The organism is Sinorhizobium sp. 22678 (assembly GCF_052044265.1).
Lineage (GTDB): Bacteria > Pseudomonadota > Alphaproteobacteria > Rhizobiales > Rhizobiaceae > Sinorhizobium > Sinorhizobium meliloti_A.
Map to the genome: position 1 here is coordinate 1 of NZ_JBQEMS010000024.1, position 93,505 is coordinate 93,505.

Genomic DNA, 93,505 nt, shown 5'->3' on the forward strand with positions numbered 1-93,505 from the left:
TGGGACTGACGCCCAAGGATCATTCGACCGCTGGCAAGACGAGGCTTGGGGTGATCACCCGTGCCGGCGACGAGATGCTGCGAAGCGTTCTGGTGGTTGGGGCGACCTCTCTTCTTCAACAGGTCAGAGCCGGCCGAAGCCGGCATGCCTCGCAATGGCTCACCGGACTGCTGCAACGCAAAAAGCCTAAGCTTGTTGCCGTGGCGCTCGCCAACAAGATCGCCCGGATCGCCTGGAAGCTGATGGTAAGCGGCCAAACCTATCGGAGGATGGAAGAGCAGCCGCAGGCCGCATAGAGATTGGCCGCCATGGGCGCGCAACACAAAGCCGCCCGTGTCCGGCTGATGCTGTGAACTTGCAAGAGAACAAGCAGATGGTGCGATCAATCGATTCCCAAGACGCTTGACACGCCGCTCATCCCAATGGCCTTCCAAGGCCGTTGCACTGTTTGGCACAGGCGTTGCGGAAACCATCTTGGCCAGTGGCCCTGTGCGGCCACACCGAAAGGCCGAACATATGGAAGCAAGCGATCCGATCAAAAAATCTGCAAAAAACACTTGCAAGCGGGAGCCGTCCACATAAGGGATGAGGAGGGAGGAAAGATTGCCGTCCTCTGAACAGTTTCCTACAGCGCCGCGCGTCTTAGGAGACGCGCAAAGGTCGCTGGAGCACTTTGAGCTGCGTCGCCATGCGTGCCGACAAAATCGATCAGAGCTTCAACGCCATTATCGATCTCGCAGCAGCCGTCATTAATTCAAAATGAATCTCAACAGGCCCTAGTGCGCTTTGAGACGCGCCTCCTCAGCGGCGGAAAGAAAGAGTCTGCGTGCTTCCTCGCAGGTACGACGCCCGTCGATCGCGGCGCGGCACGCGCTGCGCGCGGCGACGTAGTAGGGGCCGCGATACGGCCAATGGTCTGCGAGGCAACGGAGCGCGTCGGACGGTCCCTTGACCATACGCACGTCACCCCCGGTCATTCCAAGCTCGATGGGATTGCTCCACAAGACCTGCATGCTTCTCCTCCTGGATCGCAGCGACGCGGCAATCGGGCCGCGTCAGGGTATGTTCGGTTCCAATCGGGCGACAAAGCGACGGACACCGGCTTCGATCGCCGCTTTCCCGCTCCCGGGATCATGTACAAGAACGCTGTCGGGCCTGCCGGGTTCCCTCCCGAGAAGCCCGGAGAACGAGCCGAGCGCTTCAATGTAGCTCAGGGAATCCGGTTTGTCCGCAATTTTGCTGGGACACGATTTTCCTCCTGCCCGCCGCCGCGGCCGATCAGATATCTTCGCCGCAGCGACGCTTTGCTCATGGTCGAAGGAGCCCTTATCTGGAGTTGTCCTTTCCCTCGCCACCCGTATTGCGCTGCATCCCCTCAAAAGGCGGGGTTTCAAGCACTTGGCCCCCATTCTATACCTTTTCTGCTGTTGGAGGGCTCGAATGGTGAGGGTTGCAGAGATCCGTTTGACTTGGTTGCCGCTGCAGAATGGGACTTTCTGCGCGATGCTTGGCAGACATGAAGTCGCCTTCGTCATGAAACGTCAGGCCATGAGCGATTGGGCCTGGCGCATCTCCCATTGCAACGGTACCGGTGAAACGGGCTTCCGCTACGCGCCGACGCTCGAGGGCGCCAAGGCGGAGGTTCTTGCCGGCATCCAGGAGTGGTTCCGCCAGGCGGGATTTCAATGAGCTTCGACCGCGTCTGATTGCGGTAGTAGAGCGGGATGAGGAGAAAAGTGTGCCGTTTTCCGCCCGCATCCCGCTCTAACTTCGTAGAGTCGATCACGTTCATGATGTTAGGTCGACCCGACCTGAATCACCGTGATCCAACGACTATTGGTACCGTGTCAGTCGCTCGACGTGGAAGCGGGAGTTTCGCCGCCGCCGGAGCCGCTATCCTGGCTACCGCCTGAGCCGCTGTCCTGACCGCCGCCGGAGCCTTCGCCGCCACCGGAGCCTTCGCCGCCACCGGAGCCGCTGTCCTGACCGCCACCGGAGCCGCTGTCCTGACCGCCACCGGAGCCGCTGTCCTGACCGCCGCCTGAGCCGCTATCCTGACCGCCGCCGGAACCGCTGTCCTGGCCACCGCCGGAACCGCTGTCCTGGCCACCGCCGGAGCCGGTATCCTGGCCACCGCCGGAGCCGGTATCCTGGCCACCGCCGGAGCCGGTATCCTGACCGCCGCCGGAGCCGGTATCCTGGCCGCCGCCGGAGCCGCTGTCCTGGCCACCGCCGGAGCCGGTATCCTGACCGCCGCCGGAGCCGCTGTCCTGGCCACCGCCGGAGCCGGTATCCTGGCCGCCGCCGGAGCCGCTGTCCTGACCGCCACCGGAGCCCGTCTCCTGACCTCCGGCTGGCGCGCTCCCGGCGTCGGCAACGACAAGGACGTCACCATGAGGACCGGCAAGCGCTGTACTCTGACGCAGGCCGTCATCGAACGACGCGAGTGAGGCAAATGGCGTGGCAACGACATAGGCGAGACCAAGCAATGAGCCGATGATAGTTTTTCCTGTTCTACGCATTGTCCTGCTTCCTTCCCTAAAGTTTAGGACATGTTTCGAACCTCAGCCTCCAGCGCGGCGCAGGATGGCACAGAAAGTGATGCCTTACGCAAGAATATTATAACCGTCTGATCTTCAACAGAATATCCAGTTACAGCCCTCAGGAGCCGCCCGAATTTTGCCACAAGATACAATCGACAGTATTAGTTGCGAAGGAACAATACATCCGAACATCTGTTTCGGATCTGTTTCTTCTATCGGTTATATTAACGATCCCTCTTTCACTCGGCGATTGTGCACGTGATTTGCTACAAGCCTCGGACCGCTGCCGTATGTAGCAATGAGCTGACGAGACAGGATGGAATCGGGCCACAGACGAGAAGACGGAAAGCCGGTATTTCAAGGCACCCGTCTTTGCGGTGGCCGCCGTCGCATGGAGGCCTATCCGGCAGGAAGATACGGCTGCTTCGAGTCCCCCGCGAATATCCTCGGTTTCGCCGAGTCCTCACGGGAGAACGCGGATGACCGTCTTTCCGGCGCGTCGCTCCGTAGAATTGAAGGTGGCGATCGCATCGTCCAGACTTGAAATCTTGCCGATGTTCGTCCGCAGTCTTCCGTCCCGGACGCGCTGAACGATCTCCGAGAGCTGGCCACGATCAGCCTCTACGACGAAGTCAACCACCAGGCCATCCACAGGTCGGATATCCGTCGGTCCGACGGCTGTCACAAGCGTTCCTCCGGCCCGGATCAGCGCTACGGACCGCCTCTGAACATCGCCGCCGATAACGTCGAATACCAGATCGACGCGGCCGACGTCTTCCAGGGTGTCGTTTCCAAGATCGACGAATTCATTTGCACCGAAGTCCAGAGCTCTCTGGCGGTCAGCGGCGCGTCCGGTGCCGATGACATAGGCGCCGGCTTCCCGCGCAAGCTGGGTCACGATCGAGCCGACGGCGCCAGCTGCGCCATGTGCGAGGACGCTCTGCCCCGCCTGAAGGCGGCCATGCTGAAACAGCCCCTGCCATGCGGTCGGGCCGGATATTGGCAGGCTTGCGCCCACCGTGAAGTCGACGTTGCCGGGCAATGGCGCGAGGTTGCGGGCCTCCATGGCGACGTACTCAGCGAGTGTGCCGTCGCGATACCAGTCCGACAGGCCGAACACCCGCTGGCCGATCGACAGCCCCGTGGTGCCATGGCCCAGCGCGGTGATCACACCGGCCAGCTCATGGCCGAGAATCGATGGCGTCCGGTCACGAAAGGCCCGATCCGTCCAAGTTGAAGGCCAATCCAGTTCGGTGTTGACGAACCCCGCCGCATGAACCTCAACGACGACGTCGTTTATCGCGGCCTGCGGCTCGGGTCGCTCCACCAGCTTCATTCCGGCTGTTCCCGCAGCCTGGTCGGTCACTACGATCGCTTTCATGGGAATTGTCTCCTCAGATATTTGTTGGCTTGTAATAATTCAGGCGTGGAAGATGTTTTCGATCTCCCGCGCAACTCGTTACCGGCTTGACGCCTTTTCAAAGACCTTGTTGTCGAGTTGCTGTGTGATGTCGCGCGGCGAGCCCGGCTTATTTCGGGTTCAACCGCGCGGAGATTGCGACTGGACCGGGCTTAGATAGAGCCGGCCGGGGTAACGGCGGGAAAGTCCCGCTCGGGGTCGAACACATTGTTGAAGAAGTTCGTCAGGGAGTACATGGCGACCAGCGCAACGATCTCGATGATGTTCGCATCGGTGTAGCCGACATCGCGGACGGCTTTCAGATCGGCATCACCAACGTGCCCTCGGGCCTCGATGACTTTGCGCGCGAACTGGACTGCGGCGTCTCGTTTCGGGTCGTTTGCATGACCATTCCGGGCGAGAATGATGTCATCCGCCGATAACTTTGCCATATGTTCCGCGGTGTAGCTGTGGACCGTCAGGCAATAATTGCAGCCATTCACCTCCGAGACGGCAAGGCCGATACTATCGCGCGTCCTCACATCGAGCGCCTTGCTGAGGGAGCCAAGCAGCGTGGCCCATGCGTTGAACGCGATCGGGCTCTGCGCGAAGGCCGCCATCATATTTGGGGTGAACCCGATGCTCTTCGTGAATGCATCGAGAGTTGGTTTCGATTCTGCCGGTACATGTTCGGGTTCCAGGGCAATAGTTCTAGACATCATACTCTCCATAAGTAACTGTTTGGACTGTGGATTATGCAAAGGACAGGACGTCGGCCACCGGCAGGCGCGGCTTCTGCGGCCAGTTGCCGGTCCGCTCCGGCCCGACGGTCAGAAGCATGACCGGCACTTCGTCCTCGGTCAGGCCGAACTCGCGGTGCACGGCTTCCGCGTCGAACCCGATCATCGGCGTTGAACCCAGGCCGAGGGAGCGAGCTGCATAGATGATGGCCGCGGTGCCGAAGGTAGCGGAACGTACCGCCTCGTCGCGCTGCCGCTGGGGTTGACCGTCATACAGCCCGCGAGCGGGGATTTCCCATTCCGGCACCAGGTGCGCTGGCATGATGCCGGCTTCCACTACCGGCGCCAGGCGCTCCGGGACGGTGCTGGCATCGGCCAACCTGCCGACGATGATGAAGGTAACGGCGGCGTCGGTGATTGCGGGCTGGTTCCAGGCGATCGGACGTAGCCGTGCCTTGGCGTCAGGCGTACGGACTGCGATAAACCGCCAGTTCTGCAGGTGGAACGATGTCGGCGCGGAGGTGCCGATCCGCACCAGGTCGCGGATCTCACCATCGCTCAGGGTGGCGGCTGGGTCGTAGTACTTGGCAGCACTACGGCTCAGGATGGTTTCGATGACGGCATTCGTCGGCGTTGGCTGCGCGTGCGAATGGGACGGTTGGGGGGCGAGAGCGATTCCGGGGATCTCGGTCCGTGCGTGGATTTCGGCGTCTGTGTCGGTTGCGGTTTCGTTGGCGGCGATACTGATGCAGTTCATTGGATGGCTCCTTCATCAAGTGATGACGGAACCCAATTTACGAATGACGATGCAAACATCGAGACTGGATTGGCTCAATATAATGCGCGAAAGGATCAATCTGGCGGATATCAGCTAAGATCGTCCTGGGCCTACGCGCCATTGTGCGCCAGTCGGCGCCATTCCCCCGGCGTCATCCCCATCCTTTCCGCAAACACCCGTCGGAATGCGGAAACGGATTGATATCCCACCGTCTCGGCCACAGCTTCAGTGCTTATTGCCGGCTTCTTGAGTTCGTTGGCTGCCAGACTCATGCGGAGATCGGTCAACAAATCGAGCGCGGAGCAACCTAGCCTATCTTGAAAGTGCCGCATGAACGTGGCGCGTGACATGCCGCACAAATCCGCCAGATCAGGCAGTTTCCATGGATGGGCCGGATCGCCAAGCATGGCCGCAATGGCTGGAGCAAGTCGCGGATGGCCGGCCAGGGCCAACAAGCCTTCGGGGGCTTTCTCGGATTCGCTCGCCGCTCGCAGTACCAGTGTGAACAAGGCCGAAGAAAGGGCGTTGAGAACGGCGCGTCCTCCCGCTCGGTCGCCGGCGGACTCCATACGCATCAGCCTCACCAGACTTGCCAGTTGGTTGGAAGCGGAACCGATACCATCTTCTCCACGGCTGTCCGTGGCCCGCGCCACGAGATTTGTGGGGAGGTAGTTACGGATCAGTCGATCATGAGGCGGCGCGATGAAAAATCGACCACACAACAGATCGAGTTGCTCGCCCTGGCTATCGTTCTCGCTCAGCATCCATCCGGCAGACCTCCGGTGTTGCCGGGTATGGATAGGAGTTTGCCCGCTACCGTCGTGCAGTACATGCGCGGCACCATGAGGTAGCAGCACGATATCTCCGCTCACCAACTCCCTCGTCGTTTTCGTCTCCGGATCCTCGAAAATGGCCCGACCCTGGACGATGGCGTGGTAGGGGATTTCGTTCGCCGCAGCCCGGCCCCAGTCGACACGCCATGGCGCACCGTAGGTACAGCGGACCTCGAGCTGACCGGTTACGGTGACGATTTGCAGGAGATGGCTCAACCAATCGACTTCAGACATTGGACCTCGAGACTTTCAGGAAATCGCCATGTAATTGAAATAGTCGCGGCAGACATCCTCGACCGGGATGATCGCCTTTCTGCCTATTCCGGCGCTTTCGCTGGACGATGGTGCCCATGTTTTTGCTATAAGCCTCCGGCCATTTGCTACATTGTAGCAATAGCACAGCAGGAACGGGCTAAAAACGCGTCAAACGAGAGCCAACCGGACATGAAAGAAACAGCGCAAACCGCTGGTAAGCAAGATAAAAACAGGTACTTCAAGGCACCCGTCTTTGCCGTTGCCCCGATGATCGACTGGACCGATCGTCATTATCGGTTTTTCGCGCGCCTGCTCTCGAGGCATGCTTTGCTCTATACGGAAATGATCGTCGCGGATGCGATTCTGCGCGGCGATCGGGAAAAGCTGCTCGGCCACGATGCCTCTGAACATCCGGTCGCCCTGCAGCTCGGCGGCAGCGATCCGACGAAGATGGCGGAGGCGGCGCGCATCGCCGAAGGTTTCGGCTACGACGAGATCAACATGAATGTCGGGTGCCCGTCAGACCGGGTGCAGTCGGGCACCTTCGGGGCTTGTCTGATGCAGGAGCCGGCGTTGGTCGCCGACTGCATTGCGGCGATGAAGGCGGCGGTCAAGATTCCGGTCACGGTCAAATGTCGTATCGGCGTCGACGATCAGGATCCGGAAGTAGCGCTTCGCGACCTCGTCGGGCGCGTCAAGGATGCCGGAACGGATGCCGTGTGGGTGCATGCGCGAAAGGCATGGCTCAAAGGACTGAGCCCGAGAGAGAACCGCGAGGTTCCGCCGCTCGACTATGGCCTCGTACACCGCCTCAAGGCGGAAAATACGAATCTTTTCATTGGTCTCAATGGGGGTCTTCAAAAGCTGGATCAGGCGCTGTCCCACCTCGATCCGCGGTCGCTACCGACGGGAGGAGCCACCGGGACTGCGGCAGAGGCCGCATGCGGCGCTCCTCTCGACGGTGTGATGCTGGGCCGTGCGGCCTATCACGACAGCGGCCTGCTGACTGCCGCCGACGGCTATTTCGTCCACCCGCTGACGGGGGCCGCGCCCATGCCGATCGACCCCGACGGCTTTTCCGATCGTAGCCATAATCTGTCGCTGGAATTCTGGTCCGGTATCCGCGATGCCATGGCGAACCATGCCGCTGCACATATCGAGAATGGCGGCCGGCTGATCCATGTGACGCGGCACATGATCGGGCTCTTCCAAGGCTGGCCCGGCGCGCGGCGCTATCGTCAGATACTCTCTGCCGACGCCACCCGCAAGGACGCCGGTCCGCAAGTCATCCACACAGCTTTCGACGCGGTGTTCGAGGCGGTAACGGCAAGGCAGGCGGCAGAGTGACGCGACTGCGCCACCAGTCTCCTTCGCCGGCGAGGGGAAGGTGGGCGGCAGGTGGGATGGGGTGCTCTCCAACGAAAAGCGGCGCCTCTTGCGAAGCGCCGCTCTTCACGCTTTGTCGAACGCCAGGCTTAGAGAGCCTGGAGGTTGACGGCCTTCGGGCCCTTGCCCATGCGATCCGGCTCCGTGTCGAAGCTGACCTCCTGGCCATCGTTCAATGTCGTGAGGCCTGCGGCCTGGACAGCGGTGATGTGGACGAAAACGTCCTTCGAACCGCCTTCCGGCGTGATGAAACCAAAACCCTTGTCCTGGTTGAAGAATTTGACGATGCCTTTGGTGGCCATGGAAGAAGTCCTTTTCCTTCAGTCTGTCTTTGCCGCAACCCTGCGCTTCAATATCACGCATCGGTTGCTTTAGGTAGTGTGTCCGCGCCCCCGGAAGGAAGCGAACGTGTCGTCTTCAGCGAAATGCGCTGAAAGGCGTCGAGTGGTCACGATATCGGGGAAAAGACGTCTACGATGCCGCTTGCGGCTGTCCCGGCGTCAAGCCAGGCTCAAAGCGAAAGTCCAGTCTCCGGGATTGAAAACGCCCGAACGGCAATAGGATTGGCAGTATTCCGTGAAAAAGGCAAGGGGAGTTCTTGCGGTCCCGCACCTGCGGGCAATGCCTTATGCCGAAGCGCCCGCGTGACCTCGCGGTGCCGTGTGTCGCGAGGCAAATGTCGTGGATTGCCTCGTTTCGACCACATTTTCGTCGCGGCACTAGGTTGAGCCTGCACTCTCCCCGTGAGCCTCGCGGGCTTGCTGCTGCCGCGGCGAACCGGTAGGTCTGTACCGAAACGAATATGCGAGTTGACGATGAGCAGGTGGCCGGCGTGATCGATCCCTATGCCCTCCTTGGAATTGAGCGCGACGCCGACGAGCGGGCGGTCCGGACGGCCTATCGCCGGGCGGTGAAGACCGCGCATCCCGACCGCGGCGGTGATGCCGAGCAGTTCGGCAAGCTGCAGGCGGCCTACGATCTCCTGAAGGATCCGGTGCGCCGCAAAGTCTACGATGACACCGGTTACGATCCCCAGCTCGCCGACCCGAAAGACCTCAAGGGCCTCATGATGCTGGAGACCCTCGTCAACGACTTCATACTCGATGAACGCGAGCCCGGTAGTTTCGATCCGGTGGCGGCGATGCGACGCAAGCTTTCCGATGACATCGTCAAAAACCGCTTCCACATTTTGGAACTGGAACGCCACCGCTCCCGCGTGCGCAAGCATCTCGACCGCATCGGCAGGCGGCCCGAGACAGACGTGCTCGGCTCCATGCTGCGCGCCCGCAGCCAGTCGATCGCCGAGGCGATCAGGAACGCCGAAGCCCAGATCGAGGCGATCGAGCAGGCCTACTCCATGCTCGAGGGATATTCCTACGAGTTGGAAGCGGTGGAGGCGAAGGCGCGCGCGGCGGAGTAGAGCAGGTGCGGTCGTCGGTCCATGGCAGGGTGACCGCTCGTTGGAGCTGTGAAACGCGAAGCGCATAGTTCAACAAGCCCGACTTTCTCCGGAACGCAACGGGAGCCGGACTGGCCGTGCCGGCTATGAGAGCCGGCCACGGCGCTCTCGTCATTTGCCATCGGCGCTGTCGAGCGCTCCTGCGAGCAATCCTTCAGGCGCCCGACCCGCCGTCATCGCTGCTATCGTGGTCCTGGTTAGTCCTGGTTACCTTTAAGGCCGCGATCTTGGCTGCCTTTGCCGTTGTCCTGGTTGCCCTTGCCGTCGTCCTGGTTACCCTTGCCGTGGTCCTGGTTACCCTTGCCGTGGTCCTGGTTACCCTTGCCGTGGTCCTGGTTACCCTTGCCATGGTCCTGGTTACCCTTGCCGGTGTCTTGACCACCGCCACCGCCACCGCCGCCGCCGCCGCCACCGCCGCCGCCGCCGCCGCCACCGCCGCCGCCGCCGCCGCCGCCACCGCCGCCACCGTCATCGCCATTCAGGCCGCGGGTGGAGGTCGTGGAAAATGAATTGCCGATGGCCGCCGTGGAGAGGGGCGGGCATTGCTCTATTTGCCCGGCCGTGAGGATTTCCGCTCTGTTCTGAGCCATGCAGCAAGCTTCGTAGTTGGCGTCGGTCAGAGGGCTGCACTGCTCGGCCATGAGCATGGTGCCCGTAAGGTTCTGGGCGTGCGCGTGAATCGTTGCCGAAGTTGAAAAACCGACTGACATAAGAGCCAGACCGGTGCTCGTAAGAAATACATCCAGGGTTTTCATATTTTCCTCCCTAAATTAGTGACAACTTAAATTCGTGTCGGGAAGGAAATGTTCCGTAAAAATTTAAGGGTTTCGCGGGTATGTCGGGCTAATCATTTCGGGCTACCCATAAAAAATTGGGGTAACGGTGGCGTCGTTGCACTCGTTCTGAGGTCGCTCTCGCAGCGACCGCTTTGGTTGATTCGATGTCTGGAAAGGCCTGGCAACGGCCCAGTGTCAGTCCTATCGGGATCCTTGGATCCCGATAGGGCTGGCTCAGCGTCCCGGACGCCCCGTCTTGCCCTTCGTCCGGCTCTTGCGCCGCTTTTCCTCCGCCGGCTCCTCGTAGGACCCTACGCCCGGCTTGGCGCGGGTGAGGGTCGGCTTCTCCGGTGCCGGTCCCGGTACCGGCTTCTCCGTGCGGCCGACGGTCATTTCGTCCAGGGTGTTTTTCCTGAAAAGCGACTGCCCCTCATCTGCCTTTCGAGCACCTTCTCCCCGGCCGCGGGAAGAGGGGATCGCCACGTCGCGGCCCATTTCATCGAGTTCGGGTTTGCGGAAGAGGGGACGTTCGGTGTCGGTCCCCGGGCCCATATTGTCGAGCGAGGGCTTCTGGAAGTAGGATTCTGTCTTTCCCTCCCCCTTGTGGGAAGGGTGGCCCGAAGCTCCGGGAGGGGTGTCGCCTTGCCCCTCCGCAACCCTCCCCACAAGGGGGAGGGTGTCCGTTGTGCCGGGCATGCCCTTGCTGGCCCGCTTGCTGCTCTCCTGCGATTTCGCTTCCTCTCGCGCCATCGGGTCGTCCAGCACGGCCAGTTCGGCCGCCTTGAGGCGCTTGATCTCGTCGCGCAGGCGTGCGGCCTTTTCGAAGTCGAGATCCGCGGCGGCGTCGCGCATCTGTTTTTCCAGTGCGTTGAGGTGCGCCTGGAGATTGTTGCCGACGAGGTGGCCGCCATCGGCAAAGCCCTTGCCGGCGACGCCGGAAATATCGGCGCGGACATGGTCGCGTTCGTAGACCGAATCGAGGATGTCGGAGATCTTCGCCTTGACCGATTCGGGCGTGATGCCGTGCTCGGCATTGTAGGCCATCTGTTTCTCGCGGCGGCGGCTGGTCTCCTCCATCGCCCGCTGCATCGAGCCGGTGATCGTGTCGGCATAGAGGATGACCTTGCCGTCGACGTTACGGGCGGCGCGGCCGATCGTCTGGATGAGCGACGTTTCCGAGCGCAGGAAGCCTTCCTTGTCGGCATCGAGAATGGCGACGAAGCCGCATTCGGGAATATCGAGACCCTCGCGCAGGAGGTTGATGCCGACCAGCACGTCGAAGGCGCCGAGGCGCAGATCGCGGATGATCTCGATGCGTTCGAGCGTGTCGATGTCGGAATGCATGTAGCGCACCCGCACGCCCTGTTCGTGCAGATACTCGGTCAGGTCCTCGGCCATGCGCTTGGTGAGCACGGTGACGAGGGTGCGGTAGCCCGCTGCGGCGGTCTCGCGGATCTCGCCGAGCACGTCGTCCACCTGCGTCTTGGCGGAGCGCACCTCCACCGGCGGATCGATGAGGCCGGTCGGACGGATCACCTGTTCGGCGAAGACGCCGCCGGCCTGTTCCATCTCCCAGGCGCCGGGCGTTGCCGACACGGCGATGGTGTCGGGGCGCATTGCGTCCCATTCCTCGAAGCGCAGTGGCCGGTTGTCCATGCAGGAGGGCAGGCGGAACCCGTACTCGGCGAGCGTCGCCTTGCGGCGGAAGTCGCCGCGATACATGCCACCGATCTGCGGAATGGTGACATGACTCTCGTCGATGAAGATCAGCGCATCGTCCGGAATATATTCGAACAGCGTCGGCGGCGGCTCGCCCGGCCTGCGGCCGGTGAGATAGCGCGAATAGTTCTCGATGCCCTGGCAGGAGCCGGTGGCCTCGAGCATCTCGATGTCGTAACGGGTGCGCTGCTCCAGCCGCTGCGCTTCCAGAAGGCGCCCGGCGCGTTCCAGTTCGGCGAGACGCTGGCTCATTTCCTCCTTGATCGCCTTGATCGCGGCGTTCAGCGTCGGCCGCGGCGTCACATAGTGCGAATTGGCGTAGATCTTCACCGACTTGAGGTCACCGGTCTTCTGGCCGGTGAGCGGATCGAACTCGGTGATCGAGTCGATCTCGTCTCCGAACATCGAGATGCGCCAGGCGGCATCCTCCAGGTGGGCGGGAAAGATTTCGATCGTGTCGCCGCGCACGCGGAAGGAGCCCCGCTGAAAGTCCATGTCGCGGCGCTTGTATTGCTGCGCGACCAGGTCGGCCAGCAACTGGCGCTGGTCGAGCCGGTCGCCGACGCTCATCTGGAAGGTCATTGCCGTATAGGTCTCGACCGAACCGATACCGTAAATGCAGGAGACCGAGGCGACGATGATGACGTCGTCGCGTTCGAGCAGCGAACGCGTCGCCGAGTGGCGCATGCGGTCGATCTGCTCGTTGATCGACGATTCCTTCTCGATGTAGGTGTCCGAGCGCGGCACGTAGGCTTCCGGCTGGTAGTAGTCGTAATAGGAGACGAAATATTCGACCGCATTGTCCGGGAAGAAGTTCTTGAACTCGGAATAGAGCTGCGCGGCAAGCGTCTTATTCGGAGCCAGAATGACGGCCGGGCGCTGCGTCGCCTCGATTACCTTGGCCATGGTGAAGGTTTTTCCCGAGCCGGTGACGCCGAGGAGCACCTGATTGCGCTCGCCCGAGGTGAGGCCGTCGACCAGGTCCGCGATCGCCGTCGGCTGGTCTCCGGCCGGCTCGTAGTCCGATTGCATGCGGATCGGGATGCCGCCTTCGGACTTTTCAGGCCGGGCCGGGCGGTGAGGCGTCCAGAGCTTGCCGTCCTTGAACAGCGGATTGCCGCTCTCGATGAGCTTGGCAAGCGCCTCGACGGTGGCGGTGACGCCCGAGCCGGAGGTGAGCTTGTCGGCATCCTCCAAGGCGACATCGAGGCCGGCCACGGGATTGAGCCCCGCGGCCGCACGCGTCTTCGGATCGGTCGTTCCGCCCATCGATGTGCCGCGGGCCGATTTCGACGCGGAGATCTCCACCTTCTTGCGATGCCTGCCGGCCTTGGACGCAACTTCGCGCCGGCTCTCGAAGGTGCTCGCTTCCGCTTCCGATTCGAGCTGCTTCACCCAGTCGGAGACATTGCCGGAAAGGGGCGTACCGGAAAGCGGCGCCTGCGGGGCTTCTTCGAACCCGCCGGGTGCCGACGATTTCTTCGGGGAATTCTTCGGTGATCTGGCCATGCCGGGAATATGGACAGAGTCCGGTCGAAAGTGAAGGGGGAACGAGTACAAAAGGGAAACGGAAGACCGCGATCCTCACTCGTTTCCTGGACCTCCGAGGCGAGGGCTTGAACCGACGGTCGCATCGCTGCACCGGGAGCCGAAGGCACTTGCAACGCCGGCACTCGGCGGAGCATTCTCGGCTTGCGATTCGCGCTCTTCCCGAGGTTTCCATGCCATTTGCCATCAATCCTGCGTATGTCTGGCCGGTCATCCTGCTGCTCCTCTCCAACGTCTTCATGACCTTCGCCTGGTACGGCCACCTGAAGTTCACTTCGTCGCCGCTCTACATCGTCATCGCCGCAAGCTGGGGGATCGCCTTTTTCGAATATTGGCTGGCCGTGCCGGCAAACCGCATCGGACACTCTGTCTATTCGGCCGCGCAATTGAAGACGATGCAGGAGGTGATAACGCTCACCATTTTCGTCCTCTTCTCGATTTTCTGGCTGAAGGAACCGATCGGCTGGCATCAGTTCATCGGCTTCGCGCTGATCGCGCTCGGGGCGTCGTTCATCTTCAAGGGGTGAGACATCGCCACGAGCGGCATCTGCCCCCGTCAATCGAGAAGGTCGAAGGCGCGATACATCCATGTGAGCTGGTAAAGAACCGCGCCCACCAGAAAAGACGCATGGAAGCGCCGGTCGGGCGTGACCGCCGCGATGATGCAGAACGCGATATAGGCCGCGTTGCGAAGCGGATATTCGATCCCGAAGGACTGGAAATAGGCCTTGCCCTTCAAGGCTGTGTCGATGAGGTCGACAGCGAATGCGATGGCGAGGAAGCCGAAGAACCAGGCGCGCCTGGACATAAAATAATGTTCGTAGCCGCTGTACTCGTCGAGAGTCGTCGGAAAGAGGAAGACGCAGAGGAGGAAGAAGACGCAGCTATAGAGGATGACGAACAGGTAGACGCTGACGTCGATCACCGCCAGCGAGTGCAGATGATACTCCCACCACCAGAAATGGACGAGGAAGAAGAACATGAACAGCACCCAGCCGAGGTGTATCCAGTAGACCTTCGTCTTGCCCGGGTGCTGCACGAAAAGCGCAACGCCGCTGAGGAGCCGCGCAAGCGAGAGGCTGATCATCATGCCCATGACGACGCGTATATGCGAAAAGATCGCCGGATCGGGCTGCACCTGCTCCATGAACTAAGCCCTTATTGCTCGGCCGGAACCGGCGTCGGCTTGCCGGTCGAGTCGAGCGCGACCATCACGAAGATGGCGTCGGTGACCTTTTCCATGACATGCGAGAGGTAACGCTGTGCCCATGCCTCGACCTTGAGCGTCATCGACGTCCGCCCGACCTTTACGATGTCGGTATAGATGCAGAGTGTGTCGCCGATCTTCACCGGCATGGCGAAGGCCATTTCCTTTACCGCCGCAGTCACGACGCGGCCCCTGGCGCGCTCGGCGGCCCGGATGCCGCAGGAAAGGTCCATCTGCGCCATGACCCAGCCGCCGAAGATGTCGCCGGCGGCATTGGCGTCGCCGGGCATTGCGAGGGTGCGCAAGGTCAGTTCGCCATTCGGCTTGCTTGCTGCGTTCATGCGGCCTGTCTCCCTGTTGACGAACAAGGTTTAACGCACTGCCGTCAGGCGAGCAAAGAGGCGCCGGAACAATTCCACGCTGAAGAAGCAAAAGGCGGCACACGTGACGGTGTTATCGTTAATTTGATCACCCTCAAATCTAGTGAGCGTTTGTTAGGAGCTTTGCAAATAGCCGCTCATATTCTGCATGCCTCGAAATGGAGGCAGGGGATGAGAAGAATTCGAATTTCGGCGCGTCTTTACGCGCTGGTCGCGTTTGCGCTTTTGACGATGGCGGCGGCGCTGACCTTTGGACTGATCCAGGCGCAGGACAAGCTGGTTGCCGAGCGCAAGGCCATGCTCGCGGCGATGAATGAGAACGCGATCAAGGTTTTCGACGCCTATCACGGCCAGGAAAAGGCCGGCACGCTGACGCGCGAGGAGGCGCAGGGCCGCGCACTGGAGGCAATCCGGGCGATGCGCTATCAGGACAGCGGCTATTTCTGGGTGAACGATATGCATCCGAAGATGGTGATGCATCCGATCAAGCCCGAACTCGACGGCGCCGACCTGACGCAGAACAAGGATCCCAACGGCAAGTTCCTGTTCGTGGAATTCGTCAAGACGGTTCAGGCGCACGGCAAGGGCTTCGTCGATTATTACTGGCCGAAGCCCGGCGCCGACCAGCCCGTGCTGAAATATTCGCACGTGGCCGGTTTCGAGCCCTGGGGATGGGTGGTCGGTACCGGTGTTTATGCCGACGACCTGGCCGCCATGTTCCGCGAGCGCGCCTGGCAGATGGCCGGCATTCTGGTCGCGGCAGCGCTCGCGATCCTCATGGCGGCACTGGCGATCGTGCGCAGCGTCGTTCGGCCCATCGAAAAGCTGAAGGTCTCGATGCGGGCGATCGCAGACGAGGACCTTTCCTCGGATGTTCCGGAAACCGATCGCGGCGACGAGATCGGGCAGATGGCACAGGTGCTCGTCGTCCTGCGCGACTCCGTCAAGGAGCGCCTCGAACTGCGATCGCGCGAGGCGGAGCAGCAGGACCGCCTGGACGCAGAACGGCGCGGCAACGAGGAGCGCCAGCGTACGACTGCCGCTACCCAGGCCGAGGCGATGGAGACGCTCGGTGGCGCGCTCGAGCGGCTGGCAAACGGCGACCTCACCGCCGCGGTGGCCCGGATCGCGCCGGAATACGCCAAGCTCAAGGACGACTTCAACACGGCGGTCGCCGCGCTTCGCGACGTCATCGGCGCCATTTCCCAATCCACCGAAATCGTCCATGGCAGTGCCGCCGACATTTCAGAGGCCGCCAACAATCTTTCGCGCCGGACCGAACAGCAGGCGGCGGCACTTGAAGAGACGGCCGCAGCTCTCGACGAGATCACCTCAACCGTACGCCAGGCGTCGGATCGTGCCCTCGAAGCGCGCGACATGGTCGACGAGACGAAGGCGAGCGCGGCGAAATCCGGTGGTATCGTGCGTAATGCGATCGATGCAATGGGGCGGATCGAAGCCTCGTCCAGCCGGATAAGCCAGATCATCGGCGTGATCGATGAGATCGCCTTCCAGACGAACCTGCTGGCGCTGAATGCAGGCGTCGAGGCGGCGCGGGCAGGGGAGGCCGGCCGCGGCTTCGCCGTGGTTGCCCAGGAGGTCCGCGAACTTGCGCAACGCTCGGCCGGCGCAGCAAAGGAGATCAAGGAGCTGATAGGCACCTCGGTGAAGGAGGTTGGCGCCGGCGTCGAACTCGTCCGCTCGACGGGCGATGCGCTGATGGAGATCGAGGCTCTGGTCAACCGTGTCAACGAGCAGGTGGCCGCAATCGCGACCGCTGCTCGGGAACAGGCGACCGGACTGCAGGAGGTCAACACGGCTGTCAACAGCATGGACCAGATGACGCAGCAGAACGCCGCAATGGTCGAGGAGACGACCGCGGCAAGCCAGACGCTGGCGCAGGAAAGTCGCGAGCTGAAGGCGCTGCTCGAACAGTTCAGGCTCGGGGAACGGGGCGCACAGCCGGCCTTTGGCAGGGCAGCCTGAGGCCATCGTAGCCGATCAATGGTCAAAACATGCGGCACCACAGCGCCGCGCGTCTTATAAGATACGCGGCGCTGTGGGAAGCTTTTCGGAGGACTGCAATCTCTGTGCTCGTCACAGGGATCCAGCAGCGCCGCGTCTGCGCGGGAAGCGTTCTTTCAGCCCAAGGACTTGGTCTGGCTGGATTCCTGTGACAAGCACAGGAATGAGGAAATCAAACAAGCGGCCGCGGGCCTCTTCGTTCAACCGATGTCGTTCCGGCGGGTGAGCCTGCTCCTGTCGGTGGTGCGTGGATGGCGCATCTCGCGGGAGTTGACGTCTGGCCGCAAGACAGGCGAGATGGTGCGACGGGAGGACGGTCGCTATCCGGCGATCCGGCCGCATCCGAGATGCCAGCCAAGGGGGAGACCTGTGTTGCCTTTCAAGCGTTTCATCATGAAGTCTGCCGCCATTTTCCTGGCCGCCGCCGGCTTTCTTTCTGCCTGTACCGTGGTCGTCGACGAGCCGCGCCCCGGTCCGGGACCGATCCGCCCGCCGGGTCCGCAAATGTGCACGATGGAATTCGCGCCCGTCTGCGGCGAACGCGGCAATCGCATTCGAACCTTCCCCAATGCCTGCCAGGCACGCGCCGACGGCTTCCGTGTCGTTCATCGCGGCGAATGCCGTCCGGCATCCCGTCCGCCGGAAGAGCGGGCCTGCACGCGCGAGTTTTCGCCGGTTTGCGGCCAGCGCGGCCCGCGAAGGCAGACCTTCCCAAATTCGTGCATGGCGCTCGCCGAAGGGTTCCGCGTCGTCGCACCCGGAGAATGCCGCCGTGAGGATGATCGCCCGCAACAGCCGCAATTCTGCACGCGCGAATTCGCGCCGGTCTGCGGCGAGCGCAATGGACGATCAAGAACGTTCCCGAATGCCTGCGAGGCACGAGCGGACGGGTTCCGCGTCGCCCATCCAGGGGAATGCCGTTAGTCGGACGAAAACCCACAAAGAAAAGGCCCGCACCCGTAAGGATGCGGGCCTTTTCTTTTGTCCCCGCTCGCCCGATTTGGCGTGCGGCCTGCAAGGCTTCGTTTACCACGTTTGCTTAAATTGCTTTGCAAAGCCGACTTTCTCGACCGAGCGCCCGTTTGGCGACATTCCGCAGGTTCATTCTCGGCTGTGGGCAGGCGGCGCACGGACAAGGCCGAAGCTTTGTCATGGATGAAGGCGGCAATCAGTATGGCGTATGTTTCTCTTCTTCATCGTCCATTGGCGGCGCTGCTGTTGTCCATTCCGCTCGTTGCCTGCACGACCGACGTGCTTGCGCCACCGGCCCGCATCGACGGGAGCTCCCGTGTCGGCGCGATCGGGCCGGCGCCTGCAGCCATGCCGGAGCAGGAAGTCGCTGCCTATCCGTCGTCAGAGCCGGTCGCCATGGCCAGCCAGACCTCCGTTGCCCGCGTTTCCAGTAATGCGGCCCTTGCACCGCAGGGCCAGGTCGCCGCGGCCGGATCGATGACGGTTCCGCCCGAGGGGGTGAATATGGACGCCATGCTCGGCGTCGAACCGGTGGTCGGCCTGGCGCAGGAGCAGGCCGGTGAGATCGCCGAGGGGAATACGACGCAGCCGGTCGTGGCCGGTATCGGTGACAGCGATGTGCGCCAGCTTGCCGGAGCGCCGCAGCCTATGCCGATGCCTGAGGCGAATCCCGGCTATGATCCCGACCTGCCGCCCCTTGCGCCCGCGCAGAGCGCGGCCGAGGAAGTGAATAGAAGGCGTGTTCTCGAGCCGCAGCGGGCGACGCGCACTGAGCAGCCGCAGCAGATCGCTTTCATACCGCGCGCCCGCAGCCCGCTGTCCACGCCGGAATACACCGGCGAAATGCCGGGCTCGGAGGTCGCGTGCCGGCAGCGGTTGAAGAAGCTCGGCGTCGTCTTCCGCGACGTTCCGCGAGTCCGTAACGGGCCGTCCTGTGGCATCGACTACCCGATCGAGCTCAGCGGCCTGTCCGGCGACATCGCCGTCAAACCTGCGGTGAAGCTGAATTGCCAGGTAACGGAAGCCTTCGCCAAGTGGGTGAAATACGAGCTGGCGCCGTCGTCGCGCTACCGTTACTGGTCGGGCGTCAAGACGATCAAGCCCCTCGGCGGCTATTCCTGCCGGACGATGAACTCCCGCCGCGGCAATCCCATGTCGGAACATGCGCGCGGCAACGCGATAGACGTCGGCAAGTTCGTGCTGAAAAACGGCAAGGAAATCGATGTGCGCAAGAAGGGCTTCTTCGCTTTCCGTGAGCGGGGGCTCCTGAAAGCGGTGCGCACGGACAGCTGCAAGTACTTCCACACGGTGCTCGGACCGGGCAGCGATCCTTTTCACAAGGACCATTTCCACTTCGACCTGCGCACGCGCAAGTCCGGTTACCGGCATTGCGACTAGCACGCTGCACAAGCGGACCATCGGTCGGACGGCCCGGCTGACGCCGCGATGGCCTCATGTCGGGCGGCAATCAAGGTCACACATTGCCGCCATTCGAGATTGTTAGGCATCGTTACGACGCGGCGCGACGCGAGAAAATTTTCTATCGGCTCGCCGAGGAGAAGGCGGCACGCTGGTGACCGCAGTCCAAGAGATCTACTGCCGCACGGGCGGCAGCCGGTAAGCGGAGCGGCGGCCCTTGACAGAGCGTCAACGTAAATTTGGCTTGGACGGGCTGCAAATCCATGTGAATCGGCCCATATAGAGCAGCACCCTGCCGTCTTTTGCACCTCTTCCCGGATATGTTCCATGGCGCCAATTGTTTCCATCTCCAATCTGTCGAAGACCTATGCCTCCGGGTTTCAGGCCCTGAAGGGCGTCAGCCTCGATATCGAGGAGGGAGAAATTCTTGCCCTCCTCGGTCCGAACGGCGCCGGCAAGACGACGCTCATCTCGATCGTCTGCGGTATTGTCAATGCGACGGGCGGCCAGGTTACCGTCGGCGGCAACGACGTCGTGCGCGACTTCCGCCAGACACGGGCGATGATAGGCCTTGTGCCGCAGGAACTGACGACCGACGCTTTCGAGACAGTGTGGAACACCGTTTCCTTCTCGCGCGGGCTTCACGGCAGGAAGCCGGATCCGGCGCATATCGAAAAGGTACTGAAAGACCTCTCGCTCTGGAACAAGAAGGACAGCACCCTGCGCGAGCTTTCCGGGGGCATGAAGCGGCGCGTTCTGATCGCCAAGGCGCTCTCGCACGAGCCGCGCGTCCTTTTCCTCGACGAGCCGACGGCCGGTGTCGACGTCAGCCTGCGAAAGAGCATGTGGGAGGTCGTCCAGCGGCTGCGCGCTTCGGGCGTGACGATCATCCTCACGACCCACTACATCGAGGAAGCGGAGGAGATCGCCGACCGGATCGCGGTGATCAACAGCGGCGAGATACTGCTCGTCGAAGACAAGAATGCGCTGATGACGAAACTCGGACGCAAGCAGCTGCGCGTCGATCTGGCCCAACCTCTGGAGCGGGTTCCCGATTCTCTTGCCTCCTACAATTTGTTGCTGGAGGGCGACGGCGAACGCCTGATCTATGAATACGACACGAGCGCTGATCGGACGGGCATCACGTCGCTGCTCGCGGCGCTGGCCGAGGCGGGCATCAGGCTCCGGGACATTTCCACGAGTCAGAGTTCGCTCGAGGATATTTTCGTTGAGATCGTGGAGGCGGGGCGATGAACATAGAAGCAGTCAAATCCATCTATTTCTTCGAAATGGCACGCACACGTCGCACGCTTCTGCAAAGCGTCGTGTCGCCCGTCATCTCCACTTCGCTCTATTTTATCGTTTTCGGCGCCGCCATCGGTGGACGCATCCAGGAAATCGACGGGATTTCCTACGGTGCCTTCATCACGCCCGGGTTGATGATGCTGACGCTTCTGACGCAGTGCATCGGCAACGGGTCATTCGGTATTTATTTCCCGAAGTTCACCGGCACGATCTATGAGGTGCTGTCGTCACCGATATCCATGCTGGAGATTGTGCTCGGTTATGTGGGAGCAGCGGCGACAAAGGGGATGATGATCGGCACGATCATCCTCGTCACGGCCTCGCTGTTCGTCGATCTCAGCATCGCCCATCCCTTCGTGATGCTTTTCTTTTTCGTTCTGACGGCGGTGACCTTCAGCCTGTTCGGTTTCCTGATCGGCATCTGGGCGAAGGATTTCGAGCAGCTCAACCTCATTCCGATGCTGGTGGTCCCGCCGCTCGTCTTCCTCGGCGGCAGCTTCTATTCGATCGACATGCTGCCGCCATTCTGGCGGGCAGTAAGCCACTTCAACCCGGTCCTTTATCTGATCAGCGGCTTCCGCTGGAGCTTCTTCGAGATATCGGACGTAAATCCGCTCGCCAGCGCGGCAATCATTCTCGTCTTTCTCGCCCTCTGCATGTCCGCACTGACATGGATATTCCGGACCGGGTACAAGCTGCGCAACTGAGGCTGGAGCGGCGGGGGGCTCAGTCCCTGAGCCGGAGCTCGTCGCTGCGCATCTGCAGGAAGTCGAGGGTCGAGAGGAAGCTCATGCCGAGCAGGCTGCTGTCCAGCCGCCCCTCGGCCGCGACCATGGCGCGGATATTCGTCCGCCGGATCGGTCCGATCGCGATCTCCGGCAGGATGACCGGTGCCGCAAGCGCCGGCCCGTTCGCGGTCATGACAGTGATGGTGTAGCCGAGATCGGCGACGTCGAGACCGACCCTCGCCGCGTCCTCATGGGTGAGCACGATACTGCTCGCGCCGGTGTCCACAAGCATGCTGACCTCACGCCCGTTGATTGTCGCATCGGCGGCAAAGTGGCCGTCGATCCGCTTGTGAAGCACCACCTCCTGCTGACCCTCGCTGTCGGTGATGACCATGGCCCTGCCGGGCATAAGTCCTGCCAGCACCCGGTCGCCGACGGACCGAAGGTCGAAGCGGTAGACATAGAGTGCAACGAGGACGAACGCAATCAGCAGCCAGATCGCAATCTGTGTCAGGCCTTCGCCCAGCGTTCGGCGGCTTCTGACGATACCGGCGGCGAAAAGCGTCGCCAGCGCGCCGAGGGCTACGAGCTGTCCGAAATCGTCGTTGTTCATGCCGAACGTTCGGCCGGAATCGTGATTGATGATCAGCAGTACGAGGCCGATGCCGAGTATTGCGAGGAGGACGATCAGTCTGCTCATGAGCCGTTTTGTTCTCGCGCCATGCGCGACCGGCGCGTCTCCCGCCGCGGTTTGCGCTCGACCGTTTCCAGTCGCGCCGGCAAGGCCTGCATGATCGTGTGCCGTTCGGTATCGGTGTAGAGCGTCCAGGCGCCGATCTCCTGACGTGTGCGCCCGCAGCCGAAACAGTAACCGGTCCTATCGTCGATCGTGCAGACGAGAATGCAGGGAGATTCCATGATCGGGACGATGCTCTGCTGTTTCGTTCGAAAAATATATCGGCCTTTCAGATGGCCAGTGCAAGAGCGCCCAGAACGGCGATCTCCGTCAGTTGCTGGGTGGCGCCGATGGTGTCGCCGGTATGGCCGCCGACCTTGCGTAAGGCGATCCGGGTGAAGCCTGGCACCGCAAGCCCGAAGGCAGCGAGCGAAAGCAGAACGGCGACGGTCGGGATGTCGGCCAGGAAAAACAGCACGAGCGCGAGGAGCACGCCCGAGCCGAGCGCAACCGATGTCGCCTGCGGCTCGGGTAAACCGGCCGAGGCGGCGACCCCGCCGCCGCGGGCAGGCGGGAGGCGGGACCAGTGCCAGACCATCGCGGCGCGGCTCAGCGCAGCGGTGGCAAGCAGCGCAATTCCGCCGCCTGTCGGCGTCAGCAGCGGCAGGAAGGCGGCCAGGGCCGAGACGCGAAGGCCGAAGGAAAGAATGAGGGCAACCGCGCCATAGGTGCCGATCCGACTGTCCTTCATGATCTCCAGGGCGTTTTCCCGATCGCGCCCGCCGCCGAAACCATCGGCCGTATCCCCAAGGCCGTCCTCATGCAGGGCGCCGGTGACCATCGCCTGCACCGCGACGACGAGGGAGGCGTTGAAGAGCGAGCTCGCGTGAAGCGCGCCCAGAAGGACCGCTATCACGGCGGCAGGAAGGGCGATCAGGATACCCGCAAGAGGGAAGGCGCGCACGGCGCGGCCGAGCCCGCCGTCATAGCCGCGGAAATATCGATCCGGCACGGGAATGCGGCTCAAAAAGGCAACCGACCGTGCGACGTCGTCCCAGAGCTCGCGAACATCTGCCATCTCGTCTCCCGCATCCCGAATCGCCCGGCGTTCCGCGGGATCATGCGAGACGACGGCAAATGGCGCAAATGCCGTTGCCGCGGGCGGCATCACACTCTATGACGAGCCCCGAACGAGTTTCACGTTGCAAGGATGATCCATGAGCGCCAGCGGCCTGCCGTTTGATGATTTCCGCGAACTACTGCGCAACCTGCCGGGGCCGGATACGGCGGCACTCGTTGCGGCGCGCGAGCGGGACGGGCAATTGACGAAGCCGCCCGGCGCTCTCGGGCGCCTCGAGGAAATCGCCTTCTGGCTTGCCGCCTGGACGGGACGTCCGCCGGCGGTCAACCGACCGCTCGTCGCGATCTTCGCCGGCAATCACGGCGTGACCCGTCAGGGAGTGACGCCCTTTCCCGCTTCGGTGACGGCGCAGATGGTCGAGAACTTCGCCGCCGGCGGTGCTGCCATCAACCAGATCTGCGTGGCACACGATCTCGGCCTCAAAGTCTTCGATCTGGCGCTCGACTATCCGACCGGTGATATCACCGAGGAACCGGCTCTCTCCGAGCGCGACTGCGCCGCCACCATGGCTTTCGGCATGGAAGCGATTGCCGGCGGCACGGATCTGCTGTGCATCGGCGAAATGGGCATCGGCAACACGACGATCGCGGCCGCCATCAACCTCGGCCTCTATGGCGGCACGGCAGAGGAATGGGTCGGTCCCGGCACCGGTTCGGAAGGCGAGGTGCTCGCGCGCAAGATCGCCGCCGTCGAAAAGGCCGTGGCGCTGCACCGCGATCACTTGTCCGATCCGCTCGAAGTCATGCGGCGGCTCGGCGGCCGCGAGATCGCGGCGATGGCGGGCGCAATTCTCGCGGCGCGGATGCAGAAGGTGCCCGTCATCATCGACGGCTACGTCGCGACCGCGGCCGCGGCGATCCTCAAGGCCGCCAACCCGGCGGCGCTCGACCATTGCCTGATTGGCCATGTTTCAAGCGAGCCCGGTCACATGCGGGCGATCGAGAAACTCGGCAAGACACCGCTCCTGGCTCTCGGCATGCGGCTTGGCGAAGGCACGGGCGCGGCTCTTGCAGCAGGCATCGTCAAGGCGGCGGCTGCCTGCCACAGCGGCATGGCGACCTTCGCGCAGGCTGGCGTAAGCAACAAGGAGTAAGGCAGGCCCGGCCCGCCCACGCGCGTCAGCACGCTCGGAGCTTGCTGTCGATCGGCTGTCATGCGTGCTATTCTCGTGCCGTGCAGCTATTGATGCGGGGCGGCTTCTCGCATATCGGGGATAAACCGGGTCATTCGGTTCGGGTGGCCTCGCAAAGCGGCATTGCCGCCGCCTTTGATTCGCCTCAATAGGAACGTCGAAGCTGTGCCCCCTCCCAACCTGCGAGACGAAATGGACGTCAAGAACACTACCTCCCGCAACGGCGCCACCGCGCCCGTTCAGAAGCATCGTGGTTTCCGGCATCTTTTCGCGGCGGCCAGCTATTCCTTCGGCGGTGCGAAGCGCCTGATCGGCGAGGCGGCCTTTCGGCACGAACTCATCGCCTTCGCCGTCGCGATGGTCGCGTTCGCGATCGTCGGCGCGAACCTGTTCCAGTATGTCGCGATGGCAATCCTGTTTCTGCTGATGATGGCCTTCGAGGCGATCAACACCGCGATCGAGGAGATCGTCGACCGCGTTTCGCCGGAGATCTCGGACATGGGCAGGAACGCAAAGGATCTCGGCTCCTTCGCGTGCCTTTGCCTCATTCTCGCCAATGCGGCCTATGCGCTGTACGTGATATTTCTCGCTCGCTTCCTGGGCTGATCCGCGACGCCGGCACCACCCTCATTTCCGTGACAGGCACAGGAATGCGGAAGTGGAGGACGCCCGGCAAGCGTTTACGCGAAGCTCCTTCTCCGGCGGGTGAGGGACGGGACGTCCTCGACCGGGGGCAAGCTCTGCAGAACGCGACGCGGCGGCAGGATAGCGATCGCCTCGGTGCCTTCCCGGAGTTTCGAGCGCAGGATGAACTGGCCGCCATGCTTGGCGAGGATCGCCTGGACGATCGGCAGTCCTAGGCCGGTGCCCTGTTCGGCGCTCTTGATGGCGATCGAACCCTGGCCGAAGGCGGATAGGACGATCGGGATCTCCTCTTCCGGAATGCCGGGGCCGTTGTCTCTGATCGAAAGATATTGCCCGCCGCCGGCGGTCCAGCCGACTTTTACGCTGACCTCACCGCCCGACGGGGTGAACTTGACGGCATTCGAAAGAAGGTTGAGGGTCACCTGGCGCATGGCTTTTTCGTCCGCCCAGACGGACGGCATCGCCTGTTCGAACTGATGGGCCATGGTTATGTTCTTGCCGCGCGCACGGAGCTGAACCATGCCGATGCAATCCTCGACGATCTCCGCCAGGTTTACCGCGTCCTCGCTGAGCTCGTACTTGCCGGCTTCGATACGCGAAAGATCGAGAATTTCGTTGATGAGATTCAAGAGGTGTTCGCCGGAGCGATGGATGTCCAGCGTGTATTCCTTGTAGGTCGGGTTGGCGAGCGGTCCGAGCACCTCTGTCGACATGACCTCCGAGAAGCCGAGGATGGCATTGAGCGGCGTGCGCAGCTCGTGCGACATCGAGGCCAGGAAACGGGATTTGGCGAGATTCGCCTCTTCGGCGCGGCGGCGAGCCTCGTCCGACATGGACTTCGCCACCTCGAGTTCGGCGATGAGATCGTCCTTCTCGGACTGTACCGAAAGGATATGAACGTTGGCGCGGTTCATCCTGTCGGTCATGAACGCCAGAAAGACAAGCGAGAGCGCCAGAATGCCCGTGAGGCCGACATCGACCGCATCACCGGTCGTGAGTGAGGAGAAGCCGAGCGCGGCCATGACAGGCAGAAACGTGTAATAGAGGGCGTTCCGCAACAGAAAAGTGCCCATGGCGGTGACCGCAAGGGCAATGAAGAGCACCGTTCCCTCGAAGAGACCGGAAGCGATCTCGCCGCAGGACGCACAATCCGGGAGCGTGAAGATCGCCCAGCAAAGGCCGGTCAGCATCTGGCCGGCGAGGAAGCGGCGGCGCCAGACGGACACTTTCTCGGCGACCACATCCTCGCGCTTGGCCTTTCGCGCGAGAAAGATGGTGACCGCATGCGCGGAAAGCGCCAACAAGGCCCAGGCGAGAAAATGCGGGTCGCCCGAGAGGTAGATGCCGCTGGCGGCGATCAGGATCACGAGGAGGGGCAGGGCCATCGCGCCGTGGAGCACGGACTCGATGTGTAGCAGGAGCATTTCCCGTTCGAAGCCGGAGGGTGCCGAGGAACCGGTCTGCAGCCGCTGACGCGTCGCGCGAACGGTCTTCGAAACAGCCTTGTTTCGATGGCTCCGCGACTTGTCCACGATGATCTTGTCGGTCGATGTGCTGGCGGCGATGCTCATGCTTCTGGTCAGGATTGGGTTCAGCTTGCACTCTAGGATGCAATCCTTAAGAAGTTGCTGCCCCCATGAAGGATTCGGCAACCATTGTGGCGCGATTGCGGTTTTCGAGGCCGGGATGGGCAGGAAGAACAACACGAGGAGGCGTGGGGCGTGAAGTCGGAAAACCGCAGATTCCGGATCGTCGGCGGCAGCGGCGCAGACCCGGGCTCTTCCGGAAGGCGCTTTGGATTTGGTCGCTCCGGGTTTCCCGAGCGGCGAAAGAGGCCGTCCGGCAGCGGCGGCATGGCCGGCGGTTGGATTTTCCTGATCCTTCTCGGTATCGGCGCCTACATAGCCGCGCAGCTGCCGCCCTCGGAACGGCCCGTGACCGGCGAGTTGCGCGGCTCGGCGTCGGCAAGCGATGGCGATAGTCTGCGGCTCGACGGACGCCGCATACGCATCGAAGGCATCGATGCCCCGGAGATCGGCCAGATGTGTCGACGCGGGGAAACCGCGTGGGACTGCGGCGCCCAGGCGCGGCAACGGTTGATTGCTCTCATCGCGGGAACGACGACCGTCTGCCGGCTCCATGGCCATGATCGCTATGGTCGGGAACTCGGTGTCTGCGCGGCTGGCGGGACGGACCTCGGAAGAGAAATGGTCCTCTCCGGTCATGCGGTCAGCTATGGGCTCTACCGTGCGGAAGAGGAAACGGCGCGAACGGGCCGGCGAGGGCTCTGGGGCGGCGATTTCGTCAGGCCGCAGGAGTGGCGGCGTTCGAACGGCGGTGCGGAGGAGACCCCGCACCGGGCGGGTGACTGGTTGGAGACCATTATTCAATGGCTTCAGGAGTATTCGAGCGCGATCATGGCGAGGATCGGCGGTGACTGAGGAGCGGCTGCAGGCGTTGAGGGCGGCGATCTCAATCTGTCGCCGGTGCCGTGACGAGCCGGCGCGCGGCGAAGACCACCGGCTGCCGCACGAGCCGAGGCCGGTGGCGGTGCTTTCCGCGTCGGCGCGGATTCTGATCGCCGGGCAGGCACCCGGATTGCGGGTCCATGAAAGCGGCCTTCCCTTCAACGATGCCTCTGGCGATCGGCTGCGGCAATGGCTGTCGGTGGACCGGGCGGCATTCTACGATCCGCAAAATTTCGCCATCGTGCCGATGGGTTTCTGTTTCCCCGGCTACGACAGCCACGGCAGCGACCTGCCGCCGAGAAGCGAATGCGCGCCGCTGTGGCGGCAGAAGGCGATGGACGCGATGCCGCAGATCGAGCTGGTGCTTGCGGTCGGTCATTATGCGCAGCGCTGGCATCTTGGAAGGGACTGTCCCAAATCCATGACGGAAACCGTGCGCAACTGGCAACGCTACGCGAAACGCAATTCCGGCGTCTGCGTACTGCCGCTGCCGCATCCGAGCTGGCGCAATACCGGCTGGCTCCGGCGTCATCCCTGGTTTGAGGCCGAGTTGCTGCCCTTCCTGCGTGAACGGGTGAGGGCGCTGACGGCGTGAAACAATTTTCTTTATTTTCACAATTACCGCGCTATAGAGGGAAAAATATTCGAGAGGATTTTCCATGGATCGCCTAGACCGCAAGATCCTGCGGCTGTTGCAGGAAGACTCGACCTTGGCCGTAGCCGACCTCGCCAAGAAGGTCGGGCTTTCCACGACGCCGTGCTGGCGGCGCATCCAGAAGATGGAAGAGGAAGGTGTGATCCGCCGCCGTGTCGCGCTTCTCGATCCGGTGAAGGTCAACACCAAGGTCACCGTATTCGTTTCCGTGCGCACCAATTCGCATTCGATGGAGTGGCTGCGGCGGTTCTCCGAAGTCGTGGCGGATTTTCCGGAAGTGGTGGAATTCTATCGCATGAGCGGCGACGTGGATTATCTCCTGCGCGTGGTCGTGCCGGATATCGCCGCCTATGATGCCTTCTACAAGCGTCTGATCGCCAAGATCGAGATCCGCGACGTTTCCTCGGCCTTCGCCATGGAACAGATCAAGTATACGACGCAACTGCCGCTCGATTACATGGTCATCGACCAGGCGAAGTCGAGCGAGGACTAGACGACCAGGTCGTTATCGCCGGGTCAAGCCGTGTCTGACGCGGAGGGATGCTGCGATGCGTCCTCGAGACATGCGGCTGCCCAGCCGCGTGCAATGCCGATCTCGACGCGTTTCTGTCCGAATTCCGCATAGCGATTGCGCCCATAGACGATAACCTTGCCCGTGCCGCCATGAGGGCGCGTCTGGATTACTGTAAGGGAATTGGCATGCGCGGCGGCCCTTCGGCGATTGCTTCGCCTATGCCCTGGCCTAACGGCATTCCGCCCCTCTTCTCTACGTTGGCCACGATTTTTCGCGCTGACCGACGTTCAATCTGGACTGGCCCGCTAGACGCTGAGAGTCCGGGTGGAGATGAAGAGTGGCGAGGCTTCGAGGAACGAGGTTTGTCAGGCTCGGTTAAACTCGGGCTTGACCCGAGAAACCATCACGAGCTGCTGGAAAGCCGCTGGCGGACCCCGCTGTTCGTCAGTTCGCGCAACGCGTCCTTGCCCGTCCATCGTGCCGCACGGTCCGTGCTCGCCGCGAGCTTTTGCGCGAGCGCCAAGGCCGGACCGTGGCAGGCGGGGCTGCGCTTGCCGATCTGCCTGAGTGCCCAATTGACCGACTTCTTCACGAAGTTGCGCTCGTCGGCGGCATGAGTCTCGATCAGCGGCAGCCAGGCAAGCAGCGTCGAATCCGGCTCCTTCTTCAGATGCACGGCGGCTGTTGCGATCATCGCGAAGGCCAGGCGGCGGACGAATTCCCGCTCATCGGCGGCGAATTCAGGAATGAGCACTTGCTCGAGGCGCGCTCCGACGAAGAGGTCGGCAACGGTATCGACCACTTCCCAGGAGTCGCAGGCATTCGCCCATTGCCGCGCTTCAGCAAGCGTCAGCGCCTTCGGGTCCGCGGTGAACGCTGCCAGCAGGCGTGCTTCGCGGATGCCGGAGGTCCAGAGGTCGAGCGCACGGGCATGGTCGGTCTTTACCCTGCGCGCGACGCGACGAAGCTCAACGTTCGAAACGCCCAGGGCGGTTTCGGTCGCAATGCCGAAGCGCGCCATGCCGGCGATGTTTTCGTCCGAGCCGAGGGCGCGGAGATATTCGATGATCTCTTCCGCCGTCGACGCCGGGGCCGGCGTCATTTTTCGAGCCGGGCGAGCAGGGAAGACGTATCCCAGCGATTGCCGCCGACCGCCTGGATGTCGCCGTAGAACTGGTCGACGAGGGCGGTCACCGGAAGCTTGGCGCCGTTGCGCCTGGCCTCGGCAAGGACGATGTCCAGATCCTTGCGCATCCAGTCGACCGCGAAGCCGAAGTCATATTTGCCTTCGTTCATGGTCTTGTGGCGATTTTCCATCTGCCAGGAACCGGCCGCTCCCTTGGAGATGACCTCGATCACCTTCTCGATGTCGAGCCCTGCTTTCTTGCCGAAGTGGATTCCCTCTGCGAGCCCCTGGACGAGGCCAGCGATACAGATCTGATTGATCATTTTGGTCAGTTGGCCGGCGCCGGCGGGGCCCATCAAGCCGACCATCCGGGCATAGGCGTCGATGACGGGCCTGGCCTTGTCGAAGGCTCCCGCATCGCCCCCGCACATGACGGTGAGCACGCCGTTTTCCGCTCCGGCCTGCCCGCCGGAGACCGGCGCGTCGATGAAATGCGCACCCTTCGCCGCCGCCGCGGCGTAGAGCTCGCGGGCAACCGCGGCCGATGCCGTCGTGTTGTCGATGAAGATCGACCCGGCTGCCATCGTTTCGAAGGCGCCGTTCTCTCCCGTGGTGACGGAGCGGAGGTCGTCGTCATTGCCGACGCAGGCGAAGACGAAATCCTGGCCCTTGGCCGCTTCGGCCGGCGTTGCGGCGGTCCGGCCGCCGAATGCGGCTGCCCATTGCTCCGCCTTGGCTGCAGTCCGGTTATAGACCGTCACATCGTGCCCGCCGCGGGCCTTGAGATGACCGGCCATCGGATACCCCATGACGCCGAGACCGATGAATGCGACTTTGGCCATTTCCTTGAGACTCCCTTATCGATGGCGTGTTTGCGGCCGACGATAGCCGCGGCCGCAGCAGCCTGCAATCAGGGTTTGAAGCGGGCGGTCACCAATTGGCCGGCAATCGGCTCGCCTTCCTCCATGCGCACCGTGATGTCGGTGATATCGACGATCTCGAACCCGGTCGCCGCCAGGCGCTCGCGCAGGTAGGTTTCCGAGTGGGCGAAGCGCTGGTGCGGTCCGACGGCGAAGCCTTGTCCCGCCGGGGTCTCGCCCGGCAGGCTCTCGCTCGAGAAGATCAGGAGCCCGCCCGGCACCAGATTGTCGACTGCGCCGAAGAACAACGGCTCCAAGGCGCCGATATAGGGCAGGACGTCGGTTGCGGCGATCAGGTCGAACGGTTCGTCGTCATTGTCGTCGAGGAAATCGACCGCCTCTGCGACATAGAGCGTCTCGTAGAGGTCCTTCTCATGGGCGATTTCAACCATGTTTTCCGAAAGGTCCACGCCGGTTATGTCTTCCGCCATGTCGCGTAGCGCGCCTCCGGTCAGTCCGGTGCCGCAGCCGAGATCGAGGATCCGCTTGAACGGTCCGAGCCCGAGCGCCTGAAGCCGCTGGCGCACGAGCAGTGGCACGCAATAGTGGAGCTGGTCGACGAGAACATTGTCGAAGACGTCGGCGTGCTGATCGAAGAGCGTTGCCACATAGGCGTCCGAAGCCTTGAGCGGCGTCTCGCCCCGCCCCATCGATGCAAGCCGAACGGCGGCGCCGCCGTGGTCCTCCGGGTCGATTTCCAGGACTTCCCGATATGCGGCGGCCGCCGCGTCGAAATGCCCGGACTTCTCCAAGGCAAGCGCGCGGTTATAGGCCTCTGCGAGGGCCTCCTCGTCGATCTTCTTGATTTTCTGCGTCATGGGCGCTTCATACGACCCCCGGCGGCCTTTGACAATCGCCGGTCGCGGCCGTCCCTGTCACTGACCGTTTCAGCTCGATAATAACCTGTTCTTTGGCGGAACGGCGACGGTTTCCGTCAATGTGGGATTAAACCACCTCGCGGCCCGAGGAGAGGTCCCGCCGAGGCGGCGATGGGAACATTCGCCTGCGGTAAAGATTTTGACCAGGTCGGGGACGCGCGCCATTTAACCTTGATCGAAAAGGAGTCATCATTCCTAAAAGAATGAAAAATCGGGAGGAATGCCGATGTCTGCCGAATTGAGCCCGTTGACATTGGAAACGGAGATACCGGAGCGGCAGACGCCGCCTCTGCCGCAGACACCGCAGGAGACGATCAACGCGATCATCCACTATTATCGCGGCGAAATCGGGCGGATGGCCGGTTGGCGGGACCGCATAGACCGAACATCGAACTGGGCGATCACCGTGGTCGCAGCGATGCTTTCGGTCTCGCTCTCGACGCCGTCGTCCCATCACGGTGTTCTTCTCTTTGCCATGCTGCTAATCAGCCTGTTGCTGCTGATCGAAGCGCGGCGTTACCGTTTCTTCGACGTCTATCGCGCCCGCGTGCGCCAGATGGAACGCGGCTACTTCGCGCAAATTTTGTGCCCTGAAGGCACGCCGAGCTTCAAATGGTCGGTGTCGATCGCCAAGAGCCTGCGCCAGCCGGCTTTCCTGATGGGCTACAGGGAGGCCCTCTGCCGGCGGTTACAGCGCAATTATTGCTGGATGTACCTGATCCTGCTCCTGGCATGGGCGCTGAAGATTTCCTCCCCGAAGATTTCGAGCACGGGAGAGCCTTTCGGCCATGTCCGTTCCTGGGCCGATGTTGCCGAGAACGCCGCTCTTGGTCCCGTGCCTGGCCTTGCCGTGGCGATCGGCGTCGCGCTCTTCTATGCGGTCGTGCTCTACGGTTCGCTCCACAGGGCGACAGGCGCCGGCGAATTGGCGCATGGCGAGGTTCATGTCTGAGACCTGCGTGCACCGCTGCGCCGCATTGCTGATCCCGCCTTCAGAAATTCTCAGTTGATGCGGGCGCGCAGGCCTGCTTCAACTGCGCTTCTCTCGGTCATGCCAAAAGGAGCACAAGATGAGCGAACAGAAGGTGGCGATCGTCACGGCCGGCGGTTCCGGCATGGGGGCCGAGGCGGCAAGGAGGATGGCGGCAGAGGGTTACAGGGTTGCCGTCCTTTCTTCGTCCGGCAAGGGCGAGGCGCTCGCCAAGGAACTCGGCGGAATCGGCGTTACCGGATCTAACCAGTCGAACGACGATCTGAAGCGGCTCGTCGACGCAGCCTATGATGCCTGGGGGCGCGTGGATGCGCTGATCAATTCGGCAGGGCACGGCCCGCGGGCTCCGGTGCTCGAACTCACCGACGAGGAATGGCACCGGGGTATGGATGTCTATTTCCTCAATGTCGTGCGGCCAACCCGGCTGGTGACGCCGATCATGGTGGAGCAGAAATCCGGCAGCATCGTCAATATTTCCACCTACGCCGCCTTCGAACCCGACCCCTTGTTTCCGACGTCGGGGGTCTTCCGTTCCGGGCTTGCGGCTTTCACCAAACTGTTCGCCGATCGGTATGCCGCCGACAATGTCCGCATGAACAATGTTCTGCCCGGCTTTATCGACAGTCTGCCCGAAACGGAGGAACGGCGTCAGCGGATTCCGATGGGACGTTACGGCGCATCGGAGGAGGTGGCCGAGTTGATCGCCCTGCTCGCAAGCGATCGCGGAGGCTATATCACCGGCCAGAACATCCGGATCGACGGCGGCATCACCCGATCCGTCTGACATATCCGACAACGACGTGCGCCGGAACCTAATGGACGATAAACTCTCCCTGGAGAGCCCGCCATTCGGAGGCCGAAATCAGCTTTCGGTGCACATAGCGTACCGAATGCAGCGGGCCGTCCAGCTTCTCCTGCCAGAATTTGAGGAAGCTGTGCATTTCCGGAAAGTCCGGCGCGATGTCGTAGTGTTGCCAGATGTATGTCTGCAGGAAAGCCGGGTGGTCGGGCATCCGATAAAGTATCTGAGCCGTCGTCAGCCCGTAACCCTTGAGCTGCAGTTCCATGTCGTTCGTCATGCGGACCTCACTTTTCACAAAGGTTGGTCTCTATGATGGAGCGCTTAATTGCTTAATCAAGCGTTAATGTAGGTGAGTGAATCGAGAAATCACCTACAAAAACAAGCGCTTGGCAGCAGGCGACGGCGAGTGCTGCCAAGCCGGCCACCGGAGTCCGGCTTGCGGCCCGAGGCGCGTTCAGCGCTTCAGATGGCGGGTCAGGCGGGCTTCGAGCCAGCCCCAGATGTTGCGCAGCAACTCCACCATCAGCAGATAGAGGATCGCGGCCCATATATACATCTGGTAGTCGAAGGTCCGGGAAAAGGCGCGGCGAGTCTCACCCATGAGGTCGAAGACCGTGACGATCGCCACGATTGCCGAGCCCTTGATCATCAGGATGATTTCGTTGCCGTAGGGGCGCAGCGCAACGATCATCGCCTGGGGCAGAATGACCTTGAAGAAGGCTACGCGCTCCGGCAGGCCGAGCGCGGCCGCCCCCTCGCGCTGGCCGCGCGGCACGCTTTCGATGGCGCCGCGCAGGATTTCCGCCTGATAGGCGGCGGTGTTCAGCGTGAAGGTAAACAGCGCACAGTTCCAGGCATCGCGGAAGAACCACCACAGTCCCGCGGATTCGAGCTGCGGACGGAAGCTGCCGAGCCCGTAATAGATGAGGAAGAGCTGGGTGATGAGCGGCGTCCCGCGGAAGAAGTAGACATAGGCGTAGGCAAACCAGCCCCATAATCTGTTCTTCGACATGCGCCCGAGCGCCACCGGCAGCGAAACGACGGCGCCCATGAGGATGGAGGAGGTGACGAGTGTCAGTGTCACCCCAAGACCGGAAAGGAAGCTCGGCCCATAGCGAGAGAATTTCTCCGGGTCCCAGCCGTTGACGACCGTCAGGAAAATCCCGACACCGAGCGCCAGCCAGATGCCGAGCGCCACGCTGCCGAAAAAGCGCGAGAAGGTGTAGGGCTTCGGCGGCGCCGGCGGGGGCGCCTGCGGCGGGATCATGGTTTCGGCAATGCTCATCGGCGTGCCTCCGCGCGCTTGGTCGAGCGCTCGAGCGCCGAGAATACGACCGAGGAGATCATTGCCAGGACGAGGAACAGAACGCAGGCGATGCCGAAGAATTCGAAAGCGTGCTTGGTCACCCGGGCCGCGACGCCGGTTTGGCGCAGGATATCCGGCAGCCCGATGACCGAGACGAGGGCGGTGTCCTTGAGCAGCGCCATCCAGAGATTGCCGAGGCCGGGCAGCGCGATGCGGATGAGCTGAGGCAGAATGATGAGGCGCATCGTCTTGCCCCGGTGCAGGCCGAGCGCGTCACCGGCCTCGTACTGACCGTGGGGAATCGCCTTGAAGGCAGAAAGCAGCACTTCGGAACAATAGGCCGAAAAGACCACGCCCAGAGCGATCATCCCCGCAACGAAGGCGCTGATCTCGACGGCGCCCGTATAACCGATCGTCGCCAGGAACTGCTGGGCGAGGATCTGCAGGCCGTAATACACGATGAAGAGCGTAAGGAGCTCCGGCAGGCCTCGGAAAATTGTCGTATAGATGTTGCCGGCCAGCCGCAGGGATCTTTCCTCGGATTGCTTGGCGAGCGCAATGAAGAAGCCGATGATCAATCCCACTGGAAGGGTCGCGATCGCCAGGCTGGCGGTGACGAGGAATCCATAGGCGATTTCATCGCCCCAGCCTGCGTCTCCGCACGCGAGAAGGGTATCCGATCCGAACCACCGAAATACCCCGAGAGGACCGCATAGCGGATCGATGATCGCGCCGATCCAGGAGAGACCGGAGGAAAGGGCGGCAAACAGTCCGCTCATGCCAATAGTTCCCGTTGCGTATTCTGGCGTCTACCGCGTTTTTGTTCTTCAGCCGCGCCGCGCGCTAGACGCTTATTTTCGTGATTCCTTGTCAAACAAAAACGGCGGAAGGGCAAGCCCGTCCGCCGTTGCATTTTCTTCATCAACCGAGATTATCCCGGCATAAAGCCTCAAGATGTGCAGGAATCGCCGAGATTAGCTGCCGTAGACGTCGAAGGGGAAGTACTTTTCGTTGATTTCCTTGTACTTGCCGTTCGCGCGGATGGCGTCGATCGCCTTGTTGAACTTCTCCCGCAGAGCGTTGTCGCCCTTGCGGAGCGCGATACCCGCGCCTTCGCCATTGATGACCGGATCGATCGGCAGGGTGCCAAGCAGCTTGCAGCAGGCGCCATCGTCCGTCTTGAGCCATTCCGACAGCACGACGACGTCGTCGATTGCCGCGTCGATGCGGCCGTTGGCGAGGTCGAGCTTGTATTCATCCGCGGTCGGGTAAAGCTTCAGTTCCGACTCTTTCATATGCGCTTCCGCATAGTTGGAATGCGTGGTCGAACTTTGTGCGCCCAGCATTTTGCCGGAGAGGGCTGCTGCGGTCGCCTCGGTGATCGGCGAATCTTTCGGCACCGCGATGGCCGGAGGCGTGTTGTAGTACTTGTTGGTGAAGTCGACCTTTTCCTTGCGCTCCTCGGTGATCGACATGGACGCGATGAACGCGTCGAATTTCTTGGCGATCAGCGCCGGAATGGCGCCGTCCCATTCCTGGGTCACGAAGGTGCAATCGGCCTTCATCTCTTCGCAAAGCGCCTTGGCGATATCGATGTCGAAGCCGGTCAGCGTGCCGTCGGACTCGAGATTGTTGAAGGGCGGGTAGGCGCCTTCGGTACCGATGACGATCTTTTCGCCGTCAGCCATGGCAGCGCCGACCATAAGCACGAAAACGGCAGCCGATACCGTGGCTGCCAGACGTCTGGAAATACGCATGATGTCCTCTCTGTTGGCTCGGCATCCGGTTCTTCTTGTTTCGCGGATGCCAATTGGCGCCGGAGCTTCAAGCCGCCGGTTGCGGCGATATTCGTACGGATTTCCTGCAAAAATCAACTGGAAAGCTTTGCTTCCAACTGTTTGACGCGAATCATGTCCTTCGATTGTCGCATAAGTTGCGCTAGAAGATGAACGGGCCGTTCAGGACCGGTTAATGTCGCCTTCAATAGGCCTTGCAGCGGAACCGATCCGCAGTTGCGGCGTTGCGGCTACGGCATTTCGGCCGAGGCAAAAAATGGCCGGGACCGCGGATCATGGCCCTGTGACGAGGGCGCCATGGTGGGCGAGGCGATTGGAGTCGCGTTTGCACACCAGCGTCAGGACCTCCGAACAAGAGGAAGAAAAAAATGTCGATACGATCCAGACTTTTCGCAACAGTGGCCTTGCCCGTTCTTTCGGCCTCCCTGATGATCCAGCCGGCCTTCGCTGACAGCCTGACTGCTCCGTTCGAAGTCGCTCAGGAAGGAGAGGGCCAACAGTCGCCCGAGGATCTGCTGTTGCTGAAGCGCAAGCAGCGTCAGGCCGAGGAATCGCAGGGGCAGGCGGAGGAGCAACAGCCGCAGGCCGAGGAGCAGCAAAAGCCGCGCAGGAAGCGCCAGCAGCAGGCCGAAGAACAGCCGGCAGCCGAAGAGGGCGCCCCGCAGCAGGCCGAAGAAGAGGCTCCACGGCGCAAGAAGCGCCAGCAGCAGGCGGAAGAGCAGCCCGCGGCCGAAGAGAGCGCTCCGCAGCAGGCCGAAGAAGAGGCTCCCCGGCGCAAGAAGCGCCAGCAGCAGGCGGAAGAGCAGCCCGCAGCCGAAGAGAGCGCTCCGCAGCAGGCCGAAGAAGAGGCTCCCCGGCGCAAGAAGCGCCAGCAGCAGGCGGAAGAACAGCCCGCAGCCGAAGAGAGCACTCCGCAGCAGGCCGAAGAAGAGGCCCCCAAGCGCAAGAAGCGCCAGCAGCAGGCCGAAGAGCAGAAGCCTGCGGCCGAGGAGAGTGCTCCCCAGCAGGCCGAAGAAGAGGCCCCCAAGCGCAAGAAGCGTCAGCAGCAGGCGGAAGAGCAGCAGCCCGCAGCCGAGGAGGGCGCGCCGCAGCAGGCCGAGGAACAGGAGCCTACGCGTAAGAGACGCCAGCAACAGGCCGAAGAGCAGCGGCAGACGGAAGAACAGAAGGCCGCCGAGCAGCCGAGCGCCGAACCTGAGAGCGGCACGACCGCCAAGCAGCCCGCGACAGAGACGCCCGCCGAGCAGACGGGCGAGGGCGAGCAGCAGTCGATTCCCGGCGCCGAACAACCCGCAACCGCTGAACAGCAGGGTGAGCAGCCCGCCGGCCAACCGGCTCCCGAAGTCGTCGATGAGCGCTCGACGGAAGAAAAGCAGAAAATCGCGGAGGACCCCGCAGCCTCTGACGAGACCGTCGTCTTGCCTGTCGAGAAAGGCGCGGCTGTCCTCGACAGCGACAAGGATGCCGACATTTCCGGCGGCAACCAGGCGCGAGAAACACGGCGGAAGCAGCGCGAGGAATTGCGTACGACCCAAGAGAGCGTAGAACCGCCGGCCGACGATGCAGCGGCGCAGGCTGCGATCCCGGCCGAAGCCAGGGAAGAAATTCCTCAGAAGATCGAGGCTGTGCTCAGCGAAGAGGGCGAGCGGGTTGAGGAGGCGCCGACCTTTGCGGTGCCGCAGACGACCAACATCATCAACAACACCGTCATCAACAACACAACGGTCAACAACACGTCCGTCAACAACACCACCGAGAACAACGTCACGGAGGTGAGGGTCGTCGAAGAAAACGAGGACCGTGTCATCCTCGGGGTCGGCGATCGCATCTTCGTGCGCGGTGACGACCGGCCGCGCCTGCGCAGGAATTCGGAAGAGAGCTATTATGAAAATCTCTCGCGAGGTCGCGTCCGTGAAACGATCGTCCGCCCGGGCGGCTATCGGATCGTCACCATCTACAACGAATACGGAGACATCCTGACGCGCACGCGCGTCGATCGTGACGGCGAGGAATACGTCATGATGTACGCGCCGGAATACGAAGAAGACCGGCCCGCAATCATAGACGTAGGTTACGACCTGCCACCGATGCGCCTGACGATACCGGTGGACGAATATATCGTCGATGTCGCCGAGGATCCGGACCGGGATTACTACGAGTTCCTGTCCGAACCCCCGGTCGAGTCGGTCGAACGCGTCTACACCATCGATGAGGTGCGTCACTCCGCCCGCCTACGCGACAAGGTTCGCCGAATCGACCTCGACACCATCACCTTCGCGACGGGAAGCGCCGAGGTATCGATGTCGCAGGCGAAAACCATGCGCAACGTCGCGGAGGCAATGAACAAGATCCTGGAGAAGGATCCGGGTGAAACCTTCTTTATCGAGGGTCACACGGATGCCGTTGGCGCCGACCAGTCCAACCTCGTCCTTTCCGACGAGCGTGCCGAGTCCGTCGCAGTGCTCCTGACCGAGGTCTACGGCATCCCGGCCGAAAACCTCGTCACCCAGGGCTATGGCGAGCGGTTCCTCAAAATCCGCACGGACGGGCCGGAGCAGGAGAACCGCCGCGTCACCATTCGCCGCGTCACGCCGTTGGTGCGTCCTGTAGCGCAGCGGTAGATCAACGAGGCGTGCGAACTGACATCGGGGCCGGGAAACCGGCCCCGATTATTTGTGCGTTCTGCAACCCGCCTGTGCGCTTGGATTGATGCCGTCCGCTCGACCGTCAGTCACGCAGTCCGATGACCTTCTCGATGAAATCGGCGATCGCCCGCGTGTCGTCCAGGTCGAATACGGGGAGGCCGGCGTCCGCGACCGGATGATCGGCAGCGATGGCCAGGATATGCGGATCGTTCGGTGCGAGCGGTTCGCGATTGGCCGATTCCTCGCGGCGCGCCTCGATTTTCGGGACAGGCTCGCGCTTGTAGCCTTCGATCAGTACCAGGTCGCAAGGGGCAAGCCGGGACAAGATCTCTTCGAATGTGGGCTCCGGCGCCCCACGCAATTCATGCATGATCGCGAAGCGCGTCGACGAAACGATCGTTACCTCGTGCGCGCCGGCCTCGCGGTGGCGGTAGCTGTCCGCGCCGACCTTGTCGATGTCGAAGTCGTGATGCGCGTGCTTGATCGTGGAGACCATGTAGCCGCGGCGGGTCATTTCGCTGACAAGGCGGACCATCAGGCCGGTCTTCCCGGAATTCTTCCAGCCGGCGATGCCGAAAATCTTCGGTAGGCGCAAGGGGTCGTTCATGGTTCGCGATCCTCGATATAGGGCAACCAGGCCTCAGCCCGCTGAAGCTCTTCGGGCGTGTTGATGTTGACTGCCGGAGGGACGGTGGCATGGGAGGGGCCGTCTGGCATCGAGAACGTCCTCGGCTATTCCAGGGGGCCGCCGAGTGCGCGCTGCGCGACCGCCCGCCGGCCGCGCTTGCTCTCGCGGTAGAATGTATAAAGGCCGGAACCGATGATGATGGCGACGCCCGCCAGCATCCAGCGGTCCGGCGTCTCTGCGAAGAAGACGACTCCGAGGGTGATCGACCAGAGAAGACTCATATAGCGAAATGGCGCAATCACGGAGATCTCGCCTTCGCGCATCGCGAGTACGATCGTCTGGTAACCGAGCATCAGAAGCACACTGGCGCCGGCGATATGGCTGAGCGACGTCGTAGACATCGGTTGCCAGCCGCCGAGCGGGACGATGAGGGCCGCACCGACCAGCGTCGTCACGAGTGAGGTCGTCACCGTGATGTACAGCGACGGCACGTCGGTGCCGATGCGGCGGGTGCAGAGGTCTCGTGTCGCAGTGAAAAAGACGCAGGCGACGACGGTGAGGGCCGCCGCGGTGAAGCCCTCGGGACCAGGACGCAATACGACGAGGACGCCGGCGAAGCCGACGACGATCGCCGCCCACCGCCGCCAGCCGACGGGCTCGCCGAGGAACAGCGCGGCGCCGAGCGTGACCGCCAGCGGAAGTGCCTGCATGATCGCCGAAGCGTTGGCGAGCGGGATCTGGCCGAGCGCGGAGATATAGGTCACCGATGCAAGCGCCTCCATGGCGATGCGCAGCAGGATGGCCGGCCTGAAGATCGTCCGAACCGGCCGGAAGGCGCCGAACCGGTATGCGACTACGACCACCATCAGCGTCGTCAGCAACCCGCGGATGAACATGATCTGGCCGGTATTCATGGCCCCGGTGACCGATTTTACCAGCGCATCGTTGCAGGCGAACCCGATCATCGCGAGGCACATGAAGACGATGCCGCGGAAATTGGCTGACGAGCGCATTCTCATTCCTGATAGCTGTGGCCGAACGGCGCGAGGCTTCCCGGCGTGGCGAATCCCTACTGCATGTTCCTTAAATCCTATCCGATTAAAGGACAAAAACATCCGGAAGATCAAAGATCTGAGCGCTTCAAAGCCGATGAGGTAGGAGATGACGCGCATCGCCCGCGGCGCTCGTGCCGAGCAAGGCATTGCCGCTTGTCTCTTCGCCCCGCTTGCGGGCAGAAGGTGCCGGCAAGCGGATGAGGGGCAAAACTGTTATCCCCCGGTGACGCTCATGTGCCGGGCGACGGCGGGGCGGTTGTGTTCGCGGTCGATGATGAAGTCGTGGCCCTTCGGCTTGCGGCCGATCGCCTCGTCGATGACCTGCCCGAGATAGGCGTCGTCGTCGGTCGCGCGCAGTGCGGCGCGCAGATCGGCGGCGTCGTTCTGGCCGAGGCACATATAGAGCGTGCCGGTGCAGGTCAGCCGGACGCGATTGCAGCTTTCGCAAAAATTGTGCGTGAGCGGCGTGATCAGGCCGAGGCGCCCGCCGGTCTCCGCGACCTCGACATAGCGGGCCGGGCCGCCGGTGCGGTAGGGAATGTCATTGAGCGTGAAGTCGGCCTCGAGCCGCCTGCGCATCTCCGAGAGCGGCAGGTAATGGTCGGTCCTGTCCTCGTCCACTTCGCCTATCGGCATGGTCTCGATCAGCGTCAGATCCATGCCGCGGCCATGCGCCCAGCGCATCAGGTCCGGTATCTCGGCATCGTTGAAGTCCTTGAGGGCAACGGCGTTGATCTTCACCTTCAATCCGGCTGCCAACGCCGCGTCGATGCCTTCGTGCACCCTTGCCAATTCGCCCCAGCGGGTGATCTGGCGGAACTTGTCGGGATCGAGCGTGTCGAGCGAGACATTGATCCTCCGCACGCCGCAGTCGACGAGTTCGGCGGCGAATTTCGAAAGCTGCGAGCCATTGGTGGTGAGTGTCAGTTCGTCCAGCCGTCCCGCTTCGATCTCTTTGCCGAGTTCGCGAATGAGGAACATGATGTTCTTGCGCACCAGCGGCTCCCCGCCGGTGAGCCTCAGCTTGCGTACGCCCTTGGCGATGAAGGCGGAACAGAGCCGCTGGAGTTCCTCCAGCGTCAACAGGTCCTTCTTCGGCAGGAACGTCATGTGCTCCGCCATGCAATAGGTGCAGCGGAAGTCGCAGCGGTCGGTGACAGAGACGCGCAGATAGGTGACCGCGCGGCCAAATGGATCGACCATCGGGGCTGTCGTGGTGTCGAGCGGTCTGGCGTGGGTCTGGTCTATAGCGGCCGTGTTCAAGTCTTTTCTCCCTGCGCTTTCAATGTCGTGGTCAAAAAGGGTCGCGTCAAGGCGCATCCTGTCGCAAACTGTTTCAAATATCTGGAAAGCCTTCTGGGGGCGATTTCCGGCCGTTCAATTCTGCTTTACTGAACGGGGACGAACACGGAGCAATGACGATGAGCGAATTCTGGCCGACCGAACTGCGGATATCCAGGGACCGCCACCGCCTGTCCGTCACCTTCGACGACGGCGTGGCCTTCGACCTATCCGCGGAACTCCTGCGGGTCCTCTCGCCCTCGGCAGAGGTGCAAGGGCACGGGCCGGGCCAGCGGGTGACGGTTCCGGGCAAGCGCAACGTCCAGATCATCACGGTCCAGCCGACGGGAAATTACGCGGTGCGAATCGGTTTCGACGATTCTCATGACACCGGCATCTATACCTGGACCTACCTGCGGGAGCTCGGCGAGAAAGGCGAAGAGCTGTTCAAGGCCTATGAGCAGGAGCTCGCCGACAAGGGTATGTCGCGCGACAAGGCCGAAAAGCCGCGCTGACGTCTCGCAGCCTTTGGTGACCGCCGACCGGGCAGCCTCGGTCAGCTTCCCGCCGCCAATTCATCTTCCTTGAGCAGGGTGGAGATGATCCGCTCCATCGACTCGGCGACCTTGACGCAGTCCTCGATCGGCTCCCCGCCGTGCGAACTCTCGATGAGCGCCGTCTGAATTTCCATTGCTTCCTCGGTCAAGGTCCTTCCGGCTGAGGTCAGCGACAGACGCAATACGCGTTTGTCTCTTGCGTCGCCTCGCCTTTCGATGAGGCCGCGCTTTTCGAGCTGCGGCAGCAGCATGCTCATGTTCGAGCGGCCGACGAGCAGCTTGCGTGCAAGCTCCTGCTGGGTGATGCCGTCGAAGCGGTAGAGATTGACCAGGATGTCCAGGTGCGGCGGCTTCACATCCAGATGGCTCAGCCGCCGCGTCAATGTCTGCTGCATCAGCTGACAGGCGCGGGCAACGGCGATCCAACTTCGAAAACGAGGGTGATCCCAGGGAAAGTGGTGATTTTCGATCTGTGCTTGCTTTTTGTTCATCGTTGTACAATTATGTTCATGGTTGAACATTAGAAAGCTCCACTATGCCATCCTTTGCGAACAAGGTCATCCGTCTATCGCTGAAGGCCGTTTCCGCGTTTTCGGCCGACAAGGCAGGCAAGTCCGCATTCTGGATCTTCTGCCGCACTCCGAGCCGGAAGCCAAAAAGCGGCAAGGAGGCGGCGCTGCTCAAAGCGGCAGTGCCGATCATGCAACGGTCGCGGAAGGTCACGTTGTCCTTTGCGGGCGGCTGGGCTGCCGCTCGCCATTTCGAATGCCGCAACGGCGGTCGCGGGCCGCGGGTACTGGTCGCGCACGGCTGGGGATCTCGCAGCGACTATCTGGCAACGCTGATCGATGGCCTGCTCTCCTCGGGCGCGGAGGTCGTGGCGCTCGACTTGCCGGGTCATGGAGCGTCGCCCGGGCGGACACTGACCATGCCGCAAGCGGTGAGGGCGATCGATGCGGCGTGGCGCCATTTCGACGGGTTCGATGTCGGTATAGGCCATTCCTTCGGCGGCGCGAGCCTCGCCTGCGCGGCCGGGGCAGTGCTCTGCGACGTCCCCGCGCGCATTCCGGGGAAACTGGTCCTGATCGGTGCGCCAAGCGAAATGACTTGGCTCTTCAGGGGCTTCGGCCGGATGTTGGGGCTCGCGCCGAAGGCGCAGGCAGCTTTCGAGGGCATGGTGGAGCGGCTCTCCGGGCGTCGCATCGAGGGTTTCGATGCCACCCGCATCCTGGCGGCACTCCGCAGGCCGGTTCTGGTCATCCATGCCGAGGACGACAAGGAGGTCCCCGCCGATCACGCGCGCCGCTACGGCGCGGTCGGACCAAATGTGGAATTGCACTGGGCGAACGGCCTTGGCCATCGCCGCATCGTTTCCGCCGCTCCGGTCATCGAGAAGATCAACGAATTTCTCTGGGAGCGCAGGAAAGAGGCTCCCATGTCAAAAATCGCCTGATGGCGTCATCAGGTCGTCATGCTATTCCTCGAAACGGGCGCGCAGAGATCGCGATTTCGGCGTGACAGCCGCAGCACCGTTGCAGGAGGGATGAGATGACGATTATCGGAACGGTCGAGGAGTTGCAGGCGCTCTATGGCGGAGCGAGCGAGGCATCGATCGTCAAGGTAACGGCTGCACTGACGGCCGAGTACCGGGCAATGATCGAAGCGTCGCCCTTCGCAGCGCTCGCCACCGTCGGTCCTGAGGGACTCGACTGTTCGCCGCGGGGCGACGATCGATGCGTCGTCCGCGTCGCGGACGACAAGACCGTGCTGATGCCCGACTGGCGCGGTAACAACCGGGTGGACTCGCTTGCCAATATCGTGCGCGATCCGAGAGTGGCGCTGCTCTTCCTCGTGCCCGGATCGAATACGACCATCCGCATCAACGGCACCGCCGTCGTCAGCGTCGACCCGGCTTTGACCGGTTCCTTCGAGATCGATGGGAAGCACCCGCGCAGCGTCGTCGTGGTCACGATCGGCGAGGTCTATTTCCAATGCGCCCGGGCTCTGATCCGTTCACAGCTCTGGAATGCGGAGCGCTTCGCCGATGCCGCCTCGCTGCCGACGCCGGGCGCGCTGCTGAAGGCTGCCAAGGCCGATTTCGACAAGGAAAGCTATGACCGGGAATGGCCCAGCCGCGCCGCGAAAACCATGTGGTAGGCGGCCGCGGCGGCTACATGTCGAGCCGCGGCCGCCTGAAGTCCGATCAGGCCGGGCCGATCATGGTCTCGGGGCGGACGACGGCGTCGAACTCCTCGTCCGTGACGTAGCCGCCGCCTACGGCCTCTTCGCGAAGCGTTGTGCCGTTCTTGTGTGCGGTCTTGGCGATCTTGGCCGCGTTGTCGTAGCCGATCTTCGGCGCAAGCGCAGTCACCAGCATGAGCGAACGGTCGAGCGCCGCCTTGATGTTGTCCTCCCGCGCCTCGATCCCGACGACGCAATTATCGGTGAAGGAGATAGCCGCATCGGCGAGCAGCTGCACCGACTGCAGGAAGTTGTAGGCCATCAGCGGATTGTAGACGTTGAGCTCGAAATGGCCCTGGCTGCCGGCAAAGGTCAGCGCCGCATGATTGCCGAAGACCTGGACGCAGACCTGGGTGAGCGCTTCGCACTGAGTCGGATTGACCTTGCCCGGCATGATGGACGAGCCCGGCTCGTTTTCCGGCAGCGAAAGCTCGCCGAGGCCGGAGCGGGGGCCGGAGCCGAGAAAGCGGATGTCGTTGGCGATCTTGAAGAGCGCGGCGGCGGTGGCGTTGATCGCGCCGTGGCTGAAGACCATCGAGTCGTGTGCGGCCAGTGCTTCGAACTTGTTCGGCGCGGAAGTGAAGCCGATGCCGGTGATGCCGGCGATTTCCTCGGCGACCTTCTCGGCAAATCCGACGGGCGCGTTGAGCCCGGTGCCGACGGCGGTCCCGCCCTGGGCGAGCTCGCAAAGGCCGGGGAGCGTCATCTCGATCCGTTTGATCGAGGAGGCGACCTGCGCAGAATAGCCGGAAAACTCCTGTCCCAGAGTCAGGGGCGTTGCGTCCTGCGTGTGGGTGCGTCCGATCTTGATGATGTGATCGAAAGCCTTCACCTTCTCTTCGAGCGCCTTGTGCAAGTGCTTGAGCGCCGGCAGCAGATCGTGGATCACGCGCTCCGCGCAGGCGATGTGCATGGCGGTGGGATAGGTGTCGTTCGACGACTGGCTCATATTGACGTGATCGTTCGGATGAACCGGCCTCTTCGAGCCCATGACGCCGCCGAGCAGCTCGATCGCACGGTTGGAAACGACCTCGTTCGCATTCATGTTCGACTGGGTTCCGGAGCCCGTCTGCCACACGACGAGAGGGAAGTGCTCGTCAAGCTTGCCGTCGATCACCTCCTGCGCGGCCCTGACGATCGCGTCGCCGATCGTCGGGTCGAGGCGGCCGAGCGCCATGTTGGCGCGGGCAGCTGCCTGTTTGACGATGCCGAGTGCACGCACGATTGCCAGAGGCTGCTTTTCCCAGCCGATTTTGAAATTGCCCAGCGATCGCTGGGCCTGTGCGCCCCAATAGCGGTCGCTCGCCACTTCGATGGGGCCGAACGTATCTGTTTCCGTGCGGGTCGATGTCATCGCGATACCTGCTTTCGTCATGCGGTTCATGAAGCCGAGGCGGGGAACCGGGTCCAAAGCCGATCTTTCTCCCCGCTGCCGGGCATTTCTCTGCCTCGGCCATGACGCCTTGTAAAGGGGCCGCGGGGGCTTGGAGCCCCTACAATCGTTTGAATTTCCGCCGAGCGGCAAGCCGCGATCAGGCTTCGCTCACAAGGGTTTCCGGCCGGCACGATGTGTCCTTTCCGTCACATCCGCAATCTTCCGTTGCGCATCTTCCCTGTGTCGCAGGGAACATCGGCATGGCGCCCCGGCGTTCAAAGTGGATGCAAATCAGATTTTTAGGCGAAGGGTCATGGCTGAAAAACGGGACGCGGCGATATGCGGGGCGCGGATTCGGGAGGCTTCGTTTCCTTTTCATTCACCATCCTTTTCTATAACTCTCGGAGCACGAGGGCGTGGCGAGAATCTGGCGGCGACTGCATTCGGCGGCGACGCAATACGGGGACGTTTATATCTATGAGAACTATCAAGTCGGCAGCGATTGTCGCGCTCATGAGCGGCTGTGCGGTTGCAACCATGGATGTGCAGCCGGCGTCTGCAATCACCTTCATGGACTTCATCCGCGGAGGCAAGAAGCGCGATGCGCAGGAGCAGGTGCAGCCTCGCCAGCAGGTTCCGGGCGTGGACATGTTCGCGCCGCAGCGGCTTGATCAGAAGGTGGCGAAGCCTCCGCGCATCACCGGCCCGCGCTATTATACCTATAAGGCGGATCCGCTGCGCCGGATCGCGACGGACCGTCTGGTCGATCCCGTCGTTACCGGTTCGGTGCTGAACGGAGCCCTGCCGCCTATGCTGCGCTCGCCGCTTTCCGATGCGCGCCAGTTTCTTCCGGAAATCAATGTGCGCGCGCCCGGCGAAGTGGCGAAAGCTGTCGAGAATTTCTACGGCACCCGGTCGGATTTCCTGTGGATCGAGAGGACGGGCGTCAACGGCCGTGCCAAGGCGGCGCTGGCCGTCCTGTCCGACGCTGCGAAGGTCGGTCTCGACCCGCTCGACTACGCCGTCGTCATTCCTCCGGAAGATTTCGACCGCGGCGACATGATCGCCCGCGAGAAGGATTTGGTGCGCTTCGAAATCGCGATGTCCGCGGCCGTGCTCACCTATGTCCAGGACACCGTGCGCGGCCGTATCGACCCGAACAGGATATCCGGCTATCACGACTTCAAGCGGAAAAACGTCGATCTTCTTGGCTTTCTGGAGAAGGTCGAGACAAGCAGTGACGTCGCGGCGCTTGTCGAAAGTCAGAATCCGAAAAGCGCACAGTTTACGGCATTGAGGCAGGAACTCGAGCGGCTTCGGACGCAGGTGGAAGCTGTGCCACGGGTGGAGATCGCACCGGGGACGTTGCTGAAGCCCGGCGAACGCAATCCGGAACTCGCGAATGTCATCGCCGGAATCAAGTTGAAAGCCTCGGAAGCGTTGAAGACGGAGCATGCGGTCGTGCTCGCGGCCTATGACGGGACGCCGGACTACACGCCCGAGTTGGTGCCGGTCGTCGAGGCCTTCCAGAAGGAACATGGCCTGAAGGCGGATGGCATTGTCGGGCAGGCGTCGATACGCGCGCTCACCGGCGGCGATACGACCGAAGGGAAGATAGACAAGGTCGAAATCGCGATGGAGCAGGCGCGCTGGTTGCCGGATGGGCTTGGCGAGCGCTATGTCTTCATCAACCAGCCGGCCTTCACCGCCTCCTATACGGAACAGGGCACCGAGCAGTTCTCCATGCGCGTGGTCGTCGGTTCCAAGGCCAACCAGACATATTTCTTCCAGGACGAAATCCAGACGGTCGAAGTAAATCCCTATTGGGGCGTGCCGCAGTCGATCATCGTCAACGAGATGCTGCCGAAGCTTAGAAACGATCCGGGCTACCTGGATCGGATGGGTTATCAGGTGGAAGTCGGCGGCCGCGTTGTTCCTTCCACCGCGGTGAACTGGTACGGATCGACGAACTCGGTCGCCGTGCGTCAGCCGCCGAGCAGCGACAATGCGCTTGGCGAACTGAAGATCCTCTTCCCCAATGCGCATGCGATCTACATGCACGACACGCCGTCGAAGAGCTTCTTCAAGCGTGATCAGCGGGCGCTCAGCCATGGCTGCGTGCGTCTTGCCGATCCCCGGCGCATGGCGGCGGCGGTTCTGGGCGTGAGTGTCGAAGAGGTCGGCATGGAAATCTCAGGCGGCCGCAACAAGGCGCTGCCGGTATCCGCCAAAGTTCCAGTCTATGTTTCCTACTTTACCGCCTGGCCGAACAAGGACGGAACCGTCGAGTATTTCGACGACGTCTACGATCGCGACATGTATATGAATCGCGCATTCGAGGCGACGCGCAAGGCGCGGAGTTTGGAAGGATGAGGAGAGTGGGCCGCGTTAGACGAGCGGCCCCTTTCACTTCGGCTTGCGGGAGAGCACGGTCTCGACCAGATTCGGTGTCAATTCGTCGAAGTGCCCGATGATCTGATCGGGCAGCAGGCTTTCGATAGGCACGTCTGAATAGCCGAAGGGCACGACGATCGACGGAACGGAGGCATTTCGGGCGACGAGAACGTCGTTGAGGCTGTCGCCGACCATGACCGCCCGTTCGGCCACCCCACCGGCATTCGAGACCGTCGACAGCAGGTGGTCGGCATGCGGTTTGCGCACCGTGAAGGTATCGCCGCCGGATATCGCCGCAAAGCGGCCAAGTAGCCCCAACCCCTCCAAAAGACGCTTTGCCAGCATTTCCGGCTTGTTGGTGCAGACGGCGAGTTTCAGCCCCGCATCCTGCAGGCGGTCGAGCGCTTCGACCAGCCCCGGATAGGGCAGGGATTCACCCGGCATTGATCCGTGATAAAAATCGACGAACTCTTTCATCTGCCAGGACAGTTCTTCTTCGGCAATCGTTCTGCCGCGAAGCGCGAAAGTCCGCTCGATCATGGCCCGTGCGCCGTGGCCGACCAGATGCGTGAGGTCCGCATAGGTCACCGGCTCGATACCGGCTTGCGTCACCGCATGGTTCAAGCTGGCGACGAGATCGGGCGCTGTGTCGACGAGCGTACCGTCGAGATCGAAGACGACTAGGGGCAGGGACACCGGCAACCTCGTTCTGCAAAACCTTGTCCGACCGGGTAGGCGAAGTCGGCGTGGAATGCAATGGCGACCTAGGTCGTAGCGCTGCCGGAATCCGGTTCAGGCCGTGCATTTTGACTTTTGTTTGCCGCGGCGGGCGTGTAAGTGTCTCAGCGGAATTGGACGGTGGCGGCCGAGGGCGACGCCCCCGCCTGACGTGGATCGAGAGGGAGCGAGTGGCGCATGGACGCCCGCCAAATGAAGATCAAGGCCGCCGAAGCGGCGCTTGAACATGTCGAAAACGGCATGCGGCTTGGAATAGGCACAGGCTCGACGGCTGAAGAATTCGTCCGATTGCTGGCCGAGAAAGTGGCATCCGGCTTTCAGATCTCCGGCGTCCCGACGTCCGAGCGGACGGCGCGCCTCTGCCTCGAGCTCGGTGTGCCTCTGAAGTCGCTCGACGAACTGCCGGAACTGGACCTGACGATCGACGGGGCCGACGAGGTCGACGGAAAGCTACGCCTCATCAAGGGCGGCGGTGGCGCGTTGCTGCGCGAGAAGATCGTCGCGAGCGCCTCGGCGCGGATGATCGTCATCGCCGACGAATCGAAGGTCGTGGACGTGCTCGGCGCTTTCAAACTGCCGATCGAGATCAATTCTTTCGGCCAGGTCGCCACGAGGCTCGCGATCGAAAAGACCGCTTCGCGTCTGGGTCTTGCAGGAGATATCGTCGTGCGATCCTCCGGCGACGGAGCCTTCACGACCGATGGCGGACACCTCATTCTCGATGCATCTTTTGGCCGTATTCCTGATGCAGATGCGCTCGCGGTGGAGCTGAACGCCATCCCGGGCGTCGTCGAGCACGGGCTTTTCATAGAAATGGCGTCGATGGCGATCATTGCCGGTCCTGAGGGAGCGCGCAGCCTTACGGCCTCTTGAACCGTTCCGGCCGAGCGGCGCGGGGCGTATCGAGAGACAGACTTTTGCACAGGTCAGCCAGGCGGCGGCTATCGGCCGGGCGGCACGTGCCAACACAGGAGCATGGAAAAATATGGACAAATTCGCAGGTCTTGCCCGCACTTTCGCTACTGCTGCGATCCTCGTTTCGGTTGCGGTTCCGGCGGTACGGGCGCAGGACGTGACGGAAGATCAGATCAAGGCTGCGCGTGCGACGATCGCCGCGCTCGGCGTGACCAACAGCTTCGACAACATTCTGCCGAACCTCGCCGAACGCCTGAAGAACACGCTCATTCAGGCATCGCCGAACCATCAGGAACTGATCACCGCGACCGTGGACGAAAAGGCGCTCAGCCTCGCCGGGCGGCGTTCGGATCTGGAGCGCGAAGCCGCCACCATCTACGCGAAGACCTTCACCGTCGAAGAGCTGAACGCCATCGCCGACTTCTACAACTCGACCGCGGGCAAGAAGCTTCTGAACGACGGCCCGATCGCCTCGCGTGAGATGCTGAAGGCTGCCGACATCTGGGCTGCCGGCGTTTCGCGCGACCTGACCAGCGAAGCGACGAAGTCGCTCGATGAGAAGATCGGCAATGCGCCGGCGGCAAATGCCGGCGCCACGGCGCCTGCGCAATAACGACCGGTCGAACCGGCGGTCTTGCCGCCACCTGACGGCACGAGTTTAACCGCAAGACAGGAGCCCGGAGCGATCCGGGCTTTTCTTTTTTTGCGCCGCAATACTATATCAGGGGCGAAAGGCGACTCCGTGTGCGCTTTCCAGCCCGACGTCCCCCGGCCGACGGCCTATTCGACATTTCACTTCCTGCAGGAGTTCCCATGAGCGCTTTCGACTATGACCTCTTCGTGATCGGCGGCGGTTCGGGCGGAGTGAGAAGCGGGCGGCTGGCTGCGGCGCTCGGCAAGAAGGTGGCGATCGCCGAGGAGTTCCGGTACGGCGGGACGTGCGTCATCCGCGGCTGTGTACCGAAGAAGCTCTATGTCTATGCCTCGCAGTTTGCGGAACATTTCGAAGATGCCGCGGGCTTCGGCTGGGTCGTCGGCGAGAGCCGTTTCGATTGGGCCAGGCTCGTTGCTGCGAAGGAACAGGAGATCGCCCGGCTGGAGGGTCTTTACCGTAAGGGCCTGGCGAATGCCGGGGCCGAGATCCTGGATACGCGCGCCGAGCTCGCCGGTCCGAACACCGTGAAGCTGCTTGCTAGCGGCAAGACCGTCACCGCGGAGCGCATCGTTATCGCGGTCGGGGGGCATCCGAGTCCGCATGACGCGCTGCCGGGCCATGAACTGTGCATCACCTCCAACGAAGCCTTCGATCTTCCGGCGCTGCCGGAATCGATCCTCATTGCCGGCGGCGGCTACATCGCCGTGGAATTCGCCAATATCTTCCACGGGCTGGGCGTGAAAACGACGCTGATCTACCGCGGGAAGGAAATTCTGTCCCGCTTCGATCAGGATATGCGGCGTGGTCTGCACGCAGCCATGGAGGAGAAGGGAATCCGCATCCTCTGCGAGGACATCATTCAGTCGGTGTCGGCGGATGCGGACGGGCGGCGGGTGGCCACGACGATGAAACATGGTGAGATCGTCGCCGACCAGGTGATGCTGGCGCTCGGTCGTGTGCCGAACACGACGGGTCTCGGGCTTGAGGCCGCCGGCGTCAGGACCAATGAGCTCGGTGCAATCATCGTCGACGCCTTTTCGCGCACGAGCACGCCGGGGATCTACGCACTCGGCGATGTGACCGATCGCGTGCAGCTGACCCCGGTGGCGATCCACGAGGCCATGTGCTTCATCGAGACGGAATACAAGAACAATCCGACCTCGCCGGACCACGACCTGATCGCGACTGCCGTCTTCTCGCAACCCGAGATCGGCACGGTCGGGATCACGGAAGAGGAAGCGGCCCGGAAATTCCAAGAGATCGAGGTCTATCGCGCCGAGTTCCGGCCGATGAAAGCGACGCTCTCCGGCCGTAAGGAGAAGACGATCATGAAGCTCGTCGTCAATGCCTCTGACCGCAAGGTCGTCGGGGCGCATATTCTCGGCCATGATGCGGGCGAGATGGCACAGTTGTTGGGGATTTCGCTGAAGGCCGGCTGCACGAAGGACGATTTCGACCGGACGATGGCGGTTCACCCAACGGCGGCGGAGGAGCTCGTCACGATGTATCAGCCGAGCTATCGCGTGAGGAACGGAGAGAGGGTCGGCTGAGCCTTGTCCGCCGGCGTCGTGGCAGTCCACGTTTTCTGGTAGGATGGCTTTCCAAGCCCCCTGTTAACGTTTATAAGCCCGCATCCGCGAAAGTAGTCCGCCCCGGGCGTTGTGGCAGATCGCAGGTATCGGCGGGGCTGCCGACGCGGACGCATGCAAATCCGGATGCCGGGCGGCGTGACGGCCGCAGGGCGCGACGCGGGCCGATCCGCGTCAGACAACAGGTGATGGAAATGGCACAGACTTGGACTCCGAACAGCTGGCGGCAAAAACCCATTCAGCAGGTGCCGGACTATCCGGACCTCGCAGCGCTCGATAGCGTGGAGGCGCGTCTTGCCAAGTATCCGCCGCTTGTCTTCGCCGGAGAGGCGCGCCGTCTCAAGAGCGCACTTGCCAATGTCGCCGAGGGCCGCGGCTTCCTGTTGCAAGGGGGCGACTGCGCCGAGAGCTTCGCCGAGCATGGCGCCGATACGATCCGCGATTTCTTCCGCGCCTTCCTGCAGATGGCCGTCGTCCTGACCTTCGGTGCGCAGCAGCCGGTCGTCAAGGTGGGCCGCATTGCCGGCCAGTTCGCCAAGCCGCGCTCGTCGGGCGTCGAAAAACAGGGCGATGTGACGCTGCCGAGCTACCGCGGCGACATCATCAACGGCATAGAGTTCACGGAGGAGGCTCGCGTGCCCAATCCGGAACGGCAGGTCATGGCCTATCGCCAGTCCGCGGCCACGCTGAACCTGCTGCGCGCCTTCGCCATGGGCGGTTACGCCAATCTCGAGAACGTCCATCAGTGGATGCTCGGTTTCGTCAAGGACAGCCCTCAGGCAGAGCGTTACCGCAAGCTCGCCGACCGGATCTCCGAGACGATGGATTTCATGAAGGCGATCGGTATCACCGCTGAAAACCATCCGAGCCTGCGTGAAACGGATTTCTTCACCAGCCACGAAGCTCTGCTGCTCGGTTACGAGCAGGCGCTCACGCGCGTCGATTCGACCTCGGGCGACTGGTACGCGACGTCCGGCCACATGATCTGGATCGGCGATCGTACGCGCCAGCCCGATCATGCGCATATCGAATATTGCCGCGGCATCAAGAATCCGCTTGGCCTGAAGTGCGGCCCGTCGCTGACGGCGGACGGCCTTCTCGAATTGATCGACATCCTCAATCCCGCCAACGAGGCGGGACGTCTCACGCTGATCTGCCGCTTCGGCCACGACAAGGTCGCCGAGCATCTGCCGCGCCTCATCCGAGCCGTCGAGCGGGAGGGCAAGAAGGTGGTGTGGTCCTGCGATCCGATGCATGGCAACACGATCACGCTCAACAATTACAAGACCCGACCGTTCGAGCGGATTCTGTCCGAAGTCGAGAGCTTCTTCCAGATTCACCGCGCCGAAGGTTCGCATCCGGGCGGCATCCATATCGAGATGACCGGCAACGACGTCACGGAGTGCACCGGCGGCGCGCGTGCGCTTTCCGGCGACGACCTTGCCGATCGCTACCACACCCATTGCGATCCGCGCCTCAATGCCGACCAGGCACTTGAGCTGGCCTTCCTGCTCGCCGAGCGGATGAAGGGCGGCCGCGACGAGAAGAAGATGGTCGTCAACGGCTGATCGCTTCGATAAAGCCATCGGTTCAATATTTCTGAACCTGTGGCGCATTCTCTGAATTTGACTTTGGCCGGGCCAGCTTGAAAGCTTGCCCGGCTTTTATGTGTTGAAGTGCACAGGTTCGAAGGGGCAGACGATGGAAATAAACGAGGGCGGTTGCCTTTGCGGCGCTGTGCGTTTCAAGACGCGCGGAAAGCTTCGCGATCTGATCTTCTGCCATTGCTCTCAATGCCGAAAGCAAACCGGGCTCTACTACGCGGCCACGAATGTGCTCGACAGTGAAATGGAAGTGGAAGGCGTCGAGAACGTGACCTGGTACCGTTCCAGCGATGAGGCCCGACGCGGTTTCTGCCGGCATTGCGGATCGGCCCTGTTCTGGAAGGCGGATGGACTGGACTACACGTCCATTCTCGCCGGAACGTTCGACGGGGCGGTGGCGCTCGAGCCCGGCTATCACATCTTTTGCGCGGACAAGGGGAGCTATTACGACATCGGCGACGACCTGCCGCGCTTTCCAGGATCGCGGCCGTAGCGTCATAAGGCGTGCAGCGAATGCTCGGCAGTCAAGCAGGCCAATCGGAGGCTTGATCATAGGCGCTGGCCAAAGCCTCGATCTTGACCGCCTGCCAGGAGACATATTCCTCGATCAGCCGTGCGCTCAGCCAGAACCGTCCGCGTCGTCCATCCTCGGATTTGCCAAGGAACCCGGCTGCGTCGGCGCTGGCGAATATCCGGCGGACATGGGTATTCGATATCAGGTAGTGCTCGGCGAGTTTCGCCAGGCTGACTTCGACCCATACCTTGCCGTCCATCGGCACGAATTCGCAGACGCGCGTCATGAGATCGTCGAGGATCACGCCGCCCGATTCGGACCAGACAAAGATGGCGACACCCTTCGGCGGCGTCGTCCATCTGCCGTCGGAGAGGAGGCGCCGTGCCGCGAGCGGCTGGGCGCGTTCGAAAATCGATTTGTCCGCCTCGACGCGTGAGACTCTGGTTCCGCCGTCGAGGAGATCGATCGTGCTCATCTGACTCTTGAACCAGAGGCGCATCGCGGTCTCGCTGACCTCGGTCGGCTCGAGAGGGCGCGCTCTCTTGGTACGTCCGCCGGATGCCGGCTGAAGCAGCTTGTAAGCGACCAGTTCCGCCAGGAATGCGGCCGCCGTGTTGCGGCTGGCGCCTCCGGTATCCCGCATGAATTTGAGCAACCGCGCGGCAGTGATGCCTGATTCCGGGTTGTTGGCATCCCGTTCGAGATGCAGGGAATAGGCCGCTTGGGTCAGCATCCACTTCTGGTGTGACGCCACCAGCCGCGCAACGCGCGGGAAGAGGTCATTGACGGCGATCAGCGTTCGCGCGCCTGCCTGCAATATTTGCGGGAAATTTGGATTTTGCACCAAGTCGCTAACCGTCAAGCCGGTTGGTACCTGCTGCTCAGAGCTGCCCTTCTCCGCGACCCGCTGCATCTGCTGCGCGCGCCCCCACTCCTGCGCTGGGGGCACTGCAATGGTCCCTTCGCCCCGCATTTACCATTCACGCGTAATGAACAATGCGCAAGGCCTGCGATTTGTTTCACACGAAATTGAAATCGGCACGTGTGCGAGCGCTTTACTGAACAAGAACGGGCCGTTGGCATTTGACGCCGGTGACGCGCACGTCGGCCTCGCCGATGCGCACGCCGACGAGGAGCAGTAGATTGTAGAGCAATTGATCGACGGGTGCGGTCACCGCGCCGAGTGTTTGCGCCAGGGCCTGCTGCAATAAAGTCGGACTTCCGATCGAGAGGAGACCGCCCACATTGATCTGGGCGTCGAGATTGCCGAGCAGGGTCTTGGTCGTGGAAGACAGGATATCCCTGGTCGAGACGCTCTTGATCGTCCGCGAGGCAACCTCGGTGGGGCTGAATGCCAGGCGAGAGGGTTGCAGGTTCTTGGACTCGACATGGGCGATGCCGTCGATCTTGATGAGACCGTCGAGGAGCCGCGCCCGGGTCACCCGGGCGTCGGACGAAAAGCTCGACAGGACGGTGGGATCGACATCGCCGAGGGCGATCTCCGCCACGCCGGGAACCGCATCTATGATCACCGCCGCATTCTCCGGCGTTCCGCCGTAGCAACGGATATCCGAGAGCTTTGCTTCCGCATGGGCGAGTTCGACATAGATCGGCAGCCGAATGCGGGTCCCGGCGAGAGCCGCGAGACCGTCGATGACGACTTCGACGGCGAGGCGCGTCTGTGCCGTTCTTACTGCCGCGCCCGGTGAACCAAGGCGATGGCTCGGCGTTTCCACGGGCGGTTCACCGATCGCGAGCCTGACCTTTACCGAGGCAATACCTGGCAGGCCCGCAACGGCGTCGAGCGCGATCTGATGTTCGCCGTTGGCAATCACCGCAGCGGCAGAGACGATTTGCAATGCACTGACTTTCATCGACCAGTCCGAGCCCGCATCTATGCCGAGGCTCTTTTTCGGGTCGATGTTGAGGATCTGCGCCAGAGTGAATGTCTGCCTGTTCCCGGCTGTTGCGAGTTCGACGGACTTGAGCGCTGAAGTCACCGTTCCGGAAAGCCCCTGCACGAGCCGCAGCGATCCGAGCAGTTGCGGCATCGTCAGCTCCGTCGCCAGCACGTCTTCATAGGAAGCGGCCGTGAGACTGAGGCGGGTGGCGATGATCTTGAGGAATGGCTGGATATCGATGTCGGCGTCGATCAATGCCTCGTAGTCCATGACCTTCAGCGCCACATTGGTGCCGAGCATCTGGCCGAGGATCGCGTTCAAGAGGCCACCATTGAGGCTGGCAAGGCGGGAGCCGACGGAGAAGGCAGCGACTTTCGAACTCGCCGCGGTGCCGATCACGCTCAAATCGGGCGAGTCACTGAACAGCGCCGCAAGATAGATGTCGCCCTTCTTCTCAAGCGTAACCTGGACGGCGTCGGCGGGCAGGGCCCCCCTGATGAACCGTTGGCCGGCATCGATCGTCGGGTCGGGGACATAGCGCCCGCGCACGATCGTAGCCACCCCCTTTGCGGCGGTTTCGACGTCGTTCGGCAGGAGCTTGCCGTCCACAGTCATCAGCCCCGAGGGAGTCGAGACGGCGAAGCCGAGACCGTTGCTCCGGAAGTGGGCGAGCACGGCCTCTTCGGCTGAACTTACATTGGCGGCGGCCGCGATCGAGGCGAGGTCCGCAACAGACTGCAGCTCGCGCCGCTGAAGGGTGAGATAGCCGTAATCGATGCCGAGCCCCATCGACGCGACCACCAGCGGCATGACGAGGGCCGCCGAGACGCCGATATTGCCGGTGCGGGACTGCAGGCATCGCCGGAAGACGGATGTCGCTCCATGCATCTCAGATACCTCCCACGCGTATCGTCGCGTAACGCTCGATCTGCTCACCCGGCAGGGCAAAGGTGAAGAGCTTCCAGATGGGGAGGTCACTTGCGTCATAGGAGATGGTGACGGTGAACTGGTTGGTATTGTTGGCGTCATCGCGCACGGTGACGTTCATGCGGGAGGAGTCGATGAAGGTCTGGCTCATCGTCGTGCGCCGGATGTAATCGGTCGCAAGGCGCTCCCGCTCCTCTTCGGAAAGGCCCGCAATCGCCGTCCGTGCCGCATCCGCGGCTATCTGCTGGATCGAATGTGCGGCGCTCAGATAGATCCCGTAGGCTATCAGCGTCAGCACGCACATGAAGAAAAGCGGCGCAATGACTGCGAATTCAATGGCGGCAGCACCCTTCCGACTGCCGAGCAGGCGGTTGAAAACGGACATGCGGCACCTCCGAAGTATTCTGAGTATTTGTTTCCCATTGTCTCTGCAGCTTCAGGCTGCGCCACAATCGTTAATTATTCTATACGCCTGCAAGTATTTGTTTTTGCTTGTGGAAAATTGAAATTTAGGAAATATTTATTCGCGTTTTAATTGAATTCGGTGGCGTCTGCCACATTTTCCCGAGGGGGCACGGTTCGCCCGGAATCAAGAAGCGCTTCACTGCTTGTCGAAAGCAGTGAAACGCTTCGTGAAGCCGGGGGGATTGGCCGTCCTAGCCGAGTCCCTTCACAAACCAGCGCTGTAAAGCTCGGCGTGGGACTTGAAGAAGCGCTCGGTGCTGTAGCGCTTGCCGAACATCATGTCGTGCTGCAGGAAGCGGTAGTCACGCAGCGATGCGGGGATCTTCGGCTGGCGCAGCCAGTCGGCGACGTCCTTGCCGTTCTTGCGGATCAGCATGTAACGGTCGAGGACACGGTAGTGGTCGTAGACCTTGCCGAGGAACCCAGTGTAGTAGGGATGCTCGTAGCCCGCCTGTTTCAGGATCTGGTAGGAAAGGAAGGCCGGGCTGATCGTGCCGATGTTCTTCTTCGGCCCCGTCTTGTTCGACCAGACGACGAGCGGCGTCTCATGCTCGGCCTTCATCTGATCCTTCGGTCCCTTGCGCTCGGCCGTAATGCCCTTCATGTAACCGGTGCTGGAATAGACGGTGTTCAGCGGTGGGAGGTGGTCGCCGAAGAGAACGATGATCGTCTCCCGGTCGCGCTCTTTCGCCCAGTCCATCAGCATCTTGAGGCTATCGTCGGCTTCCTTCACGCCTTGCGCATAGGTGGCGAGCACCTGGCGGTCGGCCTCGGGAAGATCGCCCTCGACTTTGATCGTGTTCTTCGCATAGCGGTTGGCCTCATAGGGACCATGGCCCTGCAGGGTCACCGCGAAAAAGAAAAAAGGATCCTCCACCTCGTCCGCCTGGCGGATGATTTCCTTCGTCAAAGACTCGTCCGACGCGAAGATGCCGCGCTTCTGCATGGCCGGCATGTTCTCTTCCGACCGGAACATGTCGAAACCGAAGGCCTTGTAGACAGCTGTGCGGTTCCAGAACCATCCCTGGAAAGGGTGAATGGCGCGCGAAACATAGCCTTCGCCGCGGAAGAAGGTGGCGAGCGAGGGAATCGGATTGCGGATATATTGCTGGTAGGGGATGCTGCCATAGGGCAGGAACGCGTTGGAAAAACCGGTCAGCGCTTCGAATTCGACATTGGCGGTCATGCCGCCGAATTCCGGAGAAAATACGTTGCCGCCCTGCAGTTCACGGATCGTCGGCATCGGGTCGGGCGTGAGCTTCACCTTGGGAAGCCGCGTAGGATCCCAAAAGGACTCGCTCATCAGCACGATCACATCCGGTTTGCCGCGATGGGTCGTGCCGGCGGGAAGCGACTTTACCGGAATCCGGTCGATCGCGTCCGCCATATAGCCGGCCGGCGCGTTTACGTTGGCCATCGGGAGGTTGATGGCAAAAGCAAGCGCGAAGCCGTTGTGGCGGTAGTTCTCGGTCTGGTCCCACATGATGGGGATGACACGAAGCCGGTCACGGATCCACGAGAACTGGTTGTAGTCCATGATGTTCCAGAATGCGACCAGCAGCGGCAGGGCGAATGCGATCCGCATCAGCCGCTCCCGACGTGTCAGCTTGGGAAAATTCCGCCAGGCGAACCGCAGCAGGAGCGCGCCAACGACGATGGCCGCGATCAAACCGGCGACGACGCCGACTGCGGTCCACGGCCTGTCCTTCACGAGTACCGGCATCAGCTCCATGATCTGCCGGCCGAAAAGGAAATCGGTCGGATAGAGCGGATCGGACAGGAAGACCTGCTTCTGCTGACTGATGAATGCCGGCACAACGGCGAGCGGCGCGACGAGCAGCGCGGCCTTGTGCTCGCGGCCGAACAGGGCATCGACGCCGAGCATGGCGAGGAAGAACACGGCGACCGTGGTCCAGGCCGGGCGCATGGGATCGGTGAAATAGGCGACGGTTTCGGGCAAGGACCAGCGCACGATCAATTCGACGGTGAAGACGAGCGCCGTCGCAATGAGAAGCGTGAAGAGCGCACTGCGGGCGCCCGACAGGGTTCTCGTATATCTTGCGGAAGAGCCTTGCCCGTCGGCGTAGACTTGAGAGCTGCTCACGGCGGAATCGATACGGGCCAACGGGCGTCTCCAGTTTCACAAATATTTCACTCTACCGTCATACGACTGTCATCTTGAACAGGGGATGAATGGCGGAAACGGCGCCGCCGCTGCCAGGTTCCTGTGGCGGCTAAAGAATTTCTGCGCTGCGCTTAACGGTCCGAAAACACGAAGCTTTTCGGATTTTTTCAGCCGGATCTCGATTGAGGGCGGGTTTTTTTCTCCCGGATGCGGTAAGAACAGCGCGAACGACACATGCATTCGCTGACGAGAGACGACGGGCCCGCTCATGACTGCACAGAAAGCCGCTCCCTCAACGCTACGGATCGCCGTGGCACAGCTCAATCCCACGGTCGGAGACATTGCCGGCAACGTCGCGAAAGCACGCGAGGCGCGAACGGCGGCGGCGCGCGAAGGCGCCGATCTCCTGCTTCTGACCGAGCTCTTCATCTCCGGCTATCCGCCGGAAGACCTCGTCTTGAAGCCCGCTTTTCTGAAGGCCTGCGAGCAGGCGGTGGAGAAGCTTGCGGCGGAGACGGCAGATGGCGGGCCGGGCGTGGTTATCGGCTTTCCGCGCCGGGCCGCCGGCCTCCGGCACAATTCCGTTGCAGTTCTCGACGCTGGGACGATCATCGCCATCCGCGACAAGGTCGACTTGCCGAACTACGGCGAATTCGACGAAAAGCGCGTCTTCGACGCGGGTGAGATGCCGGGCCCGGTGAACTTTCGCGGCGTGCGGATCGGCATACCGGTGTGCGAGGACATATGGGGCGATCTCGGCGTCTGCGAGACCCTCGCGGAGAGTGGCGCCGAAATCCTCCTGTCACCGAACGGTTCGCCCTACTACCGAGGCAAGGTCGACGTGCGCCATCAGGTGGTGCTGCGGCAGGTGATCGAGACCGGTCTGCCGATGATCTATGCCAACCAGCTCGGCGGCCAGGACGAGCTGGTTTTCGACGGCGCGAGTTTCGCCTTCAACGCGGACAAGTCGCTGGCATTCCAGATGAGCCAATTCGAAGAGGCGGTGGCCGTCTCCGAATGGAAAAGGGGCGCGGGCGGCTGGACCTCGACCAACGGGCTCAAGTCGCGCATACCGGAAGGCGAAGAGGCGGATTACCGCGCCTGCATGCTGGGCTTTCGCGATTACGTCAACAAGAACGGCTTCAGGAACGTCGTTCTCGGCCTGTCCGGCGGCATCGATTCGGCGATCTGCACGGCGCTCGCGGTGGATGCGTTGGGCGAGGAGCGGGTTCGCACGGTCATGCTGCCCTACCGCTACACCTCGCGCGAGTCGTTGCAGGATGCCGAGGCATGCGCCAAGGCGCTCGGCTGCCGCTACGACATCGTTGCGATCGAAGAGCCGGTCGAGGGCTTCCTCAGCGCGCTCTCCGACATGTTCGAGGGAACCGAGGCGGGCATTACCGAGGAAAACCTTCAGAGCCGTACGCGCGGGACGATCCTGATGGCGATATCCAACAAATTCGGCTCCATGGTGGTGACGACGGGCAACAAATCCGAAATGTCGGTCGGTTACGCCACGCTTTACGGCGACATGAACGGCGGCTTCAATCCGATCAAGGATCTCTACAAGATGCAGGTTTACGCGCTGGCACGCTGGCGAAACGGCACCGTTCCGCCGGGAGCGCTGGGCCCGTCTGGCGAAGTCATTCCGCAGAACATCATCGACAAGGCGCCGTCGGCCGAACTCCGCCCCGACCAGACGGATCAGGATTCGCTGCCGCCTTATCCGGTGCTCGACGACATTCTCGAATGCCTGGTCGAGAAGGAAATGAGCACGGAGGAGATCGTCGCGCGCGGGCATGAAGAGGCAACCGTTCACCGGATCGAGCACCTGCTCTACATCGCTGAATACAAGCGCCGCCAGTCGGCGCCGGGCGTGAAGATCACCAGGAAGAATTTCGGCCGCGACCGGCGTTATCCGATCACCAACCGCTTCCGCGACAGGGGGTAGCATGCGCAGTTCGGTGGAGATCTTCGACATCGCGACCGGCGAGACGCGCGTCGTCTGGCAGACGGAGCGGCTGGTCGAGGCACCGAACTGGTCACCCGACGGAAAATTCCTCATCATCAACGGCGACGGCAGGCTTTATCGGCTTGGCTTCGACGGTTCCGAGCCCACGGAGATCGATACCGGCTTTGCCCGGCGCTGCAACAACGATCACGGGATTTCGCCCGACGGCAGCACGCTCGTGATCAGCGACAAGACGGAATTCGGCAGTTCGGCAATCTATCTGCTGCCGGCAGAAGGCGGCACGCCGCGGCTCGTAACACGCAACCTGCCGTCCTACTGGCACGGTTGGTCGCCCGACGGACGCATGCTGGCCTATTGCGGAATCCGCGATCAGGTCTTCGACATCTACACGATCCCGGTCGAAGGCGGGGAGGAACGCCGCCTGACGCAGGGGCAGGGCCGCAATGACGGGCCGGACTGGTCTGCGGACGGGGAGTGGATCTATTTCAATTCAAGCCGTACCGGCCGCATGCAGATCTGGCGGGTGAGGCCGGACGGCGCGGATCTACAGCGTATCACCGACAGCCCTTACGGCGACTGGTTTCCGCATCCGTCGCCGGACGGCAGGCACCTGCTCGTGCTCTCCTATGACGGCGATGTCTTCGATCACCCGCGCGATCTCGACGTGCGTCTCCGCCTGATGGATGCGGACGGCGGCAATGCGCGCGTACTGCTCGAACTCTTCGGCGGGCAGGGGACGGTGAACGTCCCGAACTGGTCGCCCTCGGGCACCGCCTTTGCCTTCGTACGCTATCAGCCGGAGGAATAGCCTGCGGGGTCAGACACGCGGCAGGTTGTAAGGGGTGATTACTTCGACGGCGGAAAGATGCCGCTTTTCGGAGGCGCGCAGCGCGCCCCGGCGCTCCATGACTGCGTGGAAAGCCATGCGGACGTCCGTTTTCAGGTCGTGGTGAAGAACGAACTGGACAAGGCCCTGACGCAGGAGGTCCAGATTGTCCTCGTCGAGGTCGTGAGCGACGAAAAGAAGGCAGCCGCGCTGCAACTGTCTGAAGGCGTCGAGCACGGCGGGATTGCCTCCGCCGATCGAATAAACAGCATTGATCTCCGGATGGCTGCCGATTGCCTTGAGGGCAAGTGCGCCTGTCTCCTCGTTCCTGCCGTGGCCCTCGCTGATCTCGATCACGCCGATATGCGGATATTTTTCCCGCAGCACGCGGCGAAAGCCGATCTCGCGTTCCTCTTCGCCGCGAAAGCGGCTGCTCGATATGGTGACCAGCACCGTCGCAGGACGGTCCGCGAAGCGCTCGCCGATCAGGTAGGCTGCGGTTTCCCCGGCGGCGCGGTTGTCAGCCCCCGCATAGGCCGTCCGCGATGAATGCGGCAGATCGGTAACGAGCGTGACGACCGCAACTCCCGCTTCTTCGAGCCGCGCTACGGCGCCGGCAATCTCCGGCACGTCGGGCGCCTTGAGGACTACTCCGTCGGTTCCGCGAAGCCGAATACGGTCGAGCAACTGGCTGATGTCCTGCGGCCGCATGGTCTCGGCGAAATGGAAGCGGGACCGGAAAAGGGTGGGCATGAAGGTCCCGGCTTCGCTTTCGAATGCCTTGCGCACCGCTTCGGTAAAGCGTTCCGGTGCCTCCATCACGACGTCGACGGCAATTTTGCGTCCCTGTACCTCAAGGCCGGCCTGCTGCCTCTCGAGTTCACGAATGGCTGCATTGACGCGCATTACCGTTTGTTGGCGCACGCCCCTCCGGCCGTTGAGGACGCGATCGACGGTCGCCGTACTGAGTCCCGCCTGGAAGGCGATGTCCTTGACGAGAAACGGATGTGCCACCGATCCCTCCTGATGGCTTTTTGATGGATTCCTGCTCTATATCAGAAGCGGGCAAGCCGTATAGTCGGATCATCGTCGTCCTTGAGGAGGAAAACTGATGAAGACGGACAATCCCGCGAGCGCGCGTCTGAAACGCGTCTGGCTCAGTGAGGCGGCCTGCGATATCGAGGAATTTCGCGCCGCGGTCGAGCACCGTGTCGGCCTCGCGGACTATCCGCACGCGGCAGACTGCCAGAAGAACGTCCTGATCTATGACAGCGCCCGTCTTATCGGTGATTGCGGCACGCAGGACGGCAGGCGGTCGGTGCTTGCGGAGATCTGCGAAGTGCTCGCGACGGGGCCGGGCGTCGCGGTCTTCAAGCGTGCCTTCACCGATACGCATGTGGTCGACGAAGCGAGCCGCATCTTCGATGAGATCATCGAGGAGCAGCACCGCACCAACAGCGGCGGCGGCGATCATTTCGCCAAGCCCGGCGCCAACGACCGGATCTGGAATTCTCTGGAAAAGCACTGCCTGAAGAACCCTGAGAATTTCGCCGCCTACTACGCCAACGCCATCATCGCGCTTGTCAGTGAGGCGTGGCTTGGTCCGAGCTACCAGATGACGGCGCAGGTCAATCGCGTCAATCCGGGCGGCGCGTCTCAATCGCCGCATCGCGACTACCATCTGGGCTTCCAGACCTCGGCCGTCATAGAGCAGTATCCGGCGCATGTGCACAGGCTCTCGCCGGTCCTGACGCTCCAGGGCGCGGTCGCTCATTGCGACATGCCGGTCGAAAGCGGGCCAACCTTGTTCCTGCCCTATAGCCAGACGTATCTGCCTGGATATCTCGCTTTGAGACGGCCGGAGTTCCGCGCCTATTTCGAAGAGAATTATGTGCAATTGCCGCTGGAGAAGGGCGATGTCGTGTTCTTCAACCCGGCACTTTTCCACGCCGCGGGCAGCAACCGGTCTGCGGGAATCAAGCGTGTCGCCAATCTTCTGCAGGTATCCTCCGCCTTCGGCAGGGCGATGGAAACGGTGGATCGCGAACACATGTGCGCCGTGCTCTTTCCGGCTCTGAAAGTCCTTGCGGCCGGCGGCAAGCTCACGCAGGACGAAATTGCCCATGCGGTTGCCGCGTGCGCCGAAGGCTATTCATTCCCGACCAATCTCGATCGTGATCCGCCGGTTGGCGGTCTGGCGCCCAGGACGCAGGCGCAGCTGATGCACGAAGCGCTTGCCGGTGAATGGAGTGCCGAGGCGTTTGCCGAGGCGTTGGCCGATCAGGCGGCGAGAAAGCTAAGCTAAACCACCTGGCTCAATGCACGGTCACGAAGCCATATTCACCAACATATCAAAGGGAGGAACAGGATGAGCACGGACCACGCCCGTTTGGACGGGAAGATCGCCATCGTGTCCGGTGGCACGCAGGGGCTCGGTGCCGCGATTGCCGCACTCTTTGCCGAGCGTGGCGCCGCCGGCGTCGTCATTTGCGGGCGAAACGCGGCGAAGGGCGAGGCGAAAGCTGCCGAGATCGCCGCGGCGACCGGTTCGAAGGTCGTCTACGTACCGGCGGATCTCGAGCGGGTGGAGGATGCCCGTGCGGTCGTCGCTGCTTGCGACCGCACTTTCGGTCGTGTCGACGCGCTGGTCAACGCAGCGGCGATCACGGATCGCGGCACGATCCTCGACACCAGCCCGGAACTCTTCGACCGGATGTTCGCGGTCAATGTGCGGGCGCCATTCTTCCTGATGCAGGAGGTGATAAAGGTGATGCGGCGGGAGAAGACGGAGGGCACGATCGTCAATATCGGTTCCATGTCGGCGAAGGCGGGCCAGCCCTTCATCACAGCCTATTGTGCGTCGAAGGGGGCGCTGGAGACGCTGACCAGGAACACCGCCTATGCCGTCCTGCGCAACCGGATACGGGCCAACGGCCTCAACATCGGCTGGATGGCCTCGGAAGGCGAAGACCGCATCCAGCGCGAATATCACGATGCGCCGGCGAACTGGCTGGAAAAGGCGGCGGCGAGCCAGCCCTTCGGCAGGCTCGTAGATCCGGCCGAGGTCGCGCGCGCCTGCGCCTATCTCTCATCGGCAGAATCCGGCCTCATGACGGGTTCCGTCATCTGTTTCGATCAGTCGATCTGGGGGGCCTATGACGCCTCGCCTCATCCGGAGGCACCGCTCTGAAGCTCTCCTCTTGCTCGCCTTGCGTTTCGAGGGGAGCTGTGGCCATATGCCGCCGTCAGGTGCCCGCGAAATGCGGGAGAATCGGGAAGCCGGTGCAGTTCCGGCACGTGCCCAACGCTGTGACGGGGACGTTCTCGCCAGGTTGGTCTGAATCTTTTCAGACCTTTGCCACTGAATCTTCACGTGATTCGGGAAGGCGGCGCGAACGGATGATCCGAAGTCAGAAGACCGGCCTGGCGAGATAGACCGGCCCCGCGCGGACGGCGGGAGGTTTCCGCATTGTTGGGGATCGAACGATGCTGCCTGACCAGAACGGCTGCCTTGCGGCGGCCGGAGCTTTTTCGCCGGACGAGCGCGCCGCCGTCTATCGTGCCATAGAGACCCGCCGCGACGTGCGCGACGAATTCCTGCCCGAACCACTGCCTGAGGATCTGGTCGCGCGACTGCTCGCTGCGGCGCACCAGGCGCCGTCCGTCGGCTTCATGCAACCTTGGAACTTCGTGCTCGTTCGTCGGGACGAGACGCGGGAGAAAGTCTGGCAGGCATTCCAGCGCGCCAATGACGAGGCCGCAGAGATGTTTTTCGGCGAAAGGCAGGCGAAGTATCGCTCGCTGAAGCTCGAAGGCATTCGCAAGGCGCCGCTCAGCATTTGCGTGACCTGCGACCGGACGCGCGGCGGAGCGGTCGTCCTGGGCCGCACCCATAATCCGCAGATGGATCTGTACTCGACCGTTTGCGCCGTCCAGAACCTCTGGCTTGCCGCGCGCGCCGAAGGGGTGGGCGTCGGCTGGGTCAGCATTTTCCATGAGAGGGAGATCAAGGCGATTCTCGGGATTCCGGAGCATATCGAAATCGTTGCCTGGCTTTGCCTGGGTTTCGTCGACAAGCTGTATCAAGAGCCGGAACTCGCCGCGAAGGGCTGGCGGCAGCGCTTGCCGCTCGAAGATCTCGTTTTCGAGGAAGGCTGGGGTGTCCGTTAGATCACGATGTTAGGGTCGATCTAAGGCCTGGTGATACTCTGGATACCCGACGCGGCTTGTTCGATACCCTCATTCCTGTGCTTGTCACAGGAATCCAGCCAGACCAAGTCCTTGGGCTGAAAGAACGCTTCCCGCGCCGCAGACGCGGCGCTGCTGGATCCCTGTGACAAGCACAGGGATGAGGGTCGAGAGGGTGCGACCCCTCGGCGCATTTCATAAACCGTGAAGATAGCGAGGCGGCGCAGAAGCTCCCGCCCGTATACAGCGTCCCGCTTCGCTTCGATGTAGTAGCCGCACATCCCCGGTCCCTCATTCCTGTGCTCGTCACAGGAATCCAGCCAGACCAAGTCCTTGGGCTGAAAGAACTCTCCCGCGCCGCAGACGCGGCGCTGCTCTCATCCCTGTGACGAGCACAGGGACGAGGACGGAGGAGAGATTGCAGTCCTCCGAAAAGTTTCCCACAGCGCTGCGCATCTTACCGGACGCGCAAAGGTCGCTGCTTAACGGGCTCTGGATCAAGAAGATGCGTGCCATTCTCGCGGAATGCTCGCAACGGCGCCTGTCAATTGTCCTGCAGCGGCTGGTATCGCGGCCCAAGCGGATGCTTGAGGTCGATCGCGCTCTCTTCCTGCGGAAGGAAGGTCGGACCGACGATGCGGACCTTGTTTTTGGTCGGGTCGTAGGGCCGCTCTTCTATCGGCTTGGGCGGCGCCTTTCTCTCGCTGCCCATGGTAATGACCGATGGGCTGACGGCGGTGAGCTTTCCGGCAGAGCCTGTCTTTTGCCTGTTGGCATCCGTTGCGGAATCCGGAATTCCGCAGCCACAGATGCCCGGTGAGCCGACACCGCGCGCCCGGTAGGCAAAGGCCGTTGGGAGGTCGGTGTAGGGTCGGCCGGTCGTTGCCGAAACCATCCGGTCCGCTTCTTCCGTTGCGAGCACATGGTAGTAGAGCTCCGTCTCCGCACCCGGGCAGCGCGCGCGGCAGAGATCGGCGTCGCGACCGAAGTCCGCCGGCGTGGCATGCGAGGAGATGGGAAAGAAGGCGCCATCGCATGTTCGCACGCACATGGTTCTGAGGCTGCCGGCGAAATCGGGCTCCATGAGCGGAAGCTCTGCCCCGGGGGCGTCGAGTAGTAGCGGATAGGCATCGCTGTCCGGCGGCAGGTCCCTCACGATGTTCCGGTGAACCTCCGTTTCCCGGGCGGCGGCGTTCGCAAACTCGCCTCCGGCGCTTCCGGTATCCCAGGCCTCGCGCACCCCTGAGCAGCCGTTGAGTTCCATTGCGGCGAGGATGCGCCGCCGAACGTCGTCGTCGCCACCGCCGATCAGATGCCTGCGCTGCGCCTTGAGTTGCCGCAGATTTTCCTCCATCCGCGCGATCGTGCCGTCGAGTTCGGCGCAAGCCGCCTCGTCATCGCCGCCGATAATGACGACGCTGTCGCTGCTGCATTCCATTCGGCGGCGATCGTTCTTGGCGCGTCGCAACTCGATGTTCTGGCGGGAGACCGCACCTGTGAAATCGCGCAGGCTGGCATTCGTCGTGAAACCTGTGGGAAGGCCGGCGAGGCGGGCGCTCAGCCGTTCGCAAACGCCGGATGCCGCAGCCGGACCGGTTGTCGCCAACGCGAGCGGTACGAGAACCGCCGCGATGCGCCGGATCTTGGATGCCACCTTCGGGGACGCGGACACGTGCTTCTTCCTGCCTTGCAGCGGACCGTTGCCGATGTGTCCGCCTTACCGCCTCATCATAGGACCTTGTCGAGATGGTGCAACGGGAAGAGGGCATCTGCGTTAATTTGCAATGCCCTTGAATGGAAAGCAGTGGGCCGTGCGACCTGCACGGCCCGGAATATCGGGTCAGGCGGCGCGCGCCGTTTCGAGCGACATCGGGCGATCGAGGACGGTACCCTCGATGGAGGCCACAGCCTTCATCGTTTCGAGCAGGTTCCTGCTCACCTCCCAGGCAATGGCGACCGCATGGACGGAGCCGATCCTGTGCGGGTCGGCTATGCGCTCCCCCGGGCAACCCATGCGGCGGAACATTCGCTCCAGGAAAACGTCGGTGACCGTGACGATATGGCTGATGCCCGAGGCAAGGCTCATTTCGCCCACACCGCACATCAGTTCGGCCGCGGCGATGGTGACCTGGTTCGATGCGCGATCCTGGGAAATTTCGGGATCGATGCAGAAGCGGCTCGATTCCCACACCGACGCGCTGCGGATTTCCGGATTGTCCCCGAGCAGGATCGGGAACGTATCGTCCAGCATATTCGGACCGAGCGTCGGAAGGAGCCTGAGAGAGCCACGAATCTTGCCAGTGTCCGGCGAGTACGACATGACATAGAGCGGATTGGCCTTGTCGTAGTGGTCGATTTCCCAGTCCCCTTCGGTCTTGACGTCCCACTTCAAGAAGTCGTGGAATACGCGCTTACGCAGCCGGAACATCTCGTCGATGGCCTGGGGATGCTGGCTGCGACCGTTTCCGTTCACTATCCTGATCATTTTTCGCTCCATGCGTGATTACGCGATGTAGCGATGCTGTCAGGCTCGGATGACATATGTAACTGTCTATAGTGACAGTTTATTTTCTTGTTTTTTCCCAATAGATTTGTGGGGGAAACTGCGAGTGGCCGGTCCTGTCCCGGGCCGGCAACCCGTCAGATGGTGGGGATCAGAGCATGTCGAACAGCGTGCGCTACGGCTTGCGTGTTGGACACTACATTGAGTTTGCGGCGGGCATTGGTCATGAAGAAACGCACGGTTCGCTCGGATATCCCGAGAATAGTTGCAATCTCCCAGTAGCTCTTGCCGGCCGCCGACCAGGTGAGCACTTCGGTTTCCCGCCCGGTCAGGCGGAGATCGCGCTCGTCGAGCGCCCCGGCCATGGCCGAATGTTCGAGCATGGAGGCGTGGAACAGGTTGGCAGCGAGCTGGAAATCGCGCAGATGGCAACGGCGATAGGCGGACCACTCGACCGGCGACATATTGGCACCGATTGCGAGGAGCGCCATGCGGCCTGCAGGCGAGGGGAGCGGCAAGGCCACGCCTTCGGTGGAAAGCCCGATCTCCTCGGCCGCCTCGAAGAGGGGCTCGCATTCCGGAAAGCGGCGCCGCGCTGTCGCCCATTCCACGGGCCTGACACCGCCTAGCGCAAGCTTGAGGATCGGGTCGATCCTGTAAAGCTCCCTGGCGGCGTAGATTTCAGCGGCGTAGGCGCCGAAAGTGTGATGCAGGCGGCAGATTCTCAGACCATCCGGAAGCGACTCCGCCTCCAGATACAGGAGATGCGAGATGTTGAAGGTTCGACGCATCAGGGCGAAGAAGCGCTCGGGGTCGGCGCAACCTCCATATTCCACGATATCCAGCAAATTGAGGACAGCTTGTTGATTAGTCATGCCGTAACACCGAAACTTGCCCCTATAATAAACATGGTTTACGGCGGCCGGTTTTGTCTAGTGCAATATTTCATAAACGGTGCAGTAATCCGGTCTATACAATCATAAGTTGAGTTTTGAGCCTAATATCGCTAGCGCGGCCGCGTCGGTTCCCCTGGAAGCAGCGTTTTTTTGCCCTCCATCGCCAATGAGGAGGCGCGCCATCCCTCAGACGGGATGGCTCGATTCGACGACGGCCAGCGCTGCCATGTTGACGACGCCGCGCGAGGTGACGGACGGCGACAGGATATGCGCCGGCAGCGCCGAGCCCAGAAGGATCGGGCCGACATGCAGGCTGTCCGTCATGGTTTTGACCACGCCGAGCGTGATGTTGGCGGCATCGAGATTGGGGAAGACGAGCAGATTCGCTTCGCCGTTCAGCGTGCTGTCCGGCATCACGCGTTGGCGCAGGACCTCGGAGATGGCGGAATCGCCATGCATTTCTCCGTCCACCTCCAGATCGGGGGCTAGCTCGCGCACGAGCTGCAGTGCGGTGCGCATCTTGAATGCGCTCTCGGAATCGCGCGAGCCGAAGTTCGAATGGGAGACGAGGGCGGCACGCGGCGTGATGCCGAAGCGGCGGATTTCGTTTGCAGCCATCACCGTCGTCTGAGCGATCTCCTCCGCGCTCGGGCTGAAGCTCACATAGGTATCGGTAAAGAAGGTCGCTCCGCGTTGTGAGATCAGGAGGCTGAGCGCCGAGAAGTCGAGTACGCCCGACCGCTTGCCGATGATCTGCGATACATCGCGCAAATGCTTGCTGTAGCGTCCCTCGACCCCGCAGATCAGCGCGTCCGCCTCGCCGCGCTTGACGGCGAGCGCGCCGATGACCGTCGTATTCGTGCGCACGATCGTGCGGGCCGCCTCGGGAATGACGCCGAGCCGCCCGACGAGGGCGAAATAATCATCGACATAGTCGCGGTAGCGCGGGTCGCCTTCGGGATTGACGACCTCGAAATCGACGTCGGGACGGATTCTGAGGCCGTAGCGCCGCAGTCGGGTCTCGATGATTTGCGGGCGGCCGATCAGGATCGGCTTGGCTGTACCTTCCTCCAGCAGAACCTGGGCGGCCCGCAGCACCCGCTCATCTTCGCCCTCGGCGAAGATGACGCGGTTCTTCGTCGCATTCTTCGCTGCAGCAAAGACCGGTTTCATGATGAAGCCGGAGCGGAAGACGAAACGGTTGAGCTTGTCGAGATAGGCGTCGAAGTCCTGGATCGGACGCGTGGCGACGCCGCTTTCGGCTGCAGCCTTTGCCACGGCCGGCGCAATCCGCAGGATCAGCCGCTGATCGAAAGGCGAAGGGATCAGGTAATCGGGGCCGAAGACGGGCGTTTCGCCGGAATAGGCGCGCGCGGCGACATCCGACGGCTCCTCGCGGGCAAGGCCTGCTATCGCTCGCACCGCCGCCATCTTCATCTCTTCGTTGATGGTGCGTGCGCCGCAATCGAGCGCGCCACGGAAAATATGCGGGAAACAGAGGACATTGTTGACCTGGTTCGGAAAATCCGAGCGTCCGGTGCAGATCATGGCATCGGGGCGCGCGGCGCGGGCCACTTCGGGCATGATCTCCGGCGTAGGATTGGCCAGCGCCATGATCAGTGGCTTTTCGGCCATCCGGGCCAACAGTTCAGGCTTGAGAACGCCGGCGGCCGAGAGCCCCAGAAACACGTCGGCTCCGCCGATGCTGTCGGCGAGCACACGATTGTCGCTCTCCTGCGCATAGACGGCTTTCCACTCGTCCATCAGGGCCTCGCGCCCTTTGTAGACGAGACCTTCGATGTCGTGGACCCAGATGTTTTCGCGCTTGGCGCCCAGCGTGACGAGGAGGTTGAGGCAGGCAAGCGCCGCCGCCCCGGCACCTGAGGCCACGATCTTGGCCTCGGCAATGTCCTTGCCGGCAAGTTCCAGGCCGTTCAGGACGGCGGCAGCGACGATGATCGCGGTCCCGTGCTGGTCGTCGTGGAAGACCGGTATTTCCATTTTCTCGCGCAGACGCCGCTCCACCTCGAAACATTCGGGAGCTTTGATGTCCTCGAGATTGATGCCGCCGAAGGTCGGCTCCAGCGCCGAGATGACGTCGACCATCCGATCGACCGTCGGTGCGTCGATCTCGATGTCGAAGACGTCGATCCCCGCGAACTTCTTGAAGAGAACGGCCTTCCCCTCCATCACGGGTTTGGAGGCCAGGGGACCGATATTGCCAAGGCCGAGAACGGCTGTGCCGTTGGATACCACGGCGACGAGATTGGCGCGGGCGGTGAAATCGGCGGCGGTCTCGGGATTGTCCTTGATGGCGAGGCAAGGTGCGGCGACCCCCGGCGAATAGGCGAGCGCCAGGTCGCGCTGATTCCCGAGTGGCTTGGTCGGCTGGATCTCGAGCTTGCCGGGGCGAGGATAGCGATGGAAGAAGAGTGCCTGCTGATCGATGTCTCCGCTGGCGGGAACGGCCTGGGATTTCGCTTTATCGCCCGTGTTCATGCCTTTGCATTCCTTGAATTCTTGCGTGGGACCCGAGAGCGCGGTTATGAAATCGCGCTCACATCCGGTGCTGATCGATGTCGTGCCTTTTGGCATGAATCGCCCGGCAGGTACAGTTTCGACGCGGTTCTTTCCAGGCATGGCTACGCGGCGCTTGCTGCGTGCTCCGCGTCCCATGTCATCTTCCTGAAACACGAGTCTGATTTTGACGGTCGTGAAACGGCTAAACCAGGATGAGGCTGGCATGGCGGCGGCATCGGCATACCAACAGAATTCCGTTCTGAAACTGCGGACGCTTTTCATTTCCGATGTTCATCTGGGCTCGAAAGCGGCCAAGACGGACTTTCTTCTGGATTTCCTGCGGCACCACGAGGCGGAGACGATCATTCTGGTCGGGGATATCGTGGACGGCTGGCGTCTCAAACGCAGCTGGTACTGGCCGCAATCGTGCAACGACGTGGTCCAGAAGCTTCTGCGCAAGGCACGCAAAGGCACGCGCATCATCTACATCCCCGGTAATCACGACGAGTTCCTCCGGGAGTTTCCGGGCGTTCATTTCGGCGGTATCGAAGTGGCGCAACGCTATCTCCACAAGGGTGCGGACGGGCGGACCTATCTCGTGCTGCACGGCGACGAGTTCGACGTGGTCGTGCGCAACGCACGCGTTCTCGCCTATCTCGGCGACTGGGCCTACGACATGGCAATCGCCATCAATATTGGCCTTGCGGCCATACGTCGTCGTCTCGACATGCCTTACTGGTCGTTTTCCTCCTGGGCCAAGCTGCAGGTCAAACACGCGGTGAACTTCATCGGCGAGTTCCAGAAAGTCGTGACCGAGGAAGCCCGTCGTCACGACGCGCAAGGGGTGATCTGCGGCCACATCCATCATGCGGTCATCGAAGACATCGACGGCATCAGGTACATCAACACGGGCGACTGGGTGGAGAGCTGCACGGCAATCGCCGAGCATCACGACGGCACGATGGAGCTCATCACCTGGCACCAGATGCGCGGCGACAGCGCCGCTGGGCAGCGAGCCGGCGAGGCCGAGACAATGCCCGTCAGGCGGCTTGCACCGCAGGCCGCCTGAGTGATTTGCGGGGCAAGGAAAAGCCGCGGAAGGGTCTGACTATCGTTCCGGTGGACAAGCGTCCGCGGTGACGACGAGCCGATGGCAAACACACGCGCGGTTGTGTTAATGGTGGCCCACAGCCATCAGGTCCCTCCATGATTCCGTCATCTGCTCCCGCATTCGTCGCGGGGCCCCCGCCGCGCCATTTCGCACTCCGCATCGCGCTTCTCTTCTCAGCGCCGCTGTTCGTCAACGGTTTCGCGATGCCGTACTTTCCTGTCTGGCTGAGCAGCCTGTCGCTCAGCGACTTCGAAATCGGCATCGTGCTTGCAGTTCCGATGTTCGTCCGGGTGATCACCGCACCGCTGGCGGGCGTTCTCGCAGACCGAATCGGGGAGCGGGCGATCGTCCTGATCTGGTCGGGCATCCTGTCCTTCGCCGGGGCAATCGTTCTTTTCTATGCGCAGAGCTTCTGGCCGGTGCTCGTCATCTACACGCTGCAATCGGCGGTTTATTCGCCCTATGTGCCGATCGTTGAGGCGATAGCCCTTTCGGGCGTGCGGCGCTGGGGATTCGACTATGCGCAGATGCGTGTCTGGGGATCGGTCGCCTTTATCGGGGCGACGATGCTGGGTGGCTGGCTGATCGGAGTCGTCGGCGGGCAGATGGTCCTGCCCGCAATGGCGGCAGGCTTCGCGCTCACCATACTGTTGGCGGTGGCCGCGCCGCGTGTCGGCCGTCCGCGCAGGCCATCACCGATTACCGCAATCACCGAGCCGCCGCCGCAATCGCTGCGCCAGGCGGACCTGCAACTGCTTTTGGTCGGCGTGACGCTGGTCAACAGCAGCCATGCGATGCTCTTCGCCTTCTCTGCCATCTACTGGCAGCATATAGGCTACAGCGGCACGCAGATCGGCATTCTCTGGAGTGCCGGCGTCGCAGCGGAAGTGCTGATGTTCTTCCTTGCCAGGGCGATCGTCCGCCGGTTCAGCGTCTGGACGATGATTTTCTCCGGCTGCCTGCTCGCGGTCGTGCGCTGGCTGATTTTTCCGATGGATCTCGGCTTCTCGGGCTATTTCGTTCTGCAGTGCTTCCACGCCTTCACCTATGCGATCATGCATACGGGCATGCAGCACAAGCTGGTCGAGCGTGTCGCGGAGGAGCAGGAGGCGTCGGCGCAGGGGCTTTACTTTTTCTACACCGGCATCTTCACGGCGATCTTCACCATTCTGTCGGGCTATTTCTACGCCTGGTTCGGCGTCGACGGCTTCTACTCCATGTCGGTGGTCGCGCTTTCCGGCTGCCTTTTCACTTTCCTCGGCTGGTATCTTCAGCCCCAGAGGCTGGCTTCCGGCGGAAAGACGAGCGAGGCCTCGTAGCGAAGGCCCGGCGTGCGGTCTTTCGAGAGCAGCAGCGGTCCGTCGAGATCCACGAAATCCGCGCCCTGCGCGACAAGCACCGCCGGCGCCATGGCGAGCGAACTGCCGACCATGCAGCCGACCATGATCTTCAGGCCGAGGGCTTCGGCCGCGGCGCGCAGGCGCAGGGCCTCGGTCAGCCCTCCGGTCTTGTCGAGCTTGATGTTGACCGCATCGTAGCGGCCGACGAGCCTTTCGAGGTCCTCCGTGGCATGCACGCTTTCGTCGGCGCAGACGGGTACGGGGCGGGGCAGGGAGGCGAGTATCTCGTCGCGGCCGGCCGGCAGCGGCTGTTCGATGAGGCTGATGCCGTTCTCGGCGCAGGCGGTGAAATGGGCCGTAAGGTTGGCTGCCGTCCATCCCTCATTGGCGTCGAGAATGATGCGGCTCGCCGGCGCGCCGCTCCTGACGGCGCGAATGCGCGCCGTGTCGTCTTCCGTTCCGACTTTCACCTTGAGAACCGCCCGATGGGCGTGTTTCTCGGCCTGGGCCCTCATCTCATCCGGTTCGCCGAGCGATAAGGTGTAGGCGGTGGTCAAAGGCGTCGGCCCGGCTATTCCGGCGAGCGCCGCAGCGGAGCTTCCACTGCGCTTTGCCTCGAGATCCCATAGGGCGCAGTCGACCGCGTTTCGAGCGGCGCCGGCCTTCATCGCCTTCTGCAGGTCCGTGCGTGTCATACCCTCTTCGATGAGCTGTCGTACGGTCTCGATGGCGCTCAGCACCGACTCGACCGATTCGCCGTAGCGCGCATAGGGAACGCACTCGCCCCAACCCGATAGCTCGCCGTCGGTGACGCGGCAGGTGACGACGCTTGCCGTGGTTTTCGAGCCACGTGAAATGGTGAAAGCCCCGGCGATCGGGAAGTGTTCAACGGTGGCTGTAAGAGAAATCGGCATAGGGACCCCTTGACTTCATACGCTCCGGACCGCGGACGGCGGACTTTCGCGAAGCTTCCGGCCCATTGTGTCATTTCTGTCGCACCAAGGGCACTGTACGACTTTGAATTCCCGCATGATTTTGTCATCAAATCGATTCTGGTTTAAGAGACTATGCGGAGAACGAACTGAAAGACCGATATCACGTGACGCGTGCCCAAACAGAGACCGCTGCCGACGTCGTCGTCGATGAGGGCGCCGCCGGAAACGGTCGGCGCTATGTGTTCAGCGGCGACTGGCGGCACGAGACCGCGGAGGAGATGGCCGCCAAGCTGAAGCGGCTTGAAAAGCCCTCCGATGGGCAGAGCGAGTTTGACTTCTCCGGCATCACCGCAATGGACACGGCCGGTGCATGGATCATTCGCCGCTTCATGCACGGGACAGCCGACGACGTTCGGTTCACGGGCGGCGAGCGTTATGCCGAACTGGTCCGCGCACTGCCGAAGCAACTGCGCAGCCCGGAAGAGAGTGGGACCAGGATGCCGCTTTTTCAGCGGCTGTTTACGCCCGTGGGTGAGCTGACGGTCTCCATCTGGACCGACACGGTCGCGGCCATGTACATTCTGGGGTCTGCGGTACGCGGTGCGCAGATGAAGCTCGGGCGTCACGCGGGCGTTTCGCCTGCTGCGATCGTCCATCAGATCGACCGGATGGGCGTGATGGCGACGCCGATCATCACCCTGATGTCGTTCCTGATCGGAGCCATCATCGCGCAACAGGGAGCGTTCCAGCTCCGCTCTTTCGGAGCGGAAATTTTCGTCGTCGATCTCGTCGGCATCCTGCAATTGCGCGAGATCGGCGTGTTGCTGACCGCGATCATGATCGCCGGTCGGTCGGGCAGCGCGATTACCGCCGAGATCGGCTCCATGAAGATGCGCGAAGAGGTCGACGCGCTCAAGGTCATGGGCTTGAGTCCGGTCGGCGTTCTCGTCTTTCCGCGTCTCGTGGCGCTGACGATTGTCTTGCCGCTCCTGACGATCATTGCGAACTTCGCCGCCCTTGCCGGCGCCGCCATGGTGGCATGGGCCTATTCCGACATCACGATCCCGACCTTTTTGGCGCGGCTGCAGGAAGCTGTCGATTTCTCCTCGGTCGCGGCCGGTATGATCAAGGCCCCCTTCATGGCCCTGATCATCGGCGTCGTTGCCGCAGTCGAGGGACTGAAGGTCGGCGGCAGCGCCGAGTCGCTCGGGCGGCGTGTGACCTCCTCCGTCGTCAAATCGATATTCGTCGTGATTCTGATCGACGGATTGTTCGCCATGTTCTACGCGGCAATCGATTTCTGAGGTAGGCGAACATGGTTCAAGCGGTCATCGAAAAGCAAGCGGATGCGGGGGAGAAGCGAGAGGCGGTTCTCTCCGTGCGCGATCTGACCGTCGGCTTCGGAGACCATGTCGTTCTCGACAATCTCAATCTCGAAGTGCTGCGTGGTGAAATCCTCGGCTTCGTCGGCGCCTCGGGTACCGGGAAGTCCGTACTGATGCGCACGGTCCTTCGGCTTCTGCCGAAGCGTTCCGGCACGATCGAAATTCTTGGCGCCGACTACGACAAAATGGGCGAGGCCGAGCGCATCGCACTCGATATGCGCCTCGGCGTGCTGTTCCAGCACGGCGCGCTTTTCTCGGCCCTGACAGTGCGTGAGAACATCCAGGTGCCGATGCGCGAATATCTGGATCTGCCGCAAGACCTGATGGACGAACTCGCGCGCCTGAAAATCGAACTGGTCGGCCTCGCACCGGAGGCCGCGGAGAAATACCCCTCGGAGCTTTCCGGCGGCATGATCAAGCGCGCGGCGCTTGCGCGCGCGCTTGCGCTCGATCCCGATCTCGTCTTTCTCGATGAGCCGACATCCGGACTCGATCCGATCGGGGCCGCGGAGTTCGACGAGTTGATCGCCAAGCTGCGGGACACGCTTGGATTGACCGTGTATATGGTGACGCACGATCTGGACAGCCTGTTTTCGGTCTGTGACCGGATCGCGGTGCTCGGCAACAAGCGCGTTCTCGTCGAAGGCACCATCGAGGATATGCTCGCCTGTGACGAGCCCTGGGTGAAGTCTTATTTCCGGGGCAAGCGCGCAAGGGCGATCGTGCGCGAGCAGGATTGAGACGAGAATGCGGGAGGCGGGGGAGCTACAGCAAGCCTGCTCGCAGAATACATGAACAGGCGGCAAGGACCGCAAAGGTAGGTAATGCCGATGGAAACTAAAGCGAATTATGCCATTGTCGGCTTCTTCACCGTCCTGGTCATCGCCGCGGCCTTCGGCTTCGTCTATTGGATGTCGCAATATGGCCGAACCGGCCAGATGGTCGAACTCGTCGTCAACATTCCCGGATCGGCCAACGGTCTGTCGGTGGGCTCACCGGTGCGCTTCAACGGCATCAACGTCGGCAGCGTGCGCAATCTTGCGATCGATGCCAATGATCCTCGCTATTCGATTGCGATCACCGAAGTCTCGGCCGATGCGCCGGTCATGAAATCCACAACGGCGACGCTCGAGGTGCAGGGGCTGACGGGAGCGGCCTATATCGAGCTCAGCGGCGGTCGCAAGGGGGACGAGAATATCCTCAAGACCGCGCTGGAAAACGGCACCCAGGCGCACATCCTTGCCGATCAGTCGAGCGTCACCAGCCTGCTGGCGACCGCGGACCAGATCCTCGACCGCGCGAATTCGGCGATCACGGATATCCAGAGCTTCGTCACCGACGTGCGTGGCCCGCTGACGGCCACCATCGGCAACGCGGAGCGCTTTTCCAAGGCGCTGGCGGACAATTCCGGTGCGATCGACCAGTTCCTGAAAAGCGTCGAACAACTGTCCGGCTCCGTCAATGCTGCATCGAAGAAGCTCGATGATACGCTTGCGAGCGCGGACAGGCTGATCAAGTCGGTCGACCCGAAGAAGATAGACAACATCGTCAGCAATGCCGAGCAGGTGAGCAACAATCTGAAGGATGCTTCAGGCGGGGTATCGGAAGCGATCGCCGGATTCCGGCGCACGGTGGAAACCTACGATCAGTTCGGCAAGAGCGCGCAACAGACGTTGAAGCGGGTCGATACACTGGTGGCTGCCGTCGACGCGCAGAAGGTCGGGCTGGTCGTCAACGATATCACGGCCGCGAGTGCGGACGCCCGCAAGATCGCCGCGCAGGTTTCGGACTTTGCCGAAAAGATTTCCGCCCGGCAGGGGGACATCGATCAGACGATCACCGATTTCACGCAAATGTCCAACAAGCTGAATGCGGCATCGAACCGGGTCGACAGCATCCTGGTGAAGATCGACGGCTTCCTCGGCGACGCGGACGCTCCGTCGCTTTCTGCGCAGGCACGCGAAACGCTCGAGTCCTTTCGGCGGGTGGCGGAGAACCTGAATGCGCAACTGGGCCCTATAGCCGAAAATCTCAAGCGTTTCTCCAATTCGGGACTGCGGGACGTCGAGGCGCTCGTCGGCGACACGCGTCGCACGGTTCAAAGCCTGCAGAATACGATTTCCGAGTTCGATAAAAATCCGCAGCGGCTTCTGTTCGGCGGCGAAACGGTTAAGCAATATGATGGCCGCACGCGTCGGTGATTCGTTTATCGACGGTCGCGGGCAGGTTGCGTTGAGGGCGGGAAGCTGAACGGCGCCGCGTTGCTAGGGGATATTTGGCGTATGGGTTTTCCGGGTCTGGTAGGTTTTCGTGGCGCGAGAGGGGCCCGGTCTGCGGTGGTTCTTGCATTGGCGGCGATGCTGGCGGGGTGCGGCTCGCGCCAGGCGGCCAACGACACGTTCAGTCTGGCGTCCGTTCCTGCGGTGGAGCGTCCGGGAGCTACGAACCGCCAGCTTCTCGTGCCTGAACCGACGGCGCTGAAGACGCTGGGCAGCGACCAGATCGTCGTTCGTCTTTCGAGGTCGGAACTGCAATACCTCGCCAGGGCCCAATGGGGAGACAGTCTGCCGCGTATGGTGCAGGACAGGCTCGTCCAGACATTCGATAACACCGGCAGGATTCGCGTCGGTAAACCCGGCCAAGGGCTCGCCATCGATTATCAATTGATAACCGAGCTCAGAGCCTTCGAAATATCCACCGATGGACCGGCAACGGCGGTCGTCGAGATATTCGCCAAGCTACTGGACGACCGGAACGGTACCGTCCGCAAACAGCAGGCCTTCCGCGCCGTCGTGCCCGTGCGTGGCGCCGGCAATCCCGCCTTCGTCACCGCACTCGACGCCGCTTTCGCCAGGGTCGCGGCCGACATCGTCGGCTGGACGCTCAGCTCCATCTGAGGGAAGCCGTCTCTCTGATGATTATTTCTGATCTGAGATCAGCCGCATTTGTGCAGGTGAGGGGCCGCTCACCCGCGCCCCGCCTTCGCGCGTTCGATGCGATTGACGACTTCGGCGACGCCTTCGACCGATAGGGCCGCCTCCTCGGCGCGGGCGATCTCCTCTTCGGTCGCCACCGTACCGGCGAGCAGGATCGTACTGCCCGAGCCCGTCACCGTGACCTCTATGGCGTCGAGGCCCGGCGCGACCGCAAGACAATGAGCGACCCGGCGCTCGAGTTCGGCGGGATCTTCGGCAGGCAGCCTCTCGGGGTCATCGCCGAAGAATGTCCTTTTCTTGAAGACCATGCGTCGCTCCTTCTCTCCTGGAGAGGGAAACGCCGACGCGGCGCATTTGTTCGCCGCCTCAACGATGGTCGAATAAGCTGCGATTCACGGCCAGCGTACGAGTGGGGGCAGGGAGGAGAGGATCGACTCCACGTTGCCACCCGTCCTGAGACCGAAGATCGTGCCGCGGTCGTAAAGCAGGTTGAACTCGACGTACCGGCCGCGGCGCACGAGCTGCTCGTTTCTATCCTGTTCGGTCCAGGGCTTGTGGAAATTCGTCCGGACGATTCTCGGATAGACGAGTGCGAAGGCTTTGCCGACATCGCGCGTGAACGCGAAATCCGCGTCCCAACCGCCGAGCTCCTCCGCAGAGCGCAGCCAGTCGTAGAAGATCCCGCCGGTGCCGCGCGGTTCGTTCCGGTGTTTCAGGTAGAAATACTCGTCGCACCACTGCTTGAATTTTGCATGATCGGCGACGGGGTGCCTATTGCAGGCGATCTCCATGGCACGATGAAAAAGGACGGTATCCGGATCGGTCATGATGCGCCGGCGGTCCAGGACCGGCGTGAGGTCCGCACCGCCGCCGAACCAATTGCTGGTGGTCACGACCATGCGCGTGTTCATGTGCACGGCAGGGACATTGGGGTTGACCGGGTGGGCGATCAGCGAAATGCCGGATGCCCAGAAGCGCGGATCTTCGCTCGCGCCGGGAATTTGGTCGCGGAACTCCGGCGAGAACTCGCCGAAGACGGTGGAGGTGTGAACCCCCACTTTCTCGAAGACGCGCCCTTCCATCATGGACATGCGACCGCCGCCACCGGCACCTTCCTCGCGCAGCCAGTCCTTGGCGAGGAAACGGCCTGCCGGACGATCCGACAGCGGACCTGTCAAATCGTCCTCGATCGCCTCGAAGGCGGCGCAGATCGTGTCGCGGAGGCTTTCGAACCAAGCCTTCGCCGCTGCTTTCTTGTCTTCGATGTCGGCCGGCAGGCCCTGTGGCAGTTGCGGTCTTTCCATGGGAATGCACTTCCGTTCGCGGATTTCCCTGCTGAAAACCGCCGATTCGATGTCGCCGCCACAGTCCATATTTTCAGCGGCTTGGCAACGGTGCCACGGCGACAGCGACAGTCTACCGCAATCAGGGCCTCATCGCAGGATCGGGACAAATGACTGGCAATAATGCGGCGCTCATCCTATCTTTTCGCCAGAGGTATGGCCCATGGCGAAGATACCCCCAGGACCGCCGCTGGACGGCTTGCGGCGCCAGATCGCCCGGCATCGCCGGGAGCACCCCACACGAAGAGACGGGCTTTTCGTGCGCGAGACGTTTCGGCTCGAGCGCGATGCCGCGCGGGCCAAGGCGCGGGAGTGGTTCGATACCTGGCCAAAGGCTGCCTATTGGACCGAAGTCGAGAGCTGGCGCCAGCTCGAAGGCGGCGAGATCGAGTTCACGATGCGCCGTCTCCCGAGCGCAGACTGATTGCCCCCGATCCCACCGTTCATACCGACAGGCAAGATGCATCTTTGTCCATCGATAATAGCGTGGCCAAGATCATGGCGGCGCGATAAACCAGTTTGTGTCTCCCTCTCGCCATTGCGCGTATTCCCGAACCTGCCCCGATGCCCGTTCTCCGTTCCATCATCGTGCTCTCCATCACCCAGATCATCGCTTGGGGAGCGATGTTCATGTTCGTCTCGGTGACGGCGGACGGAATGGCGGACGATCTTCTCCTGAGGCCTTCGGCCATCTATCTCGGCCCGACCGTCATGCTGGTCGCGATGGCCTTCTGCTCACCGCTGCTTGCGCCGGTCTACGCGCGCTACGGGGCGCGGCTCGTGCTCGCTTTCGGTTCGGCAGCCGCGGCTCCGGGGCTGTGGCTGCTGGCCGGCGCCGGAGGTCCGGTTTCCTATTTTGCGGCCTGGGGCATTCTTGGTCTGGCCGGGGCGGCAGCACTCACGACTTCGGCTCAGGTGTTCCTCACAGAGATCGCGGGCGAGGGCGCGCGTCGTGCCATAGGGGCGCAGATGCTCGCCATGGCGCTCGCACCCACGATCGCCTGGCCGGTCACGACTTTCTGCGAGGCGGCTCTCGGTTGGCGCGGCACATTCGTCCTTTATGGCGCGGTAATGCTCCTCGCCTGCGCGCCCTTGCATTTTTTTGCTTTGCCCAGGCGCGGGCCGCCAAAATCCGATCCCCGGGTCGCCAAATCGAATCGATCTGCGTCGCCGGCTGTTCGTCGCCGGTGGCGCGTCGTTGCCCTGATCACGGCGGCGGTCGCGCTCAACGGCTTTGTTACCTGGGGTTTTCAGCTTGTGATGATCGATCTTTTCCGCAGCTTTGCCGTGCCCGGCTATCTGGCGGTCGGCTTCGGGTCGGCCATCGGGTTCATCCAGCTCTCGGCGCGGCTTTTCGATTTCCTCGGCGGCAATCGCTGGGACGGGTTGACGACGGGCTTGGTTGCCGCGGCGATCATGCCGCCGGCACTGCTGGCGCTCGCGCTTGGGCAAGGGGCGGAATGGTCGATCGTTCTCTTCCTCGTGCTCTATGGCCTTTCAAGCGGCGCCATGTCCGTCAGCCGGGCGACGATGCCGCTCGTCTTCTTTTCTTCTACGGAATATGGGGCGGTGGTGGCGCGCCTCGGCCTGCCGCTCAACCTGGCTTTCGCCGCCGCCCCGCCGTTCTTTTCGTTCCTGCTTGGCGAGGGGGGTAACCGGTGGACGCTGGCGTTTGCGCTTCTCTGCTCCCTCGGTGCGTTGGCCAGCATGGCGCTGCTCTCCCGTATGAGGCCTGCGCAGTCGGGTCAGCCGGCTAACTGGCCTCATGCTCCGCCCCATCGGCGGGATCGATGAGGCGCGGCCCCGTTCCTTCGGAGGCAAGAACGTCCCAGGGATTGCGCAAGGGACAGTCGCGCATCGACAGGCAACCGCAGCCAATGCAGCCTGTGAGCTGATCGCGCAGCGCCGTCAGTTTGGCGATCCGCTCGTCGAGCTGCTGCCGCCAGGTCTTCGAGAGCCGTCCCCAGTCGTCGACCGTCAGCGGCCGGTCGTCGGGGAGCACCGACAGGGCCGACTGGATCTCGGCAAGCGGGATACCCGTACGCTGGGCAACCTTGATCACGGCCACCCGCCTCAGGACGGAACGCGGGTAGCGCCGCTGATTGCCCCGGCTGCGATTGCTGCGGATGAGGCCCTTGGTCTCGTAGAAATGAAGCGTCGACACCGCGAGGCCGCTGCGTTCGGCCACTTCGCCGACCGTCAGTTCGCGCTTGACATCATTGGGTTTGTCTTTTTTCACGGCTGCTATTGACCTCAACTATAGCTGAGGTTCTATAGCATGAGCTCCCTGTAACCGACAACATGGAGCCGACATAGCATGACTGAAAAGATGACCCTTGCCCTGATCTACGGCAGCGCACGGCAGGGCCGTTTCTGCGACACGGTCGCGAGCTGGCTCATTCGTGAGCTCGAGACGTCCGACGTGTTCAGCCTGACGATCATCGATCCCGTCAGAATGAAAAGCGCTCGCGGCGACAAATCCGCCGGTCCAGCCGAGTGGATGGAGCGGAAGGTCGCCGAAGCGGACGCATTCATCGTCATCACTCCGGAGTACAACCACGGCTACCCGGCGGCCTTGAAGGAGATGATCGATGCGGTCTATGAGCCTTGGCACGCAAAGCCGGTAGCCTTCGTTTCCTATGGCGGCGCATCGGGCGGCATACGGGCCGTCGAACAATTGCGGCAGGTCTTCGGCGAATTGCACGCCGTGACCCTTCGCGACGGAATCTCCTTCGCCAAGGCCTGGTCGAAGTTCGATGCGGCGGGAAATCTCTACAAACCGGAAGAGATGCGTGCGCCGCTATTCCTGATGATCGACCGGCTGACCTGGTGGGCGCGCACCCTGAAATACGCCCGCAAGGCAACGCCCTACAACGAGATCGCCGCATGACCGCCGTCAGGACACCGGACCGGGGTGCCGCTGAGGGCCGCCGCTCGTTTCGGCTCAGAAGGCGCCGGTCTGCCGCAGCGCTTCTCCGGCGATCATGGCGGTTGCCATGGCGATGTTGAGCGAACGCTGGCCGGGCGCCATCGGTATGAGGATGCGCGCTTCGGCCCGTTCGTGGACGTGATCGGGAACCCCGGCGCTTTCCCTGCCGAAGAGAAGGACGTCATCCGGCCGGAAGCTGAAGCGCGTGTAGGGGGCGGCCGCCTTGGTGGAGGCGAGCACGAGGCGTCTGCCGGTGCTCGACCGCCATGTTTCGAAACGCTCCCAGCTGACGTGCCGAGTCATGGTCACCGCCGCGATATAGTCCATTCCCGCACGCTTGAGATTGCGGTCCGAAAGATCGAAACCGGCAGGCTCGATGATGTTGACCGAAAGACCGAGGCAGGCGGCGAGCCGCAGGATCGTTCCGGTATTGCCTGGAATATCAGGCTGGTAAAGGGCGATGCGGAGGTCGTTCATGCGCTTGTCGATAGAATAGATTGGAGCGTGGGAGTGATTGATGACGGTTCCTATGCCACCGATCGGCCTCGCGATCCATGGTCGGGTGTACTCCGAGACGATTCATTCGGGGCCGCTTCTTTTGCCGCCGCTAACTTGTGCCGTATTGGCAACAGACCAACGGCCGGCGAAAAATTGGTCAAGAAAATGCCTGCGACAATCTGGCATGGCAGCACGAATAAGGTTAAAGCTCTGTCCTCTTCAACGCGAACCGAAGGAGGCATGCATGACTGTTCTGATGTTGACGCGCCTCCCACGAGTAACACGGCCTTTCCTGGCCTGACCGGTTCCGCGCCTCTGCTTTTTTCGATCGAGCGATGCGCGCTCCGGTTCATCCGGGGTCATGCTCCGCTCGCGGGCGTCATTTCCGGGTTGTATTTTTCAAGATAAAGAATGCGGGGCGACCCGCTTTCCTTCAAGCTATCTGAAGGGGCTAGACAATGTTCGGCTGGTTTGAATCCCGCCTCGATCCTTATCCGACGGAGGAGCCGAAGCTTCCGCCAAAGGGTCTCTTTGCCTTTTGCTGGCACTATACCAGGCCCGCGGCTCCGTGGCTCTTGATCATGTCGATCTGCACCATGCTGATCGCGATCGGCGAAGTGGCCTTGTTCCAGTTCCTGGGCAATGTGGTCGATTGGCTGTCCACCGCCGACCGCGAAACCTTTCTTGCGACCGAAGGCGGCAGGCTCGCCTGGATGGCAGCCCTCATTCTTATCGGTCTGCCGGGGCTGGTCGCCCTCGACTCCTTCGTGATGCATCAGGTGTTGCTCGGCAATTATCCGATGATCGCGCGGTGGCAGATGCATCGCTATCTGCTCAGGCAGAGCATGACGTTCTTCGCCAACGAGTTTGCCGGGCGCGTGGCGACGAAGGTCATGCAGACGTCGCTCGCGGTCCGCGAAACGGTGATGAAGATCCTCGACGTCTTCGTCTATGTGGTGAGTTATTTCGCGACGATGCTGATCGTCGTGGCAGCTGCGGATTGGCGCCTCGTGATGCCGCTCGGGCTGTGGCTCGTCATCTATATCGTGATCGTCACCTATTTCGTTCCGCGGCTGCAGAAGATCTCCAAGGAACAGGCCGACGCGCGCTCGATGATGACCGGACGCATCGTCGACAGCTACACCAACATCGGGACCGTCAAGCTTTTCTCCCATGCCGGGCGGGAGGAGACATACGCCCGCGCGGGCATGGACGAATTCCTGAGCACCGTGTACCGGCAGATGCGGAAGGTCACGCTCTTCCACATATTCGTCTACGCAAACAACTGTATCGCCCTTTTTTCCGTCGGCGCTCTCGGAATCTATCTGTGGCTGACGAGCGGAATCTCGATCGGCGCGATCGCGGTTGCGATCGGTCTTGCCATGCGCGTCAACGGCATGTCGCAATGGATCATGTGGGAAGTGTCGGCGCTGTTCGAGAATATCGGCACTGTCTATGACGGCATGGGCATGATGACCAAGGCGCACGACATCGTCGACAAGCCGGCTGCCGTGACGCTCAAGGCGGACCAGGGTGCGATCAGCTTCGAAGACATCCGCTTCCATTACGGCAAGGCCAAGGGCGTCATAGACCGGCTATCACTCGATATCCGGCCCGGGGAGAAGATCGGGCTGGTCGGCCGCTCCGGCGCCGGCAAGACGACCTTGATGAACCTGCTTCTGCGCTTCTACGATCTGGAATCCGGCGCGATCCGGATCGACGGCGTGGACATCTCGACCGTCACCCAGGACAGCCTGCGTTCCCAGATCGGCGTCGTGACGCAGGACACGTCGCTCCTGCATCGCTCCATTCGCGACAACATCGCCTATGGGCATCCGCAGGCAAGCGACGACGACATCATCGCCGCGGCGAAGAAAGCGAATGCCTGGGACTTCATCCAGACGCTCGAGGACAATCTGGGCAGGCGAGGGCTCGACGCTCAGGTCGGCGAACGCGGGGTCAAGCTTTCGGGCGGCCAGCGGCAAAGGATTGCGATTGCCCGCGTTTTCCTGAAGGACGCACCGATCCTCATCCTCGACGAAGCGACGTCTGCGCTCGACTCGGAGGTGGAGGCGGCTATTCAGGAAAATCTCTTCGCACTGATGTCCGGCAAGACGGTGATCGCCATCGCGCATCGCCTATCCACGCTGACGGAGATGGATCGCCTGGTCATCCTCGAAGCCGGCCGGATCGTCGAAACCGGTTCTCACGGCGAACTCGTCGCCAGGCGCGGCATTTATGCCGATCTCTGGTCGCGCCAGTCCGGCGGCTTCATCGCCGACGAGGTCGAAAAGGAGGAGGCGGCGGAGTAATCCGCCGCCTCCGGGACACTGCCGGCTGCGCGTTCAGCGGCCGGCGTTACGCAATCGTAATGGGCGCGGAAGCGAAAACGGATTGCCCGGATTTCAGAACCGCCTATATCGGAACGATGCTGCGCGCCATCGTCAAGATTTTCGAAAACTGGATCGACCCCTTTGCGCCGCGCGAGCGGCTGCAGCCGCCGCGGTCGCTCTTGGGTTATGCCTGGTTTTACGCCAGCCAGGCGAAAGGTCCTTTCCTCGCCATGGCCGTGCTCGGCGGTCTGGTGGCGATGCTGGAAGCCGGCCTGTTCTATTTCGTCGGTCGGCTTGTCGATGTGCTCGACACGATCCGACCGGAGGACGGCTGGCACGGGTTGATCTCGACCAACGGACCGGAACTGCTCTTCATGCTGCTGACGGTCCTGGTGTTCCGCTTCCTTGCGGTGACGCTTGCCGCGCTGGTGGAGGAGCAGTCGATCATCACCGGCTTCCTGAACCTGGTGCGCTGGCAATCCTATGTCCATGTCGCGCGCCAGTCGCTCTCCTTCTTTCAGAACGACTTTTCCGGGCGTATCGTCACCAAGGTCTGGAGCGGCGCACAGGCGACGAGCGACCTGATCGTTTCGCTGTTGCAGGTGGTTTGGTTCATCGTCATCTACACGGCCTCGACCATGGCGCTGATCGCCCAGTTGGACTGGCGGTTGGCGGCGATGGTCGCCTTCTGGATCGTGATCTTCCTGGTGCTCGCCCGCTATTTCGTCCCGCGCGTGCGCAAGCATGCCCGCGACACGGCGGAGATGGCGTCGATGCTGAACGGCCGCATGGTCGATGCCTATGCGAACATTCAGACGCTGAAGCTGTTCGGCAGTGACGAAGAGAACGACCGTTATATTCGGGGTGGGTTCCACCGCTTCCAGGGAGCAGTCATCCCTTTCACGCGCCTCCTGACGGGGGTGAGGGCATCGCTCGCGCTTTTGTCCGGCATGATGATCGCGGCGATCGCGGTCTACGCCGTTCACTTGTGGTTGGCGGGCGCGGTCAGTTCCGGCGCCGTCGCGTTCACCCTGGCGCTGGTCCTGCGCCTCAACATGCTGCTCGGGCGGATGATGTCGCAATTCAATGCGATCATGCGCAATATCGGCACGATTCAGAATTCGGCGGAGCTGGTATCGCAGCCAATCGGGCTGACCGACCGGCCGGGCGCACCGGAACTGCGGGTCAGCCGTCCGGAAATCCGCTTCGAACATGTGACGTTTCACTACGGCAGGGGCGGAGGGGTCATCGACGACTTTTCGCTCACCATCCGACCGGGGGAGAAAGTCGGCATCGTCGGCCGTTCGGGTGCCGGCAAGTCGACCCTCGTCAATCTGCTGTTGCGATTCTACGATCTCGAAGGAGGGCGGATCCTCATCGACGGACAGGACGTCGCTGCCGTCCGGCAGGAATCGCTGCGCAGCCAGATCGGCATGGTCAGCCAGGACACGTCTCTTTTGCACCGGTCGATCCGCGACAATATCCTCTTCGGGCGACCGGGGGCGGGCGAGGAGCAATTGGTCGAGGCGGCGCGCAGGGCGGAAGCCCATGACTTCATCGTCGGTCTGCAGGATCAGCGCGGCCGCAGAGGGTTCGATGCACATGTGGGTGAGCGCGGCGTCAAACTTTCCGGCGGCCAGCGCCAACGTATCGCAATTGCCCGGGTCATGCTCAAGGATGCGCCGATTCTCGTGCTGGACGAGGCGACTTCGGCGCTCGATTCGGAAGTGGAAGCGGCGATTCAGTCCAATCTGGAACGGCTGATGCAGGGCAAGACGGTGCTGGCCATCGCGCATCGGCTATCGACGATCGCCGCGCTCGACCGGCTCGTCGTCATGGACAGGGGCCAAATCGTCGAGGACGGCACTCATGCCGAACTCATCGCCAATGGCGGTCTCTACGCCGATCTCTGGTCGCGCCAGTCGGGCGGTTTCATCGCGCGCGAAGAGGCCGCGGAATAGGGCGCTCCGCGGCGCGGCTATAACGCGTCAAGTCCTTGTGCCAATTGGTCGCGCCTTTCCCCGCGACAATCTGCCCGCGGCCCCTTGTCAAGGCTGGACATAATCTGCGATCAGGCATAGAACGCGCCGGATTGATGGGGAATCTGCGTGCAGAATTTTTCCCGGATTCTGACATCCGATCCGTGGCTTGCCTCAAGGGGCCGGATGGGGTGTCAGCGTTTGACGGGGCGTGGTTCCAGACTCGGGACGGGGCAGGAAGCGCGCCGGGGGCGGATGCGGTTTCCGCAACATTTGCGTGAGAGGATGTTTTAGCCGTGAGCGAACACGAGACTTCAAGCGAGACCATGGGCGAGCCCACTCGCCGCGATTTCCTATATCTGGCTACCGGTATGGCCGGCGTTGTCGGGGCCGGTGCGGCGGCATGGCCGTTCATCGACCAAATGCGTCCGGACGCATCCACGCTGGCGCTTGCTTCGATCGAAGTCGACGTTTCGAGCTTGCAGCCGGGCATGTCGCTGACGGCGAAGTGGCGCGGCAGGCCGGTCTTCATCCGCAACCGCACCGATAAGGAAGTGGAAGAGGCCAAGGCCGTAGCACTCGAAGAATTGAAGGATCCGGTGGCGCGCAACGCCAACCTTCCGTCCGATGCCGAGGCAAACGATCTCGATCGTTCCGCCGGCGAGGGCAAGGAAAACTGGATCATCATGGTGGGGGTCTGCACCCACCTCGGTTGCGTTCCGCTCGGTCAGGCGGGCGATTTCGGCGGCTGGTTCTGTCCCTGCCACGGCTCGCACTACGACACGGCCGGCCGTATCCGCAAAGGCCCGGCACCGGAAAACCTCGCCGTGCCGACCTTCTCGTTCGTTTCCGACACAGTCATCAAGATCGGTTGAGGGGACTACTGATAATGAGTGCTGATCATTCAACCTACACGCCAACGACGGGCATCGAGAAGTGGGTTGACTCCCGTCTTCCGCTGCCCCGGCTCGTTCACGACTCGTTCGTCTCCTATCCGGTTCCGCGCAACCTGAACTACGCTTACACCTTTGGTGCTATGCTTTCGGTGATGCTGATCGTGCAGATCCTCACCGGCGTCGTCCTGGCCATGCACTATGCCGCAGAAACGAACGTCGCCTTCAATTCGGTCGAGAAGATCATGCGCGACGTCAATCACGGTTGGCTGCTGCGTTACCTGCACGCCAACGGTGCGTCGTTCTTCTTCATCGCGGTCTACCTGCATATCGCCCGCGGCCTCTATTACGGCTCCTACAAGGCGCCGCGAGAGATCCTCTGGATCCTCGGCGTGGTCATCTATCTCCTGATGATGGCGACCGGCTTCATGGGCTACGTGCTGCCCTGGGGGCAGATGTCCTTCTGGGGGGCAACCGTCATCACCGGCTTCTTCTCGGCCTTCCCGCTGGTGGGCGAGTGGATCCAGCAGTTCCTGCTCGGCGGCTTCGCCGTCGACCAGCCGACGCTCAACCGCTTTTTCTCGCTGCATTACCTTCTGCCGTTCATGATCGCAGGCGTCGTCGTGCTGCACATCTGGGCGCTGCATGTCACCGGCCAGACCAACCCGACCGGGGTGGAGGTCAAGTCCAAGTCCGACACCGTGCCCTTCACGCCCTATGCGACGCTGAAGGATGCGCTCGGTGTATCGGTTTTCCTGATCGTCTATGCCTGGTTCGTCTTCTACATGCCGAACTTCCTCGGACACCCGGACAACTATATTCCGGCGGACGCGCTGAAGACTCCTGCTCATATCGTTCCGGAATGGTACTACCTGCCGTTCTACGCGATGCTGCGCGCCATCACCTTCAACGTCGGCCCGATCGACTCCAAGCTTGGCGGCGTTCTGGTGATGTTCGGCTCGATCCTCATCCTGTTCTTCCTGCCCTGGCTCGACACGTCGAAGGTCCGCTCGGCTGTCTACCGCCCCTGGTACAAGCTGTGCTTCTGGATCTTCGTTGCTAACTGCATCATGCTCGGCTGGCTGGGTTCGCGCCCGGCGGAAGGCCTCTATGTCGTGATGTCGCAGCTCGGCACGTTGTATTACTTCGCCTTCTTCCTCGTCATCATGCCGATCCTCGGTCTGATCGAGACGCCGAAGCGCATTCCTAACTCCATCACCGAAGCGGTGCTGGAAAAACAGAATGCCAAGGCGCAGTTGAAGCCCGCACGCGCCTGACCGGAACAGCGATCGATAAGGAATCCACAACAATGAAAAAGCTTGTTACAGGCATTCTGTCACTTGCTGTCGTCGCCGGTCTCGGGTTTGGAGCGGCTGTCGCGCAGGATGAAGCAGGCGGCGAGGAGCACGCCGGGGGCACGCCCCACTACCCGATCCACAAGCCGGAACAGCAGGACTGGACTTTTGCTGGGCTGTTCGGCCACTACGACAAGGGGCAGCTGCAGCGTGGCCTGAAGGTCTACACCGAGGTCTGTTCGGCCTGCCACTCGATGGACCTCGTGTCCTTCCGGACGCTCGAGGACCTCGGTTACTCCGAAGCGCAGGTGAAGGCCTTCGCTGCGAATTACGAAGTCGAGGACGGTCCGAACGCGGATGGCGAGATGTTCACGCGCAAGGCCGTTCCGTCCGACCACTTCCCGTCACCCTTCCCGAACAAGGAAGCGGCGGCTGCTTCGAACAACGGCGCGGCACCGCCGGACTTTTCGCTGATCGCGAAGGCACGCGGCATCGAACGCGGTTTCCCGCAATTCGTCTTCGACATGTTCTGGCCCTACCAGGAAGGCGGTCCGGATTACATCCATGCGCTTCTGACCGGCTATCAGGATCCGCCGGCGGGCGTGGAAGTGGCCGAAGGCACGCATTACAACCCGTATTTCGCCAGCGCCGCGGCACTCGCGATGGCACCGCCGATCTCCGACGACCAGGTCACCTATGACGACGGCGCCCCCCAGACCGTGGACCAATATGCCAAGGACGTCTCGGCGTTCCTGATGTGGGCCGCCGAGCCGCATCTGGAAGATCGCAAGCGCACCGGCTTCATGGTCATGGTGTTCCTGCTCATCTTCACGGGCCTAATCTACCTGACGAAGAAGTCGGTCTACGCGAACAAGGAACATTGATCCGGTTTGCTTGCTGGCCAGCAGGCCTGACCGACAGGAAGCCTCGGTGTTTTTTACCGGGGCTTTTTTGTGGCATGCGGGCAGAACGCAGAATTCGAAGCGAAGGCCTGCCGCAGGTATTCTCCCCCATAAGGGGGGAGACGACACGCGGCTTGACCTTCACCGATCCCAAACAATGCCGTTGGCAGACCGCGACGCTTGAAGCGAGTGCCAGCCGGTTTCTCTCCGTGGCAACGGCTCCCCCCGGAGGACTCTTCCCGCGCCGCAGACGCGGCGCTGCTGGATCCCTGTGACGAGCACTGTTGGGGTGGACGGCTCCCAACGGCATCGCAATGTGCCAGAGTGAGTCGTTAAGATCTCAATCGAGGGAGACCGTCCGTGGAGCAGATTATCCGAATTGGCATGGATACGTCAAAGAGCGTTTTCCAGTTGCATGGAGTGAACGCCGCCGAGCAACCGATCCTGCGCCGGAAGCTGACGCGCAAGGAAATGGTGAAATTCTTCCAGAAGGCGGCACCGACCAGTATTGCGCTGGAAGCGTGTGGTGGTTCCCACCATTGGGCCCGACTGCTGCGTTCCTTCGGCCATGAGGTGAAATTGATCGCGCC

At 62.2% G+C, this 93,505-nt stretch carries 88 protein-coding genes, 2 pseudogenes and 1 riboswitch; of the genes and pseudogenes, 47 read left to right on the plus strand and 43 right to left on the minus strand.

Annotation, left to right across the window (positions count from 1 at the left end):
- Positions 1–296, plus strand: a 296-nt coding sequence (locus ACTJKL_RS25990) for a transposase (protein WP_440853088.1), incomplete at its 5' end; no start/stop codon positions are given.
- A gap of 480 nt (positions 297–776) precedes the next feature.
- Here the strand turns inward: ACTJKL_RS25990 and ACTJKL_RS25995 are convergent.
- Positions 777–1,013 (minus strand): DUF982 domain-containing protein, encoded by a 237-nt coding sequence (locus ACTJKL_RS25995; protein ID WP_003536844.1) that lies wholly within the window; start codon positions 1,011–1,013, stop codon positions 777–779.
- A gap of 427 nt (positions 1,014–1,440) precedes the next feature.
- Here ACTJKL_RS25995 and ACTJKL_RS26000 point away from each other — a divergent pair, with 427 nt between their 5' ends.
- Complete coding sequence (locus tag ACTJKL_RS26000) at positions 1,441–1,689, plus strand: hypothetical protein (protein ID WP_100673706.1); 249 nt, start codon at positions 1,441–1,443, stop codon at positions 1,687–1,689.
- A gap of 158 nt (positions 1,690–1,847) precedes the next feature.
- Here the strand turns inward: ACTJKL_RS26000 and ACTJKL_RS26005 are convergent, their stop codons facing one another.
- The 5 genes from ACTJKL_RS26005 to ACTJKL_RS26025 form a co-directional block, all read right to left on the minus strand.
- Complete coding sequence (locus tag ACTJKL_RS26005) at positions 1,848–2,522, minus strand: hypothetical protein (RefSeq protein ID WP_440854162.1); 675 nt, start codon at positions 2,520–2,522, stop codon at positions 1,848–1,850.
- 484 nt (positions 2,523–3,006) lie between these two features.
- Positions 3,007–3,924, minus strand: coding sequence for an NADP-dependent oxidoreductase (locus ACTJKL_RS26010; RefSeq protein ID WP_440854163.1), 918 nt, complete (start codon positions 3,922–3,924; stop codon positions 3,007–3,009).
- Positions 3,925–4,115: 191 nt separating this feature from the next.
- Positions 4,116–4,661 carry a carboxymuconolactone decarboxylase family protein gene (locus tag ACTJKL_RS26015; protein ID WP_440854164.1) on the minus strand — a complete coding sequence of 182 codons (546 nt, stop codon included), beginning with the start codon at positions 4,659–4,661 and terminating at the stop codon, positions 4,116–4,118.
- Between the two features lie 34 nt (positions 4,662–4,695).
- Positions 4,696–5,439 (minus strand): nitroreductase family protein, encoded by a 744-nt coding sequence (locus ACTJKL_RS26020; RefSeq protein WP_338283632.1) that lies wholly within the window; start codon positions 5,437–5,439, stop codon positions 4,696–4,698.
- Positions 5,440–5,570: 131 nt separating this feature from the next.
- Positions 5,571–6,527, minus strand: coding sequence for a cupin domain-containing protein (locus ACTJKL_RS26025; protein ID WP_275597794.1), 957 nt, complete (start codon positions 6,525–6,527; stop codon positions 5,571–5,573).
- A 210-nt stretch (positions 6,528–6,737) separates the two neighbouring features.
- Here ACTJKL_RS26025 and dusA point away from each other — a divergent pair, with 210 nt between their 5' ends.
- Positions 6,738–7,895 (plus strand): tRNA dihydrouridine(20/20a) synthase DusA, encoded by a 1,158-nt coding sequence (gene dusA / locus ACTJKL_RS26030; protein WP_440854165.1) that lies wholly within the window; start codon positions 6,738–6,740, stop codon positions 7,893–7,895.
- 128 nt (positions 7,896–8,023) lie between these two features.
- On the opposite strand, the gene ACTJKL_RS26035 is transcribed toward dusA, so the two are convergent.
- Positions 8,024–8,236, minus strand: a complete 213-nt coding sequence (locus ACTJKL_RS26035; protein WP_003535347.1) for a cold-shock protein — start codon at positions 8,234–8,236, stop codon at positions 8,024–8,026.
- Between the two features lie 500 nt (positions 8,237–8,736).
- On the opposite strand from ACTJKL_RS26035, the gene ACTJKL_RS26040 reads away from it, so the two are divergent.
- Positions 8,737–9,354 carry a J domain-containing protein gene (locus tag ACTJKL_RS26040; RefSeq protein ID WP_018095192.1) on the plus strand — a complete coding sequence of 206 codons (618 nt, stop codon included), beginning with the start codon at positions 8,737–8,739 and terminating at the stop codon, positions 9,352–9,354.
- Positions 9,355–9,590: 236 nt separating this feature from the next.
- Here the strand turns inward: ACTJKL_RS26040 and ACTJKL_RS26045 are convergent, their stop codons facing one another.
- Both ACTJKL_RS26045 and uvrB read right to left on the minus strand, forming a co-directional pair.
- Positions 9,591–10,148: a hypothetical protein gene (locus tag ACTJKL_RS26045; protein WP_440854166.1), complete on the minus strand. Its 558-nt coding sequence runs from the start codon at positions 10,146–10,148 to the stop codon at positions 9,591–9,593.
- A 255-nt stretch (positions 10,149–10,403) separates the two neighbouring features.
- Complete coding sequence (gene uvrB / locus ACTJKL_RS26050) at positions 10,404–13,397, minus strand: excinuclease ABC subunit UvrB (protein WP_324761888.1); 2,994 nt, start codon at positions 13,395–13,397, stop codon at positions 10,404–10,406.
- A gap of 212 nt (positions 13,398–13,609) precedes the next feature.
- Between uvrB and ACTJKL_RS26055 the strand changes: the two genes are divergently transcribed.
- Complete coding sequence (locus ACTJKL_RS26055) at positions 13,610–13,963, plus strand: DMT family protein (protein ID WP_100673067.1); 354 nt, start codon at positions 13,610–13,612, stop codon at positions 13,961–13,963.
- A 29-nt stretch (positions 13,964–13,992) separates the two neighbouring features.
- On the opposite strand, the gene ACTJKL_RS26060 is transcribed toward ACTJKL_RS26055, so the two are convergent.
- Together ACTJKL_RS26060 and ACTJKL_RS26065 are read right to left on the minus strand one after the other, a co-directional pair.
- A complete protein-coding gene (locus tag ACTJKL_RS26060; protein ID WP_440854167.1) occupies positions 13,993–14,583 on the minus strand; it encodes a hypothetical protein in 591 nt (196 codons plus the stop codon).
- Positions 14,584–14,594: 11 nt separating this feature from the next.
- Positions 14,595–14,984 (minus strand): acyl-CoA thioesterase, encoded by a 390-nt coding sequence (locus tag ACTJKL_RS26065; protein WP_018095187.1) that lies wholly within the window; start codon positions 14,982–14,984, stop codon positions 14,595–14,597.
- A 210-nt stretch (positions 14,985–15,194) separates the two neighbouring features.
- Here ACTJKL_RS26065 and ACTJKL_RS26070 point away from each other — a divergent pair, with 210 nt between their 5' ends.
- The 5 genes from ACTJKL_RS26070 to ACTJKL_RS26090 all read left to right on the plus strand — a co-directional run bounded on the left by ACTJKL_RS26070 (position 15,195) and on the right by ACTJKL_RS26090 (position 21,451).
- Positions 15,195–17,009, plus strand: a complete 1,815-nt coding sequence (locus ACTJKL_RS26070; RefSeq protein ID WP_018095186.1) for a methyl-accepting chemotaxis protein — start codon at positions 15,195–15,197, stop codon at positions 17,007–17,009.
- Between the two features lie 408 nt (positions 17,010–17,417).
- Entirely contained in the window at positions 17,418–17,972 is a 555-nt protein-coding gene (locus ACTJKL_RS26075; protein WP_275597799.1) for a Kazal-type serine protease inhibitor domain-containing protein, read from the plus strand.
- Positions 17,973–18,221: 249 nt separating this feature from the next.
- Positions 18,222–19,418: an extensin-like domain-containing protein gene (locus ACTJKL_RS26080; protein ID WP_275597800.1), complete on the plus strand. Its 1,197-nt coding sequence runs from the start codon at positions 18,222–18,224 to the stop codon at positions 19,416–19,418.
- 348 nt (positions 19,419–19,766) lie between these two features.
- On the plus strand, positions 19,767–20,693 hold the full coding sequence (locus ACTJKL_RS26085; RefSeq protein WP_440854168.1) for an ABC transporter ATP-binding protein: 927 nt from the start codon (positions 19,767–19,769) through the stop codon (positions 20,691–20,693).
- Positions 20,690–21,451, plus strand: coding sequence for an ABC transporter permease (locus ACTJKL_RS26090; RefSeq protein WP_003535321.1), 762 nt, complete (start codon positions 20,690–20,692; stop codon positions 21,449–21,451). Before ACTJKL_RS26085 ends, ACTJKL_RS26090 begins: the two co-directional genes overlap by 4 nt.
- Before the next feature lie 19 nt (positions 21,452–21,470).
- On the opposite strand, the gene ACTJKL_RS26095 is transcribed toward ACTJKL_RS26090, so the two are convergent.
- From ACTJKL_RS26095 to ACTJKL_RS26105, 3 genes are read right to left on the minus strand one after another with little or no spacing between them, the layout of a single operon-like run.
- Positions 21,471–22,172 (minus strand): TIGR02281 family clan AA aspartic protease, encoded by a 702-nt coding sequence (locus ACTJKL_RS26095; RefSeq protein WP_440854169.1) that lies wholly within the window; start codon positions 22,170–22,172, stop codon positions 21,471–21,473.
- Complete coding sequence (locus ACTJKL_RS26100; RefSeq protein ID WP_020487477.1) at positions 22,169–22,390, minus strand: DUF1289 domain-containing protein; 222 nt, start codon at positions 22,388–22,390, stop codon at positions 22,169–22,171. The genes ACTJKL_RS26095 and ACTJKL_RS26100 overlap by 4 nt, the downstream gene beginning before the upstream one ends.
- Positions 22,391–22,437: 47 nt before the next feature.
- Entirely contained in the window at positions 22,438–23,226 is a 789-nt protein-coding gene (locus ACTJKL_RS26105) for an adenosylcobinamide-GDP ribazoletransferase (protein ID WP_440854170.1), read from the minus strand.
- A 139-nt stretch (positions 23,227–23,365) separates the two neighbouring features.
- Here ACTJKL_RS26105 and cobT point away from each other — a divergent pair, with 139 nt between their 5' ends.
- Both cobT and ACTJKL_RS26115 read left to right on the plus strand, forming a co-directional pair.
- Positions 23,366–24,382 (plus strand): nicotinate-nucleotide--dimethylbenzimidazole phosphoribosyltransferase, encoded by a 1,017-nt coding sequence (gene cobT, locus ACTJKL_RS26110; protein WP_018095176.1) that lies wholly within the window; start codon positions 23,366–23,368, stop codon positions 24,380–24,382.
- 231 nt (positions 24,383–24,613) lie between these two features.
- A complete protein-coding gene (locus ACTJKL_RS26115; RefSeq protein ID WP_440854171.1) occupies positions 24,614–25,027 on the plus strand; it encodes a diacylglycerol kinase in 414 nt (137 codons plus the stop codon).
- A 74-nt stretch (positions 25,028–25,101) separates the two neighbouring features.
- Here ACTJKL_RS26115 and ACTJKL_RS26120 read toward each other — a convergent pair whose 3' ends face one another.
- Positions 25,102–26,637: a sensor histidine kinase gene (locus tag ACTJKL_RS26120; protein WP_100673073.1), complete on the minus strand. Its 1,536-nt coding sequence runs from the start codon at positions 26,635–26,637 to the stop codon at positions 25,102–25,104.
- A 150-nt stretch (positions 26,638–26,787) separates the two neighbouring features.
- Here ACTJKL_RS26120 and ACTJKL_RS26125 point away from each other — a divergent pair, with 150 nt between their 5' ends.
- The 3 genes from ACTJKL_RS26125 (at position 26,788) to ACTJKL_RS26135 (ending at position 28,682) form a co-directional block, all read left to right on the plus strand.
- Positions 26,788–27,507 carry a thermonuclease family protein gene (locus ACTJKL_RS26125; protein ID WP_440854172.1) on the plus strand — a complete coding sequence of 240 codons (720 nt, stop codon included), beginning with the start codon at positions 26,788–26,790 and terminating at the stop codon, positions 27,505–27,507.
- On the plus strand, positions 27,500–28,129 hold the full coding sequence (locus ACTJKL_RS26130; RefSeq protein ID WP_379943054.1) for a uracil-DNA glycosylase family protein: 630 nt from the start codon (positions 27,500–27,502) through the stop codon (positions 28,127–28,129). The genes ACTJKL_RS26125 and ACTJKL_RS26130 overlap by 8 nt, the downstream gene beginning before the upstream one ends.
- A gap of 64 nt (positions 28,130–28,193) precedes the next feature.
- Positions 28,194–28,682 carry an Lrp/AsnC family transcriptional regulator gene (locus ACTJKL_RS26135; protein ID WP_003535303.1) on the plus strand — a complete coding sequence of 163 codons (489 nt, stop codon included), beginning with the start codon at positions 28,194–28,196 and terminating at the stop codon, positions 28,680–28,682.
- 424 nt (positions 28,683–29,106) lie between these two features.
- On the opposite strand, the gene ACTJKL_RS26140 is transcribed toward ACTJKL_RS26135, so the two are convergent.
- The 3 genes from ACTJKL_RS26140 to ACTJKL_RS26150 form a co-directional block, all read right to left on the minus strand.
- Positions 29,107–29,805 (minus strand): DNA alkylation repair protein, encoded by a 699-nt coding sequence (locus ACTJKL_RS26140; RefSeq protein ID WP_440854173.1) that lies wholly within the window; start codon positions 29,803–29,805, stop codon positions 29,107–29,109.
- Complete coding sequence (locus tag ACTJKL_RS26145) at positions 29,802–30,671, minus strand: NAD(P)-dependent oxidoreductase (protein WP_018095168.1); 870 nt, start codon at positions 30,669–30,671, stop codon at positions 29,802–29,804. Before ACTJKL_RS26145 ends, ACTJKL_RS26140 begins: the two co-directional genes overlap by 4 nt.
- Positions 30,672–30,739: 68 nt before the next feature.
- On the minus strand, positions 30,740–31,567 hold the full coding sequence (locus ACTJKL_RS26150) for a class I SAM-dependent DNA methyltransferase (RefSeq protein ID WP_275597811.1): 828 nt from the start codon (positions 31,565–31,567) through the stop codon (positions 30,740–30,742).
- 286 nt (positions 31,568–31,853) lie between these two features.
- Here ACTJKL_RS26150 and ACTJKL_RS26155 point away from each other — a divergent pair, with 286 nt between their 5' ends.
- Both ACTJKL_RS26155 and ACTJKL_RS26160 read left to right on the plus strand, forming a co-directional pair.
- A complete protein-coding gene (locus ACTJKL_RS26155) occupies positions 31,854–32,579 on the plus strand; it encodes a DUF2270 domain-containing protein (protein ID WP_198516786.1) in 726 nt (241 codons plus the stop codon).
- Between the two features lie 118 nt (positions 32,580–32,697).
- A complete protein-coding gene (locus tag ACTJKL_RS26160) occupies positions 32,698–33,402 on the plus strand; it encodes an SDR family oxidoreductase (protein WP_018095165.1) in 705 nt (234 codons plus the stop codon).
- Between the two features lie 28 nt (positions 33,403–33,430).
- On the opposite strand, the gene ACTJKL_RS26165 is transcribed toward ACTJKL_RS26160, so the two are convergent.
- The 4 genes from ACTJKL_RS26165 to ACTJKL_RS26180 form a co-directional block, all read right to left on the minus strand.
- Positions 33,431–33,697 carry an usg protein gene (locus tag ACTJKL_RS26165; protein WP_026168618.1) on the minus strand — a complete coding sequence of 89 codons (267 nt, stop codon included), beginning with the start codon at positions 33,695–33,697 and terminating at the stop codon, positions 33,431–33,433.
- Positions 33,698–33,874: 177 nt separating this feature from the next.
- Complete coding sequence (locus ACTJKL_RS26170) at positions 33,875–34,705, minus strand: ABC transporter permease (protein WP_275597813.1); 831 nt, start codon at positions 34,703–34,705, stop codon at positions 33,875–33,877.
- Positions 34,702–35,505 carry an ABC transporter permease gene (locus ACTJKL_RS26175; protein ID WP_100673080.1) on the minus strand — a complete coding sequence of 268 codons (804 nt, stop codon included), beginning with the start codon at positions 35,503–35,505 and terminating at the stop codon, positions 34,702–34,704. The genes ACTJKL_RS26170 and ACTJKL_RS26175 overlap by 4 nt, the downstream gene beginning before the upstream one ends.
- 195 nt (positions 35,506–35,700) lie before the next feature.
- A complete protein-coding gene (locus ACTJKL_RS26180; protein ID WP_440854174.1) occupies positions 35,701–36,483 on the minus strand; it encodes an ABC transporter substrate-binding protein in 783 nt (260 codons plus the stop codon).
- Between the two features lie 407 nt (positions 36,484–36,890).
- Here ACTJKL_RS26180 and ACTJKL_RS26185 point away from each other — a divergent pair, with 407 nt between their 5' ends.
- A complete protein-coding gene (locus ACTJKL_RS26185; RefSeq protein WP_440854175.1) occupies positions 36,891–39,143 on the plus strand; it encodes an OmpA family protein in 2,253 nt (750 codons plus the stop codon).
- Between the two features lie 106 nt (positions 39,144–39,249).
- Here the strand turns inward: ACTJKL_RS26185 and mobB are convergent, their stop codons facing one another.
- From mobB to moaA, 4 genes and pseudogenes are all read right to left on the minus strand, one after another.
- Entirely contained in the window at positions 39,250–39,774 is a 525-nt protein-coding gene (gene mobB, locus ACTJKL_RS26190) for a molybdopterin-guanine dinucleotide biosynthesis protein B (protein WP_440854176.1), read from the minus strand.
- Positions 39,771–39,851 (minus strand): annotated as a pseudogene (locus ACTJKL_RS26195) (molybdenum cofactor guanylyltransferase MobA); the annotation flags it as partial. The pseudogene ACTJKL_RS26195 and the gene mobB, both read right to left, overlap by 4 nt.
- Positions 39,852–39,899: 48 nt before the next feature.
- Positions 39,900–40,808 (minus strand): DMT family transporter, encoded by a 909-nt coding sequence (locus ACTJKL_RS26200; protein WP_440854177.1) that lies wholly within the window; start codon positions 40,806–40,808, stop codon positions 39,900–39,902.
- A 255-nt stretch (positions 40,809–41,063) separates the two neighbouring features.
- The gene (gene moaA / locus ACTJKL_RS26205) at positions 41,064–42,113 is read right to left on the minus strand and encodes a GTP 3',8-cyclase MoaA (protein WP_440854178.1); all 1,050 of its coding nucleotides are present in this window, start codon (positions 42,111–42,113) and stop codon (positions 41,064–41,066) included.
- A gap of 158 nt (positions 42,114–42,271) precedes the next feature.
- Between moaA and ACTJKL_RS26210 the strand changes: the two genes are divergently transcribed.
- Positions 42,272–42,646, plus strand: coding sequence for a gamma-butyrobetaine hydroxylase family protein (locus ACTJKL_RS26210; protein WP_100673234.1), 375 nt, complete (start codon positions 42,272–42,274; stop codon positions 42,644–42,646).
- Positions 42,647–42,687: 41 nt separating this feature from the next.
- On the opposite strand, the gene ACTJKL_RS26215 is transcribed toward ACTJKL_RS26210, so the two are convergent.
- Positions 42,688–43,179: a MarR family winged helix-turn-helix transcriptional regulator gene (locus tag ACTJKL_RS26215; RefSeq protein WP_440854179.1), complete on the minus strand. Its 492-nt coding sequence runs from the start codon at positions 43,177–43,179 to the stop codon at positions 42,688–42,690.
- A gap of 44 nt (positions 43,180–43,223) precedes the next feature.
- Here ACTJKL_RS26215 and ACTJKL_RS26220 point away from each other — a divergent pair, with 44 nt between their 5' ends.
- Together ACTJKL_RS26220 and ACTJKL_RS26225 are read left to right on the plus strand one after the other, a co-directional pair.
- Positions 43,224–44,141, plus strand: coding sequence for an alpha/beta fold hydrolase (locus tag ACTJKL_RS26220; RefSeq protein WP_440854180.1), 918 nt, complete (start codon positions 43,224–43,226; stop codon positions 44,139–44,141).
- 95 nt (positions 44,142–44,236) lie between these two features.
- Positions 44,237–44,845 (plus strand): pyridoxamine 5'-phosphate oxidase family protein, encoded by a 609-nt coding sequence (locus ACTJKL_RS26225; RefSeq protein ID WP_440854181.1) that lies wholly within the window; start codon positions 44,237–44,239, stop codon positions 44,843–44,845.
- 46 nt (positions 44,846–44,891) lie between these two features.
- Here ACTJKL_RS26225 and fumC read toward each other — a convergent pair whose 3' ends face one another.
- Positions 44,892–46,283, minus strand: coding sequence for a class II fumarate hydratase (gene fumC, locus ACTJKL_RS26230; RefSeq protein ID WP_440854201.1), 1,392 nt, complete (start codon positions 46,281–46,283; stop codon positions 44,892–44,894).
- Positions 46,284–46,781: 498 nt separating this feature from the next.
- On the opposite strand from fumC, the gene ACTJKL_RS26235 reads away from it, so the two are divergent.
- Positions 46,782–48,677, plus strand: coding sequence for a L,D-transpeptidase family protein (locus ACTJKL_RS26235; RefSeq protein ID WP_440854182.1), 1,896 nt, complete (start codon positions 46,782–46,784; stop codon positions 48,675–48,677).
- Between the two features lie 33 nt (positions 48,678–48,710).
- Here ACTJKL_RS26235 and ACTJKL_RS26240 read toward each other — a convergent pair whose 3' ends face one another.
- On the minus strand, positions 48,711–49,394 hold the full coding sequence (locus ACTJKL_RS26240; RefSeq protein WP_026168614.1) for an HAD family hydrolase: 684 nt from the start codon (positions 49,392–49,394) through the stop codon (positions 48,711–48,713).
- 219 nt (positions 49,395–49,613) lie between these two features.
- Between ACTJKL_RS26240 and rpiA the strand changes: the two genes are divergently transcribed.
- The 5 genes from rpiA (at position 49,614) to ACTJKL_RS26265 (ending at position 54,692) form a co-directional block, all read left to right on the plus strand.
- Positions 49,614–50,309, plus strand: a complete 696-nt coding sequence (gene rpiA / locus ACTJKL_RS26245; protein WP_440854183.1) for a ribose-5-phosphate isomerase RpiA — start codon at positions 49,614–49,616, stop codon at positions 50,307–50,309.
- A 112-nt stretch (positions 50,310–50,421) separates the two neighbouring features.
- Complete coding sequence (locus ACTJKL_RS26250) at positions 50,422–50,964, plus strand: DUF2059 domain-containing protein (protein WP_440854184.1); 543 nt, start codon at positions 50,422–50,424, stop codon at positions 50,962–50,964.
- Positions 50,965–51,164: 200 nt separating this feature from the next.
- The gene (gene gor / locus ACTJKL_RS26255) at positions 51,165–52,556 is read left to right on the plus strand and encodes a glutathione-disulfide reductase (RefSeq protein ID WP_440854185.1); all 1,392 of its coding nucleotides are present in this window, start codon (positions 51,165–51,167) and stop codon (positions 52,554–52,556) included.
- Positions 52,557–52,789: 233 nt separating this feature from the next.
- On the plus strand, positions 52,790–54,163 hold the full coding sequence (locus ACTJKL_RS26260; protein WP_100673237.1) for a class II 3-deoxy-7-phosphoheptulonate synthase: 1,374 nt from the start codon (positions 52,790–52,792) through the stop codon (positions 54,161–54,163).
- Positions 54,164–54,296: 133 nt separating this feature from the next.
- A complete protein-coding gene (locus tag ACTJKL_RS26265; RefSeq protein WP_440854186.1) occupies positions 54,297–54,692 on the plus strand; it encodes a GFA family protein in 396 nt (131 codons plus the stop codon).
- A 31-nt stretch (positions 54,693–54,723) separates the two neighbouring features.
- Here the strand turns inward: ACTJKL_RS26265 and ACTJKL_RS26270 are convergent, their stop codons facing one another.
- From ACTJKL_RS26270 to ACTJKL_RS26285, 4 genes are all read right to left on the minus strand, one after another.
- A complete protein-coding gene (locus tag ACTJKL_RS26270) occupies positions 54,724–55,662 on the minus strand; it encodes a hypothetical protein (RefSeq protein ID WP_440854187.1) in 939 nt (312 codons plus the stop codon).
- 106 nt (positions 55,663–55,768) lie between these two features.
- Entirely contained in the window at positions 55,769–57,502 is a 1,734-nt protein-coding gene (locus ACTJKL_RS26275; RefSeq protein ID WP_440854188.1) for a TadG family pilus assembly protein, read from the minus strand.
- A 1-nt stretch (position 57,503) separates the two neighbouring features.
- Entirely contained in the window at positions 57,504–57,926 is a 423-nt protein-coding gene (locus tag ACTJKL_RS26280; RefSeq protein ID WP_100673095.1) for a TadE family protein, read from the minus strand.
- A gap of 285 nt (positions 57,927–58,211) precedes the next feature.
- A complete protein-coding gene (locus tag ACTJKL_RS26285) occupies positions 58,212–60,131 on the minus strand; it encodes an LTA synthase family protein (RefSeq protein ID WP_440854189.1) in 1,920 nt (639 codons plus the stop codon).
- 268 nt (positions 60,132–60,399) lie between these two features.
- Here ACTJKL_RS26285 and ACTJKL_RS26290 point away from each other — a divergent pair, with 268 nt between their 5' ends.
- Both ACTJKL_RS26290 and ACTJKL_RS26295 read left to right on the plus strand, forming a co-directional pair.
- Positions 60,400–62,082: an NAD+ synthase gene (locus ACTJKL_RS26290; protein ID WP_440854190.1), complete on the plus strand. Its 1,683-nt coding sequence runs from the start codon at positions 60,400–60,402 to the stop codon at positions 62,080–62,082.
- 1 nt (position 62,083) lies between these two features.
- Entirely contained in the window at positions 62,084–62,911 is an 828-nt protein-coding gene (locus ACTJKL_RS26295; RefSeq protein WP_440854191.1) for a TolB family protein, read from the plus strand.
- Between the two features lie 9 nt (positions 62,912–62,920).
- Here the strand turns inward: ACTJKL_RS26295 and ACTJKL_RS26300 are convergent, their stop codons facing one another.
- Positions 62,921–63,943: a LacI family DNA-binding transcriptional regulator gene (locus tag ACTJKL_RS26300; protein WP_440854192.1), complete on the minus strand. Its 1,023-nt coding sequence runs from the start codon at positions 63,941–63,943 to the stop codon at positions 62,921–62,923.
- A gap of 97 nt (positions 63,944–64,040) precedes the next feature.
- On the opposite strand from ACTJKL_RS26300, the gene ACTJKL_RS26305 reads away from it, so the two are divergent.
- The 3 genes from ACTJKL_RS26305 (at position 64,041) to bluB (ending at position 67,099) form a co-directional block, all read left to right on the plus strand.
- A complete protein-coding gene (locus ACTJKL_RS26305; RefSeq protein ID WP_440854193.1) occupies positions 64,041–65,234 on the plus strand; it encodes a phytanoyl-CoA dioxygenase family protein in 1,194 nt (397 codons plus the stop codon).
- 63 nt (positions 65,235–65,297) lie between these two features.
- Entirely contained in the window at positions 65,298–66,119 is an 822-nt protein-coding gene (locus tag ACTJKL_RS26310; protein ID WP_440854194.1) for an SDR family oxidoreductase, read from the plus strand.
- 40 nt (positions 66,120–66,159) lie between these two features.
- A riboswitch (cobalamin riboswitch) is annotated at positions 66,160–66,370 on the plus strand.
- A gap of 45 nt (positions 66,371–66,415) precedes the next feature.
- On the plus strand, positions 66,416–67,099 hold the full coding sequence (bluB, locus tag ACTJKL_RS26315; protein WP_440854195.1) for a 5,6-dimethylbenzimidazole synthase: 684 nt from the start codon (positions 66,416–66,418) through the stop codon (positions 67,097–67,099).
- 562 nt (positions 67,100–67,661) lie between these two features.
- On the opposite strand, the gene ACTJKL_RS26320 is transcribed toward bluB, so the two are convergent.
- The 4 genes from ACTJKL_RS26320 to ACTJKL_RS26335 all read right to left on the minus strand — a co-directional run bounded on the left by ACTJKL_RS26320 (position 67,662) and on the right by ACTJKL_RS26335 (position 73,015).
- Positions 67,662–68,789: a DUF2865 domain-containing protein gene (locus ACTJKL_RS26320; protein WP_440854196.1), complete on the minus strand. Its 1,128-nt coding sequence runs from the start codon at positions 68,787–68,789 to the stop codon at positions 67,662–67,664.
- A gap of 168 nt (positions 68,790–68,957) precedes the next feature.
- Positions 68,958–69,602, minus strand: coding sequence for an acyl-homoserine-lactone synthase (locus tag ACTJKL_RS26325; protein ID WP_003534106.1), 645 nt, complete (start codon positions 69,600–69,602; stop codon positions 68,958–68,960).
- Positions 69,603–69,757: 155 nt separating this feature from the next.
- Complete coding sequence (locus ACTJKL_RS26330) at positions 69,758–70,495, minus strand: helix-turn-helix transcriptional regulator (RefSeq protein WP_018095134.1); 738 nt, start codon at positions 70,493–70,495, stop codon at positions 69,758–69,760.
- Between the two features lie 207 nt (positions 70,496–70,702).
- The gene (locus ACTJKL_RS26335; protein ID WP_018095133.1) at positions 70,703–73,015 is read right to left on the minus strand and encodes an NADP-dependent malic enzyme; all 2,313 of its coding nucleotides are present in this window, start codon (positions 73,013–73,015) and stop codon (positions 70,703–70,705) included.
- 244 nt (positions 73,016–73,259) lie between these two features.
- Here ACTJKL_RS26335 and ACTJKL_RS26340 point away from each other — a divergent pair, with 244 nt between their 5' ends.
- Entirely contained in the window at positions 73,260–74,105 is an 846-nt protein-coding gene (locus ACTJKL_RS26340; protein WP_275597831.1) for a UDP-2,3-diacylglucosamine diphosphatase, read from the plus strand.
- A 137-nt stretch (positions 74,106–74,242) separates the two neighbouring features.
- Positions 74,243–75,466 carry an MFS transporter gene (locus ACTJKL_RS26345; protein WP_440854197.1) on the plus strand — a complete coding sequence of 408 codons (1,224 nt, stop codon included), beginning with the start codon at positions 74,243–74,245 and terminating at the stop codon, positions 75,464–75,466.
- Here ACTJKL_RS26345 and dgcA read toward each other — a convergent pair.
- Entirely contained in the window at positions 75,418–76,401 is a 984-nt protein-coding gene (dgcA, locus tag ACTJKL_RS26350; protein WP_440854198.1) for an N-acetyl-D-Glu racemase DgcA, read from the minus strand. The two genes, ACTJKL_RS26345 and dgcA, sit on opposite strands and share 49 nt — an antisense overlap.
- 185 nt (positions 76,402–76,586) lie before the next feature.
- Between dgcA and ACTJKL_RS26355 the strand changes: the two genes are divergently transcribed.
- The 4 genes from ACTJKL_RS26355 (at position 76,587) to ACTJKL_RS26370 (ending at position 80,704) form a co-directional block, all read left to right on the plus strand.
- On the plus strand, positions 76,587–77,726 hold the full coding sequence (locus ACTJKL_RS26355) for an ABC transporter permease (RefSeq protein WP_100673108.1): 1,140 nt from the start codon (positions 76,587–76,589) through the stop codon (positions 77,724–77,726).
- 11 nt (positions 77,727–77,737) lie between these two features.
- Positions 77,738–78,547, plus strand: coding sequence for an ABC transporter ATP-binding protein (locus ACTJKL_RS26360; protein WP_100673109.1), 810 nt, complete (start codon positions 77,738–77,740; stop codon positions 78,545–78,547).
- Positions 78,548–78,637: 90 nt separating this feature from the next.
- A complete protein-coding gene (locus ACTJKL_RS26365) occupies positions 78,638–80,008 on the plus strand; it encodes an MlaD family protein (RefSeq protein WP_164867046.1) in 1,371 nt (456 codons plus the stop codon).
- A gap of 81 nt (positions 80,009–80,089) precedes the next feature.
- Positions 80,090–80,704 (plus strand): ABC-type transport auxiliary lipoprotein family protein, encoded by a 615-nt coding sequence (locus ACTJKL_RS26370; protein WP_100673111.1) that lies wholly within the window; start codon positions 80,090–80,092, stop codon positions 80,702–80,704.
- A 68-nt stretch (positions 80,705–80,772) separates the two neighbouring features.
- Here ACTJKL_RS26370 and ACTJKL_RS26375 read toward each other — a convergent pair whose 3' ends face one another.
- Positions 80,773–81,051: a BON domain-containing protein gene (locus tag ACTJKL_RS26375; RefSeq protein WP_100673112.1), complete on the minus strand. Its 279-nt coding sequence runs from the start codon at positions 81,049–81,051 to the stop codon at positions 80,773–80,775.
- 84 nt (positions 81,052–81,135) lie between these two features.
- Positions 81,136–82,047 (minus strand): oxygen-dependent coproporphyrinogen oxidase, encoded by a 912-nt coding sequence (gene hemF, locus ACTJKL_RS26380; RefSeq protein ID WP_275597833.1) that lies wholly within the window; start codon positions 82,045–82,047, stop codon positions 81,136–81,138.
- 202 nt (positions 82,048–82,249) lie between these two features.
- Here hemF and ACTJKL_RS26385 point away from each other — a divergent pair, with 202 nt between their 5' ends.
- Together ACTJKL_RS26385 and ACTJKL_RS26390 are read left to right on the plus strand one after the other, a co-directional pair.
- Positions 82,250–82,510: a hypothetical protein gene (locus ACTJKL_RS26385; RefSeq protein WP_003534130.1), complete on the plus strand. Its 261-nt coding sequence runs from the start codon at positions 82,250–82,252 to the stop codon at positions 82,508–82,510.
- A gap of 140 nt (positions 82,511–82,650) precedes the next feature.
- Complete coding sequence (locus ACTJKL_RS26390) at positions 82,651–83,880, plus strand: MFS transporter (RefSeq protein ID WP_100673113.1); 1,230 nt, start codon at positions 82,651–82,653, stop codon at positions 83,878–83,880.
- Here the strand turns inward: ACTJKL_RS26390 and soxR are convergent.
- Positions 83,840–84,325 (minus strand): redox-sensitive transcriptional activator SoxR, encoded by a 486-nt coding sequence (gene soxR, locus ACTJKL_RS26395; RefSeq protein ID WP_100673114.1) that lies wholly within the window; start codon positions 84,323–84,325, stop codon positions 83,840–83,842. The genes ACTJKL_RS26390 and soxR overlap by 41 nt on opposite strands.
- A gap of 78 nt (positions 84,326–84,403) precedes the next feature.
- Between soxR and ACTJKL_RS26400 the strand changes: the two genes are divergently transcribed.
- Entirely contained in the window at positions 84,404–84,976 is a 573-nt protein-coding gene (locus ACTJKL_RS26400; RefSeq protein ID WP_010969495.1) for an NADPH-dependent FMN reductase, read from the plus strand.
- A gap of 54 nt (positions 84,977–85,030) precedes the next feature.
- On the opposite strand, the gene ACTJKL_RS26405 is transcribed toward ACTJKL_RS26400, so the two are convergent.
- On the minus strand, positions 85,031–85,492 hold the full coding sequence (locus ACTJKL_RS26405) for a tRNA (cytidine(34)-2'-O)-methyltransferase (protein WP_440854199.1): 462 nt from the start codon (positions 85,490–85,492) through the stop codon (positions 85,031–85,033).
- A gap of 479 nt (positions 85,493–85,971) precedes the next feature.
- Here ACTJKL_RS26405 and ACTJKL_RS26410 point away from each other — a divergent pair, with 479 nt between their 5' ends.
- The 6 genes and pseudogenes from ACTJKL_RS26410 to ACTJKL_RS26435 form a co-directional block, all read left to right on the plus strand.
- Positions 85,972–87,825 carry an ABC transporter ATP-binding protein gene (locus ACTJKL_RS26410; RefSeq protein ID WP_411934185.1) on the plus strand — a complete coding sequence of 618 codons (1,854 nt, stop codon included), beginning with the start codon at positions 85,972–85,974 and terminating at the stop codon, positions 87,823–87,825.
- 116 nt (positions 87,826–87,941) lie between these two features.
- On the plus strand, positions 87,942–89,807 hold the full coding sequence (locus ACTJKL_RS26415; RefSeq protein ID WP_440854202.1) for an ABC transporter ATP-binding protein: 1,866 nt from the start codon (positions 87,942–87,944) through the stop codon (positions 89,805–89,807).
- Between the two features lie 314 nt (positions 89,808–90,121).
- Positions 90,122–90,700, plus strand: coding sequence for a ubiquinol-cytochrome c reductase iron-sulfur subunit (gene petA, locus ACTJKL_RS26420; RefSeq protein ID WP_275597835.1), 579 nt, complete (start codon positions 90,122–90,124; stop codon positions 90,698–90,700).
- 14 nt (positions 90,701–90,714) lie between these two features.
- Positions 90,715–91,995 carry a cytochrome b gene (locus ACTJKL_RS26425; RefSeq protein WP_275602508.1) on the plus strand — a complete coding sequence of 427 codons (1,281 nt, stop codon included), beginning with the start codon at positions 90,715–90,717 and terminating at the stop codon, positions 91,993–91,995.
- Positions 91,996–92,027: 32 nt separating this feature from the next.
- Positions 92,028–92,897 carry a cytochrome c1 gene (locus ACTJKL_RS26430; RefSeq protein ID WP_440854200.1) on the plus strand — a complete coding sequence of 290 codons (870 nt, stop codon included), beginning with the start codon at positions 92,028–92,030 and terminating at the stop codon, positions 92,895–92,897.
- 378 nt (positions 92,898–93,275) lie between these two features.
- Positions 93,276–93,505 (plus strand): annotated as a pseudogene (locus tag ACTJKL_RS26435) (IS110 family transposase); the annotation flags it as partial.

Bases quoted from the DNA above. Each gene is read 5' to 3' on its own strand.
- ACTJKL_RS25995 (WP_003536844.1), bottom strand. From the start codon at position 1,013: ATGCAGGTCTTGTGGAGCAATCCCATCGAGCTTGGAATGACCGGGGGT.
- ACTJKL_RS26000 (WP_100673706.1), top strand. From the start codon at position 1,441: ATGGTGAGGGTTGCAGAGATCCGTTTGACTTGGTTGCCGCTGCAGAAT.
- ACTJKL_RS26005 (WP_440854162.1), bottom strand. From the start codon at position 2,522: ATGCGTAGAACAGGAAAAACTATCATCGGCTCATTGCTTGGTCTCGCC.
- ACTJKL_RS26010 (WP_440854163.1), bottom strand. From the start codon at position 3,924: ATGAAAGCGATCGTAGTGACCGACCAGGCTGCGGGAACAGCCGGAATG.
- ACTJKL_RS26015 (WP_440854164.1), bottom strand. From the start codon at position 4,661: ATGTCTAGAACTATTGCCCTGGAACCCGAACATGTACCGGCAGAATCG.
- ACTJKL_RS26020 (WP_338283632.1), bottom strand. From the start codon at position 5,439: ATGAACTGCATCAGTATCGCCGCCAACGAAACCGCAACCGACACAGAC.
- ACTJKL_RS26025 (WP_275597794.1), bottom strand. From the start codon at position 6,527: ATGTCTGAAGTCGATTGGTTGAGCCATCTCCTGCAAATCGTCACCGTA.
- dusA (WP_440854165.1), top strand. From the start codon at position 6,738: ATGAAAGAAACAGCGCAAACCGCTGGTAAGCAAGATAAAAACAGGTAC.
- ACTJKL_RS26035 (WP_003535347.1), bottom strand. From the start codon at position 8,236: ATGGCCACCAAAGGCATCGTCAAATTCTTCAACCAGGACAAGGGTTTT.
- ACTJKL_RS26040 (WP_018095192.1), top strand. From the start codon at position 8,737: ATGCGAGTTGACGATGAGCAGGTGGCCGGCGTGATCGATCCCTATGCC.
- ACTJKL_RS26045 (WP_440854166.1), bottom strand. From the start codon at position 10,148: ATGAAAACCCTGGATGTATTTCTTACGAGCACCGGTCTGGCTCTTATG.
- uvrB (WP_324761888.1), bottom strand. From the start codon at position 13,397: ATGGCCAGATCACCGAAGAATTCCCCGAAGAAATCGTCGGCACCCGGC.
- ACTJKL_RS26055 (WP_100673067.1), top strand. From the start codon at position 13,610: ATGCCATTTGCCATCAATCCTGCGTATGTCTGGCCGGTCATCCTGCTG.
- ACTJKL_RS26060 (WP_440854167.1), bottom strand. From the start codon at position 14,583: ATGGAGCAGGTGCAGCCCGATCCGGCGATCTTTTCGCATATACGCGTC.
- ACTJKL_RS26065 (WP_018095187.1), bottom strand. From the start codon at position 14,984: ATGAACGCAGCAAGCAAGCCGAATGGCGAACTGACCTTGCGCACCCTC.
- ACTJKL_RS26070 (WP_018095186.1), top strand. From the start codon at position 15,195: ATGAGAAGAATTCGAATTTCGGCGCGTCTTTACGCGCTGGTCGCGTTT.
- ACTJKL_RS26080 (WP_275597800.1), top strand. From the start codon at position 18,222: ATGGCGTATGTTTCTCTTCTTCATCGTCCATTGGCGGCGCTGCTGTTG.
- ACTJKL_RS26085 (WP_440854168.1), top strand. From the start codon at position 19,767: ATGGCGCCAATTGTTTCCATCTCCAATCTGTCGAAGACCTATGCCTCC.
- ACTJKL_RS26090 (WP_003535321.1), top strand. From the start codon at position 20,690: ATGAACATAGAAGCAGTCAAATCCATCTATTTCTTCGAAATGGCACGC.
- ACTJKL_RS26095 (WP_440854169.1), bottom strand. From the start codon at position 22,172: ATGAGCAGACTGATCGTCCTCCTCGCAATACTCGGCATCGGCCTCGTA.
- ACTJKL_RS26100 (WP_020487477.1), bottom strand. From the start codon at position 22,390: ATGGAATCTCCCTGCATTCTCGTCTGCACGATCGACGATAGGACCGGT.
- ACTJKL_RS26105 (WP_440854170.1), bottom strand. From the start codon at position 23,226: ATGGCAGATGTTCGCGAGCTCTGGGACGACGTCGCACGGTCGGTTGCC.
- cobT (WP_018095176.1), top strand. From the start codon at position 23,366: ATGAGCGCCAGCGGCCTGCCGTTTGATGATTTCCGCGAACTACTGCGC.
- ACTJKL_RS26115 (WP_440854171.1), top strand. From the start codon at position 24,614: ATGGACGTCAAGAACACTACCTCCCGCAACGGCGCCACCGCGCCCGTT.
- ACTJKL_RS26120 (WP_100673073.1), bottom strand. From the start codon at position 26,637: ATGAGCATCGCCGCCAGCACATCGACCGACAAGATCATCGTGGACAAG.
- ACTJKL_RS26135 (WP_003535303.1), top strand. From the start codon at position 28,194: ATGGATCGCCTAGACCGCAAGATCCTGCGGCTGTTGCAGGAAGACTCG.
- ACTJKL_RS26140 (WP_440854173.1), bottom strand. From the start codon at position 29,805: ATGACGCCGGCCCCGGCGTCGACGGCGGAAGAGATCATCGAATATCTC.
- ACTJKL_RS26145 (WP_018095168.1), bottom strand. From the start codon at position 30,671: ATGGCCAAAGTCGCATTCATCGGTCTCGGCGTCATGGGGTATCCGATG.
- ACTJKL_RS26150 (WP_275597811.1), bottom strand. From the start codon at position 31,567: ATGACGCAGAAAATCAAGAAGATCGACGAGGAGGCCCTCGCAGAGGCC.
- ACTJKL_RS26155 (WP_198516786.1), top strand. From the start codon at position 31,854: ATGTCTGCCGAATTGAGCCCGTTGACATTGGAAACGGAGATACCGGAG.
- ACTJKL_RS26160 (WP_018095165.1), top strand. From the start codon at position 32,698: ATGAGCGAACAGAAGGTGGCGATCGTCACGGCCGGCGGTTCCGGCATG.
- ACTJKL_RS26165 (WP_026168618.1), bottom strand. From the start codon at position 33,697: ATGACGAACGACATGGAACTGCAGCTCAAGGGTTACGGGCTGACGACG.
- ACTJKL_RS26170 (WP_275597813.1), bottom strand. From the start codon at position 34,705: ATGAGCATTGCCGAAACCATGATCCCGCCGCAGGCGCCCCCGCCGGCG.
- ACTJKL_RS26175 (WP_100673080.1), bottom strand. From the start codon at position 35,505: ATGAGCGGACTGTTTGCCGCCCTTTCCTCCGGTCTCTCCTGGATCGGC.
- ACTJKL_RS26180 (WP_440854174.1), bottom strand. From the start codon at position 36,483: ATGCGTATTTCCAGACGTCTGGCAGCCACGGTATCGGCTGCCGTTTTC.
- ACTJKL_RS26185 (WP_440854175.1), top strand. From the start codon at position 36,891: ATGTCGATACGATCCAGACTTTTCGCAACAGTGGCCTTGCCCGTTCTT.
- mobB (WP_440854176.1), bottom strand. From the start codon at position 39,774: ATGAACGACCCCTTGCGCCTACCGAAGATTTTCGGCATCGCCGGCTGG.
- ACTJKL_RS26200 (WP_440854177.1), bottom strand. From the start codon at position 40,808: ATGCGCTCGTCAGCCAATTTCCGCGGCATCGTCTTCATGTGCCTCGCG.
- ACTJKL_RS26210 (WP_100673234.1), top strand. From the start codon at position 42,272: ATGAGCGAATTCTGGCCGACCGAACTGCGGATATCCAGGGACCGCCAC.
- ACTJKL_RS26215 (WP_440854179.1), bottom strand. From the start codon at position 43,179: ATGAACAAAAAGCAAGCACAGATCGAAAATCACCACTTTCCCTGGGAT.
- ACTJKL_RS26220 (WP_440854180.1), top strand. From the start codon at position 43,224: ATGCCATCCTTTGCGAACAAGGTCATCCGTCTATCGCTGAAGGCCGTT.
- ACTJKL_RS26225 (WP_440854181.1), top strand. From the start codon at position 44,237: ATGACGATTATCGGAACGGTCGAGGAGTTGCAGGCGCTCTATGGCGGA.
- fumC (WP_440854201.1), bottom strand. From the start codon at position 46,283: ATGACATCGACCCGCACGGAAACAGATACGTTCGGCCCCATCGAAGTG.
- ACTJKL_RS26235 (WP_440854182.1), top strand. From the start codon at position 46,782: ATGAGAACTATCAAGTCGGCAGCGATTGTCGCGCTCATGAGCGGCTGT.
- rpiA (WP_440854183.1), top strand. From the start codon at position 49,614: ATGGACGCCCGCCAAATGAAGATCAAGGCCGCCGAAGCGGCGCTTGAA.
- ACTJKL_RS26250 (WP_440854184.1), top strand. From the start codon at position 50,422: ATGGACAAATTCGCAGGTCTTGCCCGCACTTTCGCTACTGCTGCGATC.
- gor (WP_440854185.1), top strand. From the start codon at position 51,165: ATGAGCGCTTTCGACTATGACCTCTTCGTGATCGGCGGCGGTTCGGGC.
- ACTJKL_RS26260 (WP_100673237.1), top strand. From the start codon at position 52,790: ATGGCACAGACTTGGACTCCGAACAGCTGGCGGCAAAAACCCATTCAG.
- ACTJKL_RS26265 (WP_440854186.1), top strand. From the start codon at position 54,297: ATGGAAATAAACGAGGGCGGTTGCCTTTGCGGCGCTGTGCGTTTCAAG.
- ACTJKL_RS26275 (WP_440854188.1), bottom strand. From the start codon at position 57,502: ATGCATGGAGCGACATCCGTCTTCCGGCGATGCCTGCAGTCCCGCACC.
- ACTJKL_RS26280 (WP_100673095.1), bottom strand. From the start codon at position 57,926: ATGTCCGTTTTCAACCGCCTGCTCGGCAGTCGGAAGGGTGCTGCCGCC.
- ACTJKL_RS26290 (WP_440854190.1), top strand. From the start codon at position 60,400: ATGACTGCACAGAAAGCCGCTCCCTCAACGCTACGGATCGCCGTGGCA.
- ACTJKL_RS26295 (WP_440854191.1), top strand. From the start codon at position 62,084: ATGCGCAGTTCGGTGGAGATCTTCGACATCGCGACCGGCGAGACGCGC.
- ACTJKL_RS26305 (WP_440854193.1), top strand. From the start codon at position 64,041: ATGAAGACGGACAATCCCGCGAGCGCGCGTCTGAAACGCGTCTGGCTC.
- ACTJKL_RS26310 (WP_440854194.1), top strand. From the start codon at position 65,298: ATGAGCACGGACCACGCCCGTTTGGACGGGAAGATCGCCATCGTGTCC.
- bluB (WP_440854195.1), top strand. From the start codon at position 66,416: ATGCTGCCTGACCAGAACGGCTGCCTTGCGGCGGCCGGAGCTTTTTCG.
- ACTJKL_RS26325 (WP_003534106.1), bottom strand. From the start codon at position 69,602: ATGATCAGGATAGTGAACGGAAACGGTCGCAGCCAGCATCCCCAGGCC.
- ACTJKL_RS26330 (WP_018095134.1), bottom strand. From the start codon at position 70,495: ATGACTAATCAACAAGCTGTCCTCAATTTGCTGGATATCGTGGAATAT.
- ACTJKL_RS26335 (WP_018095133.1), bottom strand. From the start codon at position 73,015: ATGAACACGGGCGATAAAGCGAAATCCCAGGCCGTTCCCGCCAGCGGA.
- ACTJKL_RS26340 (WP_275597831.1), top strand. From the start codon at position 73,260: ATGGCGGCGGCATCGGCATACCAACAGAATTCCGTTCTGAAACTGCGG.
- ACTJKL_RS26345 (WP_440854197.1), top strand. From the start codon at position 74,243: ATGATTCCGTCATCTGCTCCCGCATTCGTCGCGGGGCCCCCGCCGCGC.
- dgcA (WP_440854198.1), bottom strand. From the start codon at position 76,401: ATGCCGATTTCTCTTACAGCCACCGTTGAACACTTCCCGATCGCCGGG.
- ACTJKL_RS26360 (WP_100673109.1), top strand. From the start codon at position 77,738: ATGGTTCAAGCGGTCATCGAAAAGCAAGCGGATGCGGGGGAGAAGCGA.
- ACTJKL_RS26365 (WP_164867046.1), top strand. From the start codon at position 78,638: ATGGAAACTAAAGCGAATTATGCCATTGTCGGCTTCTTCACCGTCCTG.
- ACTJKL_RS26370 (WP_100673111.1), top strand. From the start codon at position 80,090: ATGGGTTTTCCGGGTCTGGTAGGTTTTCGTGGCGCGAGAGGGGCCCGG.
- ACTJKL_RS26375 (WP_100673112.1), bottom strand. From the start codon at position 81,051: ATGGTCTTCAAGAAAAGGACATTCTTCGGCGATGACCCCGAGAGGCTG.
- hemF (WP_275597833.1), bottom strand. From the start codon at position 82,047: ATGGAAAGACCGCAACTGCCACAGGGCCTGCCGGCCGACATCGAAGAC.
- ACTJKL_RS26385 (WP_003534130.1), top strand. From the start codon at position 82,250: ATGGCGAAGATACCCCCAGGACCGCCGCTGGACGGCTTGCGGCGCCAG.
- ACTJKL_RS26390 (WP_100673113.1), top strand. From the start codon at position 82,651: ATGCCCGTTCTCCGTTCCATCATCGTGCTCTCCATCACCCAGATCATC.
- ACTJKL_RS26400 (WP_010969495.1), top strand. From the start codon at position 84,404: ATGACTGAAAAGATGACCCTTGCCCTGATCTACGGCAGCGCACGGCAG.
- ACTJKL_RS26405 (WP_440854199.1), bottom strand. From the start codon at position 85,492: ATGAACGACCTCCGCATCGCCCTTTACCAGCCTGATATTCCAGGCAAT.
- ACTJKL_RS26410 (WP_411934185.1), top strand. From the start codon at position 85,972: ATGTTCGGCTGGTTTGAATCCCGCCTCGATCCTTATCCGACGGAGGAG.
- ACTJKL_RS26415 (WP_440854202.1), top strand. From the start codon at position 87,942: ATGCTGCGCGCCATCGTCAAGATTTTCGAAAACTGGATCGACCCCTTT.
- ACTJKL_RS26425 (WP_275602508.1), top strand. From the start codon at position 90,715: ATGAGTGCTGATCATTCAACCTACACGCCAACGACGGGCATCGAGAAG.
- ACTJKL_RS26430 (WP_440854200.1), top strand. From the start codon at position 92,028: ATGAAAAAGCTTGTTACAGGCATTCTGTCACTTGCTGTCGTCGCCGGT.